This is a genomic window from Shewanella marinintestina (assembly GCF_023283845.1).
Taxonomy (GTDB): Bacteria; Pseudomonadota; Gammaproteobacteria; order Enterobacterales; family Shewanellaceae; genus Shewanella; species Shewanella marinintestina.
Genome location: NZ_JAKILC010000003.1, coordinates 1 through 115,343, shown reverse-complemented (window position 1 = coordinate 115,343; position 115,343 = coordinate 1). Strand labels below are relative to the sequence as shown.

The 115,343-nt window shown below is 40.7% G+C and carries 101 protein-coding genes and 2 tRNA genes (1 of these 103 running past the window's edge); 71 read left to right on the top strand and 32 right to left on the bottom strand.

Features of this window, described 5'->3' with window-relative positions:
• From fliG to L2747_RS04305, 26 genes are all read left to right on the top strand, one after another.
• On the top strand, positions 1–988 hold the 3' portion of the coding sequence (fliG, locus tag L2747_RS04430) for a flagellar motor switch protein FliG (RefSeq protein ID WP_248997890.1). The gene continues 62 nt to the left of window position 1, outside the view; 988 of the gene's 1,050 nt are visible here — the last part of the coding sequence; its start codon lies beyond the left edge, outside the window; the stop codon is at positions 986–988.
• A complete protein-coding gene (fliH, locus tag L2747_RS04425) occupies positions 988–1,986 on the top strand; it encodes a flagellar assembly protein FliH (protein ID WP_248997889.1) in 999 nt (332 codons plus the stop codon). Before fliG ends, fliH begins: the two co-directional genes overlap by 1 nt.
• Positions 1,958–3,298 carry a flagellar protein export ATPase FliI gene (gene fliI, locus L2747_RS04420; protein WP_248998064.1) on the top strand — a complete coding sequence of 447 codons (1,341 nt, stop codon included), beginning with the start codon at positions 1,958–1,960 and terminating at the stop codon, positions 3,296–3,298. The genes fliH and fliI overlap by 29 nt, the downstream gene beginning before the upstream one ends.
• Positions 3,299–3,325: 27 nt before the next feature.
• On the top strand, positions 3,326–3,772 hold the full coding sequence (gene fliJ, locus L2747_RS04415; RefSeq protein WP_248997888.1) for a flagellar export protein FliJ: 447 nt from the start codon (positions 3,326–3,328) through the stop codon (positions 3,770–3,772).
• A gap of 274 nt (positions 3,773–4,046) precedes the next feature.
• On the top strand, positions 4,047–5,597 hold the full coding sequence (locus tag L2747_RS04410) for a flagellar hook-length control protein FliK (RefSeq protein WP_248997887.1): 1,551 nt from the start codon (positions 4,047–4,049) through the stop codon (positions 5,595–5,597).
• Positions 5,598–5,670: 73 nt separating this feature from the next.
• Positions 5,671–6,189 (top strand): flagellar basal body-associated protein FliL, encoded by a 519-nt coding sequence (gene fliL, locus L2747_RS04405; RefSeq protein WP_248997886.1) that lies wholly within the window; start codon positions 5,671–5,673, stop codon positions 6,187–6,189.
• A 38-nt stretch (positions 6,190–6,227) separates the two neighbouring features.
• Positions 6,228–7,256 carry a flagellar motor switch protein FliM gene (gene fliM, locus L2747_RS04400; protein WP_248997885.1) on the top strand — a complete coding sequence of 343 codons (1,029 nt, stop codon included), beginning with the start codon at positions 6,228–6,230 and terminating at the stop codon, positions 7,254–7,256.
• Between the two features lie 12 nt (positions 7,257–7,268).
• On the top strand, positions 7,269–7,646 hold the full coding sequence (gene fliN, locus L2747_RS04395) for a flagellar motor switch protein FliN (RefSeq protein ID WP_248997884.1): 378 nt from the start codon (positions 7,269–7,271) through the stop codon (positions 7,644–7,646).
• A gap of 19 nt (positions 7,647–7,665) precedes the next feature.
• On the top strand, positions 7,666–8,064 hold the full coding sequence (gene fliO, locus L2747_RS04390) for a flagellar biosynthetic protein FliO (protein WP_248997883.1): 399 nt from the start codon (positions 7,666–7,668) through the stop codon (positions 8,062–8,064).
• Positions 8,061–8,807: a flagellar type III secretion system pore protein FliP gene (fliP, locus tag L2747_RS04385; RefSeq protein WP_248997882.1), complete on the top strand. Its 747-nt coding sequence runs from the start codon at positions 8,061–8,063 to the stop codon at positions 8,805–8,807. The genes fliO and fliP overlap by 4 nt, the downstream gene beginning before the upstream one ends.
• A gap of 7 nt (positions 8,808–8,814) precedes the next feature.
• Complete coding sequence (fliQ, locus tag L2747_RS04380; RefSeq protein WP_248997881.1) at positions 8,815–9,084, top strand: flagellar biosynthesis protein FliQ; 270 nt, start codon at positions 8,815–8,817, stop codon at positions 9,082–9,084.
• Positions 9,085–9,107: 23 nt separating this feature from the next.
• The gene (gene fliR / locus L2747_RS04375; protein ID WP_248997880.1) at positions 9,108–9,908 is read left to right on the top strand and encodes a flagellar biosynthetic protein FliR; all 801 of its coding nucleotides are present in this window, start codon (positions 9,108–9,110) and stop codon (positions 9,906–9,908) included.
• An 80-nt stretch (positions 9,909–9,988) separates the two neighbouring features.
• The gene (gene flhB / locus L2747_RS04370; protein ID WP_248997879.1) at positions 9,989–11,122 is read left to right on the top strand and encodes a flagellar biosynthesis protein FlhB; all 1,134 of its coding nucleotides are present in this window, start codon (positions 9,989–9,991) and stop codon (positions 11,120–11,122) included.
• A 151-nt stretch (positions 11,123–11,273) separates the two neighbouring features.
• On the top strand, positions 11,274–13,373 hold the full coding sequence (gene flhA / locus L2747_RS04365; protein WP_248997878.1) for a flagellar biosynthesis protein FlhA: 2,100 nt from the start codon (positions 11,274–11,276) through the stop codon (positions 13,371–13,373).
• Positions 13,374–13,384: 11 nt separating this feature from the next.
• Entirely contained in the window at positions 13,385–14,794 is a 1,410-nt protein-coding gene (gene flhF / locus L2747_RS04360) for a flagellar biosynthesis GTPase FlhF (protein WP_248997877.1), read from the top strand.
• 4 nt (positions 14,795–14,798) lie between these two features.
• On the top strand, positions 14,799–15,680 hold the full coding sequence (locus L2747_RS04355) for a MinD/ParA family protein (RefSeq protein WP_248997876.1): 882 nt from the start codon (positions 14,799–14,801) through the stop codon (positions 15,678–15,680).
• Positions 15,673–16,392: an RNA polymerase sigma factor FliA gene (locus tag L2747_RS04350; RefSeq protein ID WP_248997875.1), complete on the top strand. Its 720-nt coding sequence runs from the start codon at positions 15,673–15,675 to the stop codon at positions 16,390–16,392. The genes L2747_RS04355 and L2747_RS04350 overlap by 8 nt, the downstream gene beginning before the upstream one ends.
• 61 nt (positions 16,393–16,453) lie before the next feature.
• Entirely contained in the window at positions 16,454–16,837 is a 384-nt protein-coding gene (gene cheY, locus L2747_RS04345; RefSeq protein ID WP_012276572.1) for a chemotaxis response regulator CheY, read from the top strand.
• A gap of 13 nt (positions 16,838–16,850) precedes the next feature.
• The gene (locus L2747_RS04340) at positions 16,851–17,588 is read left to right on the top strand and encodes a protein phosphatase CheZ (protein WP_248997874.1); all 738 of its coding nucleotides are present in this window, start codon (positions 16,851–16,853) and stop codon (positions 17,586–17,588) included.
• Positions 17,589–17,600: 12 nt separating this feature from the next.
• A complete protein-coding gene (locus L2747_RS04335) occupies positions 17,601–19,805 on the top strand; it encodes a chemotaxis protein CheA (RefSeq protein ID WP_248997873.1) in 2,205 nt (734 codons plus the stop codon).
• Between the two features lie 91 nt (positions 19,806–19,896).
• Positions 19,897–21,075: a protein-glutamate methylesterase/protein-glutamine glutaminase gene (locus tag L2747_RS04330; protein WP_248997872.1), complete on the top strand. Its 1,179-nt coding sequence runs from the start codon at positions 19,897–19,899 to the stop codon at positions 21,073–21,075.
• Positions 21,068–21,742, top strand: a complete 675-nt coding sequence (locus tag L2747_RS04325) for a hypothetical protein (protein ID WP_248997871.1) — start codon at positions 21,068–21,070, stop codon at positions 21,740–21,742. Before L2747_RS04330 ends, L2747_RS04325 begins: the two co-directional genes overlap by 8 nt.
• An 87-nt stretch (positions 21,743–21,829) precedes the next feature.
• Positions 21,830–22,621 carry a ParA family protein gene (locus L2747_RS04320; protein ID WP_248997870.1) on the top strand — a complete coding sequence of 264 codons (792 nt, stop codon included), beginning with the start codon at positions 21,830–21,832 and terminating at the stop codon, positions 22,619–22,621.
• Entirely contained in the window at positions 22,605–23,546 is a 942-nt protein-coding gene (locus L2747_RS04315; RefSeq protein ID WP_248997869.1) for a chemotaxis protein CheW, read from the top strand. Before L2747_RS04320 ends, L2747_RS04315 begins: the two co-directional genes overlap by 17 nt.
• A 233-nt stretch (positions 23,547–23,779) precedes the next feature.
• Positions 23,780–24,271 (top strand): chemotaxis protein CheW, encoded by a 492-nt coding sequence (locus L2747_RS04310; RefSeq protein WP_248997868.1) that lies wholly within the window; start codon positions 23,780–23,782, stop codon positions 24,269–24,271.
• 175 nt (positions 24,272–24,446) lie between these two features.
• Positions 24,447–24,851, top strand: coding sequence for a DUF2802 domain-containing protein (locus L2747_RS04305; RefSeq protein WP_283107175.1), 405 nt, complete (start codon positions 24,447–24,449; stop codon positions 24,849–24,851).
• Positions 24,852–24,941: 90 nt separating this feature from the next.
• On the opposite strand, the gene L2747_RS04300 is transcribed toward L2747_RS04305, so the two are convergent.
• Complete coding sequence (locus tag L2747_RS04300) at positions 24,942–25,250, bottom strand: EscU/YscU/HrcU family type III secretion system export apparatus switch protein (RefSeq protein WP_248997867.1); 309 nt, start codon at positions 25,248–25,250, stop codon at positions 24,942–24,944.
• A gap of 48 nt (positions 25,251–25,298) precedes the next feature.
• On the bottom strand, positions 25,299–27,044 hold the full coding sequence (locus tag L2747_RS04295; RefSeq protein WP_248997866.1) for a hypothetical protein: 1,746 nt from the start codon (positions 27,042–27,044) through the stop codon (positions 25,299–25,301).
• 402 nt (positions 27,045–27,446) lie between these two features.
• Here L2747_RS04295 and L2747_RS04290 point away from each other — a divergent pair, with 402 nt between their 5' ends.
• Both L2747_RS04290 and L2747_RS04285 read left to right on the top strand, forming a co-directional pair.
• Positions 27,447–28,217: an MlaA family lipoprotein gene (locus L2747_RS04290; RefSeq protein WP_248997865.1), complete on the top strand. Its 771-nt coding sequence runs from the start codon at positions 27,447–27,449 to the stop codon at positions 28,215–28,217.
• Positions 28,218–28,313: 96 nt separating this feature from the next.
• Complete coding sequence (locus L2747_RS04285; RefSeq protein ID WP_248997864.1) at positions 28,314–29,420, top strand: response regulator; 1,107 nt, start codon at positions 28,314–28,316, stop codon at positions 29,418–29,420.
• A gap of 162 nt (positions 29,421–29,582) precedes the next feature.
• On the opposite strand, the gene L2747_RS04280 is transcribed toward L2747_RS04285, so the two are convergent.
• Positions 29,583–31,055 (bottom strand): peptide MFS transporter, encoded by a 1,473-nt coding sequence (locus L2747_RS04280; protein ID WP_248997863.1) that lies wholly within the window; start codon positions 31,053–31,055, stop codon positions 29,583–29,585.
• A 431-nt stretch (positions 31,056–31,486) separates the two neighbouring features.
• Between L2747_RS04280 and rfaH the strand changes: the two genes are divergently transcribed.
• From rfaH to L2747_RS04185, 19 genes are all read left to right on the top strand, one after another.
• Positions 31,487–32,005: a transcription/translation regulatory transformer protein RfaH gene (gene rfaH, locus L2747_RS04275; protein ID WP_248997862.1), complete on the top strand. Its 519-nt coding sequence runs from the start codon at positions 31,487–31,489 to the stop codon at positions 32,003–32,005.
• 737 nt (positions 32,006–32,742) lie between these two features.
• The gene (locus L2747_RS04270) at positions 32,743–35,484 is read left to right on the top strand and encodes an SLBB domain-containing protein (RefSeq protein WP_248997861.1); all 2,742 of its coding nucleotides are present in this window, start codon (positions 32,743–32,745) and stop codon (positions 35,482–35,484) included.
• Between the two features lie 69 nt (positions 35,485–35,553).
• Positions 35,554–35,949, top strand: coding sequence for a four helix bundle protein (locus L2747_RS04265; RefSeq protein WP_248997860.1), 396 nt, complete (start codon positions 35,554–35,556; stop codon positions 35,947–35,949).
• A 63-nt stretch (positions 35,950–36,012) separates the two neighbouring features.
• Entirely contained in the window at positions 36,013–37,011 is a 999-nt protein-coding gene (locus L2747_RS04260; protein WP_248997859.1) for a Wzz/FepE/Etk N-terminal domain-containing protein, read from the top strand.
• Between the two features lie 208 nt (positions 37,012–37,219).
• Positions 37,220–38,335, top strand: coding sequence for a dTDP-glucose 4,6-dehydratase (gene rfbB, locus L2747_RS04255; RefSeq protein WP_248997858.1), 1,116 nt, complete (start codon positions 37,220–37,222; stop codon positions 38,333–38,335).
• On the top strand, positions 38,335–39,222 hold the full coding sequence (gene rfbA, locus L2747_RS04250) for a glucose-1-phosphate thymidylyltransferase RfbA (protein WP_248997857.1): 888 nt from the start codon (positions 38,335–38,337) through the stop codon (positions 39,220–39,222). The genes rfbB (L2747_RS04255) and rfbA (L2747_RS04250) overlap by 1 nt, the downstream gene beginning before the upstream one ends.
• On the top strand, positions 39,222–40,103 hold the full coding sequence (rfbD, locus tag L2747_RS04245) for a dTDP-4-dehydrorhamnose reductase (RefSeq protein ID WP_248997856.1): 882 nt from the start codon (positions 39,222–39,224) through the stop codon (positions 40,101–40,103). The genes rfbA (L2747_RS04250) and rfbD (L2747_RS04245) overlap by 1 nt, the downstream gene beginning before the upstream one ends.
• Positions 40,104–40,107: 4 nt before the next feature.
• Positions 40,108–40,653 (top strand): dTDP-4-dehydrorhamnose 3,5-epimerase, encoded by a 546-nt coding sequence (gene rfbC / locus L2747_RS04240; protein WP_248997855.1) that lies wholly within the window; start codon positions 40,108–40,110, stop codon positions 40,651–40,653.
• Positions 40,654–40,715: 62 nt separating this feature from the next.
• Entirely contained in the window at positions 40,716–41,729 is a 1,014-nt protein-coding gene (locus L2747_RS04235) for an ATP-grasp domain-containing protein (protein WP_248997854.1), read from the top strand.
• Positions 41,726–42,922, top strand: coding sequence for an oligosaccharide flippase family protein (locus tag L2747_RS04230; protein ID WP_248997853.1), 1,197 nt, complete (start codon positions 41,726–41,728; stop codon positions 42,920–42,922). Before L2747_RS04235 ends, L2747_RS04230 begins: the two co-directional genes overlap by 4 nt.
• 13 nt (positions 42,923–42,935) lie before the next feature.
• Positions 42,936–43,970: a glycosyltransferase family 4 protein gene (locus L2747_RS04225; RefSeq protein ID WP_248997852.1), complete on the top strand. Its 1,035-nt coding sequence runs from the start codon at positions 42,936–42,938 to the stop codon at positions 43,968–43,970.
• A gap of 23 nt (positions 43,971–43,993) precedes the next feature.
• Entirely contained in the window at positions 43,994–45,154 is a 1,161-nt protein-coding gene (locus tag L2747_RS04220) for a hypothetical protein (RefSeq protein ID WP_248997851.1), read from the top strand.
• 6 nt (positions 45,155–45,160) lie between these two features.
• Positions 45,161–46,009 carry a glycosyltransferase family 2 protein gene (locus L2747_RS04215; RefSeq protein WP_248997850.1) on the top strand — a complete coding sequence of 283 codons (849 nt, stop codon included), beginning with the start codon at positions 45,161–45,163 and terminating at the stop codon, positions 46,007–46,009.
• The gene (locus L2747_RS04210) at positions 45,975–46,970 is read left to right on the top strand and encodes an acyltransferase family protein (RefSeq protein WP_248997849.1); all 996 of its coding nucleotides are present in this window, start codon (positions 45,975–45,977) and stop codon (positions 46,968–46,970) included. Before L2747_RS04215 ends, L2747_RS04210 begins: the two co-directional genes overlap by 35 nt.
• Complete coding sequence (locus L2747_RS04205; protein ID WP_248997848.1) at positions 46,971–47,909, top strand: glycosyltransferase; 939 nt, start codon at positions 46,971–46,973, stop codon at positions 47,907–47,909.
• Positions 47,910–47,988: 79 nt separating this feature from the next.
• Positions 47,989–48,894: an NAD-dependent epimerase/dehydratase family protein gene (locus tag L2747_RS04200; protein ID WP_248997847.1), complete on the top strand. Its 906-nt coding sequence runs from the start codon at positions 47,989–47,991 to the stop codon at positions 48,892–48,894.
• Positions 48,891–49,442 carry a sugar transferase gene (locus L2747_RS04195; protein ID WP_248997846.1) on the top strand — a complete coding sequence of 184 codons (552 nt, stop codon included), beginning with the start codon at positions 48,891–48,893 and terminating at the stop codon, positions 49,440–49,442. Before L2747_RS04200 ends, L2747_RS04195 begins: the two co-directional genes overlap by 4 nt.
• Positions 49,443–49,553: 111 nt before the next feature.
• Positions 49,554–50,720, top strand: coding sequence for a nucleotide sugar dehydrogenase (locus L2747_RS04190; protein WP_248997845.1), 1,167 nt, complete (start codon positions 49,554–49,556; stop codon positions 50,718–50,720).
• 16 nt (positions 50,721–50,736) lie between these two features.
• Complete coding sequence (locus L2747_RS04185; RefSeq protein ID WP_248997844.1) at positions 50,737–51,741, top strand: NAD-dependent epimerase; 1,005 nt, start codon at positions 50,737–50,739, stop codon at positions 51,739–51,741.
• 124 nt (positions 51,742–51,865) lie between these two features.
• Here L2747_RS04185 and L2747_RS04180 read toward each other — a convergent pair whose 3' ends face one another.
• From L2747_RS04180 to L2747_RS04155, 6 genes are all read right to left on the bottom strand, one after another.
• Positions 51,866–53,032 carry an Arm DNA-binding domain-containing protein gene (locus L2747_RS04180; protein WP_248997843.1) on the bottom strand — a complete coding sequence of 389 codons (1,167 nt, stop codon included), beginning with the start codon at positions 53,030–53,032 and terminating at the stop codon, positions 51,866–51,868.
• Between the two features lie 416 nt (positions 53,033–53,448).
• On the bottom strand, positions 53,449–54,753 hold the full coding sequence (locus L2747_RS04175; RefSeq protein WP_248997842.1) for a hypothetical protein: 1,305 nt from the start codon (positions 54,751–54,753) through the stop codon (positions 53,449–53,451).
• Entirely contained in the window at positions 54,746–57,646 is a 2,901-nt protein-coding gene (locus L2747_RS04170; protein WP_248997841.1) for a site-specific integrase, read from the bottom strand. The genes L2747_RS04175 and L2747_RS04170 overlap by 8 nt, the downstream gene beginning before the upstream one ends.
• On the bottom strand, positions 57,639–59,243 hold the full coding sequence (locus L2747_RS04165) for a hypothetical protein (protein WP_248997840.1): 1,605 nt from the start codon (positions 59,241–59,243) through the stop codon (positions 57,639–57,641). The genes L2747_RS04170 and L2747_RS04165 overlap by 8 nt, the downstream gene beginning before the upstream one ends.
• A 13-nt stretch (positions 59,244–59,256) precedes the next feature.
• On the bottom strand, positions 59,257–59,730 hold the full coding sequence (locus L2747_RS04160; RefSeq protein ID WP_248997839.1) for a hypothetical protein: 474 nt from the start codon (positions 59,728–59,730) through the stop codon (positions 59,257–59,259).
• A gap of 501 nt (positions 59,731–60,231) precedes the next feature.
• Positions 60,232–61,005, bottom strand: coding sequence for a hypothetical protein (locus tag L2747_RS04155; protein ID WP_248997838.1), 774 nt, complete (start codon positions 61,003–61,005; stop codon positions 60,232–60,234).
• 594 nt (positions 61,006–61,599) lie between these two features.
• Here L2747_RS04155 and L2747_RS04150 point away from each other — a divergent pair.
• The 8 genes from L2747_RS04150 (at position 61,600) to rfbC (L2747_RS04115) (ending at position 72,991) form a co-directional block, all read left to right on the top strand.
• Positions 61,600–62,715 carry a Fic family protein gene (locus L2747_RS04150; protein ID WP_248997837.1) on the top strand — a complete coding sequence of 372 codons (1,116 nt, stop codon included), beginning with the start codon at positions 61,600–61,602 and terminating at the stop codon, positions 62,713–62,715.
• 1,389 nt (positions 62,716–64,104) lie between these two features.
• Positions 64,105–64,467 carry a helix-turn-helix domain-containing protein gene (locus tag L2747_RS04145; RefSeq protein WP_248997836.1) on the top strand — a complete coding sequence of 121 codons (363 nt, stop codon included), beginning with the start codon at positions 64,105–64,107 and terminating at the stop codon, positions 64,465–64,467.
• 684 nt (positions 64,468–65,151) lie between these two features.
• Positions 65,152–67,095, top strand: coding sequence for a polysaccharide biosynthesis protein (locus L2747_RS04140; protein WP_248997835.1), 1,944 nt, complete (start codon positions 65,152–65,154; stop codon positions 67,093–67,095).
• Between the two features lie 190 nt (positions 67,096–67,285).
• A complete protein-coding gene (gene rfbA, locus L2747_RS04135) occupies positions 67,286–68,182 on the top strand; it encodes a glucose-1-phosphate thymidylyltransferase RfbA (protein ID WP_283107173.1) in 897 nt (298 codons plus the stop codon).
• Between the two features lie 12 nt (positions 68,183–68,194).
• Positions 68,195–69,235, top strand: a complete 1,041-nt coding sequence (gene rfbB, locus L2747_RS04130) for a dTDP-glucose 4,6-dehydratase (RefSeq protein WP_248997834.1) — start codon at positions 68,195–68,197, stop codon at positions 69,233–69,235.
• Positions 69,236–69,423: 188 nt separating this feature from the next.
• Complete coding sequence (locus L2747_RS04125) at positions 69,424–70,590, top strand: nucleotide sugar dehydrogenase (protein WP_248997833.1); 1,167 nt, start codon at positions 69,424–69,426, stop codon at positions 70,588–70,590.
• A gap of 270 nt (positions 70,591–70,860) precedes the next feature.
• Positions 70,861–71,871 carry an NAD-dependent epimerase gene (locus L2747_RS04120; protein ID WP_248997832.1) on the top strand — a complete coding sequence of 337 codons (1,011 nt, stop codon included), beginning with the start codon at positions 70,861–70,863 and terminating at the stop codon, positions 71,869–71,871.
• Positions 71,872–72,424: 553 nt separating this feature from the next.
• The gene (rfbC, locus tag L2747_RS04115; RefSeq protein ID WP_248997831.1) at positions 72,425–72,991 is read left to right on the top strand and encodes a dTDP-4-dehydrorhamnose 3,5-epimerase; all 567 of its coding nucleotides are present in this window, start codon (positions 72,425–72,427) and stop codon (positions 72,989–72,991) included.
• 188 nt (positions 72,992–73,179) lie between these two features.
• Here the strand turns inward: rfbC (L2747_RS04115) and hepT are convergent, their stop codons facing one another.
• The 14 genes from hepT to L2747_RS04045 form a co-directional block, all read right to left on the bottom strand.
• The gene (gene hepT, locus L2747_RS04110; RefSeq protein ID WP_248997830.1) at positions 73,180–73,584 is read right to left on the bottom strand and encodes a type VII toxin-antitoxin system HepT family RNase toxin; all 405 of its coding nucleotides are present in this window, start codon (positions 73,582–73,584) and stop codon (positions 73,180–73,182) included.
• Positions 73,577–73,999, bottom strand: a complete 423-nt coding sequence (gene mntA / locus L2747_RS04105; RefSeq protein ID WP_248997829.1) for a type VII toxin-antitoxin system MntA family adenylyltransferase antitoxin — start codon at positions 73,997–73,999, stop codon at positions 73,577–73,579. Before mntA ends, hepT begins: the two co-directional genes overlap by 8 nt.
• Positions 74,000–74,195: 196 nt before the next feature.
• A complete protein-coding gene (locus L2747_RS04100) occupies positions 74,196–75,578 on the bottom strand; it encodes a CDP-glycerol glycerophosphotransferase family protein (protein WP_248997828.1) in 1,383 nt (460 codons plus the stop codon).
• Positions 75,579–75,580: 2 nt separating this feature from the next.
• A complete protein-coding gene (locus L2747_RS04095; protein WP_248997827.1) occupies positions 75,581–76,027 on the bottom strand; it encodes an adenylyltransferase/cytidyltransferase family protein in 447 nt (148 codons plus the stop codon).
• A 53-nt stretch (positions 76,028–76,080) separates the two neighbouring features.
• The gene (locus L2747_RS04090) at positions 76,081–77,565 is read right to left on the bottom strand and encodes a sugar phosphate nucleotidyltransferase (protein ID WP_248997826.1); all 1,485 of its coding nucleotides are present in this window, start codon (positions 77,563–77,565) and stop codon (positions 76,081–76,083) included.
• A gap of 10 nt (positions 77,566–77,575) precedes the next feature.
• Positions 77,576–79,711, bottom strand: coding sequence for an exopolysaccharide biosynthesis polyprenyl glycosylphosphotransferase (locus tag L2747_RS04085; RefSeq protein ID WP_248997825.1), 2,136 nt, complete (start codon positions 79,709–79,711; stop codon positions 77,576–77,578).
• Between the two features lie 247 nt (positions 79,712–79,958).
• Complete coding sequence (locus L2747_RS04080) at positions 79,959–81,083, bottom strand: glycosyltransferase family 2 protein (RefSeq protein WP_248997824.1); 1,125 nt, start codon at positions 81,081–81,083, stop codon at positions 79,959–79,961.
• Positions 81,084–81,128: 45 nt separating this feature from the next.
• Positions 81,129–82,592, bottom strand: coding sequence for an oligosaccharide flippase family protein (locus tag L2747_RS04075; protein WP_248997823.1), 1,464 nt, complete (start codon positions 82,590–82,592; stop codon positions 81,129–81,131).
• A gap of 480 nt (positions 82,593–83,072) precedes the next feature.
• Positions 83,073–84,371, bottom strand: a complete 1,299-nt coding sequence (locus L2747_RS04070) for an O-antigen ligase family protein (protein ID WP_248997822.1) — start codon at positions 84,369–84,371, stop codon at positions 83,073–83,075.
• Positions 84,329–85,738: a GumC domain-containing protein gene (locus L2747_RS04065; RefSeq protein WP_248997821.1), complete on the bottom strand. Its 1,410-nt coding sequence runs from the start codon at positions 85,736–85,738 to the stop codon at positions 84,329–84,331. The genes L2747_RS04070 and L2747_RS04065 overlap by 43 nt, the downstream gene beginning before the upstream one ends.
• A gap of 20 nt (positions 85,739–85,758) precedes the next feature.
• Entirely contained in the window at positions 85,759–87,042 is a 1,284-nt protein-coding gene (locus L2747_RS04060; protein ID WP_248997820.1) for a polysaccharide biosynthesis/export family protein, read from the bottom strand.
• A 44-nt stretch (positions 87,043–87,086) separates the two neighbouring features.
• Positions 87,087–87,452 carry an STAS domain-containing protein gene (locus L2747_RS04055; RefSeq protein WP_248997819.1) on the bottom strand — a complete coding sequence of 122 codons (366 nt, stop codon included), beginning with the start codon at positions 87,450–87,452 and terminating at the stop codon, positions 87,087–87,089.
• 319 nt (positions 87,453–87,771) lie between these two features.
• Entirely contained in the window at positions 87,772–88,161 is a 390-nt protein-coding gene (locus L2747_RS04050; protein WP_248997818.1) for an ATP-binding protein, read from the bottom strand.
• Positions 88,158–89,393, bottom strand: coding sequence for a PP2C family protein-serine/threonine phosphatase (locus tag L2747_RS04045; protein WP_248997817.1), 1,236 nt, complete (start codon positions 89,391–89,393; stop codon positions 88,158–88,160). The genes L2747_RS04050 and L2747_RS04045 overlap by 4 nt, the downstream gene beginning before the upstream one ends.
• A 549-nt stretch (positions 89,394–89,942) precedes the next feature.
• Between L2747_RS04045 and L2747_RS04040 the strand changes: the two genes are divergently transcribed.
• The 4 genes from L2747_RS04040 to rfbD (L2747_RS04025) all read left to right on the top strand — a co-directional run bounded on the left by L2747_RS04040 (position 89,943) and on the right by rfbD (L2747_RS04025) (position 93,980).
• Positions 89,943–90,311, top strand: coding sequence for an Hpt domain-containing protein (locus tag L2747_RS04040; RefSeq protein ID WP_248997816.1), 369 nt, complete (start codon positions 89,943–89,945; stop codon positions 90,309–90,311).
• Between the two features lie 120 nt (positions 90,312–90,431).
• The gene (locus tag L2747_RS04035; RefSeq protein WP_248997815.1) at positions 90,432–91,976 is read left to right on the top strand and encodes a sigma-54-dependent transcriptional regulator; all 1,545 of its coding nucleotides are present in this window, start codon (positions 90,432–90,434) and stop codon (positions 91,974–91,976) included.
• A gap of 110 nt (positions 91,977–92,086) precedes the next feature.
• On the top strand, positions 92,087–92,836 hold the full coding sequence (locus tag L2747_RS04030) for a phosphatase (RefSeq protein ID WP_248997814.1): 750 nt from the start codon (positions 92,087–92,089) through the stop codon (positions 92,834–92,836).
• Positions 92,837–92,873: 37 nt separating this feature from the next.
• On the top strand, positions 92,874–93,980 hold the full coding sequence (gene rfbD / locus L2747_RS04025) for a dTDP-4-dehydrorhamnose reductase (protein WP_248997813.1): 1,107 nt from the start codon (positions 92,874–92,876) through the stop codon (positions 93,978–93,980).
• Between the two features lie 155 nt (positions 93,981–94,135).
• On the opposite strand, the gene L2747_RS04020 is transcribed toward rfbD (L2747_RS04025), so the two are convergent.
• Complete coding sequence (locus tag L2747_RS04020; protein WP_248997812.1) at positions 94,136–95,602, bottom strand: capsule assembly Wzi family protein; 1,467 nt, start codon at positions 95,600–95,602, stop codon at positions 94,136–94,138.
• A gap of 379 nt (positions 95,603–95,981) precedes the next feature.
• On the opposite strand from L2747_RS04020, the gene L2747_RS04015 reads away from it, so the two are divergent.
• The 6 genes from L2747_RS04015 (at position 95,982) to L2747_RS03990 (ending at position 103,191) form a co-directional block, all read left to right on the top strand.
• Positions 95,982–98,477, top strand: a complete 2,496-nt coding sequence (locus L2747_RS04015) for a glycoside hydrolase family 3 protein (RefSeq protein ID WP_248998061.1) — start codon at positions 95,982–95,984, stop codon at positions 98,475–98,477.
• 89 nt (positions 98,478–98,566) lie between these two features.
• The gene (locus tag L2747_RS04010) at positions 98,567–99,499 is read left to right on the top strand and encodes a glycoside hydrolase family 16 protein (RefSeq protein WP_248997811.1); all 933 of its coding nucleotides are present in this window, start codon (positions 98,567–98,569) and stop codon (positions 99,497–99,499) included.
• A 207-nt stretch (positions 99,500–99,706) separates the two neighbouring features.
• Positions 99,707–100,534, top strand: a complete 828-nt coding sequence (cysQ, locus tag L2747_RS04005; protein ID WP_248997810.1) for a 3'(2'),5'-bisphosphate nucleotidase CysQ — start codon at positions 99,707–99,709, stop codon at positions 100,532–100,534.
• Between the two features lie 103 nt (positions 100,535–100,637).
• Complete coding sequence (gene mak, locus L2747_RS04000) at positions 100,638–101,537, top strand: fructokinase (protein WP_248997809.1); 900 nt, start codon at positions 100,638–100,640, stop codon at positions 101,535–101,537.
• A 94-nt stretch (positions 101,538–101,631) separates the two neighbouring features.
• Positions 101,632–102,423 (top strand): YdcF family protein, encoded by a 792-nt coding sequence (locus L2747_RS03995; RefSeq protein WP_248997808.1) that lies wholly within the window; start codon positions 101,632–101,634, stop codon positions 102,421–102,423.
• Between the two features lie 102 nt (positions 102,424–102,525).
• Positions 102,526–103,191 (top strand): DUF2982 domain-containing protein, encoded by a 666-nt coding sequence (locus L2747_RS03990; RefSeq protein ID WP_248997807.1) that lies wholly within the window; start codon positions 102,526–102,528, stop codon positions 103,189–103,191.
• A gap of 169 nt (positions 103,192–103,360) precedes the next feature.
• On the opposite strand, the gene L2747_RS03985 is transcribed toward L2747_RS03990, so the two are convergent.
• The 4 genes from L2747_RS03985 to galU form a co-directional block, all read right to left on the bottom strand.
• Entirely contained in the window at positions 103,361–103,786 is a 426-nt protein-coding gene (locus L2747_RS03985; protein WP_248997806.1) for a bactofilin family protein, read from the bottom strand.
• 285 nt (positions 103,787–104,071) lie between these two features.
• Entirely contained in the window at positions 104,072–104,557 is a 486-nt protein-coding gene (gene napF, locus L2747_RS03980) for a ferredoxin-type protein NapF (protein WP_248997805.1), read from the bottom strand.
• Positions 104,558–104,646: 89 nt separating this feature from the next.
• A complete protein-coding gene (galE, locus tag L2747_RS03975) occupies positions 104,647–105,660 on the bottom strand; it encodes a UDP-glucose 4-epimerase GalE (protein ID WP_248997804.1) in 1,014 nt (337 codons plus the stop codon).
• Between the two features lie 38 nt (positions 105,661–105,698).
• Positions 105,699–106,607, bottom strand: coding sequence for a UTP--glucose-1-phosphate uridylyltransferase GalU (gene galU, locus L2747_RS03970; protein ID WP_248997803.1), 909 nt, complete (start codon positions 106,605–106,607; stop codon positions 105,699–105,701).
• Between the two features lie 519 nt (positions 106,608–107,126).
• Here galU and phhA point away from each other — a divergent pair.
• The 5 genes from phhA to maiA all read left to right on the top strand — a co-directional run bounded on the left by phhA (position 107,127) and on the right by maiA (position 112,217).
• Positions 107,127–107,918: a phenylalanine 4-monooxygenase gene (gene phhA / locus L2747_RS03965; RefSeq protein WP_248997802.1), complete on the top strand. Its 792-nt coding sequence runs from the start codon at positions 107,127–107,129 to the stop codon at positions 107,916–107,918.
• 81 nt (positions 107,919–107,999) lie between these two features.
• On the top strand, positions 108,000–108,338 hold the full coding sequence (locus L2747_RS03960; protein WP_248997801.1) for a 4a-hydroxytetrahydrobiopterin dehydratase: 339 nt from the start codon (positions 108,000–108,002) through the stop codon (positions 108,336–108,338).
• Positions 108,339–108,634: 296 nt separating this feature from the next.
• A complete protein-coding gene (tyrR, locus tag L2747_RS03955; protein ID WP_248997800.1) occupies positions 108,635–110,182 on the top strand; it encodes a transcriptional regulator TyrR in 1,548 nt (515 codons plus the stop codon).
• A gap of 264 nt (positions 110,183–110,446) precedes the next feature.
• Positions 110,447–111,433, top strand: a complete 987-nt coding sequence (locus tag L2747_RS03950; protein ID WP_248997799.1) for a fumarylacetoacetate hydrolase family protein — start codon at positions 110,447–110,449, stop codon at positions 111,431–111,433.
• A 118-nt stretch (positions 111,434–111,551) separates the two neighbouring features.
• The gene (maiA, locus tag L2747_RS03945) at positions 111,552–112,217 is read left to right on the top strand and encodes a maleylacetoacetate isomerase (RefSeq protein ID WP_248997798.1); all 666 of its coding nucleotides are present in this window, start codon (positions 111,552–111,554) and stop codon (positions 112,215–112,217) included.
• A 70-nt stretch (positions 112,218–112,287) separates the two neighbouring features.
• Here the strand turns inward: maiA and L2747_RS03940 are convergent, their stop codons facing one another.
• The gene (locus tag L2747_RS03940; RefSeq protein WP_248997797.1) at positions 112,288–113,169 is read right to left on the bottom strand and encodes a LysR family transcriptional regulator; all 882 of its coding nucleotides are present in this window, start codon (positions 113,167–113,169) and stop codon (positions 112,288–112,290) included.
• 195 nt (positions 113,170–113,364) lie between these two features.
• Here L2747_RS03940 and L2747_RS03935 point away from each other — a divergent pair, with 195 nt between their 5' ends.
• Complete coding sequence (locus L2747_RS03935; RefSeq protein ID WP_248997796.1) at positions 113,365–114,594, top strand: MFS transporter; 1,230 nt, start codon at positions 113,365–113,367, stop codon at positions 114,592–114,594.
• A gap of 160 nt (positions 114,595–114,754) precedes the next feature.
• On the opposite strand, the gene L2747_RS03930 is transcribed toward L2747_RS03935, so the two are convergent.
• The 3 genes from L2747_RS03930 to L2747_RS03920 all read right to left on the bottom strand — a co-directional run bounded on the left by L2747_RS03930 (position 114,755) and on the right by L2747_RS03920 (position 115,334).
• Positions 114,755–114,982: a hypothetical protein gene (locus tag L2747_RS03930; RefSeq protein WP_248997795.1), complete on the bottom strand. Its 228-nt coding sequence runs from the start codon at positions 114,980–114,982 to the stop codon at positions 114,755–114,757.
• A gap of 163 nt (positions 114,983–115,145) precedes the next feature.
• Positions 115,146–115,221, bottom strand: a tRNA-Val gene (locus tag L2747_RS03925).
• A 37-nt stretch (positions 115,222–115,258) separates the two neighbouring features.
• Positions 115,259–115,334, bottom strand: a tRNA-Val gene (locus L2747_RS03920).
• Positions 115,335–115,343: the final 9 nt, after the last annotated feature.

Here is a 115,343-nt window from a genome sequence, read left to right as displayed (position 1 = left end):
AACCGGTATTGAGAAAACCGCTATCTTATTGTTAAGTTTGAGTGAAAGTGATGCTGCATCAATTCTAAAGCATCTTGAGCCTAAGCAAGTACAGAAAGTCGGTATGGCGATGGCAGCAATGCAGGACTTTGGACAAGAAAAAGTAATTGGCGTACACAAACTATTTCTCGATGATATTCAGAAGTACTCCTCAATTGGTTTTAACAGTGAAGAGTTTGTACGCAAGGCATTAACTGCTGCACTGGGTGAAGATAAAGCCGGTAACTTGATTGAACAGATCATTATGGGCAGCGGCGCCAAAGGTCTTGATTCACTGAAATGGATGGATGCGCGTCAAGTTGCGACTATTATTCAAAATGAACATCCACAAATTCAAACTATCGTATTGTCCTATCTAGAACCTGATCAAGCCGCAGAGATCTTTGCTCAATTCCCTGAAAATACCCGTTTAGATCTAATGATGCGAATTGCCAATCTGGAAGAAGTACAGCCAGCTGCATTGCAAGAGCTTAACGATATCATGGAGAAACAATTTGCTGGTCAAGGTGGCGCACAGGCAGCGAAAATGGGTGGCTTGAAAGCGGCGGCTAACATTATGAACTACCTCGACACTGGCGTTGAAAGTCATCTAATGGAAACTATGCGAGAATCTGATGAAGAGATGGCGCAACAGATCCAAGACTTAATGTTTGTGTTTGAAAACCTAAGCGATGTTGACGATTTAGGGATCCAAGTATTACTGCGTGAAGTACAACAAGACGTGTTAATGAAGGCACTCAAAGGGGCTGATGAGCAGTTGAAAGAAAAGCTGCTAAGCAATATGTCTAAGCGCGCAGCTGAATTACTGAGAGATGATTTGGAAGCCATGGGCCCAATTCGTATTAGTGAAGTTGAAGTGGCACAAAAAGAGATCCTTTCAATTGCTCGTCGTTTAAGTGACAGTGGCGAAATCATGCTCGGCGGTGGCGGCGGAGAAGAGTTCTTATAATGACTGAGCCTAAACAGCCGCGGGGCGCAACCTTAGGTAATATTGACGAGTTTGGTCATTGGGATCTTCCTGATATTAGCCAAGAGATAGCTCCAGATTCTCTGAATATGTTTGGTCGCCAAAGCCTACAAGTTCAAGCTGAAGAAGATGTTGAAACGGAAACAATACTTCCGCCTACCTTAAGTCAAATAGAAGATATCCGTGCTCATGCCGAGCAGGAAGGTTTTACTGAAGGGCAAGATAAAGGTTATAGCGAAGGTTTAGAGAAAGGTCGGTTAGAAGGTTTAGAGCAAGGCCATGGCGAAGGTTTTTCGCAAGGGCAACAGCAAGGTTATGAAGAAGGCCTCAAAAGCGCGAACGAAATGCTGCAACGTTTTGAAGGCCTATTAGCTCAATTTGAAGCTCCTTTGGCAATTTTAGATACTGAAATTGAGAAAGAGCTATTATCAACAGCCACTACACTTGCTAAAGCCGTTATTGGTCATGAGCTGAAAACCCACCCAGAACATATTTTAGCGGCATTACGTCAAGGTGTTGACTCGTTACCGATAAAAGAGCAAAAAGTGAATATTCGCTTGGCACCGAGCGATCAGCAACTTGTCGTCGATCTATACACTCCAGAGCAGCTAGCGCGAAATCATTGGGAAATAGAATCAGATCCGAGCTTAGCTCCTGGCGACTGCATTATTAATAGTGGCCGTAGCCATATTGATATGAGTGTGGAGACACGGATCCAGCATGTATTTTCCGAGCTTGATAAGCACCAGCAAGATTTACTGCAATTAAAAGAGCAGCAACAAGATGAGCTTGAAGCTGACAGACAGCTTAAGGCGAGTGAGTATGCGCAAACAATGCAACAGCAGGCGGCACTGAATAACACTGGTCTTGAGAATGACGAAGGCATGTCGCCAAACGATAGCGGCAAAACTGTCGATATTGCAACAAGTGCAGTTACCAATGAAGGTGAGCATGACCACACGCCAACACCAACTGCGTAATAAACTTGCTCAGCATCAGCAAAAAATTCATCCTTTCGTGGTCGAGGCGAGTGGCCAATTAGTTCGCGTAGTAGGGCTGACTCTTGAGGCGACGGGTTGTCGAGCAGCTGTTGGCAGTTTGTGCGCTATTGAAACGCTATCGGGCAACCTTGTAGCTGAGGTTATCGGATTTGATGATCAATTGCTTTATCTTATGCCGATTGAAGAGTTACGCGGTGTATTGCCTGGCGCCAAAGTTACACCTCTTGGTGAGCAGTCAGGGTTAAATGTCGGTTTATCACTATTAGGTCGTGTACTGGATGGTAGTGGTCAGCCGATTGACGGCTTAGGTAACTTAAAAACAGATCAAAAAGCATCAAACCATGTGGCTGCAATTAATCCGCTAGCAAGGCGAGCTATTAGCGAACCCCTTGATGTGGGCGTGCGGGCAATTAATGCCATGCTAACTGTCGGTAAAGGTCAGCGCATGGGGTTATTCGCCGGCTCAGGGGTGGGTAAGAGTGTACTCTTGGGCATGATGACTCGGGGAACCAACGCCGATATTATTGTTGTGGGGCTCGTGGGTGAACGTGGTCGCGAGGTGAAAGAGTTTATTGAAGAGATTTTGGGGCCAGAAGGACGAGCACGTTCTGTGGTTGTAGCGGCACCCGCCGACACTTCACCTTTAATGCGCCTTAGGGCTTGTGAAACTTCAACGCGTATCGCCGAGTATTTTCGTGATTTAGGCTATAACGTGTTGTTACTAATGGATAGTTTAACCCGTTATGCTCAAGCACAACGTGAAATTGCCTTAGCCGTTGGAGAACCACCTGCGACCAAAGGTTATCCGCCATCAGTGTTTGCTAAACTGCCTAAGCTCGTTGAACGTGCAGGTAATGGCGGTGGTAAACAGGGCTCTATTACGGCATTTTATACCGTATTAACCGAGGGTGATGATTTACAAGATCCAATCGCCGATGCATCGAGAGCTATCCTTGATGGGCATATTGTATTGTCGCGCTCGCTTGCCGATTCTGGTCACTATCCTGCAATCGATATTGAAGCCTCTATTAGCCGTGTAGCGCCTATGGTGATCACACCTGAGCATTTAGAAGCTATGCGCAAAGTGAAACAGGTTTACTCGCTATATCAGCAAAATAAAGATTTGATTTCTATTGGTGCCTATAGCCAAGGAAGTGATCCCCGCATTGATAATGCGATTCGCTTGCAGCCTGCAATGAATGCTTTTTTAAGGCAGACGATGAAAGACTCGGTGACATTTGAAAGTAGTACATTAATGCTGGGTCAGATGGGGGCTCAATGCCAAGTTTAAATGTTACTCGTATAGGTAGTTTGTAGTATGGCTAAGCCTGATCCGCTACACCTAGTTCTCAAGTTAGCCGAAGAAGCAGAAGAGCAGGCTTCTTTACAACTGCGCTCGGCGGAGTTTGAGCTACAAAGGCGACAAAATCAGCTGTTAGCGCTGCAAAATTACCGTTTGGATTACATGAAACAGATGGAGCAGCAACAAGGTCAAAGCATTAGCGCAAGCAATTATCATCAGTTTCACCAGTTTGTAAGGCAAGTCGATACAGCTATCGGGCAACAGGTCCATGCGGTAAAAGAGGCCGAGGGTTTAAAACATCATCGACAAAGCCATTGGCAAGAAAAGCAGCAAAAACGCAAGGCAGTAGAGTTACTGCTTGCCAATAAAGCTGAAAAGGCATTGCTAGCGGAGCGACGTCAAGAGCAAAAAATGATTGATGAGTTTGCCTCACAGCAATTTTATCGCAAGAAATTACGCTAGGTAGATAACTTAAAGGCACTGATTAATTGCTCGTAATCGATAATCGCTAACAATCCTAAGGTTTACCATTGCTTTGTCTGTCTCGGCAAACGATCAATATAGCTCGTCATATACCCAGCCTGTTTTACTCTTAATCGATTCTTTATATTCCAGCCCCCATTCTTCTTGGCATTATTATTGCTTTGTTATCTTCTGCCGGCTGTATTCGAGCCGTTATTTTGACAATTTTGGTAAATAGAGTCTGGTTTGTACCGTAAACGCTGATGGAGAGAGCATGCAGCAGATGAGTAATATTTTTCTTGGCAGTTCTGATACAAGCAACAAATCAGGCGGCGCGCATAATAGCAAAACCAACGACTCTAAGATGGAGTCTAATAGCGGACTGGTCGATAATCGTTTCACTGCTGAGCTTGAAAAGGCTGGCAGCGCTAATAACGCACATACAAATACCCAAGCTACTCAGGTCGAAAAATTTAATCCGCTAGCTGAAGACTCTGAACCAGTTACTGAACTTGTTACTGCCGATGCTCCTCAGCCAACAGAGCAAGATGATGTGAGTCAAATATTTGCACAAATTAACCTTGCCAATAATTTCGGAAACTCATCGAATAATCAGGTTGCTATTGAACAAGTTGCCGTTGACGGCGAAACCTTGCCGTTAAGCATTGTTGCCGCAAATGATACCGAGGCAGAACAAGAGCTATCTGATGACGTAATACAGGTATTGATGCAGCAAACAGGCCTGAATGAACAAGAGCTAAATCAACTCTCACCAGAGGAACTTGCAGCGCTTTTAAAGCAAAATCCAATACTGACAGGTCAAAGTGAACTTGCTATTGAGCAACCGCTAGCAACAGTTGGAGCTGAAGATTCAACTGCTGAGCAGCAGGGACCTAATGGGAGTGTTGTAAATGGAAGTAGTATTAATGGCTTTGCAGAAACAAAAACTGCTTCCCTAGAAGGCAAAAGTACAGACACTAAACTGACTGAAAGCAGTAATCTTGCCGCAAACAGCTTATCTGCCAACAAACTTGCGACCAATAGCCTAGACGCCAAAGCTCAAAGTGATCATTTAGGAACTGATACCCGCGATATTTTTGGTAAAGAACTCGGAATTGAAGCCGCCAATACAGCGAGTGCTGACTTAGATAAAAAAAATACTAGCTCTGACGATGCCGCGAAGGCTGCTTTGCAACTAAAAAATGCTGATTTATCAGTACGAATGACACCCGTTCAGGCAAGTTTAGAAGGGAGTCTTAGCGCGAGCAGCGAAGAATCAAATCTCGATATGAAATCATTCTCTGCACTACAAAATCAGCAGTTGCAGCAAACATCGGCGAATAACCGTCAAGACCTACCACAATTTCATGTTTCACTAAAACAAGCTGCAGAGCAAACACCACCAATGCAGCAGATGATCCAACGATTTTCGCCAATGATGAATCAGCAGTTAATTACTATGGTGAGTAATGGTGTGCAACAAGCAGAAATTCGCTTAGATCCACCAGAGCTTGGGCAAATGATGGTACGTATTCAAGTTCAAGGTGATACAACTCAAGTTCAATTTCAGGTGAGCCAACACCAAACCCGAGAGCTGGTTGAGCAAGCTATGCCGAGGCTAAGAGAGATGTTAGCCGAGCAAGGAATGCAATTAACCGATGGTCAAGTCTCACAAGGCAATGGTGGCGGAGCCCAAGGTGAAGGCGGAAATGGTCAAGGTAAGGGGAATAGCATGACTGATTCGGATGAATTTTCAGCAGAAGAGATGTTAACAAGGTCAAATCTATCAACTAGTTCAGCTTCGGGTATAGATTATTACGCATAAGCAGGTAACCTATAGCAACTAAATAGGAACAGTATGGCGTTGAGGTTAATCAATGCTTAATTAGGGAAGGCAAATGGCGGAAGAAGCAAGCTTAGAGCTGGAAGATAATCCAGAACCTAAAAGTAAAAAGAAGCTTATTTTATTTGGTGTTATTGGTGTTGTGTTAATGACCATTATTGCGGTTACTGCATGGGTATTATTAGGCTCATCGGACGCAAGTGATACGACTCAAACGGCTGACACTGCAACAGAGCAAAAGGTCGTTAATACCGGCGAAGCTTTTTACGCTGCAATGCCAAGGCCTTTCTTGTTTAACTTGCCAGATAATGGCCGTACACGTTTAGTCGAAATAAAAGTGCAATTAATGGTGCGTGGCGTCGATGACGACACTTTGATAAAAAAGCACATTCCATTAATTGAGGATGCGTTGCTGACAACCTTTAGCGCCGCCGATATTCAAAAAATGAGCTCTCCAGCAGGTAAAGACGAGTTGCGTTTGTTAGCACTGCGTAATGTGCAAAATACCTTGCAGCCGGTCACCGGACGCACTGTGGTAGAGAAAGTATTATTTACCGGTTTTGTTATGCAGTAAGCATAAGACCGATTTATGTTAAAAGCTAAGGCGATACCGTGAGTGATTTATTAAGCCAAGACGAAATTGATGCACTGCTTCATGGTGTCGATGATGTTGATGATGACATTATTGATGACAATGAACTTGATGCACGCTCTTATGACTTCTCGTCGCAAGACAGAATCGTTCGTGGGCGGATGCCAACGCTTGAAATCGTTAATGAACGTTTTGCACGTCATTTACGGATAAGTATGTTTAACATGATGCGCCGTGCGGCAGAAGTGTCGATTAACGGTGTACAAATGCTGAAGTTTGGTGAGTACGTACATACCTTGTTCGTACCGACTAGCCTGAATATGGTGCGTTTTAGCCCATTAAAAGGCACGGCACTTATTACTATGGAAGCCAGGCTGGTATTTATCTTAGTTGATAACTTTTTTGGTGGTGACGGACGTTTTCACGCCAAAATTGAAGGCCGAGAGTTTACACCTACCGAACGTCGCATTGTTCAGTTGCTACTTAAAATCATCTTTGAAGATTACAAAGATGCATGGGCGCCAGTGATGGATGTACAGTTCGATTATCTTGATTCTGAAGTTAACCCCGCGATGGCAAACATTGTCAGTCCAACTGAAGTGGTTGTTGTTAGCTCGTTTCATATCGAAGTTGACGGTGGGGGTGGTGATTTTCATATTACCATGCCGTATTCGATGATTGAGCCTATTCGAGAGCTACTCGATGCAGGCGTGCAGAGCGACACCCAAGATACTGATATGCGCTGGTCACAAGCACTCCGAGATGAGATCATGGATGTTGATGTTGGTATTGATGCGACAGTTGTTGAACATAAGGTTACGCTGCGCGAGGTTCTTGAGTTTAAAGCGGGAGATGTTATTCCGGTTGAGTTACCTGAACATATTATTTTGAAAGTCGAAGACTTGCCTACTTACCGTTGTAAGATGGGTAAAAGCAAAGAAAATTTAGCATTAAAAATTTGCGAGCAAATTCCACGACCTGAAACAGTTAAGTCTGAGTTGCAACTAGTGACTCATAAAGGTCGAGCACGTGATCGTTCTGAGATATAAGGCGAAGAGTAAATGAGTACAGATACAGATGATTGGGCATCAGCAATGGCTGAACAAGCAATTGAAGAAGCAAAAGCAGTAGAGCTCGATGAGTTTAGCAATGATAGTTCGCCTTTAAGCGAAGAAGAAGCATCTAAACTCGATGCGATTATGGATATCCCGGTAACGATTTCGATGGAAGTTGGCCGCAGTTTTATTAACATTCGCAACTTATTGCAGTTAAACCAAGGCTCTGTAGTTGAGCTCGATCGTGTTGCTGGTGAACCTTTAGATGTTATGGTTAACGGTACCTTGATTGCCCATGGTGAAGTGGTTGTCGTCAACGACAAATTTGGTATTCGATTAACTGATGTCATTAGCCAAACAGAGCGCATTAAAAAGCTAAGATAATAAGAATTAGGGATTATTGATGAGCGTTAATTGGGTCTTAGCCAGTTTGGCAACTGTAGATACAGAAGCTAGCAGCGCAGTAAATAACGCCGCAACTACCACTAGCTCAGCGTCGAGTATTGCGACGCTTTCAAGTATGGTTGGCGGTCTAATTGTTGTTCTTATTCTTATTTTCTTTTTAGCTTATCTCGTTAAGCGCTTTAATTTAGTACCAAGTAGCCAAGGGGTATTAAAAACAATTGCGGTAACGCCATTAGGACAAAAAGAGAAGTTAGTATTGGTTGAGGTCAATGGTCAGCAATATTTGCTCGGGGTGACTCAACAACAAATTAGTCTGGTAGATAAGTTAGCTCAGCCAGTTGAAATCGAAACAGAGTCTTTTGCCAACCGATTACGACAAGCCAAGGCTACACAATGATAAAATGGATATTACTCTTAGCTACTATGGCGTTGTCTTTTACGGCGCCAGCCTTTGCTGAAAATGGTATTTTACCAGCGGTAACGGTATCAACTGGCGCGGACGGTTCAACGCAATATTCTGTCACTATGCAGATCTTGTTGTTGATGACTGCACTCAGTTTTATTCCTGCCATGGTGATCATGCTGACTTCGTTCACACGGATCATCGTAGTCTTGTCAATTTTGCGACAAGCCATTGGTTTACAACAAACACCATCGAACCAAGTGCTGATTGGTATTAGTATGTTTATGACATTTTTTATTATGTCGCCGGTGTTCGACAAGATCTATGACCAAGCTGTTCAGCCCTATATTGAACAAGGAATGCCGATCCAAGATGCCTTTACCAAAGGACAAGGTCCGTTAAAAGACTTTATGTTGGCACAAACTCGTTTAACTGATTTAAATACTTTTATTGAAATTTCAGGTTATCAAGGCATCAATGAACCTGAAGATGCACCAATGACGGTCATTATTCCTGCATTTATCACCAGCGAACTTAAAACTGCATTTCAGATTGGCTTTATGCTATTTGTGCCATTTTTGGTACTCGACTTAGTTGTTGCCAGTATTTTGATGGCGATGGGTATGATGATGCTATCACCTATGATTGTGTCTTTACCGTTTAAAATTATGCTATTTGTACTTGTAGACGGTTGGAGCCTAGTCATGGGCACCTTAGCTAACAGTTTTGGATTGTAGGTAAGCTATGAGCCCAGAAGCACTGATTGATATCTTCCGTGAAGCACTGGCTGTTATTGTCATCATAGTGTCGATGATTATTGTACCGGGCCTCATTATTGGTCTTGTTGTAGCGGTATTTCAGGCGGCAACGTCAATCAATGAGCAGACCTTGAGCTTTTTACCGCGTTTGCTTACCACTTTGTTAGCCCTCATGTTAATGGGACACATGTTGGTACAGATGATGATGGATTTTTTTTACCAGATGGTCGATATGATCCCGCAGGTCATAGGTTAAGCCATGATTGAGCTAAGCTAACCATGGAGATCTTGCTCGATACCTTAATGGACGGCATCGCAGGTTATTTGTGGCCGCTGACGCGAATTTCCAGTATGTTTATGGTGATGGCTGTATTTGGTGCGACTACGACTCCCACTCGAGTTAGACTTATTCTGTCGGTAACCGTAACTGCTGCTGTCGCTCCTGTATTGCCAGCGATGCCAAGCATTGATTTGTTTTCCTTAAGTGCGGCGTTTGTGACTGCGCAGCAAATCATTATTGGTGTTGCAATGGGGTTTGCCACATTGCTGTTAATGCAAACCTTTGTACTAACTGGCCAAATCATTGGTATGCAAACCAGCTTAGGTTTTGCCTCAATGGTTGATCCAAGTTCAGGTCAACAAACGCCTGTAATTGGTAACTTCTTTTTGTTACTCAGCACAATGATTTTCCTTGCTGTAGATGGTCATTTGCTACTGATTAAAATGGTTATTGCCAGTTTTGATTCTATTCCTGTATCGATGCAGGGCCTTAGTTTAGCGAGCTATCGTTTGTTTACTGAGTTTGTCGGTTATATGTTTGGCGCCGCGTTAACCATGTCGTTGTCGGCGATTGTTGCACTATTAACGATTAACTTGTCTTTTGGTGTAATGACTCGCGCTTCGCCGCAGCTCAATATCTTTGCGGTTGGTTTTCCGGTGACCATGGTTGCCGGTCTATTTATTTTATGGCTGACTCTATCGCCGATTATGTCGCACTTCGATGAAGTGTGGCGTGAAGTACAATTGCTGTTATGTAATGCACTCGAACTGCAATGTAAAGTCGATGGCGGATTGAATTAGTCATGACTTCCTCTGCTTTGACATGCTTGTTTGGCAAAGACCGATGGGATTCTCGTGTAATTATTGGAGGCGATCGATAGATGTCAGAAAACGATAGCAGCCAAGAAAAAACCGAGGAAGCAACCTCCAGAAAGTTGCAACAGGCCAAAGACAAAGGGCAGGTTGCACGTTCAAAAGAACTCGGTACATCGGCGGTATTAATTGCTGCATCGGTGGGATTATTGATGACGGGGCCTGATATTGCACAGGCACTGCACAATATTATGACCAAGCTTTTTACTTTGAGTCGGGATGATATTTTTGACGTGAACCAGATGATGAATGTTTGGGGCATGGTCGGTTCAGAGCTTGCGGTGCCTTTATTTGGTTTTATTGCTTTTTTAGCGTTAATCGCTTTTGCTGGCAATGTGGCACTGGGAGGTATGTCATTTTCGGTTAAAGCTTTTATGCCAAAAGCCAGTAAAATGAGTCCTGTAGCGGGCTTTAAGCGAATGTTTGGCGTGCAAGCTTTGGTGGAACTAACCAAAGGTATTGCTAAGTTTTCAGTCGTGGCGATTACTGCTTATTTACTGTTAACTGTTTACCTCAATGATATCTTGTTACTTTCGCAAGAGCATTTACCTGGCAATATCTACCATGCGATGGATATTGTGGTATGGATTTTTATACTGCTGTGCGCATCGACATTCTTAATTGTGGTCATTGATGTGCCGTTTCAGATCTGGAACCATGCAAAACAGCTTAAGATGACTAAACAAGAAGTCAAAGACGAATACAAGGACACCGAAGGTAAACCTGAGGTTAAGGGGCGTATTCGTCAATTACAACATGAAATGTCTCAACGGCGGATGATGGGGGAAGTGCCCAATGCGGATGTGATTGTGGTGAACCCAGAACATTATGCTGTTGCTGTTAAGTATGATGCTGCTCGCTCTACCGCGCCGTTTGTCGTGGCCAAAGGTGTTGATGAAGTGGCGTTTAAAATTCGTGAAATTGCCCGTGAACACGACGTGGCAATTGTCTCTGCGCCGCCACTTGCTCGAGCTATTTTTCATACCACTAAGATAGATCAAGAGATCCCTGAAGGCTTATTTACCGCCGTTGCTCAAGTGCTTGCCTATGTTTTTCAACTAAGGCAATACCAAAAAGGTAAGGGGCGACGCCCGAACCCAATTCCTGTAAAACAGCCAATCCCTGATGATTTAAAACATTAGTCCATATTGTCGTCCAAAAAAACATCATTCGATACCTAGGTTATTCTTTGTAAATCGCTTTCAGGTTATAGTCATGGCAATAGGCTAAACCAATAATTGGTACAGTATTTGCTGTATAGGCGTTAGACGTCAAAGATCGGACTCAGGGTGAATGGAACTTAAAGCAAGTCTAGGCCAATTAAAACAGATAAAGCCTGCACATTTAAAAGGTATTGGTACACCTCTATTGGTTTTAGCCGCATTGGCTATGATCATCTTACCTATGCCTGCGTTCCTGCTCGATATTCTTTTTACCTTCAATATTGCGCTAGCGTTAGTCGTTCTTTTGGTAGCTATTTATAGCGACCGCCCGCTTGATTTTGCTGCATTTCCCACAGTCCTTTTAGTTGCCACTTTGCTGCGACTGGCGCTCAACGTAGCTTCGACTCGAGTGGTGTTGCTCGAAGGGCACAATGGTGGCGATGCGGCTGGTAAAGTGATTGAAGCCTTTGGTTCTGTGGTGATAGGTGGGAACTACGCCGTTGGTTTAGTGGTGTTTTTAATCCTTATTATCATCAACTTTGCGGTTGTAACCAAAGGTGCTGGCCGTATATCTGAGGTAAGTGCTCGCTTTACCCTTGACGCCATGCCAGGTAAACAAATGGCGATTGATGCCGACCTTAATGCAGGGCTTTTAACCCAAGAAGAAGCCCGTTCTCGCCGTGCAGAAGTGACCCGTGAAGCTGACTTTTACGGTGCAATGGATGGTGCATCAAAATTTGTAAAAGGTGATGCGATTGCCGGTATCTTAATTTTGGTTATCAACATTGTTGGTGGCTTTATTATTGGTATGGCGCAGCATGGTTTAGATTTTTCTTCGGCTGTTGAAATTTACACGCTACTGACTATCGGTGACGGCTTAGTTGCGCAGATCCCTGGTCTACTATTATCGATTGCCGCGGCGCTTATGGTGACGCGACAAAACGAATCTGGTGACATGGGCGAGATGGTCATGGGTCAGATGTTTGACAGTCCTAAGGCGTTAACTATCGCTGCGGCAGTCATGTTTATTATGGGCATTGTGCCGGGAATGCCACATTTGGTATTTCTTTCATGTGCCGTTATGGCTGGTGCTGGTGCTTATTTTATTAAGAAGAAGCAAGAAACAGATCGCGCTAGAGCGCTTGAAGTGGCAAAAGCAGGCCCTGTAGAGCAACGCGACGCTCAGCCAAAAGAGTTGAGCTGGGACGATGTGCAACACGTTGATACGATTGGCTTAGAAGTTGGTTACCGTTTAATTCCGCTAGTGGATAAAGGTCAAGGTGGCGAACTGCTAGGTAGAATTAAAGGTGTACGTAAAAAGTTGTCACAAGAGCTAGGTTTCTTGGTTCCTGCTGTTCATATTCGCGATAATTTAGACTTGTCGCCTAATGCCTATCGTATTTCATTAATGGGTGTATCCTCTGGTGAGGCTGAAATTCGTCACGACTGTGAATTGGCGATTAATCCCGGCCAAGTGTATGGCAAGCTTGATGGTATTGAAACCAAAGATCCTGCATTTGGTTTAGATGCAGTTTGGATTGCCCCTGAGATGCGCGAGCATGCGCAAACTTTAGGTTATACCGTGGTCGATGCCTCAACGGTTGTAGCAACCCACATAAGTCAGTTGTTATCTAATAATGCTGCAAAATTACTGGGTTATGAAGAGGTTCAGCAGCTACTTGAAATGCTTGGTAAACACTCACCTAAGTTAGTGGATGGCTTTATACCCGATGTGATGCCATTAGGAACTGTGGTTAAAGTGATGCAAAACCTGCTTAACGAAGGTGTGTCTATTCGTGATATGAAGACCATAGTACAGACATTACTGGAATATGGACCTAAGAGTAGTGACACCGAAGTATTAACTGCAGCAGTGCGAATAGCGCTAAAACGTATGATCGTACAAGAGATCAGTGGCCCAGAGCTTGAAATCCCTGTCATTACTTTGGCGCCAGAGTTGGAACAAATGTTGCATCAGTCAATGCAGGCAACCGGAGGTGATGGCCCTAATATTGAGCCAAGCCTTGCAGAGCGCATGCAAAAGTCATTAGTTGATGCCACACAGCGTCAAGAAATGGTAGGACAACCGGCAATTTTATTGACGTCCGGCATGTTACGTTCAACGTTATCACGGTTTGTTAAGCACACGATTCCGAATTTAAGGGTTATTTCTTACCAAGAAGTGCCCGATGAGAAGCAGATCCGCATCGTTTCGGCAGTAGGTCAGTAGAGGTCGAATAATTGAAGATTAAAAGGTTTTTAGCAAAAGATATGCGCTCGGCCTTAGCCCAAGTGAAAGAGACCTTGGGTTCTGATGCTGTGATTATGTCAAATAAGAAAGTCACTGGTGGTATTGAAATCGTTGCTGCTGTGGATTATGACGATCCTAAGCCAAAGGTTGCAGCGCCTAAGCCATCAGCGCAGATGTTCACTGATTTATCTGAAGAAAGAGTCACACTGGGCGGTGGCAGCGGTGCTGCGAATGTAAGAGCGCAAAGTCAGCCTAAACCAACGCCAGCTCCCGATTCATTACAGGCACTTTTAGAGCGTCAACAAAGTCGTATTAGTCAGCAAACACAGACTACACGCAGTGAAGATTTAGATATGCCTGACTGGGCAAAAGGCTTGCAGGCACAAATGCCTAAACGAGCAGAGCCTGCAAAAGCCGAGTTTACGCCAAATCGCGCACCAGATAGCTACCACAATGCAAAAGCAAGTAGCAGTGCTGAAATGGATGCGATGAAAGAAGAGCTGGCATCTATTCGTAGTTTATTGACCCATCAAGTCAGCAGTTTGATGGTTGAGCAGAAAAAGCGTGTCGACCCTGTGGGGGCAATGCTTGAAAGTAAATTGTTAGAAGCTGAGTTTTCGCCAGCTATTGCTAAAAAACTGTCGAGTTTAAGTGAACACTACACTCCTGCGGAGCTTGTCGCTTCTTTGCCACGTAGTTTAGCTAACCTGCTAGATAACCAAGGCGATGATATTGTTCGTCAGGGTGGTGTCGTTGCTTTTGTTGGGCCAACGGGTGTAGGTAAAACCACCACAGTGGCAAAATTAGCGGCACGATTTGCGGCTTATCATGGCTCAGATCAAGTTGCATTGATTACGACAGACCATTATCGCATTGGAGCCTTTGAGCAATTGGCAACTTATGGCAAAATAATGGGATGCCCAGTAAAACAGGCTCATGATTTTAATGAGTTAGAACAAATTCTGTATCAATTTAGAAATCGTAAACTGGTTTTAATTGATACTGCTGGCATGGGCCAAAGAGATCAGCGTTTATTCCAACAGCTCGATAGCTTAGCCGCAAATAGCAGATTACCTATTCGTAGTTATCTGGTAATGTCAGCAACAGGTCAGCGTCGTGTATTAGAAGATGCTGTAAAGCAGTTTACGCGTATTCCGCTTTCGGGCGCAGTACTGACAAAATTAGACGAATCAATATCGTTAGCGCCCGCGCTAAGTGTCTTGATTCAAAGTGGATTGCCTTTAAGTTATGTCACTGATGGACAAAGAGTTCCTGAAGATATGCAGGTGGCAGATACTTTATCTTTAGCCAATCGCGCATTAGCTGCATTAGATAACGAATCCACAGAACCATTACAGAATAATGAAGGCTCCCAAGAGATGGCCTTTGCATTTGAGTGAAACCATGACTCCAGATCAAGCAAGCGGTTTACGTATGATGAATCAGCCAAATAATGAAAAAGTAAAAGTTATCGCCGTATCAGGTGGTAAAGGTGGCGTTGGTAAAACCAGCGTGTCTATCAACACTGCCGTTGCGTTGGCCGAAAAAGGCAAACGTGTATTGGTATTGGATGCTGACTTAGGTTTGGCTAACGTCGATGTGATGTTAGGTTTACGCGCAGAGCGAAATTTATCTCATGTTTTGTCGGGAGATGCCGAATTAGATGATGTGATCCTTAGAGGACCGAAAGGCATTGGTATTATTCCGGCCACATCAGGTACTCAAGCAATGGTGGAGTTGACTCAAGCGCAGCATGCGGGTCTTATTCGTGCCTTTAGTGAAATGCGAACGCAGTTTGATATTTTAATCGTTGATACCGCAGCGGGTATTTCAGATATGGTATTGAGCTTCTCACGTGCTTCACAAGATGTACTCATAGTCGTGTGTGATGAACCAACTTCGATTACCGATGCTTACGCACTAATTAAAATTTTGAGTCGTGAGCATGGCGTGTTCCGCTTCAAAATTGTGGCAAATATGGTGCGCAGTTTACGTGAAGGCATGGAACTTTTTGCCAAATTAAGTAAAGTGACCGATAGATTCTTGGACGTTGCCTTAGAGCTTGTAGCAACGGTACCATTTGATGAAAATTTACGTAAATCAGTGCGTAAGCAAAAGTTGATTGTAGAGGCATTTCCAAAGTCTCCAGCGGCCATTGCTTACCACGGTTTAGCTAACAAAATTATGAGCTGGCCAGTGCCTTCTCAGCCTGGTGGTCATTTAGAGTTTTTTGTTGAACGACTAGTTCAACGTCCTGATTATCAAGAGGATAAGTCGGGTGAATAAAGCGGCCGCGTATACTCGTTTTGATAATAAGACGTCTATCGTTGAACAGTATGCACCGCTTGTAAAAAGAATAGCCCATCATCTTTTGGCTCGCTTACCTGCATCAGTTCAGCTTGATGACTTATTGCAAGCAGGCATGATGGGGCTACTTGAAGCGTCATCGAACTTTGATGGTAGTAAAGGCGCGAAATTTGAGACTTTTGCTGGTATTCGAATTCGTGGCTCTATGTTAGATGAAATAAGACGTGGCGATTGGGTGCCACGTTCTGTTCACCGCAATCAACGCCGAGTGGCACAAGTCATCGATGAACTTGAGCAAGAACTGGGTCGTGATGCTCGTGATGGTGAAATTGCTGAGCGGTTAGAGATGCCGCTCGATGAGTACTACACCATTTTGAACGATGTATCAGTGGGTAAGGTTGTTGGTATAGAAGATTTAGGTGTGGCGGTAGAAGGAGCATGCTCTGAAGATGGTCACACAAACGATGCCTATGAATCGCTTGCAGAAGTTGAGTTTCATTCTGCTTTGGTAGCCGCTATTAAGCTTTTACCTGAAAGAGATGCATTGGTATTGTCGCTTTATTATGATGAAGCACTTAATTTAAAAGAGATTGGGGCCATTCTTGAGGTCAGTGAGTCTAGAGTTAGCCAGATCCTGAGTCAGGCGATGCTTAGACTTAAAGGTAAACTCAAGCACTGGACGCAAGAATAAAATCAATAATATTTGATAGCACTTTTACACGCGCATTTGAGCGCGCTCCGCGGAGGAAACCTTGGACAAGAATATGAAGATTCTTGTTGTTGATGATTTTTCAACAATGAGACGTATCATTAAGAACTTGTTACGTGACTTGGGCTTTAACAATACTCAAGAAGCTGATGACGGTTCAACAGCCTTACCTATGTTACAAAAGGGCGACTTTGATTTTGTCGTGACTGATTGGAACATGCCAGGCATGCAAGGTATTGATTTATTAAAGGCTATTCGCGCAGACGATAACCTTAAGCACTTACCAGTATTAATGGTGACAGCTGAGGCAAAGCGTGAACAGATTATTGCTGCGGCGCAAGCGGGGGTAAACGGTTATGTGGTTAAGCCATTTACTGCTGCGACACTAAAAGAAAAGTTAGACAAAATTTTCGAGCGACTCGGCTAAGCAGGGATGAGCAATGCAGCAACAATCTATACCGCTGATTACTCTCGAGCAAGCTGAGAGGCTCGTTGCCTTCCTGTCTCAAGGAGAGCAAGAGAAAGCAGATGAATTGGTCAAGGAGATAGCTGCACCGATTCAGAAAGATCTTTTTGATGAAGTTGGCCGTTTAACACGACAACTTCATAGTGCTATTTCAGACTTTCAGTTTGATAGCCGTCTAATTGAATTAGCCAATACAGAGATCCCGGACGCAAAAGAGCGCTTAACTTATGTCATTGATATGACTGAGCAAGCTGCTAATAAGACCATGGATGCTGTAGAAGAATGCTTACCTTTAGCGAGCGCTCTTAGCGATAATATTCAAGCGGTTAAGCCTGCTTGGGATAAATTGATGCGTAGAGAGCTGCCGTTAGCTGAGTTTAAAACCTTGTGTCATGACATCCAACTATTTGTTGAAAGAAGTGAGTCGGACGCAGGACGAGTGAAAGAACTTCTGAACCAAATTTTATTGGCACAGGACTTCCAAGATCTTACTGGGCAAATGATCCGCCGAGTGATTGATTTAGTTAGAGAAGTCGAAAGTAGCTTAGTGTCAATGTTGACGGTATTTGGCGAGCAGCCTGCTAATGCAGCTGACGACAAGCCAAAACTAAATGTTGAAGCTGAAGGTCCTATTATGAATGCAGAACACCGCCAGGACGTGGTGACGGGTCAAGATGAAGTTGACGATCTGCTTTCGAGTTTAGGTTTTTAAAGGAGTCAAATAATGTCCTTTGATGTTGATGAAGAGATACTGCAGGACTTTTTGATTGAAGCTGGCGAGATTTTAGAGCTTCTACAGGAACAATTAGTCGCACTAGAAAACAACCCTGATGATACCGATCTATTGAACGCTATCTTCCGCGGTTTCCACACGGTTAAGGGTGGCGCAGGTTTCCTAGGTTTATCGCCTATGGTCGACGTTTGTCATGAAGCTGAAAATACCTTCGATTTATTGCGGACGGGTAAGCGAAGTGTCTCTGCTAATTTAATGGACGTCATTTTACAAGCCGTTGACGCCATCAACTCAATGTTTGCGCAGACGCAAGCTGGACAGCCGCAGTCTCCTGCAGAACCTGCTTTATTAGCACAGCTCAAAACCTTAAGTGCGGGTGAATTATTAGCATCAGAAATGGCTAGTGAGCCGCAGCAACAAGCTCCTGTTGAAAATATTACACCCGCTGAAGCTATTATCGAACAAGCACCCGTTGAATTAAACGTGGTTGAGTCATCTAGTGCTACTAGCCCACAAGGCTCTGGCAGTATTGATGATATCGACGACGTTGAGTTTGAAGCCTTGCTTGACGCTTTACACGGTTCAGGTAATGGACCCGGTACGACAGCGGCAAGCGCTGACGATACTAGCACCTCTCAATCAGTGTCAGATGACATTACCGACGACGAGTTTGAGTCGTTACTTGATGAGTTACATGGTTCAGGCCAATTTAAAACTCAATCAGCTGCGCCTGCTGCGGTTGAGGTTAACATTAGCACTGTTGATTCAGATGAAATATCAGATGATGAGTTCGAGCGTTTGCTCGATGAGCTTCACGGCTCTGGCTCCGGTCCTGGTTCGCAGTCAACGCCTGTCACCCCTGTGGCTGCGCAAACATCGTCACAACCCGTTGTGACCACTCAAGCGATTACGACTGCACAACAAAAACCAGTAGAAGCTGAGCCGGTTGCTAAGCCACAAGAGGTTAAGCCGGTAGCAAAAGTCGCGCCTAAACCTGCTGGCAATAATATGCCGCAAGCTGAAACTACGGTTAGGGTTGATACATCAAGACTTGACCAGATCATGAATATGGTTGGTGAGCTGGTATTAGTACGTAACCGTTTATTAAGCTTAGGTGTTGCTCGTGAAGACGAAGAGATGTCTAAAGCGTTAGCTAATCTTGATTTAGTGACGGCAGATCTGCAAGGTGCGGTGATGAAAACCCGCATGCAACCAATTAAGAAAGTCTTTGGTCGCTTCCCACGTGTGGTTCGAGATTTAGCACGTAGCCTAAATAAAGAAATTGATCTTGTTATGGTCGGTGAGGACACTGATCTTGATAAAAATCTGGTTGAAGCGCTTGCCGATCCGTTAGTCCACTTGGTTCGAAACTCTGTTGATCATGGGATCGAGATGCCAGATGCTCGTGAAGCTAATGGTAAGACGCGCACCGGTACAATTACGCTGTCAGCGAGTCAAGAAGGCGACCATATCCTGCTTAAAATCGAGGACGATGGCGCAGGCATGGACCCTGAAAAACTGAAAGGGATTGCGATTAGTCGTGGCGTGTTAGACGAAGATGCTGCTGCACGTATGACTGATGAAGAAGCCTATAACCTCATTTTTGCGCCTGGTTTTTCGACTAAGGTTGAGATCTCTGATATTTCAGGTCGTGGCGTTGGCATGGATGTGGTTAAAACTCGCATCACTCAGCTTAATGGTTCGGTTTATATCGATTCAGAGCAAGGTAAAGGAACGCGTTTAGAGATTAAGGTGCCGCTCACTCTCGCTATTATGCCAACTCTTATGGTAGAAGTTGCCGAGCAGGTGTTTGCATTACCACTATCAAGTGTGAATGAGATTTTCCATTTAGATCTGACTAAAACTAACGTAGTCGATGGCCAATTAACGGTGATTGTGCGTGATAAAGCCGTTCCATTATTCTATCTAGAGCAATGGTTATCGCGTAAAGGCTTGAGTTTTAATCATGGTGACAAGCAACATGGTCATGTGGTCATTGTGCAACTAGGTACTATTCAAGTTGGTTTTGTTGTTGATGCTTTGATTGGTCAAGAAGAGGTGGTAATTAAACCACTAGGTACGCTATTACACGGCACGCCAGGTATGGCGGGAGCAACCATTACTTCTGATGGCGGTATTGCACTGATATTAGATGTACCGGGTTTGCTTAAGTATTACGCACGTAATAAAAGCTAATTGGGTTAGCTAGGGACTAACCGAGTGAAGGACTCAGTTAGTCTTTTTAAATACGGCATTGGCCAATGCTAAGTGCGGTATAGGAATATTAATGGGCATAAAAGTTTTAGTCGTTGATGATTCAAGTTTTTTTAGACGACGTGTAAGTGAAATCGTTAATCAAGATCCAGAGCTTGAGGTCGTTGGTACTGCCAATAATGGTGCCGAAGCGGTAAAAATGGCTGCTGAACTGAATCCACAAGTGATCACCATGGATATTGAAATGCCTGTCATGGACGGGATCACAGCAGTTAAGCAGATCATGGCGAGTAAGCCAATCCCTATTCTAATGTTTTCTTCATTAACTCATGATGGTGCCCGTGCCACGTTAGAGGCATTAGAGGCTGGTGCATTAGACTTTTTACCAAAACGTTTTGAAGATATCGCCAGTAACAAAGACGATGCTATTTTGCTGTTACAGCAGCGAATAAAAGCACTCGGCCGTAGACGATTATTTAGGCCTATAAGCAGAACTGCGCCAGTTATTGAGCAAGCACCGTCAAGCTTAGAACGCGCACGTCCGAATTTGTCTATGCCGCAAGCTCGTCAAGCGAGTTTAAGCCGTAGCACTGCAGGCGCTGTCAACAATACGACTTTGAATACCTCCGTTCAAGATAAACCGCGAGCAAACGGTGTGACACGCGCCAGTGGTAAAAAGTACAAGGCTGTATTGATAGGCACTTCTACTGGTGGACCGGTTGCACTGCAAAAAGTGTTAACGCAGCTACCTGCTAATTACCCGCATCCTATATTGCTTATTCAACATATGCCGGCGGCATTTACGCCGACATTTGCCACGAGACTTAACAGCTTATGTAAGATTGAGGTAAAAGAGGCGGAAACAGGTGATGTGCTAAAACCTGGCTGCGCATATTTAGCGCCGGGTGGTATGCAGATGATGCTAGAACGCGGTGGCGTGCATGGCCGAATTAAAGTCTTGGCGGGCAAGCCTGAAATGAATTATAAGCCAAGTGTTGATATTACATTTGCATCTGCATCTAAGGTGATTGGCGCAGAAATATTGGCCGTTGTGTTAACGGGCATGGGCGCAGATGGTCGAGAAGGCGCGAGAATGCTTAAAAATACAGGCGCAACCATTTGGGCACAAGATGAAGCCAGTTGTGTGGTTTATGGTATGCCACAAGCGGTGACAGTTGCAGGTATTGCGACTAAGTCAATTGCATTAGAACAAATGGCAGAATCAATTTTGAAAGAGACTGCAGGTGGCTAGGTTGCTGGCTAAGCCAGCGAATAAGCAAACTCTGGCTGTTGCCCTCATACGTCAACGTGGCGCAGTGAATACATTCTCATTGCTTATTATGTTTTTGCTTAGCATTAGCTGTTTTGCTTTTGGCTCTTTGTATTTCGAGTCTAGCCACAAAAATAAACTGTTGTCAGCTGAAGTTGACAAGCTAAAAGATTCGCAAGTATTGCTAATGGTGCCCGATGAACAAGCCGAAGTGATGGCAAATTGGATGGCAAATAACCCAGATTTTGTGCAGTCGTTTATTGAAAAGGCACGCCAAGGTGAAACCACTTTGCTGCCAATAGGCCCCGGAGTGGAGCAGCCCGTTAGCCATATTGGTAACTCGCAGCAAGCCTCAATAGAACAAGCGGTCGACCAAAAAGCTGCAAAAGCTTTAAATAAAAGTAAGACCATGGAGCAAGATTATGCTCAAGAAACTGAACGCTCAGCAGCTATTAAACCGTTAGAGGTAAAACCATCACAGGAAAAAGCTGGTGTAAGCAACAAAGGTTCCAACGCATTACAAGCAAAAACACAATCAACCGAGCCTGTAACTAAGGCGGTCACACTTACCGAAACAGATGATGGGGTAAAGATGATTCGTTTGCCACATGGTGGAGTGCTGATAACAACAAGAGAGCCGAGTGAGTGAGCCGTTAGGGCTAATTTAAGGCGCTTAGCTATTTAGTAATTTTTACCATTCGTTTTTACAAGTTTGATAAATCTGAGGACGAAACCTTTGAAAATCTGGACTATAGCAAACCAAAAAGGTGGGGTGGGTAAAACGACAACAGTCGCTAGCTTAGCTGGCTCTTTTGTTAAGCGTGGTCAGCGGGTACTCATGGTTGATACCGATCCTCATGCATCGCTTGGCTATTACCTTGGTATTGATAGCGAGCAATTACCTAGCTCATTGTACAACCTCTTTTTAGCTAATAAGACACTAACAGCTGATACAGTACAAATGCATATTGTGCCGACTAATGTTGAGGGCCTAGATCTGATGCCTGCAACAATGGCATTGGCTACATTAGATCGTAGTCTCGGGCATCAAGAAGGCATGGGACTTATCTTAAAGAAAGCGTTACAGCTAATAGAAGATAGGTACGATGTTGTACTTATTGATTGCCCGCCTGTATTAGGTGTTTTAATGGTTAATGCTTTAGCGGCAAGTGAGCATATTATTGTACCGGTACAAACCGAGTTTTTAGCATTGAAAGGCTTAGACCGAATGGTAAAAACCATGCTGTTAATGGGCCGTTCTAAGAAAGTCTCTTATAGCTATACAATAGTGCCAACAATGTTCGATAAACGCACGCGTGCGGCTTCTGCTGCGCTGCTGCAACTTACCCAAGATTATAATGAAGAGCTATGGCAGGACGTGATCCCTGTTGATACCAAATTTAGAGATGCCAGTTTGAGTCATTTACCCGCTTCACACTATGCTCCTAGCAGCCGCGGCGTGAAAGCTTACAATAGATTATTAGAATATCTAATCGCTAAGGAACCGTCTCATGTCAAACTTGGTTGATGACGCGGTATGCGATTATTTCTCACTGTTATTAAACGAGACTCCGGTGCCAGAGCCTCTGAAAGCGCAAGAAGAGCCTGCAGCAAGCTTTATTGATAACGCAGCGCTATTGGCACAAGACAGTGAATTGCAGAACGTAAACAGACAATCATTAGAGCTGCTTTTTGCTAACTCGACTAAACCTGCTGAGCCTGAAACGGCATTGGCTCAAGAGTCAATGATTCAAGCTGTTATTGTCAAAGATAACATTATCGAAGAGCCTGTTGAAAAGGCTGCTGACCTTCAAGCTCAAGGTACAAAACCCTTAACTAACGCGGATATGAGTTCTGTTTTCAGTCAAACGGCAGCAGAGTTTGAGAACAGTGCAGATAAGGTTGCTAGCTTAGTAATTGGTAATGACATAAAAAGCTCACCTGAGCCGTTAATATCAACAAAAACGCTATTAGAGCAGCTTGATGAAGAGTTTCAGGTGCTGTTTTTTAAAGTGGCAGGGCTCACGTTAGCCGTTCCTTTGGTAAGTCTCGGTGGTATTGTGAATATAGAGAAGTTAACGCCACTGATTGGTCGACCTAAATGGTATAAGGGCGTGCAGCAACACAGAGGTAGTCAATTAAATGTGGTTGATACCTGCGCTTGGGTTATGCCGGAGAAGTATGATCAACCGTTGGCGGATAGCGTGGACTACCAGTATGTTGTTGCCCTTGAAGATAGCGCGTGGGGGCTAAGCTGCGAGGCACTAGTTGATACCGTAACGATAAAAAAATCACAAATTAATTGGCGTACTCAGGCTGGAAAAAGACCTTGGCTTGCAGGTGTGGTAAAAGAGCAAATGTGTGGCATGTTGAATGTAGGTGCGCTAGTACAAATGTTAAATGCTGGCTTGGGCTATCAAGATCACATTGAGCCATCTTTAGCATTACCTTAACCAAACCATTAGTCGTTAAGATGTGACCAAACTATAAAGAATGTAGATTACTGGTCGATAAAGCTATTACTAAATACAAAGAGTATTGGAACTAAGCATATAGAGGGATATGCTTAGTCACATTACTAAAGTGCTGAATTACTTATGCTGTTTATAACTTAAAACAGACATTCTATCGGCAAAAGAAGAATATCGTTGACTAGATAGCTACCTAGCTATTGATTGAGGGATTTATGACAAGTTCAAACAGTGTGGCCGTTGCGGCAGGTAGTGAAGATGCAGTTTTACAATGGGTAACTTTTAAGCTTGATAATGAAACCTATGGGATCAACGTGATGCAGGTACAAGAAGTCCTGCGTTATACTGAGATTGCTCCAGTACCAGGCGCTCCGCATTATGTATTAGGTATTATTAACCTACGTGGTAATGTGGTTACTGTTATCGATACCCGCTCTCGTTTTGGCTTAGCGTCTGCGAACGTTAATGATTCTACTCGAATTGTTATTATTGAAGCCGAAAAGCAAGTTATTGGCATTTTGGTCGATAGTGTTGCAGAAGTCGTTTATCTTCGCCGCTCTGAAATTGATAATGCGCCAAACGTCGGGACTGAAGAGAGTGCTAAGTTTATTCAGGGTGTAAGTAATCGAGAGAATGAACTGCTGATTTTGGTTGATTTGGATAAGCTGCTTTCTGATGAAGAATGGATGGAGTTGACCCAGATATAACGGGTATAAACTCTTCACCAATAACAGAAGTACTGTAGGTTAATATCATTTTGTACTGTCGATATTAACTTGCAGTTTTTAGCTTTATTTACATTGCTGCTTTAGTGTTATCCTAGACCTACATTATTGTCTATAGTGTCACCTCAACGTAAAAACGTTAATTAAAGAGCCAATTATGCTTATTGAAGAGATTTTACTCGCTGCAGCGTTAGTTTTTGTCATTGCGTGCTTAGCTTTAGTATTTTACTTACTGAAACAAACGAGCAAATTGCGTGTAAAAGTTGAAGCCTTGACTCTTTTAGTTAAGGACGGAGATAAGCAAAGAGAAGCGGTTAAACGTGAATTACAAGAGCTTAGAAGTGGCACGATTGGCGTTGGTAGACGCATGCTAGAGCTAGAAAAGAAACTTGCTCAGCAAGATGCTAAGTTAGAAGAGGGGAGTCAACAAGATCCTCAAGCTAGACTTTATTCTCGTGCAATGAAAATGGTTGCCTTGGGCGCCGGTGTTGAGGAGCTTATTGAAGAGTGTGAGCTACCTAAAGCGGAAGCTGAATTGTTAATACGATTACATGGTAAGTAAGAAGGACATTCGCAGGCTCATTGCGAGGGCGCTTCTAGGGCGGACTTCGTTCTGCTAGGACCACCTCATAGCGCAGCGTCCTTCTTAGCTTTAAACCTCTTCCATTATCTTCTGATGCATGTTTTGCCATTTTTCGGGAAACTTGCCATCGAGCACGTAAACAAAGGCGATTAGCTCGGCAATCAATAAATAGAGCTCGTTAGGTATTTCATCACCTACCTCTAACCCTTGTAAAAACTCACATAGATTTTCATCTTTATGGATATGTATGCCGGCTTGCTCTGCAATGGCTATCATCTCTTGCGCCAGTAAATCCTGCCCTTTAGCTGTCACTATGGGGGCTTTTCCATTGATGTAGCTTATAGCTACCGCTTTGTCTGATTCATTTGGCTTGTGCATATATGCTTCTTATTTATAAATTTTATTTGTAAGGCTGTTAATAACAAATTAGACCTGCACTTTTACTAAATAATTTTCGTTAGGAAACAGACTAATAGGAATTTGTTCACAATGAGTTTTAATATTGACGTTATTAAAACCAAGAGCTGCCATTTTTATTGTTAAAGCTGGAGTTAAAATACTAATTTTGTTAATCAGACTCTGGCTATTACTCATAAAAGATAAATTTAGTGGAGTTTGTTTTTTGACTTGAGAACTAACTTTACAACCAGTGTGAGTTAACGTATTGGGTTGAATATTTACTTTTGCCTTAATTAATAAGTCACCGCTAGATAAATTAAATTTTAGTTGTATGTTCCATATTTCGCCGTCTTTATGCTTATCTTCATGTGTCTTACTGATATGACCTTCAATTTGCTCCAGATAATGGTTAATTGAATAAGGGATAGCAAAGTAATACTGATTTGCTTGTTCGCTGTTATCGCTCGCTTGTTGATACAGGGCTAAATTATTGACTAAATCAGCCAATAATGGCATCGCAGCGGCCGATTCTAATAAGCATATTAATGGTGTTGGTAAGCCTAAATGCGTGTGTAGTTGGTTAATTTTTAGTTTTAATTCTGCAGACACATTATTGTGAGCACCTTTAGCTAGCAATAACTGCAATAAAAGCACAATGCTATTGCTATGGGAGTCTAGTCTCGCGTTTTCCCAGTTATTTGGCGACAAAGGTAAGGCATTGCAGTCATTAATGGCTTGTTTTACCTGATGTGGCATAGCGAAGTCGGTTAAGGGGAGAGGCTTTAGTGCCGGAAGCGCCTTAAATAATGCACTTGCGATACTATCTTTAATTGGCTGTACTGTTGCGGTTGACGTGGGTAATCCGCCAGCTTTTTGCAATGCACCTAGAAGTGCTGAACTCGGCGCTTTTACTAAAGTGTTCTCATTTGCTGATAAGCTTTTTGGCTTTGAGTCTAATTTGTTTAATTGGCTTGGTTTACAAATCTTACTATTAAAGACGGTTTCTTTGGGTAACGATGGGTCTTTTTTTGCTTCACCTATTGGATTTTCGTTGTAATCATCAGGTAAAGGAATGCTTTCAAGATGCCTATTTAGCGCACTATATTGATAGTTAATACTGGTCTTTAGACTTACCTTATCACCATCAGATGATGGTGCTTGATGGTTACCATTATCGGCTTTATTAGCACTATCAATATCAAGGTTTTGCTCCTCCCCTTGCCGAGTTAAGGTCACTGTTTGCCTCAATTGAATAGGTGATAACTTTAAGGTGAATTGCTGTGCTTGGTGAGCGATAGAAACAACGTATTCATCTTGAGCTAGCGTTTGTAATGACTCTACTTCAATTTTGGAGCCATTGGCAAAAATCAGTTGATTATGGCTGAGGGTTGCATTGGGTAGTCGATAACCTTCTTTTCTTTTTGCGAGCTGTTGTAACCTTTTAGCTTGTTCTAAGTTATGACTCATCTTAATCACTATTTGGGCTGGTAAAGCCAGTTGATAAGTCTGACCGAGCGCAAATAGCTGGGTTTGGCTTGTCCCTGTTAAGGAATGCACTATATTTAGTAGTAGGCTGTGGGCAAAGTTTAATTGCTGAATAGGTAGTTTAGTCGCTGAATTAATCTGGTATTGTTGGCCTGCAATGCAAGTGTAGATCCCTTTACCGGTAGTTTGTAATGTAACAGGGATCAAGGAATTGGCCCCTAAAGAGTTAGGCGACTCTTTAGGTATCGATATTGCCGAGCTTGTCGCTGAATTTGTTACATTATTCAAAAATAGACCTACATTTGCCGTTAAAAGGTTTAATCGACTAATTCGATATGTTTATTCACAAATTTCTATTTGACCTTAACGTCTTAACCAGTATCCTTAGCCATCTCGCAACAATATCTGCATATATTGAGCTGCAACAGTGTGGTTAGACAGGTAAAGTCATCTTGTACTTTGTATCGACAGGTATAAGCGATGACTTTAGTAAATTGTTTACCGCTAATATGTAACAAGTAGGTCGTAGATTCGGTCTCTTCTAGTGTTACTGACTTTTATGCAAATAATTTTAGCTGAACGTTATCTTGTTGTGAGTTGATTGGAAAAATATTCTGTGAGGTTACGTACTAACACTTACCTAATGATAGAGCGTGTTGGTACCAGAGACCCCTTTTCGAAGAGACAATTATGAAGTTTAAATGGATTGTGCTTTCTCTGGCTATGTTTGGCATCCCAGCTGTAAGTGCCACAGAAGATACGACTACGGATGGTGGTCAGCAAATTACGGTGACATACAATGATCCCCGAGATCCTATTGAAGGGTTTAACCGAGCGATGTGGGATTTTAACTATTTATTTTTAGATAGATATTTTTATCGCCCTGTAGCTCACGGCTATAACGACTATATTCCCCGTCCTGTAAAAACGGGAATAAACAACTTTGTACTGAATTTGGAAGAACCCTCAACTCTGGTCAATAACACTTTGCAAGGTAAGTGGGTCTGGGCCGCTAATGCCGGTGGTCGCTTTACTGTAAACTCAACTCTTGGATTACTGGGTGTGATTGATGTGGCTGACATGATGGGGATGCCACGTAAGCAAGACAGTTTTAATGAAGTACTTGGATACTACGGGGTGCCTAGCGGTCCTTATTTTATGGCTCCTTTTATCGGCCCCTATGTTACCCGTGAACTCGCCAGTGATTGGGTTGATGATCTATACTTCCCTTTATCAGAGCTGACATTTTGGCAGTCAGTATTAAAATGGGGTCTTAAGAACCTGCACACAAGGGCGTCTGCAATCGATCAGGAAAGATTAGTTGATAACGCACTCGATCCATATACCTTTGTAAAAGACGCTTATTTCCAGCATATGGACTACAAGGTGTACGATGGTGATATTCCTCAAAGTGAAGATGATGATGAATTACTTGACGAATACATGCAGGAATTAGAGTAGCATTCGATAAGCGGACAAATTAAAACAATAACTCCGCTGAAGCGCAAACGATGATACAAGGACGTGTGTTTACGCTATTGTCAGTTAAGGGCAATTATGGCGCTAACAGAGTTAACAATCCTTTTTGTGGAAGACGATCCAGTCTTTCGCAATATCGTCACGTCTTTCCTTAGTAGCCGCGGAGCCACAGTCGTTGAGTCTGATAATGGTCAAGACGGCTTAGATCAGTTTAAAAACCAAGAGTTTGATATTGTTATAGCTGATTTGAGCATGCCAAAATTAGGCGGCTTAGATATGCTCAAGCAAATGAATCAACATCAAGCCGGCATACCTACCATTATTATTTCGGGCAATCAGGCTATGGGGGATGTCATTGAGGCGCTGCGGCAGGGCGCAAGTGATTATCTTGTTAAGCCGGTTACCGACCTATATCTAATCGAAAATGCAATCCATGAATGCTTGAACCACTCGTTTGAAGACTCGTTGAATATTGATGAGCAAGAGTCTCTATCTTACCTCGAATTAAATGAAAACTTAGCCCAACTAGAGCAGTGTGGAGAGGCTGCTAAGAGCGTGCAGCAACAGCTTTTTCCTCCAAGTCGTGTTGAATACCACAATGTCGTGATCGATTATAGTTTGTTTAATACTGATGATGTTAGTGCGCACTTTATCGATACCGCAATGCTAGGTGAACACCATGTGATGATGTATATGGCTCACTTTCATCCCCATGACAATCGAGCCGCTTTTGCGTCAGTACTGCTTAAAAGTTTTGTTAATCATAAGCTTAAACGTTATCGAAATGGCTTATCTAACGTGATAACAGAGCCGTTTAACATGATGGTGTACTTGAACGATAGAATGCGCAAATCTGGATTAGGCATTGTTGTTGATATGACTTATGTTGTTTTAGATCTGACACATTATCGAGTGAGTATTGCACAAGCTGGCAGCGAGTTTAGGTGCTATATCAAAAATGAGGAAGGGTTATCACCTATAGCATTAAGCGAGTCCTTACAGCTAGGTATGACAGATTGGAGCAAGCCTAGTATTCAATTTAGAACATTGTTATTGGGCGAAAAACTATGTATATCAACTCAGGTCCACGAGCATAAACAGCAATTGATTAATGATGAGTTTCACGGGTTAATTTACCAACCTGATATTAGCCCTGGTGGTTATATCCAATTGAGTGCCAGTTAAGCGAAAGGCGCGCTTACCAGAGTTCTAAACCAGAGTTCTGAGCTTTCAGTGATTTTTCTGGTCATCATCAGTCTTGTTCTTTTAGGCTTTAAAGCAAAAAAACCAGAAGGTAACCCTTCTGGTTTTTTAGATTAAGCTAGTGGTGAGTCACCTGTATAGCTTTTATCTTCTAATTACTTCGTGTTCAGCTGTAACAGCAATCTCTTCTTCTAATGCTTGCTCTTCTGTGTGGTGAGTGCTGTCTTCAGCACCGTGCATCCAGTCAACAAGCTTGTCAGCCATAAAGTATAGAATGATACCAGAAACCGCTGCAGTAATAGCAATGCCGGCGAAGATAGACATTGCATTCGCAAGTTGTTCTTCTTTACCACCACCGTGGCCGATTAACGAACCGACGATACCACCAATCTTGTTAGCAGCAGCGATAAATAGGAACCATGCGCCCATCATTAATGAAGCGATACGTAGCGGAGCAAGCTTAGTCACCATTGATAGACCAATAGGTGATAAACATAATTCACCCATAGTATGGAAGAAGTATGCACCGACTAACCACCACATGCTTGATTTAGCGCTAGCGTCACCGCCCATCTCTAAAACAGCACCAATCATGAATAGGAAACCAATACCGAGTAGGACTAGACCTAATGCAAATTTAACTGGAGAATTTGGCTCATTTTTACCTAGACGGATCCAAATCGAGGCAATCACAGGGGCAAAAATAACAATAAACATTGCGTTTAATGACTGGAACCAAGTGGTTGGAACTTCCCAGCCACCAATCATACGATCGGTAAAGTCATTGGTGAAGATATTCATCAAACCACCGGCTTGCTCAAAACCAGCCCAGAAGATGATTGTGAATAGACCCATGATCATAATAACTTTAATACGGTCACGTTCAATTTTGGTTAGTGGTTCTTTACGCACTTCACCGCTAGCTGCAGCTTTTTCTTTTTCAAGCTGAGCGGCAGGAACACGGCCAATATCACCAAGTAGCTTTTGCGCATATACAAACTGGATGATAAGAGAAAGCACCATACCAATACCGGCACAGATAAAGCCAGCTTGGAAGTTACCATCGTAATAGGCAACAACTGAACCTACGATAATACCTGATAAGAAAGCACCAACGTTAATACCCATATAGAAGATAGTAAACGCGCCGTCACGACGGTGATCACCTTCTTCATATAAGTCACCAACCATAGTAGAGATGTTTGGCTTGAATAAACCGTTACCAAGGATCAATACACCTAAACCAACATAAAACACTTCGACTTCCATACCTGGAACCCAAGCATGAGGCGTACCTAAAATAAATTGGCCAGCAGCCATCAATGCGCCACCAATCATAATTGCACGGCGTTGACCTAGGTAAGTATCTGCTAACCAACCACCAATAAGCGGAGTTAAGTAAACTAAACCTGTGAATGTACCGTAAAGGGAAAGTGCATCAGCTTGGGTCCAACCCAGACCGTGACCACCTTGAGATTGCACTGCGTCAACGAGGTATAAAACCAAAATTGCGCGCATTGCATAGTAACTAAAACGTTCCCATAACTCTGTTGTAAATAACAGGAACAGTCCCTTAGGATGCCCGAGCATCGTCCCCTGGGGTTTTGCTGCGTTCATGTATTCTTCCACCTTCGCTTGTGATTGCCTATAGCTCAATTTTTGCTACAGAAATTTATTTGCTTAAATTATTTCAGCCAAACTACGAGGTTAATCAATCTCAAGTGTTAATCACTAAGGTTGTTTTGTTGCGTGTTTTGCTGCTTTGTTTTTGGCTTGTATTCTAATTTTTTTAATTTGAGGCTAAAAATAGCGTCAAATGCGATAAAGCCCACCTTATATACCCTTTATAGACGGTAGAAGTCAATTTTGAGCACGTAACTGCTGGGATTATGTACAAGCAGGAGGTTGATGATTATAGATGGCCGAAAATGAAGCTTTTGACAAAGGGTTCAAATTGTTTCGCTTTCAATTAACATCAAAAGTTTGCTAAAATTTCTCGCCGTGAATAGGGACGTCACTGTTTGTTATACAGCATATGAGGATATAAAATGAAGGCTTGGTATTTACTGTATTGTAAATCTCGTAGTGAAGCGCGAGCTCAGCAAAACTTGGCACTTCAGCATATCGAAACTTATCTGCCGACCTACCCAGAAGAAAAGAAGCTTAAAGGCGAAATGACGATTAAACGCGTATCATTATTTCCTAGCTATCTTTTTATCAACTTTGATCCACAAGTGACTAGCGTTGCTAGAATTCATAATACCCGTGGCGTAATCCGAATTGTTGGTTGTAAAGAACTTATGACGCCAATCGATGACAGTGTGATTCATGCAATTAAAATGCGTGAACATAAACTGTTGTCACAGTCTCTCCCCACTGAACCCATTACTACATCCATCCCAGAATTGAGCCAAGGTGACAAGGTACGCTTTACTGAAGGGCCTTTTGCAGAGCTTGAAGGGATTTTTGATGAGCGTAATGGCGAAAAGCGTTGTTTTGTATTATTTGAATTAATGGGCAAACAACAAAGAGTCGCAGTGGAAAGAGAATCTATTTGTATTGCTTAAAAGACCTGCTAAAACAATGGGCTAGTTTGGTTTGGTTTAGCTCTGCTTGGTAATGAGTGAGTCATGGGCGAGTCATGGGTTAGTGAGATATTAATTATTATGCTTGTGAGACATTAGCCATAGAGCATTATTTTTTACCAAGCTGAACATGCGATTTCTATGAAGTATTATTGTAATGGATCCTAAGTGTGTAAAATTTTAATCACTAAGAACAAGCGCGTGAATGAATACATAAAGCTAGTTACAGTAAGGGATTAATGATTGTTGATAGTTTATTTTATTAAGTTAAGGTCGCTAGTTACTTAAACATTGAGGCAGGTTTAATCTTTTTAAGGTATGCAATCGAAAAATGCTATTGGGCAAACTTTCGGCATTCGAAAACTAACGTGCTATTGAATTACTGCCGTTTTATGCTTGTTCGTGTATAATCTTGCGCTGCTTAAGTTTGCGCTAAATGTAAATAGATAAGCTAATTTAGTAGATTATTGAATGCTCAATGGAGCATCAGCAAAGAAGCGAGATGTAAAGAGTTGCTTTAATGGAATAACATAAGCCTAGCACTCAGGTGTTGGCCGAGGTTATGTTTTTACATTAAATCAACTTGATGATTTACCACATAAAAAATGACAAACCTGCTATGCAGGTGGGCACTTTGGAAGCCGCAATCCATGGGCGGTAGCGTGTCTAAACGCTTTCAACTTCTTTTTCAACAACACAACCTCTCTTGGAGACAATCGGTGCTTAATAAGACTAAAAAACTCATCATAGCTGGCATGTCAGCGCTGATCCTACTGTCAGGGCAGGCGAGTGCTATTACGCCTTCGCCACAAATGATAGAGCAATTTAAGAATCTACCAGCATCGGAGCAACAGCGCTTAGCTAAGCAATATGGTATCGACCCATCAATGCTAGGCGGTGGAGGTTCGCAACCAAAAGTTGAAAACCCACAAGTTGTTAATCAACGTGCTGATAGTAAAGCTATTGTAGATCAGTCCTCGGACGCTAAAAATGAGTTGGATTTTCAGCAAGACAACAATAAGCAAGAGCTACAGCGATTTGGTTATGATCTTTTTGCTGGCTCACCAACAACATTCGCGCCAGTTTCAGATGTACCAGTCCCGAGTGAGTATCTAGTTGGCCCAGGTGACAACATAAAAGTTCAGCTTTACGGAAAAGATAACAAAGAATACGACCTAGTGATTAATCGTGCAGGTGTTATTCAGTTCCCTGAGCTTGGACCTATTACGGTTGCAGGCTTAACGTTTAGCGAGTTGCGCGAAACATTAACTAGCCGTATTAGCCAACAAATGATTGGCATCCAGTCAAACATTACGATGGGTGAGTTACGCTCAATTCGTATTTTTGTGGCGGGTGATGCTTATAACCCTGGCTCATATACCGTTTCTAGCCTTTCTACTATTACTCAAGCATTGTTTGTTGCAGGTGGCGTCAATGAAATTGGTTCGCTACGTAACATTCAAGTAAAACGTAAAGGCAAGCTAGTAGGTAGCATGGATCTATACGACTTGTTGCTACGCGGTGATGCGTCGGGTGATATTTCGCTTCGCTCTGGTGATGTAGTCTTTATTCCATCTGTTGGCGGTTTAGTTAGCGTAACGGGTGAAGTCCGCCGCCCTGCTATCTATGAGCTTAAAAAACATGAAACGATGGCTGAAGTTATCGAAATGGCTGCAGGTATTAAACCTGGGGCTTATCCAAAACGTAGCAGCGTCGAGCGCTTTAACGATAATAGTTTAAAGACCATTCTTAATGTTGATTTAACCACCCAAAAAGGTAAAGCGACAAGAGCAGTTGCTGGTGACGTTATTCGTGTTAAGAGTGCTACAACGCAATACGAAGATGCTATTACAGTTGTTGGTGCGGTTGTGCGCCCAGGTAAATATCAGTGGTATCAGGGTCAGAAAATCAGTGATTTAGTGCCATCTATTTGGGGCGATCTGAATGTCTCTGTCGATCTTGAATACGCGATAGTTGTACGTGAAATTAATAAGCAAGGTGATATTCAGGTTTATCAATTCTCGCCAGTTAAGGCGATTAACGCTAAAGATGCAGCACAAGACATTACGCTACAAGCGCGCGATAAAGTGATCTTCTTTAACTTTAGCGACTTGACTCAAAATCGTTATGAGTTGAATAAACTAGTAAAAGAGCGTGTAGCAAAAGTTCAGTCATTAGCTGGCGACTCATTAATCGGCAATGATTTATTTAGCGCAGGTTTTTCACAGTTAAATCAACAAAAATTTGCTGACCGTACTGAATTAGGCGGCGTAGCGATTAATAGCCAAGCACAAGAAGAAGATCCAACCGCTAAAGCTGTAAAAAGCGAAGTTAACAAGATGCTAGTTAACTTGTTTGAAGACCGTGATTTAATCAAGCTTAGCGGCGAGATGAATCGCGGTGAACTGCTTTATCCTGTAGTGATGAAGTTAAATAGCCAAGGTCGTGCAGGTAATGGCGTAAAAGCAGTAGCAATTAATGGTCGTGTTAATAACCCTGGTATTTATCCTCTATCAGTTAATGCGCGTATTAAAGATTTAGTTGCAGCTGCGGGTGGCCTAGAAGAAGGCGCTTATACGTCAAGAGCAGAGTTAACGAGTACTTACACAACAGTTGATGGCTCTGCAATAAAGCACACGAATATTGCTTTAGAAGCAGCCCTGCAAGGTGATGAAACACAAAATATCGCGTTAAAAGGCCGCGACATTTTAACTGTAATGACAACACCAGATTGGCAAGAAAACAAATCAGTAGAGCTACGCGGTGAAGTGCGATTCCCTGGCACATACAATATCCGCCGTGGTGAAACATTAGCAGATGTATTACAACGTGCAGGCGGTTTTACTGAATACGCGTATCTTCCTTCATCGGTATTTGTGCGTGAGTCAGTGCGTCAGCAAGAGCAGTTAGAGATTAAGAAGCTTGCAGATCAGCTACGTCGTGATATTGCAACGCGTGGAGTGTCAAAAGACGGTAACGTAATCAACTACTCTGACGCGCAGATGATGTTAACTGATTTAGAAACCATTAAAGCAGTAGGCCGTCTTGTGGTCGACATGTCTGCTATATCAATTGGTATCAAACAAGCCGACCTGCAGTTAGAAGATAAAGACGTACTTTATATTCCATCGACTAAACAAACAATTGCAGTAATGGGTGAAGTTCAGCACGCTGCAACGCATAGATTTAAAGAAGGTCAGACGGTTGACCAATATTTGGCTATGTCTGGCGGTGCAAGAGAGCGTGCCGATGATGACAGAACTTACATCATCAAAGCTGATGGTTCAGTGATGCTACCGAGTCGCTCTATGTGGTTTAACAGCGAGCAAAGCCTACAACCAGGCGATACCATCATTGTTCCACTTGATACTGAATACAAAGATAACCTAACGCTTTGGACTCAAGTAACAAGCATCATCTACAACACTGCAGTCGCATTCGCCACCGTCGCAAATCTTTAAATAAAGGTTTGAGACCGAAAAGAGCCTAGCTTATGAATGTTAGGCTCAACTAGCCAAGGACGGCATTCAGTGAATTTATTTGCATTTCAAAACTTAGATGTCTGGAAGCGAGCTTGTCGTTTAGCTTGCGACATCTACACAGAATTGGAGACATGTCGTGATTTTGGGTTAAAAGACCAGATGACGCGAGCTGCAGTCTCCATTGCCTCAAATATTGCAGAGGGTGAAGAAAGAGAATCTAAAGCCGAGTCGGCAAGATTTCTTTATTTTGCTAAAGGCTCTTCAGGTGAACTTGCCACTCAAATTTACATCGCAATAGAAATAGGCGTAATTGAAAAGCAAAATGGTTTGAAGCTAATCAAGGAAGCTAGAGAAATTTCAGCAATGTTAGGTGCTTTGATAAAGATTAGAAAAGGCTGCGTTAGAGAGTCAGCAGCTGAATACAATATCAAACCTAACATCTAATTTAAAATTACAAGCGGAACCTGCACCTAGGAACTAGAACCTAGGGCCTAGGACCTTTATATAATGAATAAAGATATACAACAAACAAACACTGACGCCCAGTTCCCACATATGAACCCCGTTCATAATCAGTCGGCAGACGACGAAATCGATTTGCGCGAACTCTTTTCCGTCATCTGGCAAGGAAAGTGGTTAATTATTGCAATAACAGCTGTTTTTGCAATTGGCTCTGTTATTTTTGCTTTATCACAACCAAATACATATAAATCAGTGGCTTTACTTGCACCGGCAAGTGAAGAACAAGGCGGTGGTCTTAGTGCTTTAGCAGGCCAGTTTGGTGGTTTAGCAAGTATGGCGGGTATTAACCTTGGTGCAGGTGGTGGCGTTGATAAAACCCAAATGGCGATTGAGGTGATAAAATCGCGCCAATTTGCGAGTAACTTTATCAAATCTCATAATATCCTGCCTGACTTAATGGCTGCTGAAGAGTGGAATATGTCAGCTGATACGCTAAATTACGATGCTGAAATCTATAACTCAGAAACTAAAACCTGGGTACGTGAAGTTAAAGCGCCGTTTAAACCTGAACCTTCAATGCAAGAGGCTTACAAAGAGTTTAGTAAAGCTATTTCTGTTAACTCTGCTAAAGATACAGGTATGGTAACTATATCAGTAGAGCATTTGTCTCCTAGTGTTGCTCAACAATGGGTAGATTGGTTAATTTTAGACATCAACAAAGTGATGAAAGATCGTGATGTTGCCGAGGCCATTCGGAGTAGTGAGTTCCTTAATAAGCAGATAGCGCTTACAAACGTCGCAGATATCCGTTCAATCCTTTACAAACTAATTGAAGAGCAAGCAAAAACAATTATGTTTGCTGAAGTACGTGACGAGTATGTTTTTAAAACAATTGACCCAGCATTAGTACCAGAAGAAAAAGCCGGCCCTAAACGAGCATTAATATGTGTGCTGGGTACTATGTTAGGCGGCATGTTAGCTGTAATGATTGTTTTAATAAGACATTTCGTTAGAAAAGAAGACGAGCTAGGACCTAGGACCTAGGACCTTCTGTTTGCCTATTGGGACTGTTTAAAGAAAAACAGCGAAACCCTTGCCTTACATGGGATAGCGACATATCGACTGTCTCAAAATGGATTAAAAGTGTCTCAGTTTGATTCTACAGGCTGAGATCGGAAAGTGTGATTATTCAATTCACAACGTCTAAATTAAACTTGTTTTTAGACAAGTAATACATCTTGGAAATATAAAAATGAAAATTTTAGTCACTGGTGGAGCGGGTTTCATCGGCTCTGCTGTCGTGCGTCATATCATCAATAATACACAAGATAGTGTTATCAATGTCGATAAATTAACTTACGCTGGTAACCTCGAATCTTTATCAAGTATTGAGTCAAATGAACGTTATGTGTTCGAACAAGTTGATATTTGTGACCGCGCCGAATTAGACAGAGTTTTCGCACAATGCAATCCTGACGCTGTTATGCATTTAGCTGCAGAGTCACATGTTGATCGCTCAATCACTGGCCCAGCAGATTTCATCCAGACTAATATCGTGGGCACCTATACGCTTCTTGAAGCGACAAGAGCGTATTGGAACACATTATCTGAAGATGCTAAGAAAGCATTTCGTTTTCATCATATTTCTACCGATGAAGTTTACGGCGACCTACCGCACCCTGACGATATAGAAGGTGGTACAGAGCCCTCAGCGAATAAACCGCTACCGCTATTTACCGAATCTACATCATACGAACCTTCGAGCCCTTACTCTGCATCTAAGGCTAGTTCTGACCATCTTGTTCGCGCTTGGCTTAGAACCTATGGCTTACCAACGATTGTAACTAACTGTTCAAATAACTATGGCCCATATCATTTCCCGGAAAAGCTTATTCCATTAGTTATTTTAAATGCACTAGAAGGAAAGCCATTGCCTATTTACGGTAAAGGCGATCAAATCCGTGATTGGTTATATGTTGAAGATCACGCTAGAGCACTTTATAAAGTCGTTACAGAAGGTGTCGTAGGTGAAACCTACAATATTGGTGGCCATAACGAAAAGCAGAACTTAGAAGTAGTGCAAACTATTTGCTCAATTTTGGATTCTCTAGTGCCAAAAGAAGCTCAGTACAAAGAGCAAATAACCTATGTAACAGATAGACCTGGCCACGACAGACGCTATGCGATTGATTCAAGCAAAATGCAGCGTGAGCTTGGCTGGACGCCAGTAGAAACATTTGAAACTGGTCTTAAGAAGACTATTCAATGGTATTTAACTAATCAAGAATGGTGTCAACACGTGCAAGATGGTAGTTATCAACGTGAACGTCTAGGTGTAGAGTCACTGACGACAAAGGAAGAAGTGTAATGAAAGGTATAGTATTAGCCGGTGGCAGTGGTACTCGTTTATACCCATTAACACGTGGTGTATCGAAACAGCTTCTTCCAATTTATGATAAACCTATGGTCTTTTATCCAATATCTACATTAATGTTGGCTGGCATTAAAGATATTTTAATCATCACAACTCCTGAAGATAATGCAGGCTTTAAGCGTTTATTAGGCGATGGATCTGATTTTGGTATTAACCTTGAGTATGCTATCCAGCTAAGTCCTGATGGCTTAGCTCAAGCGTTTATCATAGGTGAAGAGTTTATTGGTGATGACAGCGTTTGCTTAGTGCTTGGCGATAACATTTTCTATGGCCAGTCTTTTTCAAACACCCTGAGAAATGCAGCTTCGCGTGAGACAGGAGCAACCGTTTTTGGCTACCAAGTGAAAGATCCCGAGCGTTTTGGTGTGGTTGAGTTCAATGAAGATATGAAAGCGGTATCAATTGAAGAAAAGCCCGAAACACCAAAATCAAATTATGCTGTTACAGGCCTGTATTTCTACGACAATCGCGTTGTTGAAATGGCAAAACAAGTCAAACCTTCTCATCGTGGTGAACTTGAAATAACCACGTTAAATGAAATGTACCTTGATGATGGCTTATTGAACGTCGAATTATTAGGTCGTGGTTTTGCTTGGCTAGATACTGGTACTCATGAAAGCCTTCATGAAGCCTCTTCTTTTGTTCAAACCATTGAAAATGTTCAAGGTCTAAAAGTTGCCTGTCTAGAAGAAATTGCATGGCGTAATGGCTGGCTGAGTGATGAGCAAGTATTAGCATTTGCAAAGCCTATGATGAAGAATGAATACGGTCAGTATTTGACTCGTTTAGTGATTGAGAACCGGAAAAAGGCTGTGAGTTAATGCGTGTACTAATTACAGGATGTCATGGGCAAGTAGGCTGTAGCCTTACAGAGCAATTAACTAAGGACGCTAATACCGAAGTATTAGCGCTTGATAGAGACAGCCTTGATATTACCAATCAACAAGCAGTAAAAGCTGCGGTTGCTGAATTTCAACCTACGATCATTATCAATGCTGCAGCACATACCGCAGTTGATAAAGCAGAAGAGGAAGTCGAGCTTTCTTATGCTATTAACCGTGATGGACCAAAATATCTCGCACAGGCAGCGCAAGACGTAGGGGCTGCAATACTCCATATATCAACTGATTATGTCTTTGAAGGCAATAAACTTGGTGAGTATGCTGAAAGTGACACTACAAACCCACAAGGTGTTTATGGTGAAAGTAAGTTAGCTGGTGAAGTTGAAGTAGCAGAAGCGTGTGGTAAACACATTATTCTCCGTACTGCTTGGGTATTTGGTGAAAACGGCAATAACTTTGTTAAAACAATACTGCGTTTAGGTGCAACTAGAGATACATTGAATATTGTTGGAGACCAATTTGGTGGCCCAACATATGCTGGTGATATTGCTAGTGCATTAATTCAAATCGCTAAACGCATTATTCAAGGCGATGCAATTGAATATGGTGTTTATCATTATTCTGGTTTGCCTCATGTCAGTTGGTATGAATTTGCAGAGGCTATTTTTAGTATAGCAGTTGATAAAGGTGCGATTACCAAAAAGCCTAGCTTAAGTAGCATCACAACCGAGCAATACCCAACACCAGCAAAGCGACCAAGTAACTCCTGCTTAAATACCGACAAAATCACTCGTGTATTCGCAGTCGAAGCGAGTGATTGGAAAGTAGCATTAGCCAATATTCAAGTGTATACAGGATAAGAACGTGAAAGTCATAGATACCAGAATTCCAGATGTTAAAATTATAGAGCCAAGTGTATTTGGCGATGAGCGTGGTTTCTTCATGGAAACCTGGAATCAAAATAAATTCGAAGAATTAGTGACTGGTAAACCAACACAATTTGTGCAAGACAATCATTCCAAATCTAAGAAGGGAATCTTGCGTGGTTTACATTACCAGATGGAAAATACTCAAGGGAAACTTGTTCGTGTAGTTTCTGGAGAGGTGTTTGATGTTGCTGTTGATATCAGAAAGGGCTCACCAACATTTGGTCAATGGGTCGGAGAGTACCTTTCTGCTGACAATAAGCGACAACTATGGATACCGGAAGGCTTTGCACATGGTTTTTATGTTACTAGTGAGGAAGCTGAATTTGTATACAAGTGTACCGATTATTACAACCCTAAAGCAGAAGTTTCTATAGCGTGGAATGATTCTTCTATAAATATTCTCTGGCCTATTAGCTTTCCTCCACTTCTATCCGAAAAAGATAAATCAGGATGTAGATTATCGGATGTTGTTAAAATATAAAGGTTTAAGTGTAAGAGTTTAATAGCTCCTTAGCTTTTTGTCCTACAGTTTGGATTTTATTGATGATGAAGAAAATTTTACTTGTAACTGGAAATGATGGACATTTCGCACAGAAAAAGTTCCCTTGGCAGTCTTTAGATGTTGTGAATATGAAAGAAAGGCTGGTTGAACTTGGTTATGATGTTGAGATAATGACTTTTCAGGTTTTACAAAAAACAAAATTTAATGAGTTCGGAAACTATATTGTATACACAAGTTCCCAAAAGATTGAATTGAAAAAATACATCGAGGATACAATGTATTTTTTTGATAGAGATAATACATTAATTCCGTCATATGAAGCATTAAAAGCACACGATAATAAAGGCTTCCAAGTTTATATGGCAAAAAAGTACGGTTTCAATCTTATTGAGTCAAACTACTTCTCTGATTACCAAGAAGTAACAGATATACGAGATTACCCCATAGTATTCAAATTTGCTAACGGAGCGTCATCTCAGGGAGTAAGACTTATTAAAGTATTTGAAGATTTGAAAAAGAGTGTATTTTTCATTGATTCAATAAGCCAAAACATAGTTAGATTGAAAAGGAAGCTGAAGGAGCTTGTTTTTAAAGCTCGATTTGATAAGCAGTGGCACGAGTATATATCTTATGGTGAATCTCGGTTCGTTTTACAGTCATTTGTTAAGGACCTTGATTGTGATTATAAGGTTTTAATTTTTGGTAAAAAGTATTATATTTTAAAAAGGTTTATTCAAGACAATGATTTTAGAGCTAGTGGCAGTGGCTTGCATAGTTTAGAAATTGGTAGTGATATTATTGCTGTATTGGACGAAGCTAAAGCATTTACAGAGAAATATTCTTCTCATGTATACTCATTAGATATTTGTGTTAGTAACCAAGAAGCTAAAGTGATTGAATTTCAATTTACTCATGTCGGACCTGTAACACTAACTGATTCAAATTGTTATTATATAAGTAAAAATGACAATTGGGAAAAGATAGAAGGTAAGAGTAATTTGGAACAAGAGTATTGTAATGCAATTGATATTTATATAAATAGAGTTAGTAAGTGAAAAGCATAATATCAAATTTTTTTAGTTTAAGTATGATCAATGTGATAGGTATGATAATACCTATTTTGTTGATCCCTTATCTAACGAGAACTATTGGATTAGAGCTACTCGCTGTTGTTCTTTTAGTTAACACTGTTGTACAGTTTGGTATAATAGTGACAGACTACAGTTTTAATATTACTGGGACCAGATATGTAGCAGCAAACAAAGAGAATATTTCATTAGTTTTAAATGAGTATGCAATTATTCAAAGAGTGAAGTTGATAATTTCTATTTTTTATATATTTTTATCAAGCTCTTTTCTATTTTTCTATCTAGATGTCAATATTGTCGTTATCACTTCAAGCATTGCATTTGGCGTTATCGGAAACTATTTTTTAGCTGTTTGGTACTATCAAGGGTTGTCTGAACTCAAGGTAATTGCTTTAATCGCAAGTATTTCAAAACTGATATTCTTTCTTTTTGTGATTTTATTTGTTAATGATAAAAGTAATATAAATTTGTTAATTATATCTTATAACCTACCTCTGTTTATACTTAGTAGTGGATTTTATTTGATGTGTATGTATAAGCCTACTAGGCGAATACAAATAACTTTACCTGCTTTGTATTCAAAATTTGTCAATGGGTTTAATGTCTTTTCTGGTGATTTCGCTCCTAATTTATATAATAATATTCCATCAATAGCGTTAGGCGCTGCAACTGGAGGGGTGACTTATACCTATTATGCTGTAGCGACAAGGGTTACTAATGCCTTTGTAGGGTTTCAACATGTTCTATCTAGATCAATATTTCCTACGATTGTTGGTGGAGGTAAGGCCGGATTAGGTGTTTCTATAAAGCTTAATATTATTTTAATACTTCCATTCCTCTTAGCTATAGGCTTATTTTCTGAAGACATTGTATTATTTTTTCTTGGGGAAAACTCAACAGAAGCTGTTTTTTACCTGCAAGTATTAACCGTTAGTGTATGTTTTAATGCTGTGATTAATATAATTAATCAAGGCTATCTATTACCTAACAATAAAGACAAAGTATTTAGAAATATATCAGTAACCGTCTCAGTCGTGTCAGCTTTGTTAGGCATATTACTAATTTACTTGTTTGGTATATCAGGTTTGGTTTACACACAGTTGTTAGCACGCTCGTTACTCGCTATTTCAACTATTTTATATTTAAAGTTTGAAAGATAATTAAGGTTAGACAATGGTAGGGTACTTTTTACATAATTTTAGTGGATATAGCGGAGCTTCAAAGCAGGCTAAGCTGTTAGCTGAAAATATCGAACATGAAGTCGTTTTTTTTAACTTTGGAGATAGAGTAGAAAATAATCCTAAAGTAGTTAATGTCCCAAGTTCTTTTTTCATACAATTTTTTTATATTATATATTACGTTTTAAAATTTAAGGTTAATACTTTCCATTTTCATGGTTCATTTAATATCCCACTAGTTATTTCGTTTTTATTAAAGAAAAGAGTTATATTGAAAACGACATTACTTGGTGATGATGACTTTGATACTTTTTCTGCAAAGCGTAACTGGACTATCAAATTCTTCTTCATAAAAAACATCTATAAAAACATAACATTGTCTAGGAAAGTTTATGAAATAAATTCTAAATACCTACCTGAACAAAAAATACTGTTAATACCTAATGGTGTTAGTATAGGTCCTTGCGTAGATCTTGACAGCAAGGAAACCAATTCATTCTGTTTTGTTGGTCTTGTTTGTAAAAGAAAAAGAACATTTGAAAGTATAGAGTATTTTTTACAAAACTTTGCGCACTTGCCTGATGCAAAATTTTATATAGTTGGACCTTATAAAAATGTGGTAAATAATTCTGAATTTTCTCAAGAATATGTTGATCGGTGTATACAACTTGTTGAATCTTCAGAGCATAAAAATAAGATAAGGTTTCTAGGCCATGTTGAGCCTAGTGAAGCTCAGAATGTAATGAAGAGGTGTAAGGCTTTATTATTTTTCTCTAGTAAAGAAGGTATGCCAAACGTTGTATTAGAGTCTTTGGCACAAAACTGTGTACCTATTACAAATTGGTTAGATGGTGTTTCTGCTGAAATTTTCGAAAATAAAATTAGTGGTTTTATCATTAATTCACAAGAGGAATGTATTGATATCTCAGATATTGATTTAATGGTGTCTAAGAGAAAACCTCATGAATTAATGAAAGATAAGTTTGATATAAAAGTTGTTGCAAAGAGTTATAATGAACTTTATTTGTAGATTTTAAATATAAAGAGGTTAGAGTGGTTTTAATTTCAATAGGTTCGCTCATTTTTTTTGTATTGCTTCTTTATTTGTATGCTAGGATATCGTTATCATTATCTTTAGTTATAGTGTCTTGCTTTTCTATATGTACCTTTTCTGGTGTAGTTTCATCTTCTGGTTTTATATTTTATCTTTTTTCCATTATAATATTTGTTTTATTCAATCGTATCTCATTTAAAAAAGATCTTTTGATTTTGTTTTTTATGTTTTTGCTTTTTCTTTTACCTATTTTGTTTTTGTCTCTTAATAATGGTGCCAGTGAAGTAAAAAGCTTTCTTAAATTTTTTCAGTCGGTCGTTGCAATTTTTGGTCTAGTGTTTATTTCTAGGGCAAATATTTCAATCTCTCAAGTTCAAATGGAAAGAATTTGCATTTCTTTTATTGTTGTTAATGTTGTATTTGGGCTTGTATTTCATTTATTGTTTAATGTTTATGATTTAGGGCTTATTCGTTTCAGTGGTATATTCTTTGATTCTAATTATTATGGGTTATATTGCCTTCTCTTGTATTTTTCGTTGGATCTATTTTTCAAAATTAATAGATTGCTGAAGCTTATATTGGCTTTAATGGTACTTTCTAGCTTATCATTTAGTATCCTCTTGATATTTGTAATGTATATAATACTGTCTCAAAAATGTCCTAAGTTTTTGATGAATCCTTTTGCGTTTTTCTCCGCTTTAGTCTCCAGTATGATCTGTTATTTAACATTGATGTTGGCAATGAAAAAATTGTCTAACGAGGCTGTAAGTAATCAATTTATATTTTATAAGTTGAGTTCCTTGTCTCATCGCTTGTCAGCGCAGTTTGACGCACTTGACATTTTAACATTAAAACATGCATTTTTTTCAGGGATGGGCAGTGGCCGGAATTTAGAACTAACAGGGAGAGCGTTACATCATTCATTTTTACAAATGATTTTCAGTCATGGGATTATTTACTATTTACTAATGATTTCAATTCTAACTTTATCATTAAAAGGGTTAGATAATACACTTCTAATAACTAGAAAGTATTATGCTATTTTTTATTGTTTGTTAGTTGCATGTTTTGTCTTAGACCCTTATGCAACTTTATTTTTTAATATAGTTGCATTATTGTTCTACGCAATTAAATCGAACACCGTTTTAGCAAGAGGATAGTAATAGATGTATTTTTCGTTGATATTACCAACTCTGGGAAGGAAGAAAGACTTAATTAGGTTTGTTAGTTCCCTTCGTTTTGCAGCAGAAAAAGTTGATAATAAACTAGAATTGATTGTGATAGATCAAAATGACAAATCATTTGAATTAAAGGAAGTTTTGGAAAGTCTACATTGTAGTTTCGATATAATCTATATTCACTCAGATATTAAAGGGTTATCGTACAATAGAAACTTGGGCTTGAAAGTATGCAAAGGTAAGTATATAGCTTTTCCCGATGACGACTGCACTTATTACCCTGATACTCTAAAAGTCGTCCTTGATATTTTGAATTCTGGATCAAATATAGATTTTATAGCTGGCCAGATTGTTGATATTAAAACTAATCAGAAGATTATAAAAAATTGGCCTGATGTAATAAAAAACATTAGCTTTCTTAACTACTACTTTTTATCTTCATCTATTACTATTTTTGCTAAATTTGATAAAAATGATTCCTTTGACGTAACATTGGGAGCGGGAGGGCAATTTGGATCTTGCGAAGACCCTGACTTTCTTTATACAAAGCTACTGAAAGGAAAGAAAGGTATTTACTATCCATCAGTTAAAGTTTGGCATCCAATACCTGACTTTGGTTCAATAGATAACGTTAAGGTTTTTAATTATGCAAGTGGCTTTGGTTATTTTATAAGAAAAAACATTTCAATAATTAATTTTTTGTTTTTGTTGCTGTTACTATTTAAAAAATCTATGCAATTTATTTTTCTTAATAGTAAGTTTAAGGATGGTTATTTTTCAAATTACTTTAAAGGATTATGGCATGGGTTCAAAGGTTATGGCATTAAAAAGAAATAATAATTTTGATATTTTACGACATTTCTTTGCTTTTTGTGTTGTATGGCATCATTACTTGGTCTTGAATAACGTTGAGTTTTATTTTCCACTGTTTGAGCTATTTAATTCTGATGTTGCAGTTAAATCATTTTTTTTCATAAGTGGAGTGCTAATTTGGGATAGTGCTCTTAGGACGGAAAACGTAAAAACTTATTTTTTAAAAAGATTAACTCGTATCTATCCTGCACTATTGTTAGTTTTAAGTGTTTGTAGCCTGATATTTTTATTTATGGGGGCAGAACCGTTAAATGTAGCTAGCTACTTTTCTTTTAGTTCTGTTTTTCTAACCTTTCTCCAACCATGTGTCAACGGAATTTTTGATAATAATATTATCTGTGCTGTTAATGGCTCTCTTTGGACGTTAAAGTTGGAAGTGGCGTTTTACATTATAATTGCTTTTGCAGTTTACTTTTTCAAAAGTAAGCGTTTTCAATTTATAATGCTGCTTTCGTTAATATCGCTTACGCTCGATATTGCATATTCATTTGGCATCCTCGATAACGTTCCTTTTATATCGCAATTGTCAAATCAAATTTTCTTTAAGTTATATTACTTTGGGGCTGGTGTTTTTTATTATAACTATAAGGAGTATATAGGAGGTAAAGTTTTAGCTTCAATTCTTTTGCTATCTTTTTTGCTACAAGTATTTTTTGAACTATCAATATTCAGTACTTTTCTTTTTGTTTTTTCTATTGTTATTATTCTAGCTTTTTACACCCCTTATTTTAATATTTCTAAGTTTGGTGATATTTCTTATGGGATGTATATATTTCATTTTCCGCTTGTACAGTTTTTAGTGCTTTTTGAAGTTTCATCAGGAGATAAAGCTATTGATTTTTTATTGTTTTTTTTAGTGTTAGTTTTCATTTCAAAAATGTCTTGGGAATATGTAGAAAAAAAATGTTTATATAGGTCAAAATAAATGAGTACTAATAAAGTTGCAGTTTTAATGGCTGCATATAACGGGCAAGACTTTATTGAAGAGCAAATAGAATCAATTTTATTGCAAAAGAACATATCGTTAAGACTATTCATAAGTTTAGACCGATCTGTTGATGGTACTTACGATATCATTACTAAATATATATCTAAATACCCAGAGGTAATTTCAATTTTACCTTATGGAGAGCGCTTTGGGTCTGCATGTAATAACTTTATTCGGCTAATAAAAGATGCTGCAGTAGATGACTTTGAGTATGATTTTATTGCATTTTGTGATCAAGATGATATTTGGGAAGAAGACAAACTGTCTAATGGTGTGAAATCCTTGTTGGATAATTATTGTGATGGCTATTCATCGAATGTTACAGCGTTTTGGCCGGATGGTCGAACAGCGTTAGTTAAAAAGGCCTATAATCAAACCGAGTATGACTACTTATTCGAGGCCCCAGGACCGGGTTGCACCTTTGTATTAAAAAAGGAGCTATTCGTATCAATTAGAGATTTTATCAAAAAAAATATTGATAAAATCGATAGTATGTGGATGCATGATTGGTTTTGTTATTCTTTCGCAAGATATAACGGTTTTAAGTGGCATATAGATAATAAACCTTCAATGAATTATCGCCAACATGAGTCAAACGTTGTTGGTGCCAATCATGGAGTTGGTAGTTTGGTTACTCGTGCGAAAATTGTGGTTTCTGGTGAAGCTTTTGATAAGGTTATCCAGCAAGCTGTTTTGTTGGAACAGCAAAATGAAAAACCGGTCAAGCTTTTGTTATCTGGTAGTCGTATCTCCTTTTTAAAGCTATTTTTAATTTCTTTTAAATTGAGGCGTAACCCTTTACATAAACTTTATATGGGAACTATATTTTTACTATTCATTTTTATTGGCTATAAAAATAAAACTGTTTTTAACTAAAATAAGTTATCTTTTTTCTTGATTAGCTTGAGATTAAATTATGTTTTTATCGCATGAGATCAAACTTTAAGGTGGTGTTGTGAGCATTTTGATAACTGGTTCATCTGGCTTTATTGGTAGGAATTTTCCTTCTAGTACTGACAAAAAACTTAAATATGTAGTTCGTTCAAATAAAAATAATGATAGTGATAATTTCTTTATAGCGAACTTGGACCGTTTTACATGTTGGGATGGGGCTTTTGACGGTGTTGATTCTATAATTCACCTCGCGGGATTAGCACACTCTAAAGGTTTTTCTGAACAAGATTATTTAGATGTAAATGTTGAAGGAAGTCTACATTTGGCTAGAGAAGCCGCGAGATCGGGAGTTAAACGTTTCGTGTTTGTGAGTTCGATTTTGGTTAATAATATCGATAATACAATGTTACAAGACGGTTTAGACGCTCACGGTAATAGTCCATATATAACTTCAAAGCTTTTAGCGGAAAGAGGCTTAAAGGAAGTTTCGTTAAAAACAGGTATGGAATTGGTCATTGTTAGGTCTGCTTTAGTTTATGGCGCTGATGCACCAGCAAATTTTGGTAGTCTTACTCGATTAGTCAAATTGCTACCATTATTACCATTTGGGGCTATATCAAATAAAAGGAGTTTTATAGCTGTTCAGAATCTTTCCGATTTGTTGCTAAAATGTGCCACTCATTCAAGCGCAAGCGGTAGGACTTTTTTAGCATCTGACTGTCGAACTGTATCTATGAAAGAATTTACAACAGCAATAGCTCATGGTTTGAACAAATCGGCTTTTCAAGTACCGATACCTGTACCTATTTTGCGTAAACTTGCCCAGTTCTTCGGTAAATCAAATATGTTAGAACAAGTATTGATGGATTTTGAAATTGACTCTTCCGATCTTTACAACGTTTTAGGTTGGAAGCCTCCTTATACGATGGAGCAGGCAATGGCTTCACTTTCAGAGAGTAAAAAATGATTCGTTTAATAGATTTTCTAGCAGCCTTCTGTGGATTGCTATTGCTGTGGCCTGTCTTACTTATTGTTACTATTATCGGTATGTTCGATACTGGTTCACCAATTTTTGTACAGACTCGTGTTGGTCGAAATAAAAAGCCATTTAAATTGATTAAGTTCCGTACTATGTCTGTTGAAACAAAATCAGTTGCTAGTCACTTAGCCAGTAATGCGTCAATTACAAAGTTAGGTAATTTTTTACGTAAAACTAAGATTGATGAATTACCGCAATTAATTAATGTGGTTAAAGGTGAAATGAGTTTGGTTGGTCCTCGACCGAACTTATTTAATCAAGAAGAGTTAATTAAAGAGCGTGATGTGTTAGGGGTTTACGATGTTTTACCTGGCGTTACAGGTTTAGCTCAAGTTCAAAACATTGATATGTCTATGCCCGCTTTGTTAGCAAAAACTGACAAGCAGATGATTGATAGCCTAAATGTTAAAGATTATTTTAAGTACATTATGATGACAGTTACCGGCAGTGGTTCTGGTGATGCGGTAAAAAAATAGTTTTTAATGTGACTATTCAGTTATCTATTTCTCCTCGATTAAGTTTTGCTCTTTAATATCTGCTTTGGCAGTTTTGGAACGTTTTTAAATTAAAGGTTTAGACAAATAAATATGAAAATTGCTATTGCTGGTACAGGTTATGTTGGTTTATCAAATGCGATGCTACTCTCGCAACATAACGACGTTGTTGCCATAGACATTATCGAAGAAAAAGTCGATATGTTGAATGATGGTATTTCACCAATTGTAGATGATGAGATAACTGATTTTCTTCAAAATCATGCGCTTTCATTTACTGCAACTTTAGATAAAGAATTTGCGTATAAAAATGCAGAGTATGTAATTATCGCAACGCCTACAGATTACGACGTTCAAACAAATTTCTTTAATACATCATCTATTGAAGCTGTGATTAAAGATGTAATGATGATTAACCCTCAAGCGATAATGGTTATTAAATCAACCGTACCAGTTGGTTACACAAGCCGAATTGCAGACGAGTTAGGTTGCAGTAACTTGATCTTCTCGCCCGAGTTTTTACGCGAGGGTAGGGCGCTTTATGATAACCTTTACCCTTCACGTATTATTGTTGGCGAACAAAGTGAGCGAGCTAAAATTTTTGCGAACTTACTAGTTCAAGGCGCAATTAAAGAAAATATTGATGTTTTATTTACAGACTCTACTGAAGCTGAAGCTATCAAGTTGTTTTCTAACACTTATCTAGCGCTTCGTGTTGCCTACTTTAATGAGTTAGACACCTACGCTGAATCTCATGGCTTGAATTCTCGTCAAATTATTGAGGGAGTTGGTTTAGATCCCCGTATTGGTAACCATTACAATAACCCTTCATTTGGTTATGGTGGTTACTGCTTACCTAAAGATACGAAGCAGTTACGTGCAAACTACTCAGACGTACCGAATAACATCATCGGTGCAATCGTTGACTCAAATACTACTCGTAAGGATTTTATAGCGGATGCAATTTTAAAGCGCGAACCTAAAATCGTTGGTATTTACCGTTTAATTATGAAAACTGGGTCAGATAACTTCAGGGCATCGAGTATTCAGGGGATTATGAAACGCCTGAAAGCTAAAGGAATTCAAGTAGTGGTATTTGAGCCAGTGATTGAAGAAGACCACTTTTTCCACTCTGAAGTTATAAAATCGCTAGAAGACTTTAAAGCTATGTCAGATGTTATTGTATCTAATCGCATGGTTGATGAAATCAGAGATGTAAGTGATAAGGTGTATACTCGTGACCTTTTCGGTTCAGATTAGTTTTTGAGGTAATGATATGAAGTATTTGGTCACTGGTGCAGCTGGATTTATTGGTAGTGCAGTTGTTGAAAAACTAGTAGCAAACGGGCATGAGATAGTTGGTATTGATAATATTAACGATTATTACGACCCTGCTTTAAAATATGCACGTTTAAAACGTATTGAGCACAAAAGCTTTCGGTTAGTTGAATTAGATATTGCCGATAGAGAGTCTGTAAGTCAATTATTTAAAACTGAAAGCTTTGATCGTGTTATTCACTTAGCCGCACAAGCCGGCGTTCGATACTCTATTGAAAATCCACACGCTTATGCTGATTCGAATTTAGTTGGCCATTTGAATATTCTAGAAGGCTGTAGGAATACAAAAGTTCAACACCTTGTTTATGCCTCATCTAGTTCGGTATATGGTTTGAATAGTAAGACGCCATTTGCTACTTCAGATAGCGTTGACCACCCTGTTTCGCTTTACGCTGCAACTAAAAAGTCTAATGAGTTGATGGCGCATAGCTATTCTCACCTTTACGATATTCCTACGACAGGTCTTAGATTTTTTACCGTATATGGTAGCTGGGGACGGCCAGATATGGCACCGTTTATCTTTACCAAAAAGATCCTAGATGGCGAAACTATTGACATCAATAATAATGGTGACATGTGGCGTGACTTTACTCATGTAGATGATATTGTTGAAGGTGTTGTGCGCATAGCAGATGTCATTCCAAATAGAGATGCATCTTGGACTGTTGAGGCAGGTTCTCCAGCAACGAGTTCTGCACCTTATGCTGTGTATAATATAGGCCATGGCTCTCCAATTAACTTAATGGGTTTCGTTAAAGCCATTGAAGAAGAGCTGGGAATAGAAGCTAAGAAGAACTTCCGAGAAATGCAGCCTGGGGATGTTTATCAGACCTATGCTGATGTTGAGGATTTATTTGAAGCAACTGGCTATAAGCCTAAAGTTGGTGTTAAAGAAGGCGTTGCTGAATTCATTCGGTGGTATCGAGAGTTTTATAACAAGTAAGCTTTAATTACATCACATTGAAAAATGCTATTCACATTGAAGGTGAATAGCATTTATTTTTTGAAACAATACTTAATTATTATCGAGCATACAGCTCCGTACTCACTCTCGATAGTAAGTAGTGCTAATTAAGTCCGTTTTCCCTCATCAACGAATCAAAAGCCTTACCGTCCGTTCTAGAAGCATTAGCTACATAAGGTGCATACACATCAAATAGCAAGCGAGTATCGCTGTGGCCTAGCATCTGTGACACATACAGCGGATTTTCGTGTGCCGCTATATGCAAAACGGCTGCCGTATGGCGTGTTTCGTACGGTCGTCGTAGTTTTAACCCTGCCTTTTTAAGCGTTGGATACCAGAGCTTTCTACTCACATAGTGGGTTTCTAATGGTGTGCCAGACGGTCCGATAAACACAAAGTTTGAATCCGATTGGCTTGCATCTTTTAGCCGCTTAAATGCTTCATACACCGACTCACACATCTTCAATTCTCTACGCGATTTAGGCGTTTTAACATCACATGTTTCACCATTGACCCAGTTTTGTCTAATCCGGATTAAACGGTGGTCAAAATCGATATGCTGCCATTCCAATCCATGTACTTCACAGCTTCTCATCCCAGTCCAAAAGCGGACGATAAAGTAATCTTTCCACTGTTTCGGCACGTGAGTTAAAAATTGTCTAACCTCATCAATAGTCATTGGGTGTGATTCTGCTTTTTCTTCTTTGAGAGAGCGATAGCGCCTCAATGAATAATCAAATTTACATTCTTCGGCAGCAAGGCTCACTATCGCCACTAACGGCCACAGAATGTTATTGATGCGCCTATTCGATAACAGTCGTGAACCATCTTTTTTCTCGCCTTCCATTAATGTCTGACGAAAAAAGTCAACTTGCGATAAAGTGACTTCGTTGATCAAAGTATTGCCAAACTGTGGGATTAAGTATTTATCCAGTGTATTACGCACAGTATCGCGGTAACTATTTTTCCATTTGGCTTTTTGTCGTTCAAACCATTGATTAGCAAAGGTATCAAAAAATGGATATTGGCGGTCGGGATATTTATCTCGTTGGAGCTTTTCAAACTTGGCGACTTTTTTACTTTTTGGAAAGTAATCACGGTATTGAAAACTGCCTAAATCAATTTCAGCATTCATTTGCTTGAGGGTGGCTTTGGCACTAGCGAGGTTTTTAGGTGTGGCCATGAGTTTAGTGCCTTCACGAAAGCGGCAGCCATAGAGGTGTAAGTCGAACTGAATACGCCCATTGGGGCGAATACGAATATGAGCCATAGTGGCCTCCATTGATTGCAGATCGTTAAATAGATCTGTCCCTTACCAATGGAATTCGTTAGAATTTGCCCATCGGCTGGGGTGGGTTAATAGTCGTCGCAGCCGGTACGGGGTAGGGTGGTTGCCGCCACTCTGCCCCAACTGCTTTTTATAGGTTAACTTAGTTTCTACTTCTCGCTTATCAATCGCGTTTGCCTGTTTCGCTTGTTAAACACGCTTTCTCAAAGTAAAAGCTAACCAATCATACTTATTTTGTTACTTTCCTTTCCTTCATTGCTAATGACCAATATTGCTTAAAATAGGACTATTGGTTAAAAATACATGTATTACTATAGCTGTAACTGTATATTTGTCCAGTTGTCACATTTCTATTCATTACTTTTCATGGCCATGGACTCTTCCGTAGAGTAGCCATACTACATGTCCTCAAAACCATACAACTCAAGCTGCTTTTCTGTTTGGGGTATGTCTGTATTTTCTGCCTGTGTTTCTGTTAGATAGTCCCGTTTTAGTTGTATAGCAGTCTCTATGTTATTGCTTTCTGCTTCGATTGAGATTTTTGCAAAAGGAAGGGCTTCTTTGGAATTGATGTAAAATTCAAAAAATCGTTCTCCTTTCTTATTCTGAGTTATCACCAATTTCACTTGCGAGCCGTTAGTTTTGCGACATTTTCCGGTATCAATGAGATCTTTCGTATCAAAACGATATAAGTGGTCTTCATTATTTTTTACTGCCTGACCGAATATTTGTCGACAAAGATTATTGCCGGATAATCCTGCAGTGACAAATAGTTCACTGTTGTGGACCAACATGAAAGCTTCTGGGTTTTTCTTTATTTCGATGTATTTTTGATGAGACCTAACCTCGGCGATAAGAGATAGGTAATCAATGACTAAAGCGACTTCAACCATTGGCTTCTCCGGCACGCGCTTGTAAAAGTCAATCAGCCCTGCAATAGAAGATGTCACCGTTTCTTCAGGCGTACTGATGGTCACTATTTCCCCTTCTTGAGCAATAGAGATTGTTGGTGAATCAGTCTGTTTAATCAGCCGTTGTAGCTGAGCTAAAACAGGTTGATTTAATGCCATAGGAAGGGGGATAGAAGAATTTTCTGGCATAGGTTTGGTTGTTATTTTACCGGCACGTTGAATTCGGATCTCTTGCTCCCTATCGTCGAACTGTATGTATTCAAACGGTGTTGATTCCTCAGCCTCCTTGCTCAATTGTTTTAAATCGGTTGTCAATACCTCGTGTAAGGCACGTTGCTTCACTGCTTCCATATACTCAATGTGATTTTTGTGTATGGGAAGAGTGGCAAACTGGCGCAGGGCCCGGTATCTCGGTTGCATGAGTTCAGGTTGGCTTAACGAACTTTCGATGTGAGTTGCTTGAATGTAGCAGCCCTTTGAAGACTTTAGCTTAAATTGCAATGCGTAACTGTTGTGTTTTGATAGTGCTTGATTCGTAGCTATGACTGATTTAATTGATTGACTAAAAAAGTCACCTGGTAAAGCGAATTCGGCCTGTTTGAATCGATGCCCTTTGGTTAATGGCTGAGTAATCAGGGTATAGTCCGGTGATGAGCCACCTATCCAGGTTATCGCCTTGTCTTTTGGCGATATGATCACACTAACGCAATAGTCGGATTTTGTACTATTCAATTGCTTTGTCATAGCAGCAAATGAATCAAGCTTTTCGGTTGGGATAATAAGATTACTCATAAGTGCCTCTGCTATTTTGAAGGTGATTTAAAAATGGGTGGAAATGCTGCAGGAGTTTCTGGTTCGCGTTTGATGTCGCAGTCAATATGATGCTAAGGAAACTGTTGCCATCTGATTGTTTTGAAGATTTAACAGTCTCTCCTGGCTTGGCATAATGTTGATGTAGGAGAGTTAATTGACGCGCTTTGTTGGTTTTTCGATTGATAGTCAATTCAAATGACAGTGATAGCCACTGCCACTGAGGTTGTCGAAAAGTGGCTTTTATCAGTTTTGCATTTTTTACATTGCACGCTAGCTTCACTCGAAGATAATCTGCCTTTTGCTTACTGGTACTGATTTCAATCAGTGGCAGGTTGCGGAGCGCAGTGATCTGTTGTTTAGCAAACTTTTGATGACCATGTTTACCCGAATGCTGCCAAACATGACTTAGGGCTGCCCAGTCTGTAGCACTTGCTTTTTGCATTTGTAGGAATAGATAGCGGATGAAGTCAGGGGATTGAACACCTTGTAGGTTGCCTAACCAGAGTTGAACGTATGATGGATTCACATTGTCGCTCAATTGAGGGGAGCACGCTTGTTGGTGATCGCTATCAGCTCGTTCGCGATTAAATAACCAAGACTTTATCATCGACTCACTGAGGCTAATTGGTATTTTTTGGCGCTGACTTGCAGTTCTATCTCGATAGAGCTTGTTGAGTGAGGCTAATTGACGCGATAGATCATTCGAGGTTGCTGAGAGCTGTAATAGATAGCGTAACTCTGAGTGGCAAAAGTCTCGTTGCTGATGTTCACCATGGCCTAGGCGATAGAAAGGGTAGAACCAGTCCATACCATGAAGGTATGACCAACGGGTTGTGGCGAAATATTCATGACCAATTTGCCGTCCTATCTCATCAAGCAATAAGTTGTCATTGCATTGTTCAAAAGAATTACCTTCTAACCAGTAGCTAAATCGCAATTGAATCGTTTCTGGGGCTAATAGGATTTGTAGTGTGTGATCTTGAGTCGTTTCATTAGCTGATAGTCTATAGGCTAAGTGAAGCCCTTGCAGCAGAAACAAATGAATACCACCGTGCCTAAGGTGATGAAATCGGGCTTTTTTTCCAGCTACAGCTTTAAGGGCTTTAGTGATTGGGAGGAGATAATGTAATTGCCTTGAGTTGATATTTTCATTGTTAAAGCCGAACAATGGCACATTATGTGCCGATGATTGTTTAATCTTGATAAGGATCCGTACCAGTTTTGCAAATTTTTCAGGTATAACGGTATGTATCGTCCTTGATTTTCTATTTTTTGTCTGCCCATCTTGGGTTTTGGTGATTGTTAGATAAAAAAGTTCTTTGTGCTCTGGGTGAAAGTGAATATCACTCATTCGTAAACGTAAAATCTCTCCACGCCGTAGCATGGCAAAGTAACTGAGTATGCAGCTAACCGCACAAAATAGACGTTGTAGAAGATGGCCCTTAGGTTGCGCTAGTAATGACTCAACGATCTCTGTCAAATCTGTTAATGAAATTTGGTAGGGGTCAACACTCGGACGAGTTGTTGGTGCGTCAAATTCAGATATATCAAAATGATCTGTTAATGAGTGTTGGCACATGTAGCGATAAAAATAATGAATGACTTGTCGATGAGTATCACTTTCGAGCGAGTTATAAAGTCTGTGAGCCCATTGCTGCAGCAATACACTATCAATTGCATGATCATAAGGCAGTGGGTAAGATTCCAATAATATTTCTATCCGAGTATATTTTGTGAGTGTCGCGTCACTTAATTTTGATTTTTTGACGCCGCCAAAACGGATCCGTTCTAACGTATAGAAATACAGCATTGTTGGCAGGATATTATGCGACTTCCAAGCCGGTGGAGTGGTATCTGCAAGGCGATTACGCATTTTGTTCATCAGTAATTCGCGATTTGGCCAGTACGTCTTTTTTGATTGTTGATTTAATGACTCAAACCACTTGTCATCCCAATCGCGTTGATAAATGCTGGCCAGGGCTTTGTGTTTTTGCTTAGCGTCAATCAATTGTTTATTAAACGCTACATGCCTTTCGGGATCACTGATGTCTTTCAAAAACTGCGGGACTACGTTATCTCGATAATACCAAAGGCTTTGAAAACATCGAAACCACTCTCTTGATGATAATGCTGGAAGTGAAAATGGCGGTTCAGCGGTAAATCGGTTGATTTGTCGCGATAGTTTGTAGGCAGTAGTCGGTTTGAATTGTTGCTGTTGATACTCTTTTAGAACATGGAAGACAAAGAGCGGTAAATGATAGCGGGTAAATAGTGTTTCTTCGTGTCGACGACATAGACGACCAAGGTGTATCACGTCGAGATGAATGTTAGTTCCTATTCTTTTTATGCCATCTAGATCATTGATGATACTGCTTAGGTATTGCATAGAAAACGGTGCAACTTCCATTGCAATAACCAGTGCAACGAATTCAACGGATATGGTCGGCCGATGTTTTAAAAAATAACCTTTATACTCATCGTAGGCATGCTTGAGCGCCGAGGCTTGACTGGCGAACCCATTTAAGCGATCAAACCATTGTAGATCTTTGTCGACTAATACGGATTTTTTTTTATTGGGAATAGTCCACTGACACTCATCGTGTAGATAGCACAGTAATTCGGATAGAGCACATCGATAGCGTTTTTGTTTACCTGTTGGAACAATCCTAATGTTTTTATTGATTTTACGGAGATCAAACTCGGTGATTTGACGCTCAGCGTCTGTAGCATAGACCGTATTTTGAACGGCAGGTTGTTCACTCCAATGTTCAATAATCCATTGTAATGTAGATTTTTCTGAGCATGTTTCACCTCTTCGTAGATAAAACTCTACGATATCTGCAGCCTTTAAATTGTGTAGCTTATTAGACATAACAAACCTCCATTAATTTAAAGCGGGTGGGTAAACTGTTTAGGTGGAGTTTTAATGGGGCTAAACCTACCGGGAGTAGGTGATCACTACCGAAGTGCTCACCAAACTCCGAGTGACCCATTAAACGATCAATCTGACTGACTGAGAGTTTGACTGGCTCAATACTCGTGAGGGCACATTGAGCAAAGACATGGCGTAGCATGTAGGGTACTTTCCCCGGAAATCTAGCATGCATAAATTCTCTTAATAATTTTGCATTGAGTAATTTAGGTTGCCCACTATGATCATAAAGAAACCAAAGTGAATTGCCTTGGATTGATTTTGGGAGGTGTGTGATGAGTGATTTTTGCAGTTCTAGGTACTGGCATATCTGTTGGCTCATGTAATCGGATAGTATGATAGGGCGTAATCGACCTTTATCATTAACACAGGTTTGAGAGTGACTAAAACAGCGTTTTCGTTCTATTGATATGGCATGGGTTGGACGTGTGCCAGTGAGTAAAATGAATAGCAATGCGAGGTGATAGGTACACAGATTGTAGTAATCAATGTAAACACCGAGCTTTACATGGCCTGTGGGTTTTGAGCTCAATATTTCTTCATGCAGTATTTTAAAAAAATGACTTACCTCATGTTCGGCAATACCACGTTCACTGCCGATGTAAACCTTCTGATCTGCTTGTGTTGTCCAATTACGTTGATTACGTTTTCGGCGTAATTGGCTTATGCGTCCTTGTGCTTTCCACTCTTTAGGCATACTTCTGGCGGATCGTTTGCTGATGAGGTGAGGGCTGGCTTGTTTGTCAGCTGCCACTTTGCTATTTGAGTTTGGGGTATTAACCGAAAGCAAATGCCCCCAATTAAAAAGCCGTGCCTGACTTAAAAGTCTTTCGAGATATTCACCCTGGGCGATTAGGATTTTATACCTTAATCTGTCGCTGTCTTCTTGTTGGTAGGCGATCGCACTTTTATGATGGCGTCGATGTTCAGGCAGCAATACAGATTTTGCAACACTGGATAATTTATTATCCACACGAGTGCAATTTGCAAAGTAGCGAAAAAATATATCTTTTCTCGCACTAGCTCTGCCCTTTAGCTCACTTGAAATTAGCCATTTTTGACTTAATAGCTCAATGAGTCGCTGTTTTTCAATTTGAGTTAACCAAGGTGTTTTGTATGGCTGCGCGGCGATAAAAGGCTGGAATAGATGATTCAAATTCTCAGGTAACGGTTGCCACAGAAAGATAATCTCACCATTGCAACAGTAAGGGAGCGCATATTCTGCATAGGTTATACTGCCGTATTTTACTGTTCTAAAGCTGTGCGCTTGGCAATCATCACTGGCGCTGACTCTACAACAATCGGGGATCTTATATTGGAGATTGTTTTTAGTATCCCGTTTTTTATCTAGCTGGTTGGTCAGCCAAAGATATAAAATCACCACCAGAAATTTCGGTTGGTCAAGATCTTTAAATGCTGAACGTCTAAATTGATTGAATAATTTCACCAACGTTACAGTCATTTTGAATGCATCAGGTTTCACCCCTCCTGCATTACGTTGCCGATTCTGCTTGGCGATCGTATGTTGTTTACTCATGACTAATTTCTCCTCACTTGTTTGCTCTGATTGCAGAGGGAGAGATCTGAGCTAATTCACTAAATTGCTTTTTTGTTAGTACTGTCACACCGTGTGCCTTAGCTGTAAGCAATCGATGATGTAGCATTTGAGGCAGTCGCTTTTGCTCTTGGTACATTAACGCTGGTTTAATTAGGGCTAATGTGGTTAAAGTCGGCTCTGCATCCTTGTATATGAGCAAGGTCGCGGTTAATTTGTGGGAGTCACTATGAACGAGTAGTAAATCCAGCAATGGCATATCAACTAGTTGCTCATAGGTATCGGAACTAGAGTTGTGTACGACAGGGATTGGTGTGTTATCTAATAGACTCTGAATTTGTTCAATAGTGAGTATATTGATAGCTGGAAGTGCCGAAAGGCTTATAACATCACCGGAGAGTAATGTGATCAGTTTCGGATGGTGCTGCAATTGCACACTATTGAGTATGACTTTTTTTGATTTAGGCATCCTGCCCTCCTTAACAATCCGTGTTACTGTTCTGTTTGCACACTTGAGAACAATTTAGTTCTGAGGATCGACTCGTCCTTTTGTATTACTGTATATATATACATGAGCATATGTTGCGTGAGAAGTCAAAGTTATTATTTTTCAGCCAGATCCAATAACTAATATTTTCAACCTAGAATCAAAAAATAACGTTAATGCGAAGTATTTTAATGATGTATAAATGGCTAAATTTAAATATTGGTTTGTTTATTGTTATTAATTGCTTAACAACTGTCCCCTAGATTTAGCGCTAGCGTTTTCCCTAAAAAGGAAACTAGGCCTTTCTTTTTTGATGCTGCGCCTGAATGCAAATAGAAAAGTTAGAGGATGGAGAGTCAATCTAGGGGGAATGAATCTAGCTCAAATATAACCTGACAGAAACCAAGTTAAAAAGTGGGTAACCGTCAGGTATGAACTATTATATTTTAAGGTTGTTTCTGTTGTCGGGACAAATACCATTTATTAAAACTTTATATCCTTAAACGACTTATTTTTAATGGCGGCATCAAAGTGTCCTCGGTTAATTCCGGTCATTTTCCAGTGAATAGTAGTATCACCTGCTAAACATTCAAGGTAGCTTTCTACAATAGAGCTAACATGAAGGCGAATTTGTTCTAAATATTGATAAGGGTTAATGACATATTTATTGGCTTCAACGGGATCTTTTGTATATAAGTTTCTCCATAACCCATATTGAAGTCTGGTGACAGTTGTCAGCAAGGCAAATATAGCTAATCTTGTCGTTAAGCTCCCATGGCGTTTTATTAGTGCATTGTCGCAAAAAAGACCAAGTTTACTTGCTTTATAACTCGAGTTTATCGATCTATTTAATAATGCTGTAGAATAAAAATGATACTTCCCAGAACCATCATCAAGGTTGTTGAAAGCTAATGATAGTGTTTCTCTAGGCTCTATACTTCTAAAAGTAGTAACAAACCGCCTCAATTCATCCTCGATTTCATTAAAGATTAAACACATAACAACGGCCTGCGTTGGTTCGATATAAAACTGACTTTGTGAACACTTTGACTTACAGATTGCTTCAAGTTTTTTAAAGTCAATAGCCTCTAACTTATTGAGTAGTAAACTAGAGTCCCATTCTTTTTTTAAAATTAATTTAGGTAGTACTAAATGTTTACACGCATTTTCGCGAAGAGAGGAAAAGTCGCTGCATTTTTGTTGTTTCTCTTCGAAATCGTTAAAACAAAATAACCCAAAACTATCTTTGATATCCATAATATACTCACTTCTGTTTAAATTTAAAAGATAGAATACTAACTTGGTTACGTCAAAGGTCTGTTTTTAAACAGTATTTTGAATTGCGGATCGCAGTAAAGAATCTTAACTAACAAGGCAAAATATAGTCGCAACGTTCAGCTTAATCTTCTGGTTTGAGGTGTTCTTTCTGTGCTTAAGAGCAAGTATTTTTGGGCTCATATACGGATATCAAAGCATTGAGTGAGTTATTCGGGGAAATCAAACTTTCAGTTGAGTATTTGCCGTGAGTTTTATCACTTTGTCATCTCAATCAACACTGTCTCAAACGCACTGATATTGGCCGTTTTCAGTCTCATGCGAGAGGGGCTGTGCGCAGAAAACCCTTAAATTGAAAGAGAAATACTGGTATTTGTTGAATTCAGTAGAATAGCGCTAACCATTTAGCTTGTTTTTATTGTTTTTATTGTTTCATTTCAAATTGTTATGCGTTCTTTTTGGCAGATAACAACATTTAACCTGTCAATCGACAGACTTATGATGATTTGATTATTCCTTCTAATCGCATCATACTGTGATTAGAATATAGTGTTTAATCGAATCAAAGAGCAGTCTATGTGGATATGGGAGCAAACAGAGTGGCCAGTATTTACCTGGGACAAAGCACGCATCGAGCCACTCCTGAGGGAGACTCGGCTTAATCAGGGTATTTTGTTGGGTAAAGTCTCTGCTCAGTCATTGGATCATAAGCAAAGTATGCTTGATACTTTATTAAGCAATATTGTTCACTCGAGTGCCATCGAGGGGGAGAAACTAAATGTTTTTTCGGTACGTTCATCACTTGCTAATAAACTGGGTGTGTCTGAAGATAAACCGTTTCCTATAACAGAGCAATCAGATGGATTAGCCGAGATCATGGTTGATGCGGTAGAGCGTCTGGATGAGTCATTTACGCTCGAACGACTATTGGGGTGGCATGAGAAATTGTTTCCTAAAGGCGACACGATCTTTAACCCTGTGATAGGAGGACAATGGCGAGGTGATGCTCCTATGCAAGTGGTTTCTGGACGAATTGATCGGCCTGTTGTTCACTTTGAAGCGCCGCCTAGAGCAGTTCTTGAAGATGAGCTTAGTCGTTTTGAGGATTGGTTTAATGAGTCGAAAACAGATGCATTGCTTGACCCTTTATTGAGAGCGGCAATAACACACCTCTGGTTTGTGACTTTGCATCCCTTAGATGACGGCAATGGTCGGATAACTCGGTTACTCACCGATTTGGCTTTAGCCCAAGCCGATAAACTATCGGTACGATTTTATGCAATGTCAGTGGGGATCATGGCAAACCGAAAAAGCTACTATGAAATCTTAGAGAGCACGCAGAAAGGCGATCTTGATATTACGCAGTGGCTGGTTTGGTTTTGTAAAGTGCTTAATGAGACTTTTAGCAACGTTTTACACGATATTGAGCAAACCATACAAAAGGTTAATTACTGGAGAGCGGTTGATCAAACAAAACTCACGACAGAGCATATGAAAGTACTTAATCGTATGTTAGATGGGGACTTTCTGGACGGTATAAATACGAGTCAATACCATAAAGTTGCAAAAGTCAGTAAGCCCACGGCATCGCGCCATCTTGCTTATTTAGTAGAAATAGGCTGCTTGCAAAGATCAGGTTCCGGTGGCCGAAGTACCCGGTACATTCTAAATCAAACTGCTCAAAATGGATGAAGCCCAAAATGCTAACATTTAGGGTTGCGTATTTGTTAGTGCGCAACCAATAGCGCTAACCATTTACCTGCATTACCAATCGAAACTCTCGCTATCTTGAAAGGCACCTCCAGCAGCTGTAACGGTTCCAGTGGTGAACGTAACACCAAGTAATGCACTTTCTGGTGGCAAAGTTATTCAGGATAATTTTGGCTATTCCTTTGGCAATTTTAGTTCACCACTACACCCCCCATCAATAATATTTGGACGCCATACCGTGACCTTCTTAACGGTTTGTTCTTACTATAGGTCGCAGCAATGCGCATTGTTTTTAGTAAAAGCTCGCAGTAGCAACTTGATGGTTACTCTTAGTAATACTTTGTTGCACCTTGATGCGATGGTTACTTCAGGTAGTCGCTGGGTTATTACTTGTTGAGGGGGAGATTAAGTTATTAAATATCGACACAGAGGGAGCACATATAACTAATAATGTATAACCATTTAGTTTTTAATTGTTATTTATTTCAATTGATTACGGTGTGCTTTGTTGCGGGTGACAACTGTTAACCTGTTAATGGACAGACTGTTGATGATTTGATCCCCTTCTAATCGCATCATACTGTGATCCGAATAGAGTGTTTAATCGAATCAAAAAACAGTCTATATGGATATGGGAGCAAACAAAATAGCCTGGATATACCAGGCAAAGCCCGCATTGGGGCTCCTCCGAGCTGGCTTGAACTGGGGACTTTGTTGCGGGGACTATCAGCTAAGTCATTGGAGTATAGGCAAAGTATGCTTGATACCTCTCCTATCGATACAAGAGCCTGATTTTGGGTCGTTAACAAAGCAACATGATCTAGTTGCTCTGAATAAAACGTCACATGGGATAAATAAAGTTATTTTATATCTTAGTCAACATAGCCTCAGATGGTTCTATAGTTAAAGACTGTTCAGTTTTAAGCGCTGGAGTTTGCTAAGCTCCCAGAGCTTAAAGGGAAATAATGGTGTTTTTATTGCACGCTTAAAATGCGCTGCTTTTCAAATCAGGCATAGTCAAAACGCCTTAGCGCTATTTTGAGTGCGTGTTCACAATATTTAATGAGCTATTTTAGGTTCATTAAATCTATAGAAACTGACTTAATGTTCTTAAAATGACTCAGCAATTCGATTTGTTGTCAATTAATGCGCGGTTATGGGAATAATAATGTGGAGGGATATAATACAATTTGAAGACGTTTTACACTGACTCGACATATTTGTTTTACCCATAAGCACTTTCATTTGCTCGCAAGGAATTGAGGGCTTAATAACTCGTTCATATATGAAAGTGGGATCCCACAAATTGTGCGAGAGTACCGTATTTCGGATGTATAAATTAAAAAATGATTGATGAGAGTGTTGTTAATAATGGAAAAGTCATCGGGTAATGCAGGGCGCCCTACTTTGAGTGCTAAACGTTCAAAAATGGGCCCTAATGAAAAAGATGCACTGATGTTAGCTGTGAGTCGGGATTTGCTAACAGGGACAAAAACAACTGGACAGGCTCTGAGGTTTTTACGGGTTGAACTGTTGTCACTTAACCAAGAGCAATATGCGCGGATGGTCGGTGTCACTAGAAAAATACTCTCCGAAATAGAAAGCGATAGGTCAAAAGCGAATGTTTGTGTGCTCAACAGGGTGTTAAGAGGTGTTGGTTTATATGCCGCTATTTTACCGCGTGACAATTTCACAAAAGATGAACTATTTAAAGAGTTCAAATATATTGAATAATTTGGATACTGACGTCATTAACGCTATACGGTTGAATCGGGATAACATTTTTTATGTCATATTGAGCAAGAGTACACATGTCCTTTAAGTTGCCTTAATCTAGGATGATTTTGATTAACTAAGCGAAAATTAAACGCAAATGGTTCAACACGCTGAGAGACGAAAAATCGATAAGTGGTGAGCCTTGTGTATGCTTATTTTCTATAGCTCAGCGAATATGAGCTTCAAGTTAAATCAAAAAGTGCTTTTGACTACGTTTAATCAATCAAGTAATCGAGATTACTCCTCATTAAAGCAGCTGGAATAGTAAGGCTTCTTCCCTAAGCTGTGTAGGCGATTGGCTCATATTGAATTTAACCACAACGGTGTTGTTATATAAGGCCTATACTTATTATCGGGCACATTATTATCTTGTCAGCGCAGAGACTTGAGTTTATTGGCATTATAGCAAGTGAACCAGAGGATAGCGGATCCCCTATCATCGTTGGAAAAGTGTACTGTTTACGTCCCCACGATACTTGCCTAACTTAGGTTGCGGTTTTTTTAGCTAAGTGGGTCATTTTTAGTTGAGTGCTAGCAGCACTTTGGTATTGAAATATGCTATTATCCGCCCCGCTATATCATTATTTCTCAGTTACTAAGTAGTCGTATTTTATGAAGCCTCAGAGCCAAATGGATCAAAAAATGGATTTTTTGCAGTGTTTGTTTTCGTTAAAACGAGTGGAAAAACGAATTGTTAGTGTCTTAATCGACTCGTTATTTTTAGTAATAGCGTTTTGGGGCGCGGTACTCGTGCGTGTGGACGATATCAGCGCATTAACCAATGGTAGCTACTGGTTACTTGCTGTTAGTGTGGTGCCAATAAGTATTCTAGGATTTGCCAAACTTGGGCTATACCGCGCGGTATTACGCTATATGGGGTTACAAGCACTCACTGCTATTTTGTTGGGGGTACTAGTCTCTACCGTTAGCTTAGTATTATTCGCTTACTATTTTGAGTCACAATTGCCGAGAACGGTACCTATTATCTACGCCGCGTTCTCAATCGTGTTTATTGGTGGTACACGTACCATGGTACGCGCTTTTGTTGGCACAGGAATGAAGCGGGTCGGTGAACCTGTCATTATTTATGGCGCAGGAGTGAGTGGTCGCCAACTGGTCACCGCTTTAGTACAAAGTCACGAATATTACCCTTTTGCTTTCGTTGATGACGATACCACCTTGCATGGTACTGTCATTCAAGGTGTGCATGTGCATTCACCGTCAATCATGCGCAAGCTTATTCGTGAAAAACAAGCAACGAAAGTGTTGCTGGCACTACCTAGTGCATCACGCTCGCGTAGAAAAGAGATTTTGTTGTCATTAGAGCAGCTTGCTGTACAGGTGCTGACGTTACCTGCAATGGCCGACTTAGTCAGCGGCAATAAGCTTTATAGTGATATTAAAGAAGTTGAAATTGATGATCTTCTTGGGCGTGACAGTGTTAGCCCACGTGATGATTTAATGACGGCGAATATCAAAGATAAAGTGGTCATGGTGACAGGGGCTGGTGGTTCTATTGGTTCTGAGTTATGTCGTCAAATTATTAAGCAATCACCTAAAAAGCTGGTGTTATTCGAGCTGTCAGAATTTGGTTTGTATTCAATTGAACGAGAACTCTCTGCAATGGCGACGAGTCTTGGATTAGATATTGAGATCTACCCGATGCTAGGCTCAGTTCAGCGTAAAAATCGTATAACAGCGGTTATGGAAGCCTTTGAGGTGCAAACGGTTTATCATGCCGCTGCATACAAACATGTGCCATTAGTTGAGCACAATGTTGTTGAAGGCGTTCGCAATAACGTATTTGGTACGCTTTATACTGCTCAAGCTGCGATAGCAGCAAAAGTAGAAACATTTGTTCTTATCTCTACCGATAAAGCCGTTCGACCAACCAATGTGATGGGCACCACTAAGCGTTTAGCAGAGCTTGGGTTACAAGCTTTAGCTAACGAATCACACTCCACTCGTTTTTGTATGGTACGTTTTGGTAATGTGTTGGGGTCGTCAGGTTCTGTTGTGCCATTATTTAGAAAGCAGATTGCTACAGGTGGTCCGGTTACCGTAACGCATCCTGAAATTACGCGTTTCTTTATGACGATCCCAGAAGCATCTCAGCTGGTAATTCAAGCGGGCGCTATGGGGAAAGGCGGTGATGTATTTGTTTTAGATATGGGCAACTCAGTTAAGATTGTCGATTTAGCAGCAAAAATGATCCGATTAAGCGGGTTTGATGTTAAAGATGATATTAATCCGGAAGGTGATATCGGCATCGAATTTAGTGGGTTACGTCCAGGTGAAAAACTGTATGAAGAACTATTAATTGGTGACGATGTTACCGGTACCGATCATGAGCGGATCATGACAGCCAATGAACAGTACTTACCTTGGCAAGAACTTGAGGTTATTCTGAAAAAACTTGATACAGCATGTCATGAATTTCAGCATGAGACTATCAGAGAAATTTTGTTGAGTGCACCTACAGGCTTTAATCCGACTGATGGCATTTGTGATTTGGTTTGGCAACAACGTGATGGTGAACAAGCACCAAGTTCTGAAGCTAAAAAAGTGCTTTCTATAGTCTCTTAACTAAACTCAATAGCGTTATTTAAAAGCCAGCTCGTTGAGCTGGTTTTTGTCGTTTTCAAAGCCTAATTAATGGTTAGGAACAGTTTGTGCTGATTAAATATTGCCTTGAAATCGTTACGTCTCATGTAGTGATTGTTTACATGTAGCGTTAATTTGTATTGTATCGAAACCTTATTGTTAGGTGCTTCATTTGGAAAATATTGTGGGTAATCATACGACTAAAGGGATAGTGTTAGCTGGTGGTGCAGGTTCACGCCTTTATCCTATTACTCGTGGGATCTCTAAACAACTATTGCCTGTTTATGACAAACCGATGATTTATTACCCGTTATCAGTATTGATGCTGGCGGGGATTAGAGACATATTGATTATAACTACTGCTGAAGAATCAATATTATTTCAACGCCTTCTTGGTGACGGTAGCGATTTTGGTGTACAGCTGACTTTTGCTATTCAGGAAAAGCCTGAAGGTATTGCCCAAGCATTTATTATTGCGGAAAGCTTCATCGGCAATGACAGTGTATGCCTCATTTTAGGAGATAATATTTTTTATGGGCAAGGCTTTAGTCAGTCTTTAAAATCTGCTGCTAAGCGGCGAGTTGGTGCGACAATTTTTGCTTATCAAGTGGATCAAGCTGAAAGGTTTGGAGTTGTTGAGTTTGATAAGGACTTTAACGCCCAGTCTATTGAAGAGAAACCTGTACAGCCTCAATCAAATTGGGCTGTCACGGGCCTTTATTTTTACGATAGCAAAGTGGTCAATATTGCCAAGAATTTAGCACCATCAGCGCGACAAGAGTTAGAGATCACTGATATCAATAAAGCGTATTTACAGTTGGGTGAGCTAAAGGTTGAAAAGTTAGGCCGTGGATTTGCTTGGTTGGATACCGGCACATTTGATAGTTTGCAACAAGCATCTTCTTATGTACAAACCATACAAACGGTTCAAGGTTTAAAGATTGCTTGTTTAGAAGAGATTGCTTGGCGAAGTAATTGGTTGTCAGATGGTGATATTGTTCGCTTAGCTCAGACAATGGCGCACAATAGCTACGGGCAGTACTTGCTTAATTTGGTACAAGATAAATGATGAGATTGACTCATGAGTAAGGTCATATTAGTCACTGGTGGCTCAGGGTTTATTGGTTCGGCATTAATACGGTTTCTGCTCAATCATACCGAACATCGTGTGGTTAATTTAGATAAATTAACTTATGCGAGTAATACTGAAAGCCTTATTGGTATAGCGTCTTCTAAACGCTACCATTTTGCGTTAGGCGACATTTGTGATCGTGCTTTTGTTACTCGAGTACTTAAAGAGTATCAACCAGATTGTCTAATGCATTTAGCCGCGGAAAGCCATGTTGATCGCTCTATCAATGGTGCTGGTGAGTTTATGCAAACCAATATTATTGGTACATATACGTTGCTTGAAGCAAGTCGTGAGTATCACGCCTCACTAGCTAAAGATAAAAGAGAGTGTTTTCGTTTTCATCATATCTCAACAGATGAAGTGTATGGAGACTTGGAAGAGGGCGCTTCATTTACTGAAAGTAGTCGCTATGATCCGAGTTCTCCCTATTCTGCAAGCAAGGCTGCGTCAGATCATTTAGTTCGCGCTTGGTATCGAACTTATGGATTACCAATCGTTGTCAGTAACTGCTCTAACAATTATGGTCCGTTTCAACATAAAGAAAAATTGATCCCGCAGACCATTAGCAATGCGTTAGCTGGCATGCCTATTCCTGTCTATGGTAATGGCTTACAAGTCCGTGATTGGTTGTATGTTGAAGATCATGTTAAAGCGCTCTATAGCGTGTTAACTGACGGAGTTGTTGGTCAGACTTATAATATTGGTGGCAACTGTGAAAAACGCAATATTGATATAGTTAACGCGATTTGTGAGCTTCTTGAAAAGTTAGTACCTGATAACCCTAATTCATTGGCCGCTAGCGGACATCCTCTTGGGTTTAAGCAACTTATTGTTCATGTTAAAGATAGGCCTGGGCATGATGTACGATATTCCGTTGACTCCAGTAAGGTTGAAAAAGAGTTGAACTGGGCACCTTTGGAGTCATTTGAAGCTGGATTAAAGAAAACGATAGAGTGGTATATTGAACAAGAAACCAAAGTTTCGGAATAGCGGCAATGAGTAATTGACTCAATAATTGCTAAAGTTAAAAAGGTGGAGTCTCGCTGTCAGGGGCTTTTTGAAAAGATAAAAGTGATCTGAGTATTTAGAATCACAGATCCCTTAGTCTGTAACCACTAAACAAGATTTTTTGGTTGTTTAGTGGTAATTTACGCTGACATTTTTTTAAAGGTTTTAAAATGAAAATTGCTATAGCAGGAACAGGCTATGTGGGCCTTTCAAACGCGGTATTATTGGCTCAGAATAATACCGTCGTTGCAGTTGATATCGTCCCTGAAAAAGTGGAAATGATTAATAATAGGCAATCTCCTATAGCAGATGCTGAAATTGAGGATTACTTATCTAACCGTAAGCTTGATCTTGCCGCTACATTAGATAAGAAGCTAGCTTATCAAGACGCTGATTATGTCGTGATTGCAACACCTACAGATTATGACACGGAGTCCAATTACTTTAATACGTCTTCAGTTGAAGCTGTTATTCAAGATGTCATGGCTATTAACCCCAATGCAGTTATGATTATTAAGTCAACCGTACCTGTTGGGTACACTGAGTCAGTAAAACAAAGGTTTGGTTCTCAGAATATTCTTTTCTCACCAGAGTTTTTACGCGAAGGTCGAGCACTTTACGACAATTTACATCCGTCGCGTATTATTATCGGTGAGCGTTCCGATCGTGCAGAAGTCTTCGCTAACTTACTCAGCCAAGCTGCTGTAAAAGAGAACATCGATATTCTTTATACTGAATCGACAGAAGCTGAAGCCGTTAAGCTATTTTCAAATACTTATCTTGCGATGCGCGTAGCCTACTTTAATGAATTGGATAGCTATGCAGAGTCTCATGGCCTTGATACACGTCAAATTATTGAAGGTGTAGGCTTAGACCCGCGTATTGGCAGCCATTATAATAACCCGTCTTTTGGTTATGGTGGTTACTGTTTACCTAAAGACACAAAGCAACTACGCGCAAATTATCAGGATGTGCCGAACAGTCTTATTAGTGCGATTGTTGATGCTAATTCTACCCGTAAAGACTTTATTGCTGATTCAATTATTAAAAAGAAGCCTAAAATAGTTGGTGTATATCGATTAATTATGAAGTCAGGTTCTGATAACTTCCGCGCATCTTCTATTCAAGGCATTATGAAGCGCATAAAGGCTAAAGGGATTGAGGTTGTTGTTTTTGAGCCTGTACTTACCGAGCCAGAGTTTTTTAATTCTCGTGTAATGCAAGACCTGAATGAATTTAAGCAAGTTGCGGATGTCATAGTATCGAACCGAATGGTTGACGAGCTTGCGGATGTTGCTGGCAAAGTCTACACACGTGATCTGTTTGGATCGGATTGATTCAAAGAAGATCATAGGGAAAGAAAGGTTCTAGGTAAAAAACTAAGAAGATTAAAGCAAAAGCGGGACAAGCTGAAACGGAAAAGCGGAACGGCCTGCGGCCTACAAAACGCTTTACTTACGGAGTACGGAACGCTGCGCTGACGGTTAAAAGCTGTAAGCTCGAAGGCAACGCTGTTTTGTTTTTGATTTCCCTAGTAGGACGTAGTCCGTCCTCGGAGCGGAGCGCCCTAGGTCCTAGAACCTTGTTTTTAAGAAAAAGAGAATTTTATGAAGTATTTAGTAACAGGTGCAGCAGGTTTTATCGGTGCTAAAGTGAGTGAGCGCTTATGTGCGGCTGGTCATGAAGTGGTTGGTATCGATAATATCAACGATTATTATGATGTAAATTTAAAATTAGATCGCCTTAAAAATCTAGAGTCACAAGCTCTTTTTTCATTTAAGAAATTAGATTTGGCGGATAGGGAAGGCATCGCTGAACTGTTTGCTGATGAAGGTTTTGATAGAGTTGTCCACCTAGCGGCGCAAGCGGGTGTGCGTTACTCTATTGATAATCCTATGGCTTATGCCGATAGTAATTTGGTTGGCCATTTAACTATTCTGGAAGGCTGTCGTAATCACAAGATCAAGCACTTAGTGTATGCATCTTCAAGTTCTGTTTATGGTCTTAACTCAAAAATGCCGTTCTCAACAGATGACAGTGTTGATCATCCAATCTCTTTATATGCGGCGACTAAAAAAGCCAATGAGCTGATGTCACACACTTATTCTCATCTTTATGGGATCCCGACTACAGGCTTGCGTTTTTTTACTGTTTACGGTCCATGGAGTCGTCCTGATATGGCGCTGCTAAAGTTCACCAATAAGATAGTCAAAGGTGAACCTATTGATGTTTACAATCACGGAAATCTAAGCCGAGACTTCACTTATATTGATGATATTGTCGAAGGAATCATCCGTATTCAAGATTGTATCCCAGCAGCTAATCCAGAGTGGAAAGCTGAACATGCTACACCCGCAACTAGTTCAGCGCCTTACCGTGTGTTCAATATCGGCAACGGTAGCCCGGTTAAATTGATGGATTATATATCTGCGCTAGAAAAATCTCTGGGAATTGAAGCCATTAAAAATATGATGGACATGCAGCCTGGTGATGTTCATTCAACTTGGGCAGATACTGAAGACTTGTTTAAGACTGTGGGTTATAAGCCACAAACTAGCGTTGAAGAAGGCGTACAAAAGTTTGCTGATTGGTATAAAGCGTATTATTTGAAAGGCTAAGAAGGTCCTAGGTTCTAGGAAAAGCAGGTCCTAGGTAAGAGCAAAGACGATAAGCAAAGATAGTAAAACGGAACGGCCTGCGGCCTCACTGATTACGGAACGTTCGCAGGCTCATTCACGGAACGCTGCGCTGACGGTTAGGGCTAAGAAGAGCCTAGGTTCTTGGAAAGTAGGCCTAGGTAAGAGCAAAGATGGTAAAGCAGAACGGCCTGCTGCCTCATTGATTACGGAACGTTCGCGGGCTCACTCACGGAACGCTGCGCTGACGGTTAAGGCTAAGAATTACCTAGGTTCTAGGGCAAGCAGGTTCTAGGTGAGAGCTGAGACGGTAAAGCGGAACGGCCTGCGGCCTCACTGATTACGGAACGTTCGCAAGCTCACTCACGGAAGGCAGATGGTTACAGACCGATAAAAGCCAGACAAGTAACTGCTGGAAAGAGCTGTAAGGTCAAAGGCAACTCTGTTTTGCTTTTGATTTCCTAGTAGGACGTAGCCCGCCCTTGGAGCGAAGCGTTCGTCTTCGCTTTTTTAAACCTTATTTTAAAAGACCACGATGAAATTAATACCTACTTCTATTGCTGACGTGTTGCTGTTTGAGCCAAAGGTATTTGGTGATGAACGTGGTTTCTTTATGGAAACCTTTCGTCAGTCAGAGTTTGACGCCTTATTTGCTGAGGCCGGTTCTATTTGCCCTCAATTCGTACAAGAAAATATGAGCCGTTCGCAAAAGCATGTGCTGCGTGGGTTGCATTATCAAGAAGTACATCCCCAAGGTAAGCTTATACGTGTCACTGCGGGAAGTATCTTTGATGTTGCTGTGGATATTCGGAAAGGCTCGAAGACATATGGGCAATGGTTTGGACACATATTGTCAGCCGATAATCGGTTGCAGATGTATATTTCTCCAGGTTTCGCTCACGGTTTTTTCACTTTAAGTGAATACGCTGACATTCTCTATAAATGTACTGACTATTATGCGCCTGAGTTTGAACGATGCATTGCATGGGATGACCCTGGGTTAAATATTCAATGGCCGCTAGACGAAGGCGTTGAGCCGATTTTATCGGAAAAAGATAAAAAGGCTAAGAAGGTTCTAGGTCCTAAGAAAAGCAGGTTCTAGGTTAAAGCAAAGACGGTAAAGCGGAACGGCCTACAGCCTAACGGAATACGGAACTTTCGCAGGCTCACTTACGGAATGCTGCGCTGACGGTTAAAACCAAAAAAGTTTGCAAGGTTAACGACAACGCAGGTGCGAGTTTGCTTTTGATTTTTCTAGCAGGCCGAAGGCCGTCCTCGGAGCGGAGCGTTCTAGAACCTTCTTTTAATTACTTCAATGAAGTCTTCAAAATCACTTAAATGATGCTTGATAACATGAATTACAATGTCAAGGTTTAACTCTTGATAGTCGTGTACCGCTATGTTTCTTAGTCCCACCATTTTTTTTAGATTATCAGCTAATTCTTCGTTCAGTACATTATTTTGTGCTAACAAGGTTAAGCTATCTCGGCTGCTTTGCGGTATACCGTATTGATGTTGGCGGTTTAAATGATTTGCTATATCAATGCAAGCTTCACAACTACGTTGCAGGTTTAGTATCACACTGTCTTGCAGTGTAAAATCTTGCTTAAATGCAGTGCCATCACCGTACACATCATTAATACGCTTTAGACAGCGTTTGATCGTGGCTATTTTATTGATGAGAATATCATTCATTGGTTGTTCCCTTATTGCTATGCGCCACGTTATTAGAAGTGAAATCAGCTAATATCATGCTTCTTTCCGCTTGTAGGTGTTGGTACATGGACATGGTTTTAACCGTAAAATAATTGTCTTCATTCTGGCTTCCCCATAGCAATTTCCCCTGAGTAATAACTTGTTGGCACAATACGGTTGATGCGGTATTTAAATCAATTAAATCGACATCGATATTGAGTTCACATGCTAATGTTTGAGCAAGTTGCCAACGGTTAAGGTTATCTAGTGCCTTAGCAGGCAATATAGCAATATCTAAATCGCTTTTAGCATGTTGCTCGCCACTAGCGAAGGAACCAAATAAATAGATAAGTTTTACATCTGGGACTTTAGCGAGAATGGAGTCAATCAAAAATGTTTTATTTAAATTAAACATAATTATAAAAATAGCCCATGTGACTTTATGGTTTTACTCAGTTGAGTGTACCACAGTGGGTTAAAGCTAAGAAGTTAAAGCCGACCAAGCTAAGACGGTACAAGCAAAGACAGTAAAGCGGTTATGGTATACGGAACGTTCGCAGGCTCACTCACGGAACGCTGCGCTGACGGTTAAGATTAAGGTTAAGAAGATCCTAGGATCTTCTTTTACTAACCCACTCCTCTAATGCTGAGAATGCATTTGGCGTATTCTTTCCCCAAAATAGCTCGGTTACTGCTTGATAGCTGTTTATATCGTTCTTCATATCGCTATTAGCGCAATCTTCACCAGGATAATGATTGTCTCTCATCTTATGTTTCTGCTTGGCAATAGACTCTGGTACAAGTTGCGCCAATAGTTCTTCAAAGTTTGTACATTTAGGTGCGAACTCTGGCAGCTTTGCTGCATAGTCGTACATATCGCGGCAATCTTGTTGGTAATGTTGTTCGTCAAAGCAGTAGAAGCATATTGGTGTGTTTAACGGTAGTGCATCAATAAACAATGATGAGTAATCGGTGATGAGTAGGTCAACCTGTTGTAAGAAGCCATATACATCTTCAAAGTGTGAAATATTAATAATATTGGCGTATTCAGTTAGCTCGTCAGCCAAGCTTGCTTCGTTTGGATGTAGCCGGAGTAGAAACAGTTGGTTATTGGCAACTAAGTGATTCGATAACTGTTGCCAATCAAAAGCACTGTTGTATGGATTATCCTGTTTGTGGCTATCTCTCCATGAAGGAACATATAAAATGATGTTCGGCTGAGTTGCTTGCTCGGAGGCGTCATGGATGTTCGGCTTTATTTTTTCTTGCTTGTTTGAGCTAAAAATTTCATCTAGCAGTTGGCGCTTGCTTGTGTAAAGTGCGTAGTAATCCGTTCTTGGGTTTGTTGCTCGTATCAACTCAACCCCATTAGTTACAGTCCCATTAGTTATAGAGCTATCAGCAGTATGAATATTAGAGCCTTCAGCTAAATAACGCTTCGAGCCGTTAAGTCTAAATGCGCTACTAAACAGAGAGTCGATAAGCACACTTGGGCTGAGCATTAAATCAGGTGTTATGCGTTGCTGGTGGGCAAATAGCCATTGCTTACACAGTGCTTTTTTGCCTTTAGGATTAAACACTGCCGCCATTGGTCCGTTATTAATATCAAACTCTATTTTCTTTAGGGGTAAACCATGCCACAAGTTTACTTTAGTGGCACCACCAGCCAACCACTGATTAATATCGCCAATATAACTATTATAGAAGTAGTACTTCGCCGTTAGCGCATGAAACATACCTAGTACTGACCATCTATAGTAAGCTTCATGACCTAACTCTGAGCATTGATGGATCACTTTTCTATTACCGCTTATCCAAATGCTGCGAATAAACTGATTTTGCTGCCAGTGTAAATACAAGTATTTGCTGTTATCACTAAAACTGTCTTTGTAGCTACCAAATACCGCTTTATTTGGATTTCTGGGCAGTACACACACTAATGTATAAATTAGCTTTCTTATTATTGCTTTTAGCCAAACCTTTAGCGTGTTCAATATTATTTCCCTTCTTTTCTTATTGGCATCTTTGTGTTGGTAGGGCCTTTATTGCCACGTGGTTTTTCTGCTAAATTATTTTTGATTTCAGTGGTAGATATTTCACCGGTTCTATCTAAGTATACAACTTCACACAAGATCCCCAGTTCGTCAAATTCGCCTTTCCAATCGTTACCCATACCAAAGATACTGACATCATGGCGACATATATCTTTTGCTTTTTGGTTCCAGCTATTCTCTGGTATCACCATGTCGACATATTGGCAGGCTTCTACAATTTCACTGCGTTGTAGGTAACTAAAAAAAGCCGCTTTGCCTTTTTTTGCATTAAATTCATCAGTCGATACCGCGACAATCAACTTGTCACCTAAAGCTCTTAGGCGCTTAAATAGACGCACATGGCCGTAATGAAATAGATCAAATGTTCCGTAAGTGATAATTGTTTTCATGGCGTTAGTCCTTATAGTGACAGTCGATAATTTTTCTATATTGAAAAATCGATTTAACCTAAAGTGGCCTTGCTGTGAGCTTTATTTCTATTATGTGATTGGGATAATTTAAACAGTTTTAACAATTTGGCTTTGGTCTTAAGTTGTGCGAATTCAGCTTCAATTAACATCTGCTCTTCATGTGTTATATCGTTATTTGAGTGCAACTGTATTGGTCCGTACAAGCCAAGTTCTTTGTTTGCAGTCAGGTTTTGCTCTGAGTATTTTTCTGTTGTTTCATCGTTCTGATAAGGTTTATTAAACGGGCTGCAACCTACGAGGTTTAGTTTGCCTGTAATGACTAAAATCAATTGCGGTAAACGACTTAAAAACAATGAGCCAACGTTCCAGCGCCAAGTGTTGAGCTTTTGATTATTAATGGTGACTTGTTGATGAAACAAGGGCTTATGACTTGAGCTCAACATCGCGATCACAATCAATAAGGGACTTAGCATTAGACCCGCTGAAAACAGTAAGCTAGCTGATAACCGTTGGAAGACCGATACGTTAGAGCCTGTATCATTAATGGCTATTGAATTATCGTTAAGCTGATTGGTTGCAATTAGGCTTTGGTCATTAATCTCGATATATCCACCGGAATCTGGTGTAATAAGTAATGACTGGCAAACAATGGCATTGCTGACGTTTAGGTCTTGCCCTACGTAGCTACCATCTAAAATAATGCAGTTGTTAAGAGTGCACTTTTTATCAATTAAGCAGTTACTCCCAACAATAACGTTTTGCTGCATATCAACGGATCCGTCAATTTGACTGTTGTCACCAATGACTCCCCATGCATTTTGAGTTCTCAATTGACCGGTTTTAGTTTTTGCGCCGACATAGAAACCATTCGCTGCAGTTGCGCTACTGATATATCGACCTTTTGGCGCTGAGCCAATGACTTTTGCCATTGCCATTGACTGGTTTGCTTGCATATAGTCGCTTAAGCTATCTAACATAAAGCAATCACCGTGAAGCACTTGGGTCACGTAATCACCTTCTAGCTGTTCTATTAATTTTTCAGTGTTAGCTAGTGGCCAATTCAGTGTTTCAGTATGTGCTCTAGCAGCTGGCAACATTAATAGCCCTGCATTTTGATTGTTGATTTTGGCTATAACAAAGCTATTTGGCATTTGCTCACTAAATCGTACAAACGACTTAATGCATGGGCTTCGAAGCATGTCTGCTCGGGCGAGCAATATCGATTGCGTTTTATCAAGTAGTAAGCGAGGAATGACTTTTGATGCGTCCTCCTGATCTCGGCTTAAAAAGTAGTCAATCTCTAATCCCCAGCGCTCACCATTGCCAATTGCAGCTTTTAGCTCATGAATTTGTGACGACACGACAAGCTTTACCTGCTTAATCCCCGTATTTGCAAGATCTTCCAGCGTGTATTCAATAATGCTTTTATTGCTAACAGGAAGCAAAGCAGGACAGTAAAACTGATTAAGTGGCATCAGCTCATTACCATTACGATTTGCAAAGATGATTGCTTGCATAGGGTGCTCCTTAATATGCGCCGCGGGCAAAAACAACCGCTGGTATGGTTTTTAACAGTAACCAGATGTCAGCCATCAGAGATTGCCTATAGATATACTCAATATCGAGTTCTACTTGCTGTTCAAAAGGAATCGTTGATCGACCTGAAACTTGCCAAATACAGGTAATCCCTGGTTTTACGGCTAAACGATTACGATGATGAGTACTGTATTGCTCAACTTCCGAGGCTAAGGCTGGACGGGGGCCGACTAATGACATATCGCCTTTTAGTACATTCCATAGCTGAGGTAGCTCATCAATTGAGGCTTTACGAATGAAGCGTCCAATGTTGGTTATTCTGGGGTCAGACTTCATTTTGAAGGTGACTCCGTCTGCCATTTCGTTGCTCTCTTGCAGTTGAGTCAGCCTATGTTCTGCATCTATGTACATTGAGCGGAATTTCCACATATTAAATGGACGGTTATGCAGTCCCGCACGAGGCTGTTTAAATAAAACGGGTCCCCTAGAGGTCACTTTTATTAAAAGTGCAGTCATTAAAAATACCGGCAGAAGAAGTGCTAATAACAACGCTGATACCATGATATCGAAGCAACGTTTAACGGTACGGCTAAGCCTTAGATTGAGGTCAAATAGGGCCCGACGAGCATTTGCTCTTGTGCCATCAAAGGCAGGGGCCGTTACGGCTCGCCTAGCTGCTTTTTCGTATTGCTTCTTCAGCTTTATTTTTTGCAGAGCTTCACTGGCTTCGCTTTGCGCTGACATGGACGGCGAGCGCTCACTCATTGTTAAACTATCTTTAGTTGATAGCTGCTTTAACTGACGGTTTTCACGCCATACTCTGTATAGAAAAGCTGGACTACCAATTATATAGCGTTGCCACATTCGAGTTGGCTCTTGTAATAACCGATATGTCCACTCTAGACCCATCTGCCTTAGCCATAAGGGCGCGCGTTTTACCCGCTCAGCATAAAAGTCAAACAAACCACCAACACCAATACCGACTTTGCAGTTAAGTTTTGCTTTATTCTCAGCCAACCACATTTCTTGTTTTGGTGCGCCCATTGCGACTAATAAAATATCTGCTTCGGAGTGATTAATCGCGTCAATGACTTGTAAGTTTTCTTTGCTAGTGGCGTCAGTATTAAAGTAACCGTGATGGCAACCGACAATTTTGAGTTTGGGATAACGCTGCTGCATATTTTTTGCGGCAATACTAGCGACATTGCTTTGCCCGCCAAGCATATAAATTGATAATTGTTGTTCTGCTGCTAGCTGGCAAAGACGAGGAAACATGTCTGTGCCGTTGAGGTTGTCGAGTAGCGCTTGGTTTTTGCTTAAGCAAGCTACTCTAACCCCTATACCATCGGCAAAGACGCGTTGGCTTTGCTGTAAACACTGACGATAGTTTTCATTAGCCGTACTGATATTTAGGCAGTCGGCATTAACAAAAGCGTATTGCTGCATAGCACCTTTGAAGGCGGTACTCTGCTTAGGTACGTTTTTACCATTGCTGTTACAACTAAAAAGAATTTCCTCTAAAAGTTGCGTCATTGTCCAATTATTTAGCGTGATGCCAAAGACTGCGATAGTGGCACAATGTTTTGGGTGAGATTTGAAAAAAAGTTTAAATAATGCGTTTAGAGTCATAATCCTAACTAGCGCTAATAGGTAGCGGGCTAGGTTGCTGTGGGCTCGATTTATTGCTTGGTTACTATCTTCAAATGTGAGCCCTGTAAGGCTATTTAACTGCGCTATTGATAGGATCCCTGGTTTAACCTCTGGAACCATTTGGGCTCGTTTTTGAGGATAACTCTGTTGTTCAGTTGATGGTGTTATTGCCGATTCTGTGATGATGGAAAACCTAAATTGGCTACCGACTATATGGATGTCACCCGTAATTAAATTGATGATATTAGGAAGTTTTTTGAACCAGCCATTATAGCTAAACTGATACAGCGAAATGATTTGTTTATTGACACCTTTGATATACACGCACTCAATAACAGGGCCAGCTGTAAAAGCACTCCTAAGGCAAGCAAATAACATAAATGGACTTGCAACCACCATCAGCAATAAGCCACAAATAAGCTCAAAACTACGAATAGTTAAACGAGATTGCGTTACGTACGCTGCAGAGTTTTTCATATTCGCACCTTAGAGTTAATGAGCAGGCAGTTGATATATGTAATGTTATTTACAACTTTGCATATATCAGGCCATTTTTTAAGTTGCTGTTTTAAATGGGATAAAATGTTATTCTTAAAGCATGGAGCGATGGGGAAGGTGATATTTGCAACTTGCAAAGCAGGCTGCAAATAATCAACCCAGAGATCAGCTGGAGGTTAAACTAACGTTTATGCTTCGAGACTAGCCTTTATTTTGCCTGTTTGAGTTATGAATTGAGCTCAGTATTGGAGGTTCCAGTTAACTCATGTTGCAGTACGCGTTGACTGACGCCATCTTTGCTTATTTTGGCAATTTGAATTCTGCCCAGTGCTGCTTGGGCTAATCTTTCAACGGTATTGTAAATTGCAAAGGGCAGTAACATTAATAGGTATGCCGCTGCCATGGTTGATAACGTACGCGCAGTTTCTTGCAGGATAATCCCTGGAGCTGTGAGGATCGCTCTATTGAGGTACTTCACCGCTTGTTTACCATTTTTGTTACGTATTGCTTGACGGGCTATATAGCGTAATTGAAATGCTCTGGCTTTATTTTCATGCTGTAAGAGCAGCTTCGGTGCATAGCTTCTCACCTTATCTATCATTTTTTCCCATGACGCATATTGCTTGCTAATGTCGGCTGATAGCCCTTGCTCATTTAGGCGATAAAAGGTTAACGGTGCAGGGAGACCTTCTATTTTCCAGTGGGTAGTTGTGACAATTCTGACCCAGCACTCAATATCTTCTGATTGACGAAATTCTTCATCAAAATAGCAAAGATGCGCTTCTTTGCTATGTGCCCCAAAGTATTGGATATCACTTAAGGTTTCGCGGCGGATCACGGGTGCAGAGCCATTGCCGACTGGGTTACGACATAGCAGATCACTAGGCATGATATTGGTAAGTTGTGGCATTTGGTAAAAAGGCGTTTTTTTACCATCAAAGTCGATAAATAACGAGCGACTAAAACTTATTCCAACCTCGGGGGCATTATCTAAATGCTTAACATGCTCGGTTAATTTATCAGGATGCCAAATATCATCAGAATCAATAAAAGCGATATATCGACCAATAGCGTTACGGATCCCGGTGTTACGCGCTGCCGACAGACCTTGGTTATGTTGGTGACTAATAATTTTAACTCTAGGGTCAGTAAACTGCTTACAAATATCTAAACTGTTATCCGGAGAGCAATCGTTAATGAGCAGTAGCTCAAAGTCGCTAAAGCTTTGTGTTAGCACAGATTCTATAGCTTGCTGTACAAATGCTTCAACGTTATAGATTGGCATTACAACGGTAACAATTGCTGGACAGCTATTTTGCTTATCATTGTCGAAGTTTGAGTTGATTATCATATCTTGTCTCCGTGTAATGCTAATTGGCTTAGAGTTCGCAATTGCTTACTTAGGCTTGGCAGTATTGGTGTCTTGCAAGTTTAAAGAGGCTATTGATGTTGATTCACCTTGGTTAGATAATTTTAAATACAGTGTGAGGCTAGGCATCATTAATAGATGAACAAGCAGTATTCCAAACGCTACAGCCTCGAGCCCAAAGTGACTCGAAATCGCAATTGTCAGTGCAAGAATAAGAGTAAATGCCGCATTACAAATTAGATTGAATCGGGTTTTACCAACACTTATAAGGTACTGGCTTGCAGCTTCGCCAAGCGGTCTTACAAATCCACTTAAACAAAGCAAAATAAATACAGGTAATGCACCGGCATCGAGCCATTTTTGGCCGTAGACTAAAGGTACATATAGGGGGGCGAGTAGACTTTGCAATCCAATGATCGGTACAGTTAATAGCATGATGAACTTCAATGAATCAAAGTACTTCTGCTGTTTTGAGACAAAATGTTGCTTTGGATTAGACTGCGTTGGGCCTTTGGGCTGCTGTTGGCATAAGTGGGAATATAAGGCCGTGCCATAGCTTTGTACCAAGCCAAGGCTGATCCCTAGGCTTGCATTAAAGGCAAAGAAGTAAATGCCTAGTGCTTCAATCCCCAAAAAGTAACCCACTAAGATGTAATCAATATTTTGTCTAAGTGCGATAGCTAAATCACCAAAGCCCACCTGCAAACCAAAGGTAAGCATTGCCTGTGCTTGAGTTGATAATATTTTAGATAGAAGTCCCATGGGGATTGCTAGTTGTGGGTTATCTGTCGCTTTATCGCTTATTTGACTATTTGTCTTATTATTCGCTTTATCATGAGCCATTGGTGTTGATTGTGGCGATGAAGCCTCGGGCAGAGGATTGCGGTATTTATGAACCCCAATCCAAATAAATACCACAATAACCTTGGGCAAAATAATTGCCCAGATCCCCAGCCCGAGTAACGCAAATGATGCAGTTAACACTCCATCAAAAAAGGTTTGCCACAGCACTGCGCGGCCAACAACACGCATTTTATTGGCGCGTAGGTTAATTGCTGCGTAGAGCATGCCTAACGGCAGGAGTAAATAGCTTGTTGCCATAAGTATCATAGGTGGAATTAGCTGCATGTCATCAAAATAGATGGCAAGCGGCCAGCTGAGTAAGCTCATGGCAACGAAGGCGGTTATTGCCGCAAACCAATTGACCTGGTTTGCAGCATTTAAAGACTGTTTCAGCTCTGAATCATTCATTTTTATTAATGCTGCTGAGGAGATCCTGCGAGTTGGCGTACAGATAATTTCAAAGCTAGCGAGAATAATGGCGACCTGCCCAAATACTTCAGGCGTGAGCAGTCGGGCGATAATAATACTTGAGCCAAGGCGTACAATGCGCCCCAGCACTTGAGCTGACCCAAGCCAAAAAAGACTTTTACCCAATGCGGTACTGAAAGCCGCGGTTAGCGCGTTATGATATAGCGATAAGCTTTGCATATGGCACGCCCTCCTGTGTTTATGGGTAAGAATAAAATGCTTTTTATATTTAGGGTGTACAGAGGTAATACAGGGTTTATGCCAAGTTTTATTATTTAACTGAAATAATTTTATTTTCATTAAAAACATATGGTTAAAATATCTTTTCTAGCGGTTTATGTTTTCGATAATGTGATGAAAGCCTCTTTGCAAATTAGCGTCGCAAAATGCAAATCACCTCTGAAGTAAAAGTTAACGCATTAGAAAGTGTTTTGTGATGTGATTAATGAGAGAGCTGAGTGGTTTTCGGGGAAAAGCAGCGTTGAGAGTAAGGTTAAGGCTTTAATCGTTAGTAGAGTGAATAAAACGTCTTTTGCTCATAGTTGTTGCTTGTAACTGTGTTTGGTAGATATGTAATTAACATCAGATATGTGGATCTATTTAAAATATATGGGCGAATGAACCGACTTTGATATTGTGTTCGTAGCAGTCTTTATATCGTTAAATGATAATCCTTGTGCTTGCTATATCACCTACTACAGGCTCATTTGGGGCGTGATTAGCGCGTTCTTTATGAGCAATACCTATGATGATAAGCCCTGGCCAAAACAGGTAAGCTAAGATCTCTAAATTTTCTCCAAAGGTATAAAGAAATAGCTGTAATAAGATGGCAACGGCGACTGCTGATAACTTAGAGCTAAAGATATGCCCGAGTAAACTCAATAGGCTTATTAACATCGGGATCGCTAATGCTAAAGCACCGACTATACCTTTTACGAATAGTAAACCATACCAAGTATGGTGAGAGCCAATTGGCATATATTCAACTAAATGTGGCCCTCGTTCGACTATGCCATGCCCCCAAAATACAGCTTCATTTGCCCATCGCTCAATAGCGATATTGGCTAGTTCTTGACGTACTCGAGTTGAACCTGCTCGTGCACTTTTAAAAGCTTCAACACTCTGTTGTAGCTTTTCAATCACCTCAATACCGAATACGCCAAACAATAATAATATTGGGCTGGCAATAAGGTATATCCATGGACTGCGGTAAAAACGAATAAACAAAAAGAAGCCAGCTAATAATAGATAACACACTAGTGCTAACCGCGATTGCGAGATTAAAACCATAGATAGACTGCCCGTAATACCATAGAACTTGTAGCGAGCAGATTGTTCTTGAGTAGCAAAAATGAAAAATAGATTTGCTACCATGCCGAGAGCTGGTGCCCAAGGCGTGAATAAACGCCAGCGTGGTAGACCGCTTGCTGGATCAATTTCATATAGGCTAACACTAAAAAACTCAGGTCCCGGTCCGCCAATAATGCTAAGCGGTGAAGTATATAAAGTACTGGGTAGGCCGACAGCCCAAGCAAGGATAAAGAGCGGCAGCAAAAAAAGTGTATGTTTGCAGACAATGCAGCAGGCACGATAAATAAGGTGTGGGCGGATATTAAGTGATCCTAACAAAGGAAAAATAGCGAGCAGTGCCCAGCCTTTGGCCCAGCCAATGCTGGACTTAATTAGTTTAGCGAAACCTAGCTCATTAGTTAGGTGGCCAATAATAAGGGCCAGCAGCATTACCACCATAGCGATTAACCAAGTCGTTTGTGCACGAGTGATAGGATAAATCGTTTTATCGACTAAGTGACGTTTGAACATTCTGAGTAAAAGGATCCACGCAATCACTGGCGCCACAACATACATAGCGCCCAGTAGCCAAAATGCGTAGGTGCCGGTAATTGCACGCCAAACGATTACTTCGTCAGAATTTTTTGGAGTATAGGTTTGCGGATCCATAGCATTCCCATCCCTGCAATTAGTGAAATCGAAGCGAATACGCCGCCAACCAAAGCGAGTAAAACAAGAAGATTATCAGGCTCTTCAGCTAAACTTGGCGCGGCCATCAGTTGTAGTAGAGGGTAGGCTGCATAGATGTCAGCTTTACCTATATCCATTTTGGCTAGCGCAGAGGTAAATACGGCCGTAGCGACTTGGTGTTCACGCTGCAAGTCTTCGAGCTTTGCTGCATCGTCATTACTATCTGTAAAGCGATGATCCCAATCATGAATTTGTTGTGAAAGGGTATCGATTTGATGCCTTAAACCTTCAGCTTCTGTATTAAGCGTTAATAATTGCTGCATAAGCTGTGCTCTGCCATCTAAATCATCGGCCGATAGCATCAGCATTAAGCGTTTATCTGTATAGCCAAGCAAGACTTTACATCTTTTGCTAAGCGCCCGCAGAATCGATGCTTGCTCATCGCGGTAAGTGACAACTTTAGGATGACGTTGGCCAAAGCGGCTGCGGTATTCAGCAAGAGATGCTGTTACTCGGGTATAACTAATCAACAGCTGTTGAAATAGCTGATCATTTTTTAATGTAAGTAGTCCTGCTGCTTGTTTCGGTGTCAGTGAAAGGTGTATTTCCAGCATCTTTTGACTAGCCTTGACCCCTTGTAGCTCTGACACCAAGTTGACTTTGCTGTGCCTTAACCTTTCCATCGTCAAAGCCAATTCTTTAAATTGATCGAGTGATACCAAACCATGTTCAGATTGAAATTTAAGTAGCTTTTCTTGAGTATGGTTTACTTTGTTGGCAAAGCTTGCCATGCCTACGCGAATGGCATCCTCTCGCTGCTCTATTTCATCACTTCTAAGAGCGGACAGAATGGCTTGTAGGCTGTGATAATGGGCCCAGGCTTTTTGCTGCGCAGCTTTAGCTGAATTAGCTTTAATGCTGAACTGCATTATTCCTGTTTGACTTGGTAGTTTAAGTTTTGGTGTACCAAACTCTCCGGCAGTTAACTCTAAGGTTTCAGCAGCGGCATTAATTAACGATTTACTTGTACCAATAGATTTGTAATTTACTCTGGGATCAATTGCGCTGCTAGCATAAGGTGAACTAGTAGAGCTGTTGGCTTGCCCAACACTATCTAAAGACACGTGAGCACCTGCACCCGCACCGGGTAAAATAAGAGTCCATTGGCTTACATAACGGCTTGGGCTTAGTAATACGAATAACAGGACAAATGCCCACAATAATACTAGTAACCAAAGAGTTGAACGCACGTAAGTTCGCTTTCTTTGTTTTACGCTAACTTGGCTGCCATTGATAAAATAGCGTTGAAGCCAAAGCAGTGGTCTATAGGCGTGTATTGATTTCATTATCGCCTCTCCCTATTTGCTTAAAGCAACTCTAGTAATGTGGCTGGAACTAATACTTCGGTAATTGAGCGGGCAATTTCACGAATATTAGTGACGCGAGAGTCATAACAAGCAATACCATCACCAGGCATTAAAATAGGATTCATGCCGGTTTCCCATGAATGCCTAATGAGTTCATCCATTGAACGCTCAATAACATCTACTTGGGCAGTTAGAGGGTTCTTAGTTATCAGCAGTAAATGCCTGCTAGCATTGGTAGATTGTGCACCACCCACACAGTTGGCAGCGATTGCGCCGTTAAGTAAACGAGTACCATAAGGAAATCGTGTTGCATCAGTGTCGACCGCAGATTGCGAGTTACTGCTGGCTGGCTGGGTTAAGTTGGATAGAAAGACTCTAATACCTGGAGCGGTAATTTGAGATGGGCGTGCCAGCGCATCATCAAAGTAGTCATGTTGAGGTACATGAATATGATCGCCTGACATTAAAGTCATACTAGGTACAGGAAAACCGTGGATCACACCTGAAAGATCTAATGTAAAGCTATGTTGGTCACGGATAACCATAATCTCTTTAATGTTAGCATCGGGGCGGACGCCGCCAGATGCACGCAGCGCGGCTGCAATGCTTCTTTTTGATGCTTGATCACCGCTATGATCGCCATCATCATCGATGATCTCTAGATCTGATTTTTTATTGATTTGGTGTTGACCTGGTTCAAATACTCCACCAGATACCGTGATTTGAACTGGGGCCCACTTCAATGGGGTAATACTCAAGCGCACACTATTTTTCAACATAAATTGCTCATCGACTAAATGCTGCTTTATCTTTATAGAAAGGGCTTGCACATCAAGGCCTTTAGCATGAATTGGCGCTAGATAGGGTAAATAGATATAGCCATCGTTATTGATTTCAACACTGCCGCTAAACTCTTCTCCATTTAGCACTTTAACATTAAGTCTATCTCCCACAGATAAACGAATATTTTGTGGAAGGTGCAAAGCTTGCTGCGACTGTCCAGCGTACATTAAGTATGTGTTACCCATTGCATTAGTTAGCGGTGTCGAAGTCTGTTTATTATGATTCGCTTTACTGCGCAGATAAGGAGTGTCACTGTCGTAAAAGTGGCATAGGGTCATGTCGTTATTATCTTCATCACAAATCGCTTTTTGTTCCGGTGCATGTGGTGTCACGCAAGCCGATAATAATGGTGCGATTATTACGAGTATTAATGCGGCGATTATTAACGAATGCGCATTATGATGATTTGAACTTATTAGGATGCTTTGATTGGGGTTCATAGCGTTATCCTCTCTTTATATACCGACATTGTTCAAACTAAGGTTTAAAGCATTGCTGGCTCAGCGTTTGATTCATTGCAGATATATTCAATGGCGGCATTTTCATCTTCGTAAATAGCAAAAATTTGGTGTAAGCGAGTGAGTTCTATCAAGGATCTCACTCCTGCTGTTGGTGATAGCAACACGATGTCACCATCAATTTGTTCAATACGTTTGAGTGCTGAAATGAGTACTGAAAGACCACTTGAGTCGATGTATTCCACTTGGCTTAAATCGATGATTAGCTGACTCATTCCTGCGTTAATTTGTTGCAATATGGCGGCCCTAAGAGTCGGAGTTTGTGTCATCACAACTTCTGTTGGTAGAGTGATTTTACATGCGTTATTTTGTGCTAATTGCGAGAAGGTCATATTATTGTCCTTAAAAATGCTCGATGCATTTTGCTTATCAGGTCTATTAACCATGTGTCATATCTGATTGTTATATTGATAGTTGCAATAACAAGGCCAATATTTATCTTGTTGTATTTGTTTGCTTTATTGTTTATTTTTGGATTTGTTCTTGTTGAGTTCTTAATTTGCAAAGCAAAATGCTGAGAGAAGAGAGAAGAGAGAAGAGAGAAGAGAGAAGAGAGAAGAGAGAAGAGAGAAGAGAGAAGAGAGAAGAGAGAAGAGAGAAGAGAGAAGAGGCTTATTTCTAAGCGAGTAAGCCTTGTTAGTTAAAGTGAGTTTAGACTGCTAAGGTCAGTTGCAGATGTGTACCTGCTACAGTTTTTTGACTGCGAACGCTGTCCATCCAGTTGTTGATAATCCAAAGTCCTCGCCCTGAATTTTCTGGTGCTGGTGGACATGAATTGGGCTGTGTAAACTCGTGGTGCAATGAGTCATCAAGTATATCAATAGTGACTTTGTGACTGTCACAATGAAAGACGACTATCATCGCGTCGACAGGCGGTATGGTATGCTCAAATACATTAGCAATAGCCTCTAAAGTACAGGTAATAATCTTAAAGCGCTTGTTGTCAGACACCTGGTTTTGCAGCATAAACTGTTCAATTTCTTTGCAAATAGAATGTTTAGACATTAGATCTCGGTTTAGATTGAACTGTAAACTATTCATTGGGTTGCCTCATTAACATTGCAAGGGTGGCCGCGAGATATCAGCATTAAAGATATATCATCCTGGGCCTTTTTCTCTTGCCATAACAGCGCGCTATAACTTAAATAATGCAGCAGTTTTTCTGCCGTTAAGTTTCTTGCATCATTGATATTCTTTAATAATTTGTTTTGACCAAAGCTGCCAAATTTACTATGGCGACACTCGTATATACCGTCAGAGTATAATAGTAATTGTGCACCACTTTTTAGAATGAACTGCCGACTTTGATATTGGTAATGTTTATCTAGGCCAATAGGTAATTGGCTGTGAATTAACTTATCGTCAATAAATTCAGCGCCATCCTCTGCTAGTACAATTGGAGCTGGGTGGCCGGCATTGATAAGTTCGACTAAACCTGTTTCGGTATTGGCTACACCAAGTAACAATGTTGCAAAGCGCCCCGTTTGCTCCGGGTCATCAAACTCTAGATTTACTTTGTTGACCAAGTGACGAATATCTCCCTCTTGCCACGCAGGTTGAGTGTGAGACAAATGGTGGGCAATAGTAAAACTCAACATTGAGGCTGCTGTGCCGTGACCGCTGACATCTAATAAGTAAAATCCAATGAGTTTTGGACTGATATGGAAACACTGAAATAAGTCGCCAGCCAAATCCTGTGCTGGCTTAAATGCCGTGGCAACCTGCCAGTTATTAGCTAAACAGGGATCTTGTGGTAGCAGGGCTTGTTGCAGCTGTGCTGCAGTGGCTAGATCTTGTTTGAGGGCTTCTAGGTAATGTTTTTCTTGTGATAGCAGTTGATTTAATGCTTCATTTTTTTCTGCTAGTTCATTTTGCATTTCGATAATGCGAATGCCAGCCAATACTCGAACTTTGAGTACACCAATATTAAAAGGTTTACAGATAAAATCGTCTGCACCAGCACTTATTCCTTCGATGATATCTTCGTTGCGTTTATTGCCTGTGAGTAAAATGGTGTAAGGGACAACTGAGTTAGCTTTAATCATTTTACAAAGTTCCAGTCCGCTGAGTCCTGGCATCATCCAATCAGTAATAACCATATCAATCTGATGGTGTTCCAGATAACTTATTGCCTCTTCCGCACTTGTTACATCTTTTACTTGGTAACCCATGGTTGTTAATAAGCTCATTAACTGGAATCGCTCGGTTTCAGAGTCCTCAACAACAAGGATATGGTAAGGCTTGCGTAATTTACTGGTTGAAGTTAATGGCATAGCATGACTCGAAATATTATGTGTACGTGCAACATCGCAAGTTGTATGCCATACCACTATTTTATTGATTTATATGGATTTGTTATTAATCCCATTTCCATGTCATTGAGGGCGTTGCAATTTGATTCGCAAAATGAAACTCAAATGAGCCCGATTAAGCTGGTTTTAGTTAGCCTGTATGTATTTTATTGATAATTGCTTTGCAGTCGAAAATGTTTCATTTACTTGGCTGTGGAGTACTTATGTATCAGTAACATTGTTTGGAATGGGGTTTGTACAGCTTAAGTTGCAGAGGACATGCAACCAATAAGTGGATTGTTTTTGCTAAGTAAGCAGCTATAGTAAAGCTTAACAGTGCCGATTTAATAAGAAGTTTGATTGCAACGGGTTAAGGATATAACCAAGGAAGATGACTACGTGCAACAGTAGCTTTTTGGTTGCTATCATATTGGTTATCTTAAGTGGTGATCACTAGAGTGATAGTTTTGTGCCACTAATCGAATCCAATTTGAAGGTGTATAGGGAAATAGCCTGCTATAAGAGAGTCATATGAATATAATCGATGAAGCTATTTTAAACGAATTAAGCACTATGCTTGGTGAAGAAACGATGCATAGAATGATGACCATTTTTATTGATGAAGCCCAGCAAAGATTGCAAGTGCTTGCAAAGATTTTGTCGTCTTACCAACAGTCAGGGTTATTAGATATGGCTGAAGTTGATATTCAGGCTCATACCCTTAAAAGTAGTACAGCAAGTTTTGGTGCGCAGGGACTGTCTGTTGTGTCAGAAAATCTCGAGATGAGTGCAAAGGCGCAAGATAGTGAGCAGGTGATAACGCTCTTAAATGAGGTAGTTCCTGTAGGTGAACAAACCTTAGGTTATTTTAGACAGCGCCTTGTGGCGGATGATTATTAAGCTTTAAGGTTGAAATACGGCATTATATTAACGATTGTCCCTTGTAAATACAGTATGGGATCAACATGCGTTAATTAACATTTTTAGCTAAACCAATAATTAATAGATAGGCTGATTTATATGGATGTAACAAGCTCATTTACTACATTGCTCGTTGAAGACAGTATGTCTTTGGGGGCGTTATATACCGAGTTTTTACGTGCGGACGGGGCTCAGGTCACCCATGTTAACCATGGAGAAGATGCGCTTAACGAGCTCAAGCTGAGACAGCCTGATTTGTTGGTGCTTGATATTCAGCTACCTGACATGTCAGGTATGGATATTTTAGAAGCCGTTCAAAAAGATTACCCTAATATCACAGTCATAATGATCACGGCTCATGGCACGATTGATCTTGCAGTAGATGCCATGCGTTCTGGTGCATTTGATTTCTTAGTTAAGCCATTTGATGCAAAACGTTTGTCGATTACAGTACGCAATGCATTAAAGCAACGCCAACTGGTAAATCTTGTTGCTAAGTATGAAAGTAGCTTACCAAAGCCTCATTTTATGGGGTTTGTTGGTGAGTCCTTAGCAATGCAAACGGTATATAAGACCATAGATTGCGTTGCAAATAGTAAGGCGTCGGCATTTATTGTGGGGGAGAGTGGTACAGGTAAAGAAGTCTGTGCTCATGCTATTCACAATGCTGGCAACCGTAAGGATGGGCCTTTTGTAGCGCTTAATTGTGCATCTATTCCTAAAGACTTAATTGAAAGTGAGATCTTCGGTCATACCAAAGGGGCATTTACTGGCGCGGTGGCTAATAGAGATGGCGCCGCTACCCAAGCACACAACGGCACTTTGTTTCTTGATGAAATCTGCGAAATGGATCTTGAATTACAAAGTAAACTGCTGCGGTTTATTCAAACCGGTGTTTTTCAGCGAGTTGGTGGTACTAAAGAAGAAAAAGTCGATGTGCGTTTTGTCAGTGCGACAAACCGTATGCCTTGGGATGAAGTTAAGGCTGGCCGTTTTAGAGAAGACTTGTTTTATCGCTTGCATGTCATTCCTATTGAGTTACCACCTCTTAGAGTTCGCGGAAAAGATATTCTTTTGCTTGCGACTAATTTACTAAAAGAATACAACAAAGAGGAAGGCAAAAGCTTTAAGGGATTTAGTCGTGAGGCTAAAGACTGCTTAAAAGGTTACTCATGGCCGGGAAATGTTAGACAATTACAAAATGTGATTAGGCAGGTAGTTGTGTTGAATGATAGTGAAACCGTTGAGCTTGCTATGTTACCCGTTCAATTGACTACAGAGCTTGAGTCGACCAGTGTTTCGCAAAGTAATTTGGCTCAGTCATTTAACTCAAAAACTGAAGCATATCAACGTGCTGAAGATATCAACGCTAATAATAGCGAAGCAACTCATGCTTCAGCTTTTATTGGAAACATCGAGCAGGGAGCATTTGTCATTCCAAAAGCGGCAGAAGCTGTTGTGCCAAAAGCAGATTCTGGCCAAATAGAACCTTTGTGGTTAACAGAGAAAAGAACCATAGAAAATGCCATTGAACGCTGCGATGGCAATGTGCCTAAGGCTGCTGCTTTACTTGATATTAGTGCGTCGACAATTTATCGAAAACGCCAGACTTGGGAAGAGTTAGAGAATAGTTTAAGTCATTAATAATTAAGGTCTGTTTAAATTAACGACGCTGACTGTTATTGCTAGAGCAATATTAACGAAAAGAGTAGACTTAGGGTCTACTCTTTTTTGTTTTATACAATGAGAACGCCATGAAATATCTTGTTGATACCCATACTCATACCGTTGCTTCAACCCATGCCTATAGTACATTGCAAGAATATATTGCCATGGCTAAACAAAAGGGAATTAAGCTATTTGCCACAACCGATCATGGCCCAGATATGGCAGATGCTCCGCACTTTTGGCATTTTGTTAATTTACGGGTAATACCGCGAATCGTCGATGGGGTTGGTATTTTAAGAGGGATTGAAGCCAACATTAAGAATATAGATGGCGATATTGATTTCTTTGGTGATTATTTAAAACAACTTGATATTGTTCTAGCAGGGTTTCATGAACCTGTATTTGCCCCCAGTGATAAGCAAAATCATACTCAAGCTATGATAAATTGTATCAAGAGTGGCAAGGTCGATATTATTACTCATCCTGGTAATCCTGCTTACCCGATAGATATTGAAGCTGTAGCTAAAGCCGCTGCTGAAAACAATGTCGCGCTTGAAATCAATAATTCGTCATTTTTAACTTCCCGCAAAGGTAGTGAGCATAACTGTTTGGCGATTGCTAATGCGGTGAAAGAGGCTGGAGGTCTATTGGTGATGGGCTCTGACTCTCATGTGTCGTATAGCTTGGGAGATTTCTCTCAGGCTTTGACTATTATTGATCAAGCAAATTTTCCTGTGGAGCGATTGTTAAATCGCAGTCCTGAAGCCTTGTTAAGCTTTTTGTCTATACGAGGGCATGGCGCGCTTGATGAATACTCTGCACTACTTGAACAATGATATTTTTATTGAATCTGACAGAGATAGTTACCTTTAAATGCGAATTTTAATTACAGGCGCTGGTGGTCAGCTTGCTCAGGCGTTACTGTTGGTTGCCAATGTCGCGCAAACTAATGCGGCTCAAGTAAATGTTAATGGGTTGGCAGCGGCAGAACAATTATTGATGGGTTTACTTCCCGAAGCTTTAGACTGTTTATTAGGCTCAGATATTGTTAAGGGGTTTTGTCGCAAACAACTTGATATCAGTGATAGCCACTCAATCGCTTGTGCTTTTGATGAATTTGAACCGGATGTTGTTGTTAATTGCGCGGCATATAATGCAGTGGATCTTGCTGAAATAGAGGAAGCGACAGCTCTTGCCATTAATGCTAATGGTCCTAAGTTACTGGCTCAGGCCTGTTTTATTCGCCGTATTAAGCTAATCCACATATCCACAGATTTTGTGTTTGATGGAGAGCTTACCCACCCATATACAGAACAAGATGTACCTTTGCCCTTGTCTGTTTATGGCGGGAGTAAGCTTAAAGGGGAGTCTTGGGTTAATGAGATCTTAGGCTGCAATGCAATCATTATTCGTACGTCTTGGTTATATAGCAGCAAAGGGACGAATTTCGTTAAAACTATGCAAAACTTGTTTCAAGTGAAAGAACGCCTATCTGTGATTGATGACCAACGTGGCAGCCCTACATGGTGTGAGGCCTTAGCTGTGGTGATATTTAAACTCGTGAAGCAAATGAAAGCTGTTAAGGCAAAGTCTCATGAAACAAAAGCAAAGCAGTTTGCTAAAGCACTAGATGAAGACGTCAGTGCTAGTTTATACCATTATGCAGCCGCTGGAACGTGTAGCTGGTTTGAATTCGCACAGTATATTCAACGGTATCAAGAGCAGATGTTAGAAAGTATTCAAGCTGTTGAAAACAATCATTCTAGCTGCAGTATCGAGCCTATAACCACAGAGTTATGGCAATCGTTACATAGGAATAAATTAGCGACTAGGCCAATGCAGAGTGCGTTGTGTGCAGAAAAAGTGACTTGTAAATTAGCACTCGATGAGCAAAGTATATTGAAAGCATCGTGGCAGTTTCAGTTACAAGCGATGTTACGACATCAATCAGCTATAAAGTTAAATTGGATTGAGGGATAGAGCTCGAAGTAAATCTGCAAGCGAGTACAAAAATTATCCCCATACTTAAACAAAAAAGGCAAAAGTCGCATGTGACTTTTGCCTTTTTATTTATCGCTCACACGTTTGGAAATATTTTAATCCCTAACAAGTGAACCGAGTTAACATGGCCGTTTTTAGAAGCTACGTTCCCAACCTGCGTAGATCGTAGTGTCCCAATCATCGCCACCAGAAGTCATATACTTACTGTAGCCTACTGTGCCACCAACCTTTAATGTACCTTGGTACAGTGGTCTATGGTAGCTAGTGTCAAACTGGTATACACGTTCATATTCGCCAGGAGAAACCGGGTTACCACCCGACGGATTACCAGTATCAGTGCCATCGGTATTGAGTCTTAACCAACGGAATTTATTAGTGATGTTTTGGCCGCCACCTAATTGAGTAATACCACCAACAACCAATGTCGTAGCATCATTATCGTAAGTGCTGCCTAAGCTTTTGCCATAGTAACGATAGCCATCTTGGTAGAAGCCATGTTCATAAAGACAGTTATAGGCATTGGAGTCGGTACCACAAGCAACTTGAGTGTCTGAGTATTCAACAAATACGCGGGTCCTAATATTTTCTAAAACAAAATCAACACCGCCCATATTGGCAGAGTTAATCAGTTTATTTTTACCGTTATGATAATCTTCATGAATGCGCTCGTAGTAAATACCGTAAGGAATACCAAAAGCAGTATCAGACCAACGGAAGTCATAACCAGCCAACATATTTTCTTGGCCATTAGTAACATCGCCTTCGCTCATGCCACCGTTAAACAAGCCATCCCACCAGTCTCCTAAACTATTGCCATAGCCTTCACCGCCCCATTGCATGGTCCATGAGAAGCCGACTTCAAGTTTAGATATTGGTCTTAAGGTACCGCGAGCGCCCCAATGTTTAGCATCGGGTACATGACGTCCACTTTCCATTTGGCTAAATGCAGTGGTAAATGTCCAAGGACCAATCCAGTTTAACCACGGTGTTTCAAATGCTTGGCTATTATTGCGAGAGAAAGTGACGCCCGGCATAGGCCTAGCATTGGTTGTTTGAATAAGGCCACTATCCCAGCCTGGTCCCCAATATTTTTGCTGAGCGCCAGCACTGACAATCCAGTTACCTAGCATTACAGCGGCAAAGCTGTTATCTAAGCGAGTGCTGTTACCGTCGATAGGGTCATAGTGGTAGCTTGTTGATAAACGGCCACTAAACCAATCTTTAGTGATTTCAGCTGAGACTTCGGCTTCTGCTTTATCACGGTAATCTTGGCCAAAACCAATAAAACGAGTGGTATCTGAACCGCCAGCAAGTTTGATAGTTGCACTCATACCTTTATGGTCTTGCACATAGGCACGAGTCACTCTATCAAAAGCATCACGTTGCATGCTTGATAAGGCTGTTTGATCCGCCTTATCCATATCTTGCTTTAGTCCGTCCCACATTAGTGGATAGGTGGTAATTGGTTGCACGATAACACCTGTATCAGATAACAGCTGAATATCGGCTCTAAGCGCAAGATCGGTAGGCTCTACCCACCAAGCTGCTTGTGCTGTGCTGCAACCAAGCAATAATAAACCAGATAATAATTTAAGTTTCATTGGGATCCCTTTTATCAATGTGGCGCATTTTAGAGGATTTCATTGCAAGCGGATAGTGTGGAAGCTTGTGAATCATTGAATTTTCACAAAATGTGACAGCTTGGTTGATTTGCTAGAGTAGATAAATTATTGATTGATAAATCATGAATTTTTAAGCAAGCAATCTGATTTTGTTCTATTTTTTAATTAACTACGTGCTGATATTGGAATATCAAGAAATATAGGCTTTATATAACTGACTTGTATTAGTAATTAATTGTTTGAAGGGAGGCGACTCCTTAGGATATTGACAAGGAGTGTCTGCATGCTATTTGCCTACTTATCATTTAGGCCTGTTTTTCGCCGCTTTAGTCGTACGCTACTTTTAACGTTATTACTGATGAATAGCAGCTGCACTTCTAGCAAGGTTATTGAAAAGGAAGTCGAATCTAGTGGTGTTTGGCCTAGTTTAGTTTTCGAAATTCAGCGCAATAGTGCAATAGAGCTGCAGATCACTGAGCTTATTGCTGAAATGACTCTTGCGCAGAAAATTGCTCAAATGATCCAACCTGAAATAGGCGCGATAACCGTCGAGGATATGCGAGAGTATGGCTTTGGCTCATACTTAAATGGCGGAGGCTCCTTCCCTTATGGTAATAAATATGCGACAGCGAGTGACTGGGTTGCACTTGCTGAAACTATGTATCAGGCATCTATAGATGATTCTGTTGATGGCTCGACAATCCCAACAATGTGGGGAACTGATGCCGTTCATGGGCATAACAATGTCATAGGTGCGACGCTTTTTCCGCATAATATTGGCCTTGGTGCGAGTAATAACCCTGAGCTAATCGAGCATATTGCCACCATAACTGCCAGAGAAGTGAAAGCGACGGGAATTGATTGGGTTTTTGCTCCTACTGTTGCAGTAGCAACTGATGCTCGTTGGGGGCGAACCTATGAGAGCTATTCAGAAGACCCAGCCATTGTAAAAGCTTACGCTGCGGCGATTGTGCACGGATTGCAAGGTTATGTTAATAAGAATTTTTTAACCGAAGGTAGGGTTATAGCGACAACTAAGCATTTTATTGGCGATGGCGGCACCTCAGGAATTGACCAAGGGAATAATGTCGATTTTGAGCAACAGTTATTTGATATCCATGCCCAAGGTTATGTTGCAGGTTTAGCTGCTGGTGCGCAAACCGTGATGGCTTCTTTTAATAGTTGGCAAGGCGAAAAAATACATGGCAGTCATTACCTATTGACTCAAGTGTTAAAGCGGCAAATGGGATTTGATGGTGTAGTTGTTGGAGATTGGAATGGTCATGGACAACTCTTAGGCTGCAGTAATGATAATTGCTCTAAAGCTGTTAATGCAGGACTAGATATTTATATGGTGCCAACGAAAGACTGGAAGCCTTTGTTTAATAATTTAGTCATGCAAGTCGAAAGCGGCGAAATCTCTATAGAGCGAGTTAATGATGCGGTAAGCCGTATTTTGCGAGTAAAGCTGCGTGCGGGGCTTTTTGAAAAGCCTGCTCCAGCTATGCGCAAGTATGCGGGAAATCGCGAGCTAATTGGTGCTGAAACTCATCGGAACTTGGCTAGGCAGGCGGTACGCGAGTCGTTAGTGTTACTTAAAAATAATGGCAATTTACTGCCATTAGCTGCAAATAAGATTGTGATGGTCGCTGGTGATGGGGCCGATAATATCGCTAAACAATCCGGTGGATGGTCACTAAGCTGGCAAGGAACAGGCAATAGTAATGCAGACTTTCCTCAAGCGACTTCGATTTTTTCTGGTATAAAAACACAAGTCGCTAAAGCGGGGGGCAAAGCATTTTTAAGCGAAAGTGGCCGCTATGCCATTAAACCTGATGTGGCTATTGTAGTTTTTGGTGAAGAGCCATACGCAGAAGGCTATGGTGATTTGGATAATTTGGAATATCAGCGAGGCAACAAACGAGACTTAGCTTTATTGCAACGATTAAAAGCTGCTGGGATCCCAGTAGTTTCAGTTTTTATCAGTGGTCGGCCATTATGGGTTAATGCAGAGCTAAATGCCTCTGATGCGTTTGTTGCAGCCTGGTTGCCTGGCAGTGAAGGTGAGGGCGTTGCTCAAGTGTTGTTTGCTGATGCTGCAGGCCGCTCTCAATATGACTTTACCGGCAAGTTACCTTTCTCATGGCCGAATAGTCCTCTGCAATCAAAATTGAACTACCGCTTGAACGATCCAAAAACCATTGTTAAGGGGGATTCCGCTCTATTTCCTCTTGGGTTTGGCTTAAGTTATGCCGACTCGCAGGAACTGGCTGAACTTGATGAATTCGTTAAGCTGAAAGATGGCTATAAATCCCGCTTAGCGGTTTTTGACTTAGGGATTATAAAACCTTGGAAGCTTGAATTATCGAGTAAATCAAAATCATCAAGTGATAAAACACAAGATGAAATAAGAAAACCAAAGGCTGTTAAGACTAAAAAGATAAGATTTGAGGACGGTCAATATGCTTTGAGCATTAGCTTTAATGGATCCTCAAAAGCGGAAGTCAGCTTTAAAGAGCTGTTTCCACGAGATCTAAGAGCATTTGATGAACAACCTTCGGTGTTATCAATTTCAATAAATGTTGATGTGATACCTTCCGATAATGTTGAGCTTAGTGTACGTAGCGATAGTGCAGGGAAAGCTTCAGTCGACATCACCAAGCAGATACTTAATTTGGTAAACCAAGGAGAGCAGATTGTCACAGTTGATCTTAATTGTTTTAAGAAGCTGGGAGTTGATTTTTCAGATGTAACATCGCCATTTATGTTGAGCACAAAGGGGGAGTTATCAATGATGATTACCCAAATACAATGGGTATCTCAAGAGACCGTTGCGACAGTTCAATGCGAATAAAAGATAGACCGTGTAGAGTATATGCTGCTGCGAGCTTCGTGCGCAGTCAGTTGAGTTTAGCGGCTATGTGTATATTTACAGTAGTATGTATGTTCCTTTTGGGCTACTTGCTCGATGATACCGAAGAAAATGCGCTGACAACGAAAGAAAAACATTGGGCATTGGTGTGGCATGATGAGTTTAATGGTACGGAAGTTGATCTGCAAAAATGGAGCTTTGAATACAACTGCTATGGTGGTGGTAATAATGAGCAGCAGTGCTATACCGATCGTAAAGAGAATGCATTTATAGCGGAAGGTTTATTACATATCGTTGCACGACAAGAACCATTTTCTGGCCCAGCTCATAAAGATGATCATCGTGACTATCTACGAACAGATCTATCTATCACTAAACCTTTTACTTCGGCGCGAATGCGAACCCTATATAAGGGTGATTGGCTTTACGGGCGTTTTGAAGTTAGAGCCAAGTTACCTAGTGGCCAAGGTTCGTGGGCTGCGGCTTGGATGTTACCTTCAGACTCGTGTTATGGCGAATGGTCTAGCTCTGGGGAGCTTGATATCGTTGAAGCTGTCAATTTGGGAACTTTACTTAATAAAGATACTGGAGCAAAAGAAACGCGGGTTCACGGTACGCTGCATTATGGGCAGTCTTGGCCAAATAATGTTTATAGCGGCTTTTCTTATCAACTCCCTAATAACCAAAGTCCTGCAGATAACTTCCATGTTTACGCGATAGAGTGGCAGCAAGATGAGATCCGTTGGTACGTAGATGGTGTTCACTATGCAACTCAAACCTCAAAGACTTGGTACAGCAAATATGTTGCTGGCAGTGATTTAATAGAAGCGAAAGACGGTGCGCCTTTTGATAAACGATTTTACTTGCTGTTAAATCTTGCTGTTGGTGGTGATTGGGCTGAAAATGTGAATGATAAAGGTATCGACAAGCGTGCTTTTCCACAAACGTTTCTTATTGATTATGTACGTGTTTATCAGTCGATAGCTAGCAATGATAGACAGTAGTAGCGATAGGAAAATGATTGGTTTTTGTGTCTCTATCGATTTTCTTTTAAAAGCCTTTTATTAAATTCATCATTATCGCAATATCACTGAAGCTTATAATACTTAGTCGATTTTAAACAATGAATGAATAATTGGTTATTAATTTTAACGCTTAAGTAATGGCATAATTAGTTTATTCCTTTAGATAATCTATAGAGAGCTTGCATTTTGACTCAAACATTTAAGCAAGAATGGTTAGCTGCCATTGTCGATATATCCGTCGAAGCTGGTGATGCTATTATGGCCATTTATGGTCAAGATGACTTTGGTGTGCAGACTAAGTCTGATGATAGTCCGGTAACAGCAGCTGATTTGGCAAGTCATGACGTTATCGTTAGACAATTACAACTGTTAACGCCAAATATCCCCATTTTGTCGGAAGAGTCTGTTGGGATCGCATGGAATGAGAGACGTGATTGGCATTGTTATTGGCTAATTGACCCTCTTGATGGCACAAAAGAGTTTATTAAACGCAATGGTGAATTTACCGTCAACATTGCTTTTGTCGTAAAAGATAAAGCTGTAGCTGGGGTAGTGTATGCACCAGTTTTAGATAAGTGTTTTTACGGTTCACAGGAGCAAGGCGCATGGGTACGTCAAGCCAATGTAGAAACTTCACTTAATTATATTGGCTTAACCAAAGGTGATGATGTCAGTGCTCTGAGCCCACGAATTGTAGGTAGTCGCTCTCATATAAGTCCTGGATTACAATCGTATTTGCAAGAAATAGGCGAACATGAGATGAAGAGTGTTGGCAGCTCGCTAAAGTTTTGCCTATTGGCTGAAGGTGAAGCGGATATCTACCCAAGACTGGGTCTTACCAGTGAATGGGATACAGCCGCTGCACAAGCTGTATTAGAAAGTGCTGGTGGCAAAGTAATACGTTATGACACTGGGGCTCGGTTAGACTATAACCAGAAAGAGGATATTTTGAATCCTTATTTTATTGCTTACGCGCCAAATTGGAAAATAGATAAACCCCATAATGTCAGCTAGAGCGTACATGTTGCTAATCCCTACCATCTGTACATAACCCCGCTTAACGTATAGATTAGGTGTGACTTTTTATTAATTGTAAAATAGTACTGAAGGAGATGGCATGCTAAGGATTGGTGTTGATCTCGGAGGCACAAAAATTGAGGTGGTTGCACTTAATGGGCTCGGCGAAGAGCTTTATCGTAAGCGTGTACCGACACCAAGAGAATATGTTGCGACTCTAGATGCGATAGAGGCGTTAGTCTTTGAAGCTGAATCCCTGCTCCAACAAAAAGCGACGGTAGGCGTTGGGATCCCTGGTGTTGTTTCGCCTTTTTCTGGCCTTGTTAAGAATGCTAATTCTACGTGGATTAATGGTCACCCTCTGGATATTGACCTAGGTAAACGTTTAGGACGAGAAGTTAGAGTCGCAAATGATGCCAATTGTTTTGCCATATCAGAGGCTATTGATGGTGCAGCTGCAGGAGAAGCTATTGTTTTTGGTGTGATCATTGGCACAGGTTGTGGCGCTGGATTATCGATAAATGGTCGAGTACATAATGGCAGAAATCGTATCGCAGGGGAGTGGGGGCATAACCCATTACCCTGGATGAGCGAAGACGAGTTTAATTCGACTGACTGCTTCTGTGGTAATAAAGATTGTATTGAAACCTTTATTTCCGGTACGGGTTTAGTTAGAGATTATAAGCTTGCTGGTGGGCATGCTGATTCCGGAATTGAAATAGCGTTAAAATTAGAGCAAGGTGAATTGCTAGCATGTCAAACATTTGAGCGTTATGTCGATAGGCTTGGACGTTCTTTAGCGCATGTTATAAATACGCTAGATCCTGATATTATCGTACTCGGCGGCGGTGTATCGAGTATCAATCAAATCTATCAGCTTTTGCCTAAAGTGTTACCTAAATACGTGTTAGGTGGGGAGTGTCGAACGCCTGTTGTGCAAAATATGTATGGCAGTTCATCGGGTGTGCGTGGCGCTGCATGGTTATGGAATAATAGCTAACCTTTATCAGTTACTCTCACGAGTTGAGCCTGAATAATTCACCGGATTACATGCTACACTTCCGATATATTTTTCTAGTAGGGTAAACGCTTGTATGTTTTGGGTAAAAAAGATTGTTTCACAGTTCTTTATGCCTGTACCGCTGTTATTGATTTTAATTGTTATTGCTTTTTTGATGATACGTAAGCGTAAGTTTTCAAAAATCACCTTGGGACTTGCTGCATCTTTATTGATTTTATGCAGTAGCCATTGGGGAAGTAATGCATTAATCGCGCCTCTAGAAAACCAATACCCAGTTAATAATATGCCTATTGCAAAAGGTTGTTTAGTGATGGTGCTAGGTAGTGGTCATGATGATGACCCACACTTGACCGCAGTGCAGCAATTATCGAATACCGCACTTGCTAGACTCAGTGAAGGCATACGGCAGATGTCTTTAGGCCAAGATTGTAAGCTTGTTGTCAGTGGTTGGAGTGGTGCACATTCAACAAGAGCGCATGCTGATGTGATGTTTGATGCTGCGGTTGAGCTTGGAGTTAGTCCTGATTTAATCATTAGATTTCCGTTGGCTAAAGATACAATTGAAGAATCACAGTTTATGCGCTGGGAAGTTGCAGATGCACCCTTTAGGCTGGTTACATCTGCGAGTCATATGCCAAGATCAATGGCGATATTTAATAACTCAAACTTAAATGTGTCAGCCGCTCCTACCGATTTTGCTAAAAGAACAACAGCTTGGTGGCATTTTGATGCTCAAAGTTTATTAAACTCACAGCGCGCCATACATGAGTATTTAGGGCTTTTATGGTTTAAGCTCAAATATGAAGGTCGAGCTGATAAAGAACCGACAATTATTTCGAAGCTTGATAATGCGCAAGGGCTGTGAATCCTTAATAGTTGAATATATTAGCTTTCATTCTAGGTATGCCTTCAATTACAACATAGCCTCAGTGATTGCTTTAGAGATAAGTTAATAGGTACATAGAAATTGAAAGAGAAAGAAATTTTAATAGAACCTATCAGTAAGCGAAACGGTATTACACTAAGTGTTGTAGGAGTAATAGGTTTAATTGTTGGTATTGGTTTCTTTGTAGTTGGTAGCCAATTTTTTGCTCCGGGGATCCTTTGCTTTGCACTTGGAGCAATTTCTACGGTATTAGGTATTTCAAAGTTAGTTGAACCAGCTATAACAATTAGACTGACTGATAAGGGGATCACCCACTTTCATCGCCGTGGTGAGGTATTTATTGCTTGGAATAACATTCAGCGCTTTGATCAACCAAGGGTGACTCAAGGTTTAGAAACGATAGATTTGCCCTATATTGGTATTAAGCTAAAAAGTTTAAGCCCTGTGTTAGAAGCTATTTCGCTCAGACTCGCAACAGGCTTGCTTACTGAGCAGCGGCCATTATTAATGACTGCATCAACTCAAGAGGAGGACTTATCGACATTGGAGAACCAAATGAGCGAAGAGTTTACTCCTTTCATTGAAGGAAATGACCGTTTTAAAGGCGTGCTGGCTATGTTTGGTCATCGCTCTCGGTTACTGGATGCAAACTTAGGTTATCACTTATATATATCGACAGATTGTTTAGATAGACCTGCTGATGAGTTTATTAAACTACTTAGGGAATTGCAGCAACAAAGCCTATAATCGAGATAGAAGTCGCTGACGTGCTGAGTTTTCTGTTTTACCATCGCTTGAATTTAAGGCTACTAGAAAACCTTATAAAAAAGCTCAGTGTACATACACTGAGCTTTTTTATGTGTAATCCTATCTTTTATAAAACATCATTGTTTGCTGATGAATAACATTTTTATATTTAGCTAATACTCAGCTCTGCATCTTCAATATCGTCATTACTCTTTTGGTGATTGATGACTTTTTTATTATCTGTATTGGACGGTAAGAAATCGACGTTATCCCTAACACGCATACCTACAAATTGTCCGCCCTCAAAAATCTCCATCGACTGACAGTTAACCTCCCCATCGACTAAACCTGAGCCCGTTATATTGAGTTTTTCACAGGTGAGCTTACCTTTGAAAGTCCCCGAAACCCTGAGTTCAGAGCATTGAAGTTTACCTTCGATAAGACCACCTGGTTCGATAGTAATATTGTGACTTGAAAGGATGGTTCCTACGAGTTCACCAGCAATCATGGCTTCAGCCGTAAATTCGGTATCACCACTAAACTTGGTACTTGGCGCAATAAAGGTGAGTTCGCCACTTCTTTTTTTTCTAAACATTATGCTGCCGTCATTTGTCTAAGTTGCATAGATGTTACCTTGAATATAAGAAGAACAAAACCACTTAAATTTGGCGCTTTGACGTCATATTTTTGGCTCGCTGTTGCGAGTGGTGTATTGTTTAAAATTAGCTAAAGACTGCATAAAGAAAGTGGGGTTTACAAAAGGAAAAAGCATATTGGATTGAATACGTTAGATAGCGCTAGTTTGGTTAGATAGTAATACTAAATAAACTCAAAACCTGTAATATTTGATTTGCCCTAACCTATAAATTTTAGGCTAAATTTATGTCTCTACATTTTTTAGAAGAATAGCGTTGGATGGGCAAGGTGCTACGCATGCGCCACAACCGGTACAGGCATCTTTATCTATATTAGGAAGTGGGGCTTTACCTATGGATAATGTAAAACTAATGGCACTTGTGTCGCATGCATCTTTACAGCTTTGACACCATATACCCTGATAAGCCATGCATTTTTCTTGAATATTTGCTGTTATTTGCCAAGGAACATTGTTTAGATCTTCAAATAACGGCTCTTTACATACATCAACACACTTTTGACAGAAGGTGCACTCATCGATAGAGAAATCGATTTGAGGAAAACCGCCACCTCCTTTGATGATGATCTGTGTTTCACAAGCTTCAATGCATTTATCACAGCGAGTACAAAGGTCGGTAAACTCGACAGAGCTCTTTACCCAAGGTAAGCGAATAGCGTCATTCTTGTTACGACTAAATAGTCGTCTTCGACTTTGATTGATGGTGCTCATCGACTTACTCTCTAAAGTAAAGCTCTAAGACGCTTTGCTTTTTTCGCATAGCGTCTAGATGCTTATATCTGATAAAAACATGCAGGCTATTAAGCTTTATAGCCGTTAGGATTGCTCGATTGCCAATGCCAGCTACTTTGTGCCATATCATCAATAGTGTGACTCGCTTGCCAGCCAAGCTCTTGCTGAGCTTTGTTTGGATTGGCATAACAGGCTGCAATATCTCCAGGTCGTCTATCCACTAGTTGATACTTTATTTGAGTTCCGCTAGCTTTCTCAAACGCTGTGACCATTTCTAATACGCTATAACCTTGACCAGTGCCTAAATTGTATGTGACTAAGCCGCATTGAGTCTGAAGCTTATCCAGTGCTCTTAAATGACCCACTGCTAAGTCGACCACATGGATATAATCTCTAACGCCGGTGCCATCAACGGTATCATAATCACTGCCAAATACACTTAACTGCTCCCTCTTACCAACAGCTACTTGAGCAATAAAAGGCATCAGGTTATTTGGGATGTCATTAGGGTCTTCGCCGATTAAGCCACTGTGGTGCGCGCCAACTGGGTTAAAGTAACGAAGACATGCGATATTCCAACTATTATCTGAGTGATAAAGGTCGCTAAGAATATGCTCCACCATTAACTTTGATTGACCGTAAGGGTTGGTTGCACCGGTTGGGAAATCTTCAGTAATTGGCAAGCTTGCTGGGTCGCCATATACGGTTGCAGATGAGCTGAACACTAAGTTTTTGACATTAAACTCAGCCATCACTTCACATAGTACAATTGTACCTGTGACATTGTTTTCGTAATAACGTAGTGGTTGTTCGACAGATTCACCAACAGCTTTTAACCCTGCAAAGTGAATGACAGATTTAATATCGTGATCGTTAAACAGCTTTTGTAAAAAAGCACGATTAAGAATGTCACCTTGATAGAAGGTCACTGTTTTACCAGTGATTTGTTCTACGCGTTGAAGTGCAGCTACACATGAATTACTGAGGTTGTCGAGAATGACAACATCGTTACCTGTATTAAGTAGCTCTACTACTGTGTGGCTACCAATGTAGCCTGCGCCGCCAGTTACCAATATGGTCATTTAAACTTCCTATAAGCTATTCAGTGTTTAAAAGGGATTTAGTTAAGTGTCTTAACAATGGCTTTTAAATACTCTGCGAATTCGTTACCAATTTCACTGTGACGAAGAGCATGTTCTACATTCGCTTGCATATAACCTAGTTTATTGCCGCAATCGTGACTCTTACCTTGCATGTAATAAGCGTTAACCGTTTGGTTTTCCATTAGCATGGCAATCGCATCTGTTAGCTGAATTTCATCTCCTGCTCCCGCAGGTGTTCTTGCTAAGTAGCCCCAAATCTCCGCGGGGAGTACATAACGACCTACAACAGCTAAGTTAGACGGTGCATCTTCAACTTTTGGTTTTTCTACTAGCTGAGTTAACGGCATAGAACCTCCTGGTTGAAGCTCTTCGCCATTGATATCAGCAATACCATATTGGTTAACCATTTCATGAGGAACGCCTTCAACCATAATCTGGCCGACTTCAGTTTCATCATACAGTTTAACCATATCGGCTAAGTTGTCCTTGGTTAGATCACTTGCAGCGCAATCGATAAGAACATCAGGTAAAAGCACGGCAAATGGGGCGTCACCAATAATGCTCTTTGCACATAAAATAGCATGCCCTAAGCCTTTGGCTTGCGATTGACGGACGCTAATAATGGTCACATCTTCAGGGCAAATAGCTTGAACTTCAGCAAGAAGTTGACGTTTTACACGGCGCTCAAGTTGCGTTTCTAGCTCGAAGCTAGTATCGAAATGATTTTCTACCGAGTTTTTACTTGCGTGAGTGACTAAAACAATCTCTTTTATTCCTGCAGCAATCGCTTCCTTTACAACATATTGAATAAGCGGCTTGTCCATAACTGGCAGCATCTCTTTTGGGATAGCTTTGGTTGCAGGAAGCATGCGTGTTCCTAAACCTGCTACTGGGATAACTGCTTTGCGAATTTTATGTTGTTTCATTCTAGTCCTATTCGTTCCTAATCGAGGAGTCGGCAAATAACACTATATTCTATACCGAAAACGTGTTGCGATGGAGAAGATTTAATTAAACTGCAGGTGGAGTTGACATTATTTGAGTTTAATGTTGATTATTTATACATTTCATAGCGTAAGTTATTTTTTGATTATTGTTGATATCAAAGATCATATATTAACCTTGTAAGCTTAAGATTGAGTTTTAAAGTCACTTTGCTGAGAAGATAAAAGTTTAAGATTTAGGTTCTCGAATAGACACATTATCCTTACTGTACTTGTTAATTTCACCTCCAACTGCTCTTTATTGTAAACCTTTCAATACGTCATTTAACGCCTGTTTTGCTGAGATTTTTAACCTTAAGGTTTTACTCTGTACTTTTTTCATTACACTTTTTATCTGCTGGGGCCTAAATTATAAACTGTGATCAGCTTAACAATTTTTGGTGCTTGGTTAACTATGGAGGCAGAACTTAATCCCCATATTTAGGATGATTGTTGGGAACTATGAATAAACAACAAAATTACATAGCACACATACCTGATACCAATGGGTGTATTGATTACCCACAAACTGAAAATGATATTTGGTCGGAGCTATATGCTAGACAATTAGTCAACTTACCGGGGCGAGCATGCCCTGAATATTTACATGGTTTAGATAAACTAGGCTTACCTACCAGTAGGATCCCGCAGTTACCTGAGATCGATGAGGTGTTGCTGCAAACGACTGGTTGGAAAACTGCAGCTGTTCCGGCATTAATTTCTTTTGGTAAGTTTTTCGAGTTACTGGCCAATAAATCATTTCCAGTAGCAACCTTCATAAGAAGCCGTGAAGAGTTTGATTATTTACAAGAGCCTGATATTTTTCATGAAGTCTTTGGCCATTGCCCCTTATTAACAAATCCTTCTTTTGCGCACTTCTCCCATTTGTACGGCCAGCTAGGTTTAGCGGCAAGCAAAGAGCAACGCGTATTTTTGGCAAGGCTTTACTGGTTCACCGTTGAGTTTGGTGTATTACGTACCAAGCAAAATGAACTCAGTATTTATGGCGGTGGTATTTTAAGCTCACCAGGTGAAACCTTGTACGTGATGGGGGATGAACCGGAAATTAGACCTTTTGATTTGGTTGACGTGCTAAGAACCCCTTATCGCATAGACATTATGCAGCCAATCTATTACGCCATCGACAATATAGGCCAATTGGATGAGATTGCCGAAATGGACATTATGGCAGCGGTTAATAAAGCACAGCAGCTAGGGTTATTTGAAGCCGCATTTCCCGCTAAAGCGAGTTAACAAGTATCAAAATAGGTTGGTAGTAATTTAAAACTCGTTGATTTAAAGAATTAATACAAACGTTAAGTTAAGGAACGAAACATGACTGAGTTAGCGCAAATGAAATGCGAAGCTTGCCAAGCAGATGCTCCAAAAGTGAGTGACGAAGAGCTGGCACAACTAGTAAAAATGATCCCTGATTGGGGCGTTGAAGTGCGTGATGGCATTATGCAGTTAGAAAGAGTGTATAAGTTTAAGAACTTTAAGTTAGCTATGGCATTCACTAATAAACTGGCTGAGCTAGCAGAAGCTGACTTTCATCATCCTGGTATACTGACTGAATGGGGAAAGGTCACCGTAACTTGGTGGTCTCATTCGATAAAAGGGCTACATAAGAATGATTTTATTATGGCGGCTAAAACAGATACGCTTTATCAATAACCGCTAGTTTTGTGCTTTTTCTTATATCAAGAACAGCATTGGAGTTGCTTCGTGCTATGACTTCCTAGCAGATTCAACTGCTAAATTTAAGCGTGTTGGCGAGAGCAACACGCTTTTATTTTCTTTATGTTACAAATCCCCTGTAAACAACCCTTGCCACAACTAAAATAAACTTCTAACGTATAGGCAAATTACAGACCTACCGTTTACGCTCACGTATATTCAATGAGGCAAACTGTTTTCTGTTGATTGTTTTATCCCAATAACGAGTATCTAAAAAAGGGAACTGCAATAGTATGCGCTTGGAAGTCAGCTGTTTAGACCGTGTCGGTTTAGCTAAAGATATCTTATTGATTATGGAAGGCTATGGAATTAACTTGTTTGCTATTGATGCAAGTAACCAGGGCTTTTTATATTTACAATTTGCAGAGGTGAGTTTCGATACCTTGAGCGAATTATTGCCACTTATCCGTAAGGTAGAAGGGGTCCATGATGTACGTACGGTCTCGTTTATGCCCTCAGAGCAGGAACATTATGCTTTAAAAACTCTTCTAAAGACCTTACCTGACTCTGTGTTTTCACTTGATGTAAAAGGACGAGTTCGTATTGTCAATGAATCGGCTTTGCACACTGTAGGTATGAGTGAACATGAGATTATTGATGAATCGATAAACCATTGGGTGCAGGGGTTTAACTTTAGTCGTTGGCTTAGTGAATCCACTGTGCTTGCACAAGCGACGCGAGTTAATATCGGTGAAAATGAGTATTTAGCTGAAATGCTGCCTATTTACTTACCTGATAGTGGCAGTGATACCCCTATCTTGGCCGGGGCTGTGGTTTCGCTTAAGTCTCCTGCTCGTTTAGGCAAACAGTTTAATGCATTGCAAAACCAGTCTAGTGGTTTTGAAAATGTATTAGCGACCAGCGATAAGATGAAAGGTGTATTGGTTCAAGCCCGTAGAATGGCGCAGTTAGATGCGCCGTTATTGATTACAGGCGAAACAGGCACAGGTAAAGAGCTGATGTCTCGCGCGTGCCATGATGCCAGCATGAGACGAGAGCAACCTTTTATTGCCATTAATTGTGCTGCTATGCCTGATAGCGCCGCAGAGGAAGAGCTATTTGGCTTTGTTAATAATGGCAATGTAATTAAACGTGGCTTTATTGAAGAAGCCAAAGGCGGCACGATATTTCTTGATGAAGTGGCAGAGATGTCGAAATCGGCCCAAGTTAAATTGTTGCGCTTTTTGCAAGATGGCACATTTAGGCGAGTCGGTGGCGATGAGGAGATCCGCAGCGATGTGCGTATTATCTGCTCAACCCAGAAAAACTTGGCGGAATTGTGTCAAAGCGGTGAATTTAGAGAAGATCTCTATTATCGCATCCATGTACTGAGCTTCCATGTTCCGTCACTGCGCGATCGGAAAGTCGACATTATTCCGTTAACTGAAATGTTTTTAGAGCATTATAGTCAGCAATTATCTATTCCAATTCGTCGTATTTCAGGTGAGTGTCGTGAGCACTTATTAGGTTACGCATGGCCTGGCAACGTACGTCAGCTTAAAAACGCTATTTTTAGAGCTGTTTCTATGTGGGACGGCAGTGCAGAACTCACGGTTGAACAATTAAAGCTGCCTTCTTATGCCGAAGGTTTTGGTTATTTTGATCACCAGTTTGAAGGCAGTCTTGAGCAAGCGATGAAGCAGTTTGAGTCGAGCCTACTACGCCGACTCTATCCTGCTTATCCAAGTACAAGGCAGTTAGCTAAAAAGCTAGGCGTGTCCCATACCGCGATTGCCAACAAACTGCGCGAATATAAGATTAGTAAGCAAAAAGACGTGTAAAACTAGCTTGCCGCTTGTTGCTGCATTGGTAGCCAAGTTTAAACAGGAAACAGCATGAAATAGGCAGATAGACGATTTTGTAATCTTTTGTTTACAAAATCGTTGGCTTTTCGATTAAATGCGATTTATCTCACACTATTTCACATCTAACGTACTGATGTCATTCTAAGGGCAATTTAGGGTGAGATGTATGTACTTGCTGTCATAGTAAAACAACATGAATATAAAAGTGATAGCTAGGCCACAAACGATTTAGGAGTCAGTATGAAGTTAGCAAGTTATGATAATGGTCGTCGTGACGGCCAATTAATGTTGGTAAGCAAAGACTTAACTAAAGCAGTTGCTGTTCCTGCTATTGCTCATACTATGCAGCAGCTTATTGATGCATGGGATCTACTTAACCCACAATTAGTGGAGTTGTACGACGCACTAAACAAAGGATTGATGGATAACGCCATTGATTTTGATGAAGCGAAATGCCTATCGCCGTTACCTAGAGCTTATCAGTGGGCAGATGGCAGTGCGTATGTGAATCATGTAGAGCTTGTGCGTAAGGCTCGTGGTGCTGAAATGCCGGAAACATTCTGGACCGATCCATTAGTATATCAAGGCGGCTCAGATTGCTTTATCGCACCCAAAGCTGATATCCCGCTAGCAAGTGAAGAGTGGGGCATTGATTTCGAGTCTGAAATAGCTGTGATCACTGATGATGTGCCAATGGGTGTTACTGCAGATAATGCAGAGAAGCACATTAAACTACTGATGCTAGTAAACGATGTATCACTGCGTAATTTAATCCCGGGTGAACTGGCGAAAGGATTTGGCTTTTTCCAAGCTAAACCATCAAGCAGCTTTTCACCTGTTGCTGTAACGCCAGATGAGCTTAACGATAAATGGCAAGATTCTAAGGTACATTTGCCATTAATTACTCATTTAAACCGAGAGTTGTTCGGTCGTCCAAATGCTGGCGTTGATATGACATTTAACTTCAGTCAATTGGTGTCACACGTTGCAAAAACCCGCCCACTTGGTGCTGGCGCGATTATTGGTTCTGGTACTATCTCAAATTATGATCGTAGTGCTGGTTCGAGCTGTCTTGCTGAAACACGTATGCTTGAGACTATTGCGGATGGTAAGCCATCTACATCATTTATGCGTTTTGGTGACCGTGTACATATTGAAATGCTTGATGATGATGATAACAGTATCTTTGGTTCGATTGACCAACAAGTTGTTGAATACAAAGTGTAGCTCATTGCTGTTTATTGATTAACATAAAAGGCTAATCCTAATGGGTTGGCCTTTTTATTAGGTTTACTGCAATGTCAGAGAGTATGGCAATAGTTGTGGTGTAAAAGGGAATATTCAGATGGAAACAACCAAGCTTAAGTTATATGGGTATTGGCGTTCAAGCGCTGCTTATCGTGTACGTATTGCAATGAACTTAAAGTCGTTGGATGCCGAGCATATATCTGTTCATTTAGTTAAAGACGGTGGCGAGCAACATAGCCAAGGATATGCCAGCCTTAACGCTCAAGAGCTGGTACCTAGTTTAGTCATTGAACAGGCAGAACAAGAGCTAGTATTGACTCAGTCTTTGGCTATTTTAGAGTATTTAGATGAAGCTTATCCTCAAGCATCATTGTTACCGACAAAATTGTTTGATAAGGCAATTGTTCGGGCCATGGCTATGCTAATAGCGTGTGAAGTTCACCCTTTAAATAACTTAAAAGTGTTGCAGTATTTAGCTGGTGAACTAAACGTAGATAATCACAGCAAGCAAGCTTGGTATCATCATTGGTTAAAAGAAGGGTTTAGTGCGCTAGAAAAGCAGCTAGAGCAATATAGTGGCACTTTTTGTTTCGGTGATAGCCCAACCCTTGCTGATATCTGTTTAGTGCCTCAGGTGTACAATGCTAAGCGATTTGAGTTAGATATGAGTCCATATCCGAATATAGAGCGTGTGAATGCTCATTGCTTAACTTTACCGGCATTTATCAATGCGGTTCCTGAGAATCAAGCCGACGCTATTTAAGCAATACTCTCTGTTAGCTCAATAGCGTTTTATCTGTTTGGACTAACATCGGTTCAAGACTTAAAGTTGACTAACGGTTTTGCATGAGAAACTCAACAAATGCTCTATCAGCTTGACTGATAGGGCGTTGTTTTTTCCAAGCAATATGCAAGTCTAAATAAATAGGCGGTTCGAAAGGTTTTGCGCAAATATTGTCGTGCTTCTCGATCACCATCTCCAATACACTAGTGATGCCGTACTCTTGGGAAACAACTTGCTTAATCAAATTTATTAGGTTGGTCTCAAATGCTATTTTTGCCGTTAATCCTAACTTCTCAGCTTGTTTCAACATCCAGTCTCGATGGAAGTACCCTTGTTTAAACAACACTAACTCATGTTCGAAGAATGCCTCTAATGATACGCTGGTACATTTCGCTAGTGGATGGTGTTTACCGACAGCAACGACCATTTGTTCTTTTAGCAATAAGTGACTGTCAAACTCATCGGTTAGATCTTTGGCGGTAATGATTGCAATATCGACTTCTTCTTGCAGCAGCATGCGCAAAGTGTCTCGTGTCCCCCCCTCGAAAAGTGATAATTTCAGATCAGGGTACTTATGACGAAAGGCCATTAATCGACTTGGTAAATAGAAAGAGCCTAGCATACCTGGCACGGCAAGCCTGACCTCTCCTTTGGTCAGATTAGCCATTGCCTTTATATGCGCTTCAGCTTGAGCCATTTTTTTGATAATCAATTTGGCGTGTTGATGTAGAGCTTCCCCTTCGGCGGTAAGTGAAAGTGATTTACTACTTTTGTTTGGTCCTCTATCAACCAGAATAACGCCAAGTTCTAGTTCCAATCGTTTAATGCTTTGGCTCAATGCTGGCTGGGCCATATTGAGTAGTTCTGCGGCCTTGGTAAAACTACCAGCCGTGACCAATGCATCGAAGTATTTTAATTGTTTAATATCCATACCGAACTCTATTTATAGTGACCATGTTGCTACGAGGTGAGGGCGCTGTAATCTATACAAACTGAATATATTAATGATTCTACTTCACAATGATGTATAACAAAAATCAATAACTTTTGTATATTTTAGTTGTTATTGTTATTTGATGGCTATTGGTATGCTAGATGCTAATAAAATATTTCGAGTTTTCCAGCAATGAATACCCTAACTAAAACAGGGAAAGATGTTACTGAGATCCGGCTTATAATGGGCTTATCTCTGGCTTCAATGGTTATCTTTATCAATTTGTATTTGGTTCAAGGTATGTTGCCACTAATTGCCGATTCTTTTGCAGTTTCAAAAAGTCATGCAACATTATTGCTGTCAGTAACCAGCTTTACCATGGCATTTTCGTTGCTTTTTTTCGCTGTACTATCTGATCGTGTTGGCCGTAAAAAACCTATTATTGTCAGTTTATACCTATTAGTTATTCTCGATTGTTGTGCAATTTTTATAACGGAGTTTAACCAGTTAATCTTACTTAGAATGCTGCAAGGAGTATTGCTTGCATCTGTACCCGCTATGGCGATGGCTTATTTTAAAGATGAACTTGGCAATAAGGCGTTATTGAAAGCTGGCGCAATATACATTGCAGCCAATAGTGTTGGCGGAATTGTCGGGCGCTTGTTAGGCGGCTCAATGTCGCAGTATTTAGATTGGCAACAAGCGATGGTGTTATTAACTGTAGTGTCATTGGTTGGAGTGTTAACGGTAACTTATTTATTGCCAAAGAATCATTTTGTTAAACCTGAGATTGAGTTGGGTAAATGGCCTCTTAAGAAATCAGATTTCAGAGGGTTCTGTTACCATCTTGCAGATCCTAAGTTGCGACTTATATACCTCGTTGGTGGACTGGCCTTCATGGTGATGGTAAATCAGTTTAGCTATATACAGCTGCATTTGATGGATAACCCCTTTAACTTAGGCCGCTTTGAAGTGACGCTTATTTTCCTTTGTTACTTAAGTGGTACCTATGCCTCTTATCGTTCAGCTAAATGGGTTGCGGATTTAGGTTTAAAGCGAGTCTTTATATATTCGGTGTTAGCTTTGTTTTTAGGTACTTTACTTACGTTAGCCGATAACTTTACTGCAATCTTTATTGGGTTCTTAATATCTGCCTTTGGGTTTTTTCTTGTTCATAGTAGCTGTAATGCTTGGGTTGCCTACCGCGCAAAAGAACATCGAGCAAAAGCGACTGCTTTGTATTTATGTAGTTATTACTTAGGGGCGGCAATAGGTGGGCCTTACTTATTGCCATTCTGGAATTCATGGGGATGGCAAGGCGTAGTGTTGGGCTCTGTCATTGCGCTAACTATACTTGCATTAGTGGTATTAAAGTTGGTGCACTCTAAATCTCAATCAGGTCAATTAGTTCTAGAGTCTTAACGGGGAGAACTCATATTAGAGAACAGACCCTTTCTAAAGGTTTTTGTGCGCTTAACCTGCCTAAGGCAATAGATTTAGTCGTTTTTTGTAAGTTGAGAGTCGGGCGCAATCCCTTAGTTTTGGACCTGTATATCGGGTTGTTGTGAGTTGTTTACTCGTTCTACTTATTCGGATTGATAAGTTGCATAACGTGGTCACTTGGGAGTAACTCAAGTTGGCCATGTTCATCAAAGTACCAACCTGTGATAAAACCTTTCTGGCGCATTTTTACCAAGTTTTGCATTACGGATTTTGCTTCGACAAGTGCAGTCTCTTGATCATACTGGTAGGTAAGTTTTAAGTAGGCTGTAATGCTTGCTAATGAAGCTGATTGACTGACATCTGCCATGAAATTTACTCAGCTATAAGTGATTATAAAAGAATAGTAGAGAACAGTGTTGAGTGACAAAGAACCGCAAAATTAAATTGTGCTTGAAATCTAGATAAATCGTGATGAAGCTATATCTATATGGATTGAATAGGTACAAAAGGGGGAGGGTGAAACAAAAGAATGGTGGTCGATACTGGGCTCGAACCAGTGACCCCCTCCTTGTAAGGGAGGTGCTCTCCCAGCTGAGCTAATCGACCTGGGATTTCATAATGTTTTAATTCTTCATGAAAAGAATGGTGGTCGATACTGGGCTCGAACCAGTGACCCCCTCCTTGTAAGGGAGGTGCTCTCCCAGCTGAGCTAATCGACCTGGGATTTC

What these genes read in the sequence shown, in the direction of transcription:
- galE (WP_248997804.1), bottom strand. Translation starts at nt 105,660, where the DNA reads ATGACCATATTGGTAACTGGCGGCGCAGGCTACATTGGTAGCCACACA.
- phhA (WP_248997802.1), top strand. Translation starts at nt 107,127, where the DNA reads ATGAATAAACAACAAAATTACATAGCACACATACCTGATACCAATGGG.
- L2747_RS04335 (WP_248997873.1), top strand. Translation starts at nt 17,601, where the DNA reads ATGTCCTTTGATGTTGATGAAGAGATACTGCAGGACTTTTTGATTGAA.
- fliO (WP_248997883.1), top strand. Translation starts at nt 7,666, where the DNA reads ATGAGCGTTAATTGGGTCTTAGCCAGTTTGGCAACTGTAGATACAGAA.
- L2747_RS04235 (WP_248997854.1), top strand. Translation starts at nt 40,716, where the DNA reads ATGATGAAGAAAATTTTACTTGTAACTGGAAATGATGGACATTTCGCA.
- L2747_RS04125 (WP_248997833.1), top strand. Translation starts at nt 69,424, where the DNA reads ATGAAAATTGCTATAGCAGGAACAGGCTATGTGGGCCTTTCAAACGCG.
- rfbD (WP_248997856.1), top strand. Translation starts at nt 39,222, where the DNA reads ATGCGTGTACTAATTACAGGATGTCATGGGCAAGTAGGCTGTAGCCTT.
- mak (WP_248997809.1), top strand. Translation starts at nt 100,638, where the DNA reads ATGCTAAGGATTGGTGTTGATCTCGGAGGCACAAAAATTGAGGTGGTT.
- L2747_RS04090 (WP_248997826.1), bottom strand. Translation starts at nt 77,565, where the DNA reads ATGCAAGCAATCATCTTTGCAAATCGTAATGGTAATGAGCTGATGCCA.
- L2747_RS04180 (WP_248997843.1), bottom strand. Translation starts at nt 53,032, where the DNA reads ATGGCTCATATTCGTATTCGCCCCAATGGGCGTATTCAGTTCGACTTA.
- maiA (WP_248997798.1), top strand. Translation starts at nt 111,552, where the DNA reads ATGGAAACAACCAAGCTTAAGTTATATGGGTATTGGCGTTCAAGCGCT.
- L2747_RS04195 (WP_248997846.1), top strand. Translation starts at nt 48,891, where the DNA reads ATGATTCGTTTAATAGATTTTCTAGCAGCCTTCTGTGGATTGCTATTG.
- L2747_RS04315 (WP_248997869.1), top strand. Translation starts at nt 22,605, where the DNA reads ATGTCAAACTTGGTTGATGACGCGGTATGCGATTATTTCTCACTGTTA.
- fliN (WP_248997884.1), top strand. Translation starts at nt 7,269, where the DNA reads ATGAGTACAGATACAGATGATTGGGCATCAGCAATGGCTGAACAAGCA.
- L2747_RS04040 (WP_248997816.1), top strand. Translation starts at nt 89,943, where the DNA reads ATGAATATAATCGATGAAGCTATTTTAAACGAATTAAGCACTATGCTT.
- L2747_RS04150 (WP_248997837.1), top strand. Translation starts at nt 61,600, where the DNA reads ATGTGGATATGGGAGCAAACAGAGTGGCCAGTATTTACCTGGGACAAA.
- fliP (WP_248997882.1), top strand. Translation starts at nt 8,061, where the DNA reads ATGATAAAATGGATATTACTCTTAGCTACTATGGCGTTGTCTTTTACG.
- L2747_RS04160 (WP_248997839.1), bottom strand. Translation starts at nt 59,730, where the DNA reads ATGCCTAAATCAAAAAAAGTCATACTCAATAGTGTGCAATTGCAGCAC.
- L2747_RS04140 (WP_248997835.1), top strand. Translation starts at nt 65,152, where the DNA reads ATGGATTTTTTGCAGTGTTTGTTTTCGTTAAAACGAGTGGAAAAACGA.
- L2747_RS03985 (WP_248997806.1), bottom strand. Translation starts at nt 103,786, where the DNA reads ATGTTTAGAAAAAAAAGAAGTGGCGAACTCACCTTTATTGCGCCAAGT.
- L2747_RS04045 (WP_248997817.1), bottom strand. Translation starts at nt 89,393, where the DNA reads ATGCCATTAACTTCAACCAGTAAATTACGCAAGCCTTACCATATCCTT.
- rfbD (WP_248997813.1), top strand. Translation starts at nt 92,874, where the DNA reads ATGCGAATTTTAATTACAGGCGCTGGTGGTCAGCTTGCTCAGGCGTTA.
- galU (WP_248997803.1), bottom strand. Translation starts at nt 106,607, where the DNA reads ATGAAACAACATAAAATTCGCAAAGCAGTTATCCCAGTAGCAGGTTTA.
- L2747_RS04225 (WP_248997852.1), top strand. Translation starts at nt 42,936, where the DNA reads ATGGTAGGGTACTTTTTACATAATTTTAGTGGATATAGCGGAGCTTCA.
- L2747_RS04165 (WP_248997840.1), bottom strand. Translation starts at nt 59,243, where the DNA reads ATGAGTAAACAACATACGATCGCCAAGCAGAATCGGCAACGTAATGCA.
- L2747_RS04070 (WP_248997822.1), bottom strand. Translation starts at nt 84,371, where the DNA reads ATGGATCCGCAAACCTATACTCCAAAAAATTCTGACGAAGTAATCGTT.
- L2747_RS04155 (WP_248997838.1), bottom strand. Translation starts at nt 61,005, where the DNA reads ATGGATATCAAAGATAGTTTTGGGTTATTTTGTTTTAACGATTTCGAA.
- fliH (WP_248997889.1), top strand. Translation starts at nt 988, where the DNA reads ATGACTGAGCCTAAACAGCCGCGGGGCGCAACCTTAGGTAATATTGAC.
- L2747_RS04075 (WP_248997823.1), bottom strand. Translation starts at nt 82,592, where the DNA reads ATGCAAAGCTTATCGCTATATCATAACGCGCTAACCGCGGCTTTCAGT.
- L2747_RS04080 (WP_248997824.1), bottom strand. Translation starts at nt 81,083, where the DNA reads ATGATAATCAACTCAAACTTCGACAATGATAAGCAAAATAGCTGTCCA.
- L2747_RS04280 (WP_248997863.1), bottom strand. Translation starts at nt 31,055, where the DNA reads ATGAACGCAGCAAAACCCCAGGGGACGATGCTCGGGCATCCTAAGGGA.
- rfaH (WP_248997862.1), top strand. Translation starts at nt 31,487, where the DNA reads ATGAAGGCTTGGTATTTACTGTATTGTAAATCTCGTAGTGAAGCGCGA.
- L2747_RS04185 (WP_248997844.1), top strand. Translation starts at nt 50,737, where the DNA reads ATGAAGTATTTGGTCACTGGTGCAGCTGGATTTATTGGTAGTGCAGTT.
- L2747_RS04205 (WP_248997848.1), top strand. Translation starts at nt 46,971, where the DNA reads ATGAGTACTAATAAAGTTGCAGTTTTAATGGCTGCATATAACGGGCAA.
- L2747_RS03935 (WP_248997796.1), top strand. Translation starts at nt 113,365, where the DNA reads ATGAATACCCTAACTAAAACAGGGAAAGATGTTACTGAGATCCGGCTT.
- L2747_RS04085 (WP_248997825.1), bottom strand. Translation starts at nt 79,711, where the DNA reads ATGAAAAACTCTGCAGCGTACGTAACGCAATCTCGTTTAACTATTCGT.
- L2747_RS04355 (WP_248997876.1), top strand. Translation starts at nt 14,799, where the DNA reads ATGACTCCAGATCAAGCAAGCGGTTTACGTATGATGAATCAGCCAAAT.
- L2747_RS04065 (WP_248997821.1), bottom strand. Translation starts at nt 85,738, where the DNA reads ATGAAATCAATACACGCCTATAGACCACTGCTTTGGCTTCAACGCTAT.
- mntA (WP_248997829.1), bottom strand. Translation starts at nt 73,999, where the DNA reads ATGTTTAATTTAAATAAAACATTTTTGATTGACTCCATTCTCGCTAAA.
- L2747_RS04170 (WP_248997841.1), bottom strand. Translation starts at nt 57,646, where the DNA reads ATGTCTAATAAGCTACACAATTTAAAGGCTGCAGATATCGTAGAGTTT.
- L2747_RS04210 (WP_248997849.1), top strand. Translation starts at nt 45,975, where the DNA reads ATGGGTTCAAAGGTTATGGCATTAAAAAGAAATAATAATTTTGATATT.
- tyrR (WP_248997800.1), top strand. Translation starts at nt 108,635, where the DNA reads ATGCGCTTGGAAGTCAGCTGTTTAGACCGTGTCGGTTTAGCTAAAGAT.
- L2747_RS04285 (WP_248997864.1), top strand. Translation starts at nt 28,314, where the DNA reads ATGGCGCTAACAGAGTTAACAATCCTTTTTGTGGAAGACGATCCAGTC.
- fliJ (WP_248997888.1), top strand. Translation starts at nt 3,326, where the DNA reads ATGGCTAAGCCTGATCCGCTACACCTAGTTCTCAAGTTAGCCGAAGAA.
- L2747_RS04340 (WP_248997874.1), top strand. Translation starts at nt 16,851, where the DNA reads ATGCAGCAACAATCTATACCGCTGATTACTCTCGAGCAAGCTGAGAGG.
- L2747_RS04330 (WP_248997872.1), top strand. Translation starts at nt 19,897, where the DNA reads ATGGGCATAAAAGTTTTAGTCGTTGATGATTCAAGTTTTTTTAGACGA.
- L2747_RS04050 (WP_248997818.1), bottom strand. Translation starts at nt 88,161, where the DNA reads ATGAATAGTTTACAGTTCAATCTAAACCGAGATCTAATGTCTAAACAT.
- rfbC (WP_248997831.1), top strand. Translation starts at nt 72,425, where the DNA reads ATGAAATTAATACCTACTTCTATTGCTGACGTGTTGCTGTTTGAGCCA.
- fliQ (WP_248997881.1), top strand. Translation starts at nt 8,815, where the DNA reads ATGAGCCCAGAAGCACTGATTGATATCTTCCGTGAAGCACTGGCTGTT.
- L2747_RS04020 (WP_248997812.1), bottom strand. Translation starts at nt 95,602, where the DNA reads ATGAAACTTAAATTATTATCTGGTTTATTATTGCTTGGTTGCAGCACA.
- hepT (WP_248997830.1), bottom strand. Translation starts at nt 73,584, where the DNA reads ATGAATGATATTCTCATCAATAAAATAGCCACGATCAAACGCTGTCTA.
- L2747_RS04035 (WP_248997815.1), top strand. Translation starts at nt 90,432, where the DNA reads ATGGATGTAACAAGCTCATTTACTACATTGCTCGTTGAAGACAGTATG.
- L2747_RS03995 (WP_248997808.1), top strand. Translation starts at nt 101,632, where the DNA reads ATGTTTTGGGTAAAAAAGATTGTTTCACAGTTCTTTATGCCTGTACCG.
- rfbB (WP_248997834.1), top strand. Translation starts at nt 68,195, where the DNA reads ATGAGTAAGGTCATATTAGTCACTGGTGGCTCAGGGTTTATTGGTTCG.
- L2747_RS04305 (WP_283107175.1), top strand. Translation starts at nt 24,447, where the DNA reads ATGCTTATTGAAGAGATTTTACTCGCTGCAGCGTTAGTTTTTGTCATT.
- fliL (WP_248997886.1), top strand. Translation starts at nt 5,671, where the DNA reads ATGGCGGAAGAAGCAAGCTTAGAGCTGGAAGATAATCCAGAACCTAAA.
- L2747_RS04215 (WP_248997850.1), top strand. Translation starts at nt 45,161, where the DNA reads ATGTATTTTTCGTTGATATTACCAACTCTGGGAAGGAAGAAAGACTTA.
- fliR (WP_248997880.1), top strand. Translation starts at nt 9,108, where the DNA reads ATGGAGATCTTGCTCGATACCTTAATGGACGGCATCGCAGGTTATTTG.
- L2747_RS04300 (WP_248997867.1), bottom strand. Translation starts at nt 25,250, where the DNA reads ATGCACAAGCCAAATGAATCAGACAAAGCGGTAGCTATAAGCTACATC.
- L2747_RS04310 (WP_248997868.1), top strand. Translation starts at nt 23,780, where the DNA reads ATGACAAGTTCAAACAGTGTGGCCGTTGCGGCAGGTAGTGAAGATGCA.
- napF (WP_248997805.1), bottom strand. Translation starts at nt 104,557, where the DNA reads ATGAGCACCATCAATCAAAGTCGAAGACGACTATTTAGTCGTAACAAG.
- L2747_RS04290 (WP_248997865.1), top strand. Translation starts at nt 27,447, where the DNA reads ATGAAGTTTAAATGGATTGTGCTTTCTCTGGCTATGTTTGGCATCCCA.
- L2747_RS04260 (WP_248997859.1), top strand. Translation starts at nt 36,013, where the DNA reads ATGAATAAAGATATACAACAAACAAACACTGACGCCCAGTTCCCACAT.
- L2747_RS04095 (WP_248997827.1), bottom strand. Translation starts at nt 76,027, where the DNA reads ATGAAAACAATTATCACTTACGGAACATTTGATCTATTTCATTACGGC.
- L2747_RS04190 (WP_248997845.1), top strand. Translation starts at nt 49,554, where the DNA reads ATGAAAATTGCTATTGCTGGTACAGGTTATGTTGGTTTATCAAATGCG.
- L2747_RS04120 (WP_248997832.1), top strand. Translation starts at nt 70,861, where the DNA reads ATGAAGTATTTAGTAACAGGTGCAGCAGGTTTTATCGGTGCTAAAGTG.
- L2747_RS04145 (WP_248997836.1), top strand. Translation starts at nt 64,105, where the DNA reads ATGGAAAAGTCATCGGGTAATGCAGGGCGCCCTACTTTGAGTGCTAAA.
- L2747_RS04055 (WP_248997819.1), bottom strand. Translation starts at nt 87,452, where the DNA reads ATGACCTTCTCGCAATTAGCACAAAATAACGCATGTAAAATCACTCTA.
- L2747_RS04015 (WP_248998061.1), top strand. Translation starts at nt 95,982, where the DNA reads ATGAATAGCAGCTGCACTTCTAGCAAGGTTATTGAAAAGGAAGTCGAA.
- L2747_RS03940 (WP_248997797.1), bottom strand. Translation starts at nt 113,169, where the DNA reads ATGGATATTAAACAATTAAAATACTTCGATGCATTGGTCACGGCTGGT.
- L2747_RS04410 (WP_248997887.1), top strand. Translation starts at nt 4,047, where the DNA reads ATGCAGCAGATGAGTAATATTTTTCTTGGCAGTTCTGATACAAGCAAC.
- L2747_RS03960 (WP_248997801.1), top strand. Translation starts at nt 108,000, where the DNA reads ATGACTGAGTTAGCGCAAATGAAATGCGAAGCTTGCCAAGCAGATGCT.
- L2747_RS04060 (WP_248997820.1), bottom strand. Translation starts at nt 87,042, where the DNA reads ATGAACCCCAATCAAAGCATCCTAATAAGTTCAAATCATCATAATGCG.
- fliI (WP_248998064.1), top strand. Translation starts at nt 1,958, where the DNA reads ATGACCACACGCCAACACCAACTGCGTAATAAACTTGCTCAGCATCAG.
- L2747_RS04175 (WP_248997842.1), bottom strand. Translation starts at nt 54,753, where the DNA reads ATGAGTAATCTTATTATCCCAACCGAAAAGCTTGATTCATTTGCTGCT.
- flhA (WP_248997878.1), top strand. Translation starts at nt 11,274, where the DNA reads ATGGAACTTAAAGCAAGTCTAGGCCAATTAAAACAGATAAAGCCTGCA.
- L2747_RS03930 (WP_248997795.1), bottom strand. Translation starts at nt 114,982, where the DNA reads ATGGCAGATGTCAGTCAATCAGCTTCATTAGCAAGCATTACAGCCTAC.
- rfbA (WP_248997857.1), top strand. Translation starts at nt 38,335, where the DNA reads ATGAAAGGTATAGTATTAGCCGGTGGCAGTGGTACTCGTTTATACCCA.
- rfbB (WP_248997858.1), top strand. Translation starts at nt 37,220, where the DNA reads ATGAAAATTTTAGTCACTGGTGGAGCGGGTTTCATCGGCTCTGCTGTC.
- L2747_RS04010 (WP_248997811.1), top strand. Translation starts at nt 98,567, where the DNA reads ATGTTCCTTTTGGGCTACTTGCTCGATGATACCGAAGAAAATGCGCTG.
- flhB (WP_248997879.1), top strand. Translation starts at nt 9,989, where the DNA reads ATGTCAGAAAACGATAGCAGCCAAGAAAAAACCGAGGAAGCAACCTCC.
- L2747_RS04030 (WP_248997814.1), top strand. Translation starts at nt 92,087, where the DNA reads ATGAAATATCTTGTTGATACCCATACTCATACCGTTGCTTCAACCCAT.
- L2747_RS03950 (WP_248997799.1), top strand. Translation starts at nt 110,447, where the DNA reads ATGAAGTTAGCAAGTTATGATAATGGTCGTCGTGACGGCCAATTAATG.